Below are 114,979 nucleotides of genomic sequence, written 5' to 3'. Positions count from 1 at the left end.
AAACTCCCGCGCCCGGCCAAGGATATTGTGCGCGAGCAGCTCAGAAACCTCCGGCGTACGCTCCACGATGGCGCAATACGAGAAGTCACCGAGGCCATTGAATTCGACCCGCCACTTTGGGTTCCGGGGGCCTGGCCGGGTGATGTATCGCTCCGGGTCAAAGAGCGGAACATAGCCCCCGGTCACTGCGGACGGCTGCGGAATCTCTACACCGGTGAAGCCCTCTCTTAAAAAGCAAGCTTTACGGACGTACACGCCATTTGGAGAGCCTTCCAGAGCAGCGGTAAAGACCTCTACAGGGATTTGCGGCAGGGCCTGGGCTAGGATCGAAAGGTTGACGCCTTCATGCTTGAGCGCGAACAGGACGTTCCCAAGCAGGTCACCCTCTGCAGGTGCTTGTCGCTGGGGGACGGCGAGCGTATGACCGATCTCCTCAATCCGCGTGACCGGCTGGACGATGGCCGGCCGGTTCAGTGGTACTGCAGTGATCCCCAGCATGTCGCGCAAATGTGCATAGCCCGCTGAACGCATGGATTATTTCCTTCAATAAACCTGGACACGCAGATACTTTCTTCAGCGTACGACGAAAATTTTCAGATTTTGCGAGTATGCTGATTTTTTCTGAAGTTTCCAGCGCGAGACCACGGCGGCAGCTTCTTTCATTCGCGCTACCTTGTAGACAATTTTCTTCACTGACGCGTGGAAATCTTCATTTAGTCGCTATCGCATGAGATTTTTTGCACTGATCGCCACCACACGCCGATTCTGGCCGTTTGGATTGCCTGACATTTGCGAGGAAGCCTTTCAGGATTGATCGGCGTCAACGATCTTCAGCTTCAAAAGGCACGGAGAAGTGGGGAGTGATGTGGGGACTAAACAGAAATCGCTGTCGAGAAAGCCAGAGAAAAACTAAGCTAACTGCCTGATTATATTGGTGTCCCAGGGCAGGTTCGAACTGCCAACCTTCCCCTTAGGAGGGGGATGCTCTATCCAATTGAGCTACTGAGACACAAACCGGCAGCGGACGCCGCGCGGAGAGAAGGCGTGCATCTTAACCAGCAGTTGCTCGTTTGTCATGTCGGGATCGTGCTTTTTGCCTGCTGTAAGGGGGCTGGCCTGGGAAGAAAATCGTGCATCCTGCAATGAAGCATATGGCCATCATTGCAGAATGCATGGTCCCACAACCTTAAAACAACAGTAACCCATTGATTTATAAGGAGAAAAATGAATTTAGCGGTTGGCACGACAACTGCTCATGTCAGGGTAACGGAATATATTGACCTCACCGCCCCGGAATCTATCCCATGAATCAGGTCCTTCTCGCTTTCAATACCCTGGCACTGTTGGCCGTGGTCGCGCTTAGCCTGCTGCCTTCCGAGGCACCAGTGGGATCCCTGGATTACCACAGCTCCATGCACGCACGCCGTGCTGTACTCGGCGAGGCGGTACAGCACTCCAGTGACACGCCGTCACAACAGTCTCTGGCACTCTAGCCTGCACCGATCCCGGCATCGCGCAGTATTTCGAGCAACCGCCTCGCCGCGTCATCCAACGTGGTGGAGTTGTCCAACTGGCGGACGTCCTCGCCCAGACTCCCGGGTACCAGACGGTTCCGCGCCAGACGCTGTTCGATTTCGTCACGGGTTTCCCGGGCGCGACGCTGCAATCGCTGCCGCAGGACATCGGTTGAAACAGTAAGCATGATCGGCAGCAGGTCCGGGTATTTCACCCGCGCCATCTGCAGGTGTGCACGAGAACCGTTGACCAGTACGGAGCGTCCGCTCTCCAGCCAGCCATCGATTTCCATCGGAATGCCATAGCAAAGCCCGTTAGCCTGCCAATCGAGGGCGAAAGCTCCCTGCGCCCGTAGCGCATCAAACTGCTGCGGGGATACACTGCGCGCCTCCTCCCCCACCGCCTCGGCAGAACGCGTAATGACTCGCCGGGCGACAGGCACTCCCAATGCCAGCAACGCCGGCCGAGCGTGGTCGATCAGACTGTCCTTGCCCGAGCCGGAGGGTCCCATCAGGTAGATCAATCTCCCAGGGAGGCGGGACGGCCCGTGGGGCCTTGCGTCATGCTGCATAGCCACTATGCTCATAGAGAGGAAAGCACGCGCATTCTAGGCGCTTTCCCGAACCTTTTCGCCTGTTGCTGATGACAGGCAGAAAGGGTGCTGAAACGGATTAGTGGAGAATCAAAACTTTTCAAACCAGTCCTCATTTCTGATAATTGGTACTGGCAAAAAGCCTCCACCCGGTTCAATATTTGTCACAGAATTGACGCCAAGGAACCGGCGACAATGAGGCATGATGATGGCCTCATTCACAATTCAGGTTGAACATTTGACCGCAACGATGGTCTTAGTCTCATCGCGCGGCCAACTTCAAGAACCGCTTCCCCTGAACTAAACCGGTCAATTATATGCGCCCAATGAAACAGGCTATCTACTCAAGCCGCACCGCAGACAAATTCGTCGTCCGCCTGCCCGACGGAATGCGTGAGCGCATTGCCGAGGTTGCGCGTAACCACCACCGCAGCATGAACTCCGAGATCATTGCCCGCCTGGAACAGAGCCTCATCCAGGAAGGTGCACTGGGCGACGAGTTGAGCATGCGTCTGGACAGCCCGGAACTGTCCCTGCACGAACGTGAGCTGCTGCAACGCTTCCGCCAACTGTCTCACCGCCAGCAAAACGCCCTGGTTGCATTGATCGCCCATGACGTGGAAATGGCCGCAGACGCGTCCTGACTCTCTTTCTCCTGGATTCGTCCAGAACAAAACGCCCGATGCTTGCGCATCGGGCGTTTTGCTTTTGGCAGGCAATAAAAAGCCAGCTTACGAGCTGGCTTTTCAATGGCTGACCTCTACAGCAAGAACAGAGTGGCCAGGCCAAGGAAGATGAAGAAACCACCACTGTCGGTCACGGCGGTAATCATCACGCTGGAACCCATCGCAGGATCGCGCCCGAGCCGTGCCAGGGTCATCGGAATCAGTACCCCCATGAGTGCAGCGAGCAAAAGGTTCAGCGTCATTGCCGCGGTCATCACCAGGCCCAGCGACCAACTGCCATAAAGCAGGAACGCCACGGCACCAATCACGCCGCCCCAGATAAGCCCGTTGAGCAGCGAGACGGCCAATTCCTTGCGCATCAGACGAGAGGTGTTGCCAGGGCTCACCTGATCCAGCGCCATCGCGCGGACGATCATGGTAATCGTCTGGTTGCCCGAGTTGCCGCCGATACCTGCCACGATGGGCATCAGCGCTGCCAACGCGACGAGTTTCTCGATCGAGCCTTCGAACAGGCCAATGACCCGCGAAGCCACGAATGCGGTAATCAGGTTGATTGCCAGCCAGGCCCAACGGTTGCGCAGGGAGCGCCAGACCGACGCGAAGATATCTTCTTCCTCGCGCAGACCCGCCATGTTCAGCACTTCGCTCTCACTCTCCTCACGAATGAGGTCGACCATCTCGTCAATGGTCAGACGGCCGATCAGGCGATCGTTCTTGTCGACCACCGGCGCCGAGATCAGATCGTAGCGCTCGAACGCCTGCGCAGCATCGTAGGCATCCTCTTCCGGATGGAAACTGACCGGGTCATCGGCCATCACCTCGGACACCTTCTTGTCCGGATCGTTGACCAGCAGTCGCTTGATCGGCAATACGCCCTTGAGGATGCCGTCGTAATCGACAACGAAAAGCTTGTCGGTATGACCCGGCAGTTCCTTGAGGCGGCGCAGGTAACGCAAAACCACTTCCAGACTGACGTCTTCGCGGATGGTAACCATCTCGAAGTCCATCAGTGCCCCCACTTGCTCCTCGTCGTAGCTCAGGGCCGAGCGCACGCGCTCACGCTGCTGGGCGTCCAGGGTTTCCATCAGCTCATGGATAACGTCGCGAGGCAGTTCCGGAGCGAGGTCGGCCAGTTCGTCCGCATCCATCTCCTTGGCGGCAGCCAGCAACTCATGATCGTCCATGTCGGCGATCAGGGTTTCGCGAACCGCATCGGAGACTTCAAGGAGGATGTCGCCGTCACGCTCGGCCTTGACCAACTGCCAGACCGTCAGACGATCGTCGAGCGGAAGTGCTTCGAGAATATAGGCGACGTCTGCGGAGTGCAGATCATCGAGCTTGCGCTGAAGCTCGACGAGGTTCTGCCGGTGAACCAGGTTTTCTACCCGGTCGTTATGATGACCTTCCTGACGATGGGTAAGGTCCTCCACCACACGTTGGCGGTGCAGCAACTCGACCACCTGGGCCAGGCGGTCCTGCAGGCTGTCTTGCGTCTTTTTTACTTCGATTTCAGTCATAGGCGAACTCCACTCCCAGCAGCGGAGCACGCCGGGAGGATCAATCAGTCAATTCGTGATTGGCAATACGAGCGATTAAGTAACTACTGGGTAAGTCCATGGTGGTATTCCACAAGCCCCGGCGGGGCTGACGGGCGCAATCATACACCGCTTGAGCCGCCAGAGGCTGAAAATATCGGTGAAAACAATCGTTTGCGAAATGGGCGGAAGCAAACGTCCGAATCCATCAATGCGACGGTCACGCTTCGAAAAAGAGCACATGTGCTCTATGAAAATTAGCACGCGCCGTCCGGGCCAGATGAGGTTTTATTAATAGGGAGAAAAATCGCGGAAAACAAAAAGCCCGCCATTAAGGCGGGCTCTTCGTTATATGGTGCACTCGACAGGATTCGAACCTGTGACCGCTCGGTTCGTAGCCGAGTACTCTATCCAGCTGAGCTACGAGTGCAGGGTTGGCGCTTGATGGACCAGATCACCTCTGGTTGACGCTGAAGCAAACCCTACAGGATTTACTTGTTTTGCATGGTGCACTCGACAGGATTCGAACCTGTGACCGCTCGGTTCGTAGCCGAGTACTCTATCCAGCTGAGCTACGAGTGCAGGGTTGGTACTTGATGGACCAGATCACCTCTGGTTGACGCTTAAGCAAATCCTTTAAGACTTGCTTGTTCGACATGGTGCACTCGACAGGATTCGAACCTGTGACCGCTCGGTTCGTAGCCGAGTACTCTATCCAGCTGAGCTACGAGTGCATTTGAAGCCGCGCATTATAGTTCGCTAAATCGTTTTGGCAACCACTTTTTCGTTTAATTTCAACTACTTAGTGATTCATGCCAGATTACAGCGCCCTACATGAATAATGGCGGAGAAGGGGGGATTCGAACCCCCGATACCCTTGTGAGGTATACTCCCTTAGCAGGGGAGCGCCTTCGGCCACTCGGCCACCTCTCCGCAACACGGGGCGTATAATAACCAGAGCCTTCCCCGTTTGCAAACTCTTTTTTGAAAAAAAAACGATAAAAATTAATGGCTTGGTTCTTCGTCCTTCTCTTTCTTGATCCGAAGGTAGATTTCCTCACGGTGCACGGCCACTTCCTTGGGGGCGTTCACACCGATCCGCACTTGATTTCCTTTGACGCCGAGCACGGTCACGGTGATTTCGCCATCGCCAATAATCAGGCTCTCTGCGCACCGACGAGTCAGAATCAGCATACCTTTCTCCTCACGCGATTCAGTTCAGGGACAACAGTCTGTAAAAAAGAGGGCTTCAACCTACAACCTGGACGGCTGTCGACCTACGCCTAAGTATTGACTAGCGCGGACAAAAGATCAGATCTCGCACCAGCCAAAAAAGAAGGGGCGCGGCATGGCCGCGCCCCTGGGGACTACGCTTACTCGCCCTGACGGGACGGCGCGTCGAGCTCGAAAGCCGTATGCAGTGCGCGTACAGCCAGCTCCAGGTACTTCTCTTCGATGACCACGGAGACCTTGATCTCGGAGGTGGAGATCATCTGGATGTTGATGCTCTCCTTGGCCAGCGCTTCGAACATGCGGCTTGCCACGCCAGCGTGGGAACGCATGCCGACACCGACGATCGAGACCTTGGCGATCTTGGTGTCACCGATGACTTCACGCGCGCCGATTTCGGCGGCCGTGCTCTTCAGCACGCCCATGGCCTTCTCGTAGTCGTTGCGGTGCACGGTGAAGGTGAAGTCGGTGGTGTTATCGTGCGAGACGTTCTGCACGATCATGTCGACTTCGATGTTGGCGGCGCTGATCGGGCCGAGGATCTTGAAAGCCACGCCCGGGGTGTCCGGTACGCCACGGATGGTCAGCTTGGCTTCATCGCGGTTGAAGGCGATGCCGGAAATGATCGGCTGTTCCATGGATTCCTCTTCATCAATAGTAATGAGGGTACCCGGACCCTCCTGGAAGCTGTGCAGCACGCGCAGCGGAACGTTGTACTTGCCGGCGAACTCGACGGCACGGATCTGCAGCACCTTGGAACCGAGGCTGGCCATTTCCAGCATCTCTTCGAAGGTGATCTTGTCCAGGCGCTGGGCCTGGGACACGACGCGCGGGTCAGTGGTGTAGACACCATCCACGTCGGTATAGATCTGGCACTCGTCGGCCTTCAGCGCAGCCGCCAGGGCCACGCCGGTGGTGTCGGAACCACCGCGACCGAGGGTGGTGATGTTGCCGTGCTCGTCGACGCCCTGGAAACCCGCGACCACGACCACACGGCCGGCCTTGAGGTCGCCACGGATCTTCTGATCGTCGATTTGCAGGATGCGCGCCTTGTTGTGCGCGCTGTCAGTGAGAATCCGCACCTGGTTACCGGTGTAGGACACCGCCGGAACACCACGCTTCATCAGCGCCATGGCGAGCAAGGCGATAGTCACCTGCTCACCCGTGGACACGATCACATCCAGTTCACGCGGAACCGGCTGATCACTGATCTGCTTGGCAAGGTCGATCAGGCGATTGGTTTCGCCGCTCATCGCCGACAACACAACCACCAGGTCATCGCCAGCTTCGCGGAATTTCTTGACCTTGTCGGCAACCTGCTCGATCCGCTCGATTGTGCCGACCGAGGTGCCGCCAAATTTCTGTACGATCAACGCCATTTCAAAGCCGCCTCAGCCCGTGAAGGGCACCCAATAAACAAATCACAACGCCGACGGCCCGCCACTAGACGACGGGCCGTCGGCGCCTCAGACACCCTGCTCTACGAAGGGCACGGTCAGGGCCAGTGCGCCGTCCAGCGCGGCGGCATCCACGCCTCCGCCTTGCGCCATGTCCGGACGACCACCGCCCTTGCCGCCCACCGCCGCAGCGGCTTGTTTCATCAAATCACCGGCTTTGAGTTGGCCGGTCAGGTCCTTGGTCACGCCAGCGACCAGTACGACCTTCTCTTCGTGGACACTGCCGAGCAGGATCACTGCGCGGCCGAGTTTGTTCTTCAGTTGATCGACCAGCGCCAGCAGGGCCTTGCCATCCTGGCCGTCGAGACGTGCCGCGAGCACCTTGACACCCTTGACGTCCACGGCGCTGTTGGCCAGGTCGTCACCGGCAGCGCTGGCAGCCTTGGCCTGCAACTGCTCCAGTTGTTTTTCCAGCTGGCGGTTGCGCTCGAGCACCGCCGACAGCTTGTCGATCAGGTTGTCGCGACTGCCCTTGACCAGTTGCGCGGCTTCCTTGAGCTGCTCTTCGGCGCCGTTCAGGTAGGCCAGTGCCGCAGCACCGGTAACCGCTTCGATACGACGCACACCGGAAGCCACGCCGCCTTCGCTGACGATCTTGAACACCGCGATATCGCCGGTGCGCTTGGCATGGATACCGCCACACAGCTCGACGGAGAAGTCGCCGCCCATGCTCAGCACGCGCACGCTGTCGCCGTACTTCTCGCCGAACAGGGCCATGGCGCCCTTCTGCTTGGCGGTTTCGATATCGGTCTCTTCGGTCTGCACCTCGGAGTTCTTGCGCACTTCGCGGTTGACGATCTCTTCCAGCGCCTTGATCTGCTCTGGCTTGACCGCTTCCGGATGGCTGAAGTCGAAACGCAGGCGCTGGCTGTTCACCAGCGAGCCTTTCTGTTGCACGTGCTCACCCAGGACCTCGCGCAGCGCAGCGTGCAGCAGGTGGGTGGCGGAGTGGTTCAGCGAGGTCGCGTGCTGCACATCGGCGTCGACCCTGGCCTCGACCTGGGCGCCAACGCTCAGGCTGCCACTGGCGATCACGCCATGGTGCAGGAAGGCACCGCCGGTCTTGGTGGTGTCACGCACGTCGAAGCGCACAGCACCGGCCTGCAGATAGCCGGTGTCGCCAATCTGGCCGCCGGACTCGGCGTAGAACGGCGTGCGATCGAGGATGACCACGCCCTCCTCGCCTTCACCCAGTTGCTCGACGGACTGACCGTCCTTGTACAGGGCGACGATCCTGGCACTGCCTTCGGTGGCGGTGTAACCGAGGAACTCGGTGTCCACGTCGACCTTGACCAGGCTGTTGTAGTCCAGGCCGAAGGCGCTGGCGGAACGGGCGCGCTCACGCTGGGCCTCCATTTCGCGCTCGAAGCCGGCTTCGTCGATGCTCAGCTCGCGCTCGCGGGCGATGTCGGCGGTCAGGTCCATCGGGAAACCGTAGGTGTCGTACAGCTTGAACACCACTTCGCCCGGAATCACGTTGCCCTTGAGCTCGGCCAGGTCCTGCTCGAGGATCTTCAGGCCCTGCTCCAGGGTCTTGGCGAACTGCTCTTCCTCGGTCTTCAGCACGCGTTCGATATGCGCCTGCTGCGACTTCAGCTCAGGGAAGGCCTCACCCATCTCGGCCACCAGCGCGGCAACGATCTGGTAGAAGAAGCTGCCCTTGGCGCCGAGCTTGTTGCCGTGACGGCAAGCGCGGCGAACGATGCGGCGCAGCACGTAACCACGACCTTCGTTGGACGGCACCACGCCGTCGGCAATCAGGAAGCCGCAGGAACGGATGTGGTCGGCGACCACCTTGAGCGACGGCTGGCCGTCGTTGCTGCAGCCGATGGCCTTGGCCGAAGCGGCCAGCAGGCTCTGGAACAGGTCGATCTCGTAGTTAGAGTGAACATGCTGCAGGACCGCACTGATCCGCTCCAGCCCCATGCCGGTGTCCACCGATGGCGCCGGCAGCGGGTGCAGGACACCGTCCGCAGTGCGGTTGAACTGCATGAAGACGTTGTTCCAGATCTCGATGTAGCGGTCACCGTCTTCTTCAGGCGAGCCAGGCGGGCCGCCCCAGATGTCGGCGCCGTGGTCGTAGAAGATCTCGGTGCATGGGCCGCACGGGCCGGTATCGCCCATGGTCCAGAAGTTGTCGGAGGCGTAAGGCGCGCCCTTGTTGTCGCCGATGCGGACCATGCGCTCGGCCGGCACGCCGACTTCCTTGGTCCAGATGTCGTAGGCTTCGTCGTCGGTGGCGTAGACCGTGACCCAGAGCTTTTCCTTGGGCAGGTTCAGCCATTTGTCCGACGTCAGGAAGGTCCAGGCGAAGGTGATGGCGTCACGCTTGAAGTAGTCGCCAAAACTGAAGTTGCCCAGCATTTCGAAGAAGGTGTGGTGACGCGCGGTATAACCGACGTTTTCCAGGTCGTTGTGCTTGCCGCCGGCGCGCACGCATTTCTGGCTGCTGACCGCGCGGGTGTAGGCGCGTTTTTCCTGGCCGAGGAAGCAGTCCTTGAACTGGTTCATGCCGGCGTTGGTGAACAGCAGGGTCGGGTCATTGCCCGGAATCAGGGAGCTGGAGGCGACTCGGGTGTGTCCCTGCTCTTCGAAGAATCGAAGGAAGGCTTCACGGATTTCTGCGCTTTTCATAGGTTCTTCCACGGAAACGGCGGCCTGAGGCAAATGTGCGCGTCAAAATAGACAAAAACGACGGCAAAGGGCCGCATTATAGCCAGCCTGACCGCCAGGTGCAGTGGGTTTATACGCCGATGGCGCGCATTCAGGATGAAATGACGTTTATGGGTGCGATTTAGTTAGCAGGCTATACGTTTCGCCGGGATCTATGTTACAAACGTCAGCGCCATCACAGGTGATGGCAACGTTCTCAGGGCGGGGTGCGATTCCCCACCGGCGGTAATTGCGCGCAATGCGCATAGCCCGCGAGCGCTTGCAGGCTTGCCCTGCAAGGTCAGCAGACCCGGTGTGATTCCGGGGCCGACGGTCATAGTCCGGATAAAGAGAGAACGGGATAGGCACCGTTGTGTCCGTTCGTCCGCGTTTTTGTCGGTACGACCATCCCTTTCGATCCAGATGCCCTGTTTTTCATACAAACAGGAGTCCGTTTCAATGCAAGCAACCCCCATCGACAGCAAAGCCCACGGCAACGAGCGTATCGCCTTCGTCCAGGCCTGCTGGCACAAGGATATCGTCGACCAGAGCCGCAAAGGCTTCGTTGAGCAAATGGCCAAGCATGGTTACCAGGCCAGCGACATTGACTTCTATGAAGTCGGTGGCGCCTTCGAAATTCCATTGCACGCCAAACTGCTGGCCCGTGGCGGCCGCTACGGCGCCATCGTCGCAGCCGGCCTGGTGGTGGATGGCGGCCTGTACCGCCACGAATTCGTCGCCCAGTCGGTGATCAGCGGCCTGATGCAGGTGCAGCTGGAAACCGAAGTGCCGGTGTTCTCGGTGGTGCTCACCCCGCATCACTTCCATGCAGGCGACGAGCACCAGAACTTCTTCTTCGAACACTTCGTGCTCAAGGGCCGGGAAGCAGCGGATACCTGCGCCGACACCCTGCTGAAGCTGCGCGCACTGCGCCGCAATGAAGCGCCGCAGAAGCTGGCGGTCTGAAGCTGAGAGCTGCAAGCTAAAAGCTAAAAGCTAAAAGCCCCGACGACGCGGATCGCTCTTACTTGAAGCTTGCAGCTTGCAGCTTAAAAGCCCGAACCCTAGGCCCCCAGCCCGTCGGTCGAGGCAGGCACGATCAGGATCCCCGCCCGAAGCCCGTTCTTGACCTTCGGATTGGGGAAAATGATCCGGGCACCCTCTTCTTCCACGATCCAGCGGGTCTCGGCCAGGTCTTCGGCCAGCAGGTAACCCTTGGACAACTCCGAGAAGTTCTCGATATCCGCCGGCAGGTGCAGGTGGAAGTGGTCGCTGTGCTTGATGATCTCGCGGGCGACGCTGAACAGTTGCAGGCCGTCGAGTTCCTCGGCCTGCTCGGGTTCGTTGCCCTCGATGATCTGAATCAGCCGAGACTCCAGCCGTTCGAGATTGACCTGTTGATTCTGCCCGAAAGGCCGCGCCTTCCCCAGTTCCAGGGTGAAGGACTCGGCCTCGAGCTGTTCATAGGTGTATGCCGTGAAGGTGATGGACGTCTTGCTCTGTAGCAGCACCGCCTCCATGCCCGCCGCGTGCAACCGGGCCAGCTCCCGACGGGAATGCTGGCGCCCTTCTTTATAGGGGTACAGCGCGAACTGCTCGATCCTGGAACCGCGGATCGCGGTATGCAGATCGTAATGCAGGCGCAACCGCCCTTCGTGGCTGAAAAACTTCTTCGCCAGACATTCCAGCTCAGCCGCACGCAATGCTTCCTGCCCGCTGGACAATTCATGACGGCCGTTGAACAGACGGTTGACGTCCTGTTCGATGTAGCGCTCACCGCGCCGTATCGCAGCCGGATTGCCGAACAGGAACAGGATCCGCGCCCGGGGCTTCACTTGGCCGCGGGCAATATCGTGCAGCAATTCGTCAAGCAGCTCGATGGGCGCGGTTTCGTTGCCATGGATACCGGCGGACAGCAGCACGTCCAGACCGATATCCTGCGCCTCCGGCGGAGTCACTTCCAGCGCCCCCTCGGCAAGCCAGCGCAAGCGCACGCCCTGCACCGTCACCTGGGTCTTCTCGGACGGTTCGTGACCGTTCAACGTCAGCTCAAGCAGTTTGCCGAGGGCGAGCATTGGCGTGGTTTCCTTAGTGATGATGTCCGCAATCGGGACCATGGACGTGATCGTCATCGTCGCCGACATCGGCCGGCTCCATTTCCAGCTGCAGGCTGACCAGGTTGGTGGCCAGCGGGCGCAGCAACAGGTTGGCGTATTCGGTATCGCCCTCTTCGACGTCGACGCCGATCAGCAACTGGCCACGGCCATCCTGCTGGATCCAGACTTCCTTGCCTTGCCAGATCACCGCAAAGCGGGTGGTGGAGGCTTCGCGCTGGTTGCCATCTTCGTCTTCAAGGATCAGTTGCAGGGCGTCGGACATATTCGAGTGCTCTTTCAGGGATTGAGTTGGAACGGATAGACCGAGCCCAGCTTGAGGATCCGGGTCAGTTCATCCAGTGCCGTACGACATTCCACCAGCAGTTGCGGATCGGCCAGGTCGCTTTCGACCAGGCGGTCGCGGTAGTGCCGGTCGACCCATTGGGTCAGGGTGTCGTACAGCGGCGCGGTCATGATAACCCCTGGATTGACCGCCGCCAGTTCCGTTTCATTCAGCGCGACCCGCAACCGCAGGCACGCCGGGCCGCCGCCGTTCTGCATGCTCTGCTTGAGGTCGAACACCCGGACCTCGCCGATGGCGCCGCCCTGGGCGGTGAGCGCCGACAGGTAAGCCCAGACCCGTTCGTTGTTACGGCATTCTTCCGGCACCACCAGCAGCATCGAACCGTCATCGCGGGACAGCAACTGGCTGTTGAACAGGTAGGAGCGCACCGCGTCCTCCACTGTCACCTGCGCGCGCGGCACGCAGATCGCCTTGAAGTTGCCGCCACGCCGGGCCAGCTTGTCCTTCAGTTCGGCCAGCACCCGCTCGGTGTCGAGGAAAGCATCCTCGTGATAGAACAGCACCTCGCCATTGCCCACGGCGATCACGTCGTTGTGGAACACGCCCTGGTCGATCACGTCCGGGTTCTGCTGAGCATAGACCACGCCGTCATCGGTCAGACCGTGCAGACGGGCGACAGCCTGGGAGGCCTCGAGGGTCTGGCGCGCCGGGTATTTCTGCGGCGCCGGGTAGCGGGTATCGAAAGCACTGCGGCCGAACACGAAGAACTCGACGCCCGGCTCGCCATAGGCGCGGCAGAAACGGGTGTGGTTGGCCGCGCCTTCGTCGCCGAACTGCGCCACCGCCGGCAGCGCAGCGTGATGGGCGAAGTGCTGCGGGTTGGCGAACATGGCGCCGAGCACACGGCTGGTGGTCGGATGCTCGATGCTGCGGTGATACTTGCAGTTGAGGTTGGCCGCGGTGAAGTGCACACGGCCATCGGCCGTGTCGGCACTCGGGCTGACCGTGGCGGCGTTGGCCACCCACATGCTCGACGCCGAGCAACTGGCGACCAGCAGCGGCATGGCTTCTTTCGCCGCACGCTGGATGACCTCGGCATCGCTGCCGCTGAAACCGAGGCTGCGCAGAGCGGCCACGTCCGGACGCTCCTGCGGCGCCAGCACGCCCTGCTTGAAGCCCAGGTCAGCCAGGGCCTTCATCTTGGCTAGGCCCTGACGCGCCGCTTCACGCGGGTTCGAACCCTGCTGGCTGTTGCTCTGCGACGCCACGTTGCCGTAGGACAGGCCGCCATAGTTGTGCGTCGGCCCGACCAGGCCATCAAAATTCACTTCAAACGATTTCATCGGTCAAGGCTCCGTGAACCTGTTGTTATAGGGCGACGCCGGGCGTCAGCGTAGCGGGCAGGACAAGGCTCGCGGTTTCCAGCGAGGCCACCGGGTAGGCGCAATAGTCCGCCGCGTAATAGGCACTGGCGCGGTGGTTGCCGCTGGCGCCGACGCCCCCGAACGGCGCGCTGCTGGCGGCACCGGTCAGTTGCTTGTTCCAGTTGACGATGCCTGCGCGGCTTTCCAGCCAGAACTGCTGGTAGCGCGCATGAGAGTCGGACAACAGGCCAGCGGCCAGCCCGTACTGGGTGTTGTTGGCCTCGGCGATGGCCGCCGGGAAATCGCTGTAGCGGATGACTTGCAGCAACGGACCGAAGAACTCTTCGTCCGGGCGATCGGCCACGGCGCTGACATCAAGAATGCCCGGGGTCAGCAGCGCGGCACCGGCCTGCGGCTGGGTCATTTCCAGCAGCGCGGTGGCGCCCTTGGCGATCAGTTGCGCCTGGGCGTCCATCAGTGCCTTGGCCGCGCCGAGGGAAATCACCGAGCCCATGAACGGTGCCGGTTGCTGGTCGAAGGCGCCGACCGAAATGTTCCTGCTCACCGCCACCAGGCGAGCGAGCAGGCTGTCGCCCCAGGCACCTTGCGGCACCAACAGGCGGCGGGCGCAGGTGCAACGCTGGCCGGCGGAGATGAAGGCGGACTGGATGATGGTGTAGACCGCCGCGTCCAGGTCCTTGACCTCGTCCACCACCAGCGGGTTGTTGCCGCCCATCTCCAGGGCGAGGATCTTGTCCGGGCGACCAGCGAATTGCTGGTGCAGCAGATTGCCGGTACGGCTGGAGCCGGTGAAGAACAGACCGTCGATGCCCGGGTTGGCGGCCAGCGCCACGCCGGTTTCCCGCGCGCCCTGGACCAGGTTGAGCACGCCTGCCGGCAGGCCGGCGTCGATCCAGCACTTGACCGTCAGCTCGGCGACTTTCGGGGTCAGCTCGCTTGGCTTGAATACCACCGCGTTACCGGCGAGCAGCGCCGGTACGATATGACCGTTAGGCAGGTGACCAGGGAAGTTGTACGGCCCAAACACTGCCACCACGCCATGGGGCTTGTGGCGCAGCACCGCCGTAGCATCGGCCAGCGGGCCGCTCTTCTCGCCCGTACGCTCACGGTAGCTTTGCACCGAGATGGCGACCTTGTTGACCATGCTGGTCACTTCGGTTGCGGCTTCCCACAGTGGTTTGCCGGTTTCCTCGCCGATGGAGCGGGCCAGTTCGTCAGCGTTGGCCTTGAGCTGTGCGGCAAAGGCTTCCAGCACGGCAATCCGCCTATCCAGCGACTGCCGCGCCCAGTTCGGAAACGCCTGGCGCGCCGACGCTACCGCCTGCTCGACCTGCGCCGCAGTGGCGCCCTGCCCTTCCCAGACCACGGCCTGGCTGACCGGGTCCAGCGATTGAAGGGCTTCGCCCTGACCGGCCTGCCAGTGGCCTGCGATGAAGTGAGTGGTCATTATTTGGCCTCCCGGGCAGCGGACATGGGCACCGCGCGCACCTGGTCGCCAGCGCTCAGGCGCAGGCGCTTGGCGGTCTGCGGATCGACCACCAGGGTGCCGGCCGCCAGACGCGCGGGCGCTGCGGCGATGCGGCAGTCTTCACGCTTGCGGTTGTGGATGATGTAGGGCGGAGCGTCATCGCCCGGCGTGCCCACGGCCAGCACCAGCGTCTGGCTATCGTGGACCGCACGGATCTTGCCGGTTTCGCATTCGATGGCGGGGCCGGCGTCGAAGATGTCGACGTAACCCTGGTAGCTGAAGCCTTCGCTCTTGAGCATCGACAAGGCCGGCTCGGTGTCGCTGTGGACACGGCCGATGACGCTGCGCGCCGCCTCCGACAGGAAGCAGGTGTAGAGCGGGAACTTGGGCATCAGCTCGGCGATGAACGCCTTGTTGCCAACGCCAGTGAGGTAGTCCGCCTGGCTGAACTCCATCTTGAAGAAGTGCCGGCCCAGGCTTTCCCAGAACGGCGAGCGCCCCAGCTCATCGGACATGCCACGCATCTCGGCGATGATCTTGTTGCCGAACAGCTCGGGGAACTCGGCGATGAACAGCATCCGTGCCTTGGACAGCAGGCGGCCATTGAGACCACTGCGGCTGTCGGCACGCAGGAACAGCGAGCACAGCTCGGAGTTGCCGGTGAGGTCGTTGGCCAGGAACAGCGTCGGGATTTCCCGGTAGATGTTCAGCTCCTGGGAGGCGCTGACCGTCAGGCCGACCCGGTAGTTGTACCAGGGCTCGCGCAGGCCGACGGCACCGGCGATGGCGGAAATGCCGACGACCACACCGTCATCGTTTTCCAGCACGAACAGGTAATCCGCATCGGCGCGCTCGGCTTCGCCACGGAAGGTCTTCTCGGCCCAACCGACCCGGTGGGCCAGGCGGTCTTCGTTGGCCGGCAAGGTGGTCAGGCCGGTGCCGGTGCTGCGCGCCAGCTCGATCAGCGCGGGTAGGTCGCTGCTGCGTACGGGACGAACGATCATGCTATCTCCTCGGGCGGATGCTGTACGGCATCCGCAAAACTCGGCCGAACTCTTAGTATCAAAACCGCAGTGTCAAACCGCGACCAGACGCACGCTGGCACCTTCGCCGACGCCCAGCGCCTCGATGGCCTCGGGGCTCAGGTGGACCGGTTTGCCCGGCACCCAGTCCAGCTCCAGCAATACCGCGCGGTAGTCCTGCAGTTGGCCGTTGGAGACCAGGTACGGGCGGCCGCCCTTGGTCGGCTGCTCCTGCAGCCTGACCGGTACGACCCGGCTCTGGGCAATCGAGCGGATGCCGGAGACCCGTGCGTGCAGGGTCGGGCCACCGTCGAAAATATCGATGTAATGGTCGGTCTCGAAGCCTTCGCGCATCAGGATGTCGAAGGTGATCTGCGCCCGCGGATGCACCTGGCCCATGGCTTCCTGGGCTTCGTCCGGCAGCAGTGGCACATAGATCGGGTAATGCGGCATCAGCTCGGCGAGGAAGGTACGGCTCTTCAGCCCGCACAGGCGCTCGGCCTCGGCGTAGTTGAGATCGAAGAAGTTGCGTCCGATGGCATCCCAGAACGGCGAGTCGCCGTTTTCATCGCTGTAACCGACGATCTCGGTCACCACCGAATCGGCGAAGCGCTCCGGGTGGGCGGCCATGAACAGCAGGCGACCGCGGGAGTTGAGCTCGGCCCAGCCGGTGTTCACCAGCTCCGGCAGCACGTAGAAGCTGGTCAGCAGGCTGTTGCCGGTGAGGTCGTGGCACTGGGACAGGACGTGGATCTTGTTGTGGATCTTCAGCTCGCGGGAGGCGTGCACGAAGGTCTCGTTGCGGAAGCTGTAGAACGGCTCGGAGTAGCCGGCCGACGCGACAATGGCGGAACAGCCCACCAGCTTGCCGGTGACGCTGTCTTCGAGGACGAAGAAGTAGCTTTCCTCGCCATTGAAGCTGACCTCCGCCGCGAACGAGGTCTCGGAGGCGGCGATCTTGTCGCCCAGGCGACCGGCATCGTCCGGCAGGGACGTGACACCAATGGGACTGTCCGCGGCCAGACGCTGCACTTCATCCAGGTCAGCCATTTGCGCGGGGCGCATCACCAGCATGGTGTCACTCCTTTCGGGTATACGGGCCGACGATCGTCGGCGCAAAAAAAGCGGCGCGTGCGACTCAGGCACAGGCCACATGAAATCGGTTCGCTGGCCAGTGACGGCCAGCGAGGCTACAGCGGGCGAATCAGGCCTTGGTCAGCTTGGCGGCAGCGCGCTCGAAGCGGTCCAGACCCTCGTCGATATCGGCATCTTCCACCACCAGGCTCGGGGCGAAGCGCACCACGTCCGGGCCCGCCTGCAGGACCATCAGGCCCTCTTGCTCGGCCGCGTTGAACACGTCCTTGGCCTTGCCTTTCCAGGCGTCGGTCAGCACGCAACCGATCAGCAGGCCCATGCCGCGGACCTGGCTGAACAGGCCGTATTCCTGGCCGATCTTCTCCAGGCGCGACTTGAAGCGCTCGTGCTTGGCCTTGACGCCCGCCAGCACCTCCGGGGTGTTGACGATATCCAGCACGGCGTTGGCGACGGCGCAGCCCAGCGGGTTGCCGCCGTAGGTGGTGCCGTGGGTGCCGACGGCCAGGTGCTTGGCCAGCTCATCGGTGGTCAGGATCGCACCGATCGGGAAACCACCGCCCAGGCTCTTGGCACTGGAGAGGATGTCCGGGGTGACGCCGTAGTGCATGTAGGCGTACAGCTCGCCGGTGCGGCCGACGCCGGTCTGCACTTCGTCGAAGATCAGCAGCGCGTTGTGCTGGTCGCACAGGGCGCGGGCACCTTCGAGGTAGGCCTTGTCGGCCGGAACCACACCGCTCTCGCCCTGGATCGGTTCGATCACCACGGCGCAGGTCTTGTCGGAAATCTGTGCCTTCAGCGCTTCCAGGTCGTTGTACGGCACATGGCTGATACCGGTGATCTTCGGACCGAAGCCGTCGGAGTACTTCGGCTGGCCGCCGACGCTGACGGTGAACAGGGTCCGACCGTGGAAGCTGTTGACGGTGGCGATGATCTCGTTCTTTTCAGGACCGAAGCGGTCGTGGGCAACGCGACGGGCCAGTTTGAAGGCAGCCTCGTTGGCCTCGGCGCCGGAGTTGCAGAAGAACGCGCGGTCGGCGAAGGTCGCGTCGACCAGCTTGCGGGCCAGGCGCAGGGCCGGCTCGTTGGTGAAGACGTTGGACACGTGCCACAGCTTGTTGGCCTGCTCGGTCAGTGCGGCAACCAGCGCAGGATGGGCGTGCCCCAGCACGTTAACGGCGATGCCGCCGGCGAAATCGATCAGCTCGCGGCCCGACTGGTCCCAGACTCGGGAACCGGCGCCACGCACGGGAATGAAGGCGGCGGGCGCATAGTTGGGAACCATTACCTGGTCGAAATCGGCGCGTTGCACCGGAGCTTGCTCAACGGACATCGGAGTCTCCTGAAGAGGAACGCCTGCCTGGAACTGGCGAGCGATGGGGGGATTGTAAGGAGAGATGAACACTCGGCCTTGTCGCCAAGCGACAACTTCTTATAGCGCCAAACCCTGTTTTTCCAAGGCTTTCGGCAATGCGACAAATAGAATCGCAAAGGCGCAGTTTAAACGGTGCGAGGTGCTGGCGGGGAGTGTCTGGCAGACGGGAAAGGCAGGAATTTCAAGGCGCTCGATGGCTGACAGGGCATTAGCCATCTTTTCTTTGCCCCTGAAGGACCTATCGCTGGCAAGCCAGCGATGAGGCCAGAGCGATCAGCCGCGTTCGGCAGGTACGGAAGACAGCTCGAACGGCGAACTGCTGCGCCGCTGGTTGCGGTCTTCCCGCGGGGTGGCGCCGAAGAAGTTGCGGTAGGCGCTGGAGAAGTGCGGGCCGGACGAGAAGCCGCAGGACAGGCCGATCTGAATGATCGATTTGCTGGTCTGCATCAGCATCTGCCGCGCCTTGTTCAGGCGCAGCTCCAGGTAATACTGGCTCGGCACGCGATTGAGGTACTGCTTGAAAATCCGCTCCAGCTGGCGACGCGACACGCAGACATGCTGGGCAATCTCGTCGGTGGTCAGCGGCTCTTCGATATTGGCTTCCATCAATAGCACGGCCTGGGTCAGCTTCGGATGACTGGAGCCCAGACGGTTCTGCAGCGGAATGCGCTGGCGCTCGCCGCCCTCACGAATGCGCTCGACCACCAGCTCCTCGGACACCGCACCAGCCAGCTCGGCACCATGATCCCGGGCCAGCACCGCCAACAGCAGGTCTACCACCGACATGCCGCCACAGGCAGTGAGGCGATCGCGATCCCAGTCGAACAAGTGGCTGGTGGCGATGACCTTGGGGAAGCGCTCGGCGAAATCATCCTGCCAGCGCCAGTGCACGGCGGCGCGATAGCCATCGAGCAGACCCAGTTGCGCCAGGGGATAGACCCCCGCCGAAAGCCCACCGACCACGCAACCGGAGCGCACCTGCTGCTTGAGCGCAGCCGCCAGCGCAGCACCGACGGTCAACGGCGGCTCATCAGCCAGCAGGAACAGCTTCTGGCAATTTTCCAGACGCCCGGTCCAGGGTTCGCCCGGCAGCCGCCAGTCGCCTTCGACTGGCGCCTCGGCCTGGAGAAACGCCAGTTCGTAGGTCACGTCCGGGTGCACCTTCTGCGCCACCCGCAGCACCTCTTCGGCCAGCGCCAGAGTCAGCGCCTTGGTGCTGGGCCAGATGAGAAAACCGATTCGCTGGTGGGTCATGGGGTGCGGTCCGAAACCTTAAGTGTGTCTGGTGCCCGTCAGGATAGACGGGTGGAATCTTGCGTGGCGCACGCTGCGCGGGTGGCGCAGCATGACCTATTTTGGTGCGAAGCGGCAGTCAGAAAAATCGCCAGCTTATTTCAGGCTGCCCGACAGGAACTGCTGCAAACGCTCCGACTGCGGGTTGACCAGCACTTCCCGCGGGTTGCCGGTTTCTTCCACCAACCCCTTGTGCAGGAACACCAACTGGTTGGATACCTCACGGGCGAAGCCCATCTCGTGGGTGACCACCACCATGGTGCGGCCTTCCTGGGCCAGCGACTGCATGACCTTGAGCACATCGCCCACCAGTTCAGGGTCGAGGGCCGAGGTCGGTTCGTCGAACAGCATCACTTCAGGCTCCATCGCCAGGGCGCGAGCGATTGCCACGCGCTGTTGCTCGCCGCCGGACATATGCCCCGGATAGGCGTCCTTGCGATGGGCAACACCCACCTTGGCCAGATAGTGCTCGGCTTTTTCCAGCGCTTCCTTCTTGCTCACGCCCAGGACGTGAACCGGCGCTTCGATGATGTTTTCCAGAGCGGTCATGTGCGACCACAGGTTGAAGTGCTGGAACACCATCGACAGTCGCGAGCGCATGCGCTGCAACTGCTTCGGATCGGCCGCCTTGAGCGCACCGTCCTTGTTGGCTACCAGTTTCAGTTCTTCGTTGTTGAGCAGGATCTTGCCGGCGTGAGGCTGCTCCAGCAGGTTGATGCAGCGCAGGAAGGTACTTTTGCCGGAGCCGCTGGAACCGATGATGCTGATCACATCGCCGGCCTTGGCGGCCAGCGATACGCCCTTGAGCACTTCGTGGCTGCCGTAGCGTTTATGCAGATCCTGGATTTCGAGTTTGTACATGCTGTCGGTTCTCACAAAGCGTTCTGTCGTGAACACGCGCCAAGGGCGAATGGATTAGCCGCGGGCCTCAGCCCTTGCGCGGCGCCAGGTAGCCGAGCCAGCGGCGTTCGGCAAGCTTGAACAGGCGGACCAGAATGAAGGTCAGGCACAGATAGAACACGCCGGCGGTGATGTAGGCCTCGAACGGCAGGTAGAACTGGGCGTTGACGGTCCGCGCGGCACCGGTGATGTCGATCAGGGTCACGATCGACGCCAGGCTGGTGGTCTGCAGCATCATGATCACTTCGTTGCTGTACTGCGGCAGCGCACGGCGCAGGGCTGACGGCAGCAGGATCCGGCGGTACATCTTGTAGCGCGACATGCCCACGGCCTTGGCCGCCTCGATCTCGCCATGCGGCGTGGCCTTGAGGCTGCCGGCGATGATTTCCGCGGTGTAGGCGCTGGTGTTGATGGCAAACGCCATGCAGGCGCAGAAGGTGGCGCTGGACAACCAGGGCCAGAGGAAGCTTTCCCGCACCACGGCGGACTGGGCCAGGCCGTAGTAGATCAGGAACAGCTGCACCAGCATCGGCGTGCCGCGGATCACGTAGGTGTAGAGCCAGGCCGCGCCGTTGACCAATGGCTGTTTCGACACCCGCATCAGGCCGAGCGGGATGGCCGTCAACAGACCGAAGAACAGCGAGATCGCCAGCAGCTTGAGGGTGGTCAGCAGACCACCGAGGTACAGCGGCAAGGCTTCCCAGATGACGTTGTAGTCGAAGATCATAGTTCAGCCGCCTTTACGCCAACCGAGTAGCGCTTTTCCAGGTAACGCAGGGCCAGCAGCGAGACACTGGTGATCACCAGGTACAACGCAGCTACCGCCAGGTAGAAGGTGAACGGCTCGCGGGTGGCATCGGCCGCCTGCTTGGCCTTGAACATCATGTCCTGCAGACCCACCACCGAAATCAGCGCAGTGGCCTTGGTCAGTACCAGCCAGTTGTTGGTGAACCCGGGAATCGCCAGGCGGATCATCTGCGGCACCAGCACGCGGAAGAACACCTGCAGATTGCTCATGCCATAGGCCACGCCGGCCTCGGCCTGCCCTTTCGGGATCGCCATGAAGGCACCGCGGAAGGTTTCCGAAAGATAGGCACCGAAGATGAAACCGAGGGTGCCGATACCCGCGATCAGCGGATTGAGGTCGATGTAGTCTGTGTAGCCAAGCAGCGGCGCGACGCGGTTGAGGAGGTCCTGGCCGCCGTAGAAGATCAGCAGGATCAACACCAGATCGGGGATGCCGCGGATCACCGTGGCATAGAGATCGCCCAGCCAGGCCAGCCAGCGCACCGGCGACAGGCGCAGGGCCACGCCGATCAGGCCGAGCACGATGGCCAGGGCCATGGACGACAAGGCGAGCTGTAGCGTCAGCCACACTCCATCGAGGATGACTGCCCCGTAGCCTTTCAACATGATGAGGTCCTCGACCTTAGGGATGAAAAAATGGTGCAAGCCTCAGCGCTTCTGCTGCTTGCACCATTGAGCGGTGAAACGACGACGCTTACTTGGCTTCTGGGCCGTAGATGTCGAAGTTGAAGTACTTGTCCTGAATCTCTTTGTACTTGCCGCTGGCACGGATGCCGTCGATGGCGGCGTTGATACGCTCCAGGTTTTCCTTGTCGCCCTTGCGCACGGCGATGCCGATGCCGTCGCCGAAGTACTTGGCGTCGGTGAAGGCCGGGCCCACGAAGCCGTAGCCCTTGCCGGCGTCGGTTTTCAGGAAGCCGTCTTCGAGAAGCGTAGCATCGGCCACGGTGCCATCCAGACGGCCCGCGGTGATGTCCAGGTAGATTTCGTTCTGAGTGCCGTAAGGCACGACGGTGGCGCCCTTCGGAGCCAGGACTTCCTTGGCGAAACGGTCGTGGATCGAGCCGCGCTGCACGCCGATCTTCTTGCCTTGCAGCTCGGCCAGGCTGTCGCTGACGGTGCTGCCGTCCTTCATGACCAGGCGAGCCGGGGTGAGGTAGTAGCGCTTGGTGAAGTCGACCGACTTCTTGCGGTCTTCGGTGATCGACATGGACGAAAGGATGGCGTCGATCTTGCGCACTTTCAGCGCCGGAATCAGGCCGTCGAACTCTTGCTCGACCCAGGTGCACTTCACTTTCATCTGCTCGCACAGGGCGTTGCCGATGTCGTAGTCGAAGCCGGCAATGCTGCCGTCAGGCTGCTTGAAGGCAAAGGGTGGGTAGGCGGCTTCGATGCCGATTTTCAGCGGTTTTTCTTCTGCCAGCGAAACCAGGGAAAACACGGAGAGCGCCAGGGCGCCAAGCAGTGCGAGTTTCTTCATCTGGGAACTCCAATCGGTAAGGGCAATGCCAGGCAGTTCGACTGCCCACTATGCGAATGAGTACAACGCAGAGCTGCGCGGGGCCTGACCACCGGTCGGGTGCCACGAGCGAGTGATCGGCATTTTAACGACAGCTCGGAAGCCGATATTTCTTCAAAGCGACAAGTAGTTACAGAAGCGCAGGAAGAACGGCGGGAGGATATTGACAGTTTTCGTCAGATATGCAAAAGCGAAAAACAAATAACCTGTAACCAAAGCAATAACCGGGCCCATTATTGGCAAAGCCTTGTATCACGGCAAGTCCAGCCGTTCGAGTGTGCGAAATTTCATCATCTCGCGCCCCCTTTTGGATCATGGACGTTTCTTAATGCCCCGTTTTTGTACGGCCGCCGCGTAAGAAAAGGTTACCGATGAAAGTCGAAGTAACAAAAAACCGAAGGCCCCGTAAGCAAATCGCTTACGGGGCCTTCGGTTACTCTCGCACGGTTCCAGGCGCCCTCATCGCCGGCAAGCGGAGCGCCGCCCGGCCAGCCCTGACAGGGCCGAGAACCATCCGACTCAGCGCATCAGGCGACGTTCATGGTCTTGTGGGTCTCGACCAGGTGCGCCACGACGCTCGGATCGGCCAGGGTGGAGATATCACCCAGCGCGTCGTACTCCGCCGTGGCGATCTTGCGCAGGATGCGGCGCATGATCTTGCCCGAACGGGTTTTCGGCAGGCCCGGTGCCCACTGGATGACGTCCGGCGAAGCGATCGGACCGATCTCCTTGCGCACCCAGTTCTTCAGTTCGATGCGCAGCGCTTCGCTCGGCTCTTCGCCACCGTTGAGGGTGACGTAGACGTAGATGCCCTGCCCCTTGATGTCGTGCGGCACGCCGACCACCGCCGCCTCGGCGACTTTCGGGTGGGCGACCATGGCACTTTCGATCTCGGCGGTACCCATGCGGTGGCCGGAAACGTTGAGCACGTCGTCGACGCGGCCGGTGATCCAGTAGTAGCCGTCCTCATCGCGACGGGCGCCGTCACCGGTGAAGTACATGCCGCGGAAGGTCTTGAAGTAGGTGTCGACGAAGCGGTCGTGGTCGCCGTACAGCGAACGCGCCTGGCCCGGCCACGAATCGAGGATCACCAGATTGCCTTCGGCGGCGCCCTCGATCAGGTTGCCGAGGTTGTCCACCAGCGCCGGCACCACACCGAAGAACGGACGGGTCGCCGAACCCGGCTTCAGTGCGGTGGCACCTGGTAGCGGGCTGATCAGGATGCCGCCGGTCTCGGTCTGCCACCAGGTGTCGACGATCGGGCAACGCTCCTTGCCGACGGTCTGGTGGTACCAATTCCAGGCTTCGGGGTTGATTGGCTCGCCCACCGAACCCAGCAGGCGCAGGCTGGAGCCATCGGCACCGGCCACGGCGGCCTGCCCTTCGGCCATCATCGCGCGAATGGCGGTCGGCGCGGTGTAGAGGACGTTGACCTTGTGCTTGTCGACGATCTTCGACACGCGGGTGATATCCGGATAGTTCGGCACGCCTTCGAACAGCAGGGTGGTGGCGCCATTGGCCAGCGGGCCGTAGACGATGTAACTGTGGCCGGTGACCCAGCCGACGTCGGCGGTGCACCAGTAGATTTCGCCCGGACGGTAGTCGAACACGCGCTCATGGGTCATGGCGGCGTAGACCAGGTAACCGGCGGTGGTGTGCAGCACGCCTTTCGGCTTGCCGGTGGAACCGGAGGTGTAGAGGATGAACAGCGCCTCCTCGGCGCCCATTTCCTTCGGCGCGCAGACGCTCCCGGCCACTTTCATCAGGTCTTCGTACCAGATGTCGCGGTGCTGGTTCCACTTGATGTCGGCACCGGTGCGCTTGCACACGATGACTTTCTGGATGCTGTTGGTTTCCGGGTTGGTCAGCGCATCGTCGACGTTGGCTTTCAACGGAGTGCGACGACCGCCACGCAGGCCTTCGTCAGCGGTGATGACCACCTTGGACTTGCAGTCGATGATGCGGCCCGCCAGGGCTTCCGGCGAGAAGCCGCCGAACACTACCGAGTGGATCGCGCCGATACGGGCACACGCCAGCATGGCGACCACAGCCTCGGGGATCATCGGCATGTAGATGGTGACCACGTCGCCGCGGTGCACATCCTGGCCACGCAGGGCGTTGGCGAACTTGCAGACCTGCTCGTGCAGCTCGCGGTAGGTGATGTTGCGGTGCTCGGAAGGATCGTCGCCTTCCCAGATGATTGCGACCTGATCGCCGCGCTCTTCCAGATGACGGTCCAGGCAGTTGTAGGAAACGTTCAGGGTGCCATCGGCGAACCACTTGATGTCGACGTGGTGGTCGTCGAAAGAGGTTTGCTTGACCTTGGTGAACGGCTTGATCCAGTCGAGGCGCTGGGCCTGCTCACGCCAGAAGCCGTCCGGGTTGATCACCGACTTCTGATACATGGCCTTGTAGGTGGCCTCATCAGTCAGGGTATTCGCCGCAACCTCGGGACGAACGGGGTACAGGGAAGCCGCACTCATCTTTGTTACCTCGGTGTAATAGTTGTTTTTGTATGACCTCGTTTTAACTGTACCAGAGCCCTTCAGGCCATTCGACGTTGGTAGTAACGGAGCGGTCTTTTCGGCCATCACCTGGCAGGAACCGCTCTGGAACGGGCCTTGTAAAATAATTCCAGAGAACGAAAAAGGCCGCCGCGCGGCGATTGTTACGAAAACCGCCAACAGTGTTTATCAAAACATCGACTGTTTCAGTTTGATGGCCAACCCTAGAATTCACCTCGCCAGCAACGGCAACGAGATTAACTTCCGTAACAGGCCCCCACGAAGGCGCGTTAATCCCGAGATAACTTTCTGGTTTTACTTTGCGACACCGTAGCGCCACAAGCGCTACGCCCCTCTTACGACCTTGGACAGGTAAATTGAAGATGAAAGCCTTACTGGTATTGGTACTCGGTAGTGTTTGCGGCGCGGCCATGGCCGACGAAGTTGCAAATAAAGGCGCCGAGCAGATCCCGGTTGAACAGTACAGTTATTCGCAACATCTGGACATCGCCAAAGTCATTTCCATGAGCGAGATCCCGAACGTCTGCGAAGTGGTTCCAGCCCGCATGACCTATGAAGATTCCCAGGGCCAGAAGCACATCCTCGAATACCGCGTCATGGGTAACGGCTGCTCCAACGGCTGATATCCGCCCCGTGGCCGCCGCGCCTCTTTTTATCAGAAAGAGGCGCCACGCCAGATAATGTTTCGTTAATAAACCTGCCTTTTGAAAGTTCAGCGCATTATTCGCCGGACTTGCCTATCGAATAATCCCGCAACTTGTTGGCGATCGTCGTATGGGAAACACCCAGGCGCTTGCCCAATGCCCGACTGGTGGGATATTCGGCCTGCAAACTTTCCAGCACCGCCTTTTCGAATCGTCCGACAATTTGCGCCAGATCCCCGTCCAGGGAGAACTCACCCAATGGCTGGCGGGCACCATAGTCGGGCAGACGGATATGTTCCGGCTTGACCACCCCACCCTCGCACAGCGACACCGCCTGGAACAGCACGTTTTCCAGCTGCCGGACGTTGCCGGGCCAGTGGTACTGGCTCAATCGCTCCAATGCCGCCGGCGCCAGCCGTGGCAGCGCACAGCCGATCTGGCGACTGGCCTGGTCAAGGAAGTGCTCCACCAGTGGCGGCAGGCCATCCAGGCACTCGCGCAGCGGCGGAATGTGCAGCGACAGCACATTGAGACGGTGATACAGGTCCTGGCGGAATTCGCCCCGGGCACATAACTCGGACAGATCCACCTGGGTCGCGCAGATCACCCTGACATCCAGGTAAACCTCTTCATCACTGCCGACCCTGCGGAAGCAACCGTCCTGCAGGAAGCGCAGCAGTTTCACCTGCAAACGCGGACTCATTTCGCCAACGCCGTCGAGAAACAGCGTGCCGCCAGCCGTCAGTTCCAGCAGGCCCAGCTTGCCCTCGGCGCGGGCGCCCTCGAAGGCACCCGGCCCATAACCGAACAACTCGGTTTCGGCCATGGACTCCGGCAGCCCGGCACAATTCAGCGCCATCAACGGCGCCTGCCCGCGCGGGCTGGCCAGGTGACAGGCACGGGCAAGCAACTCCTTGCCGGTCCCCGTCTCCCCTTCGATCAGCAACGGTGCATCCAGCGGCGCCATGCGCCGGGCCTCGCGGACCACCGCCGCCATCACTTTCGAACTCTGGAAGATGCTGTCAAAACCCCGCAGTTCCTGCTTGCGCACGTTGTAGATGCGCTCGCCGATGCGGTCAGCACGGTGCAGGGTCAACACCGCACCGGCCAGCGCCTCACTGTCGTCATGCTCGGACTGCAGCGGCGCGATATCGGCGAGGAACACATCGCCCTTGACCTTGACCCGCAAGCCGTTGATCCGTGACTTGTTGGCCCGCACCAGTTCCGGCAGGTCGAAGTCCTCGGCGTAGCGCGACAGCGGAATCCCCGGCACCTCGTCCACCCGCACGCCGAGTAACTGCGCTGCGGCGCGGTTGGCGGCGACAATCGAGCCGCCCATGTCGATCGACAACACCGGAAATTCCAGCGCCCCCAGCAGCGCATTCAGCTCCATGTGCCGCCGCTCGCTGGGCATCAGGCCGACCCGCTTGACCCCGAACACCCCGGTGATCGCCTCGAACTTGGGGCGCAAGGCCTGGAACTGCAGATTGATCAGGTTCGGACAGTGCAGATAGATGGCGTTGCCGTGCTCGCCGCCCACCTCGCCCCGGGCGACGTTGATACCGTACTCCACGAGCAGGTTGAGGATGTCCCGCAGAATGCCGATGCGGTTCTGGCAATGCACTTTGATACGCATGAAAGGTCCTGGAAGGCGTGAGGGGGCGATTTTTCTGTCAGAACGTCGGAAATTTTGTAAATAATACGTTACAAAAACTCGATTTCACAGCCATGCGCGACCGTGGAATTCCACGCCCTCGGCAAATTCGTAAAACCTGCGTTACAAAAACCGTCTTCCAGCAGGTACTACACCTGCCGCCAATAGCTGAAAAGTTCAAGATCAGCGGTTATCTCTAAGGGTATGGCGCAAGCCTCAAAACAATAAGAGCCCTCATCAGGAGAGCAGCATGAAACAGACGCACTACGTGGCCCGTGAGCCCGATGCGCAAGGTTTTATCGATTACCCGCCGCAGGAACATGCGGTGTGGAACACCCTGATCACCCGCCAGATGAAGGTGATCGAGGGGCGCGCGTGCCAGGAATACCTGGACGGCATCGAACAGCTCGCCCTGCCCCACGACCGCATCCCGCAACTGTCGGAGATCAACGCGGTACTGGGAGCCACCACCGGCTGGCAAGTCGCCCGGGTGCCGGCACTGATTCCTTTCCAGACCTTCTTCGAACTGCTGGCCAGCAAGCGCTTCCCGGTGGCGACCTTCATTCGTACCGTGGAAGAACTGGACTACCTGCAAGAGCCGGACATCTTTCACGAAATCTTCGGCCACTGCCCGCTGCTGACCAACCCATGGTTCGCCGAATTCACCCACACCTACGGCAAGCTGGGCCTGGCGGCGACCAAGGAACAGCGCGTCTACCTCGCCCGCCTGTACTGGATGACCATCGAGTTCGGCCTGATGGACACGCCGCAGGGCCGCAAGATCTACGGTGGCGGCATCCTGTCCTCGCCGAAGGAGACGGTCTACAGCCTGTCGGACGAACCCGAGCACCAGCCTTTCGACCCGATCGAGGCGATGCGCACGCCGTACCGCATCGACATCCTGCAGCCGGTGTACTTCACTCTGCCCAACCTCAAGCGTCTGTTCGACCTGGCCCACGAAGACATCATGGGCATGGTCGAGCAAGCGATGAAACTGGGCCTGCACGCCCCGAAATTCCCGCCCAAGGCCGCCGCCTGAGCGGCCTTGCACACCTATAACAATTCAAAGGAAACCACTATGACCGCCTTGTCCCAAGCCCACTGCGAAGCCTGCCGCGCCGATGCGCCGAAAGTGAGCGACGCTGAACTGCCGGAACTGCTGCGGATGATCCCCGACTGGAACATCGAGGTTCGCGACGGGATCATGCAGTTGGAAAAGCTCTATCTGTTCAAGAACTTCAAGCACGCCCTGGCCTTCACCAACGCCGTGGGCGAGATCTCTGAAGCCGAAGGCCATCACCCTGGCCTGCTGACCGAGTGGGGCAAGGTCACTGTCACCTGGTGGAGCCATTCGATCAAGGGCCTGCACCGCAACGACTTCATCATGGCCGCGCGCACCGACGAAGTCGCCAAGACCGCCGAAGGCCGCAAGTGATGCACTTCGAGGCCATCAAGCGGGTCCCCGGAGACCCGATCCTCGGCCTGATGGAAGCCTTCGCCAAGGATGGCAATCCCGACAAGTTCGACCTTGGCGTGGGCGTGTTCAAGGACGCCCAGGGCCTGACGCCGGTTCCGGCGGCGGTCAAACAGGCGGAACAGCGCCTGGTGGATCGCCAGCAGAGCAAGAGCTACGTCGGCGGCCATGGCGACCCGGCGTTCGGCCAGCTGCTCTGCGAACTGGTGCTGGGTAGCGATTCGCCGCTGCTGACGCAACAACGCGCCGGCGCCACCCAGACGCCGGGCGGCACCGGTGCCCTGCGCCTGGCCGCCGAGTTCGCCCGGCAATGCCTGCCGGGGCGCGGCATCTGGCTGAGCAACCCGACCTGGCCGATCCACGAAAGCATCTTCGCCAGCGCCGGCCTGAAGGTCAGCCACTATCCCTACGTCGGCGCGGACAACCGCCTCGACGTCGCCGGCCTGCTTGCCACGCTGGAAACCGTGCCGGAAGGCGATATCGTCCTGCTGCATGCGTGCTGCCACAACCCGACCGGCTTCGACCTGTCCCGGGATGACTGGCAGGCCGTGCTGGAGGTGGTGCGCCGCCGTTCGCTGCTGCCACTGATCGACTTCGCCTACCAGGGCTTCGGTGACGGGCTGGAAGAGGATGCCTGGGCCGTGCGGCTGTTCGCCGATGCGCTGCCCGAGTTGATGATCACCAGCTCCTGCTCGAAGAACTTCGGCCTCTACCGCGAACGCACCGGCGCCCTGCTGGTGTGCAGCCACGACGCGGACAAGCTGCTGGATGTACGCAGCCAACTGGCCTTTATCGCCCGCAACCTGTGGTCCACGCCACCGGACCATGGCGCGGCGGTGGTGGCGCAGATCCTGGGCGATCCGGCACTGAAAGCGCTGTGGATCGACGAGGTCGACGCCATGCGCCAGCGCATCGCCCGCCTGCGCGCCGGGCTGGTGGAAGCACTGGCACCTCACGGATTGAGCGAGCGCTTCTCCCACATCGCCGAACAGCGCGGGATGTTCTCCTACACCGGCCTGTCGCCGGAGCAGGTCAGGCTGTTGCGGGAGCGGCACAGTGTCTACATGGTCGGCACCGGACGGGCGAATATCGCCGGTGCTGACGAGGCCAGACTAGGGCAACTGGCAGCGGCAATCGCTGACGTCTGCCTCTGAAACACGTCGGGGCCGCTAGCGGCCCCGAACCTTTTTTGTCGTAAATTTCCTACCGAACAGCAGGAAAATTCATTCTGTCACGCAGACTCCTGTATCCTGCCCCAGGCTTCCCAGGGAGCCCTCACGCGCAACCGCGTAATCTTTCCACCATCGAACTTGCGAGGAACGACGAGATGCATGAAATCCCGAATCTTCCCTTCCCAAGCCTGAACCCCGTCGAGCAGACGCCCGTCACTCACAGCGCCGAACCAGCCCAGGTGGCTGAAAAAGAAGGCGACGATAACCCGAGCGCCGACCAGGAATAACCGCGCACCACAGGACGTGTGAAAACCTCGATTACCGGGGGACCACCTCACCAACGGGTTTTCACACGCTCAAGACGCCCCTCCTCCCGCCGCGACACCGCCTTCCCTTTCAATAATCGACTTTGCCGCGACCGGCCTTGATCGCCCCACGTTTGCTCTTGGTGTCGAGCCGCCGGGTCTTCGAACCCAGCGTCGGACGCGTGGGACGGCGCTTCTTCTCCACCTTGATCGCCGCCAGAATCAGCTCGCGCAGGCGCTCAAGCGCGTCGGCACGGTTCTGTTCCTGGGTCCGGTATTGCTGCGCCTTGATGATGATCACGCCGTCGCGAGTGATACGGCCATCGCTGAACTGCAGCAAGCGTTCCTTGTAGAACGGCGGCAACGAGGATGCCTGGCTGTCGAAGCGCAGGTGCACGGCACTGGAAACCTTGTTGACGTTCTGCCCGCCGGCGCCTTGGGCGCGGATGGCATTCAACTCGATTTCTTCGTCGGGGATATGGACGGTGTTGGAAAGGACAAGCATGAGAGATGCCCGAAGAGGGAATGGGCGTCAGCATACCCTGCATCGGACGATGCCGGGGGCTGCTCTGCAGCCCCCGGAAATCGACTTACTTGACCACAGGGCTGACCGCAACTCCGGCCGCCACGCGCTTGCCCTTAAGCTGGTAGCAGACCCACATCACGCCCAGCCAGACCGGCATTGCATACACCGAAGTACGGATGCCATCCATCATCAGCATGATGCCGAGGATCAGTACCACCCAGGCCAGGCACAGGTAGTTGCCGTACGGATACCACAGCGCCTTGAACAGCGGCTTCTGGCCCGTGCGGTCCAGGTGCTGACGGAATTTCAGGTGCGAGTAGCTGATCATTGCCCAGTTGATCACCAGGGTCGCCACGACCAGCGACATCAGCAGCTCCAGCGCATGCTGGGGCATGAAGTAGTTGAGCAGCACCGCCACCAGGGTCACCGCCGCCGACGCCAGGATCGAACGCACCGGCACCCCGCGCTTGTCGATCTTCGCCAGGCCCGCCGGGGCATCGCCCTGCTCGGCCATGCCGTAGAGCATGCGGGCGTTGCAGTAGGTGCCGCTGTTGTACACCGACAGTGCTGCGGTCAGGACCACGAAGTTGAGGATATGCGCCGCCGTGTTGCTGCCCAGCATCGAGAACACATGGACGAACGGGCTGCCGCTGTAGGAACCGCCGGACGCATCGAGGTTGGCCACCAGGCTGTTCCACGGCGTCAGCGACAGCAGCACTACCAAGGCGCCGATGTAGAAGATCAGGATGCGGTAGATGACCTGGTTGATCGCTTTCGGGATCACAGTCTTCGGCTTGTCGGCCTCAGCGGCAGTGAAACCGAGCATTTCCAGGCCGCCGAAGGAGAACATGATGAGCGCCAGGGCCATGACCAGGCCGCCAAAGCCTTCAGGGAAGAAGCCACCGTGCTCCCACAGGTTGGTGATGGACGCCTCGGGGCCGCCGCTGCCGCTGACCAGCAGGTAGCTGCCCAGGCCGATCATGCCGACGATGGCCAGGACCTTGATGATGGCGAACCAGAACTCGGCCTCGCCGAACACCTTCACGTTGGCCAGGTTGATGGCGTTGATCAGGATGAAGAAGGCCGCGGCCGACGCCCAGGTCGGGATCTCCGGCCACCAGTAGTGAATGTACTTGCCAACAGCAGTCAGCTCGGACATGCCCACCAGGATGTACAGCATCCAGCAGTTCCAGCCCGACAGGAAGCCGGCGAAACCGCCCCAGTATTTGTGCGCGAAGTGGCTGAAGGAACCGGCGACCGGCTCTTCGACGATCATCTCGCCGAGCTGGCGCATGATCATGAAGGCAATGAAGCCGCAGAGGGCGTAACCGAGGATCATCGACGGACCCGCCGATTTCATCACCCCGGCCGAGCCGAGAAACAGGCCGGTACCGATTGCACCGCCCAGGGCGATCAACTGGATATGGCGATTTTTCAGGCCGCGCTTGAGCTCACCTGACTGTGGGATATGTCCACTCATGAACGAAGTCACCTGTTGTTTTTATCTGTGACGGGATCGGACCCACCACGCTCGTGGCGCAGCGGAATTGGCAAGGGGTGGTTACCTTGGCGCTTGAATGAGGTCGCTCGACGCGGGGCTCGGCCCCGGTGGTCAACCTGGCATCAGCAGGGTTGCGCGGTACGCAAGAGGGTCACAGGTAAAACGCGGCGCACTGTATACCCTTGCATTGACGCAGGGGTCAACACATCGCGTAACGTTCTGTTGACGGCACGCAGCGTTCCAGAGGAAGGAATCAAGCCTGGGGGATTGAATGGCGTACATCGCGCCCTCCGTTTTTGTTCTTTTTTCCAACCCGCTCTGCGGCGGGTCGGGCACTTGGCTGTGGCGCACATGACAGCGTGTTTACGGGGGCGCGGACAAGGTGTTGACGTGAGCGTAAAGCCCGCCGAAGGGAGGATTTCGGCAAGGAATGTTTACAGGACGAACGGTGGTGCGGATTGTCGGGAGAAGCGGCCCAGCCCAGTAACAAAATATTTACAAGCTGGTGCAAAAAGTTGCCAGAGATGCAGATGCAAGCTGCAAGCTGCAAGCTGCAAGCTGCAAGCTGCAAGCTGCAAGACAGTATGCGACGCGATCTGCTCTGTCTTGAAGCTTGAAGCTTGTAACTGCAGGTCAAAAAAAAGCCAACCCGAAGGTTGGCTCCCTTTGCTCGCTCAGCCCTTACTCGGACCGAGGCTTGCCACGACCCGCGCCCGGACCCGAACGCTTCGGCGCCGGCGCCGGTTTGCGGCGCACTTCGCTCGGACGCTCGGCGACGGTGCTGCGGCCCTTGCGCGGCGCGTCTTCACGGGGCTGACGCGGCGAGCGCTCGGCCGGTGCACCGTCCTTGGCCGGACGCAGGGTCCGCACGCGCTCGCCACGACCGATCGGCTTGCTGGATTTGCGCTGCATGCGCTCCAGCTTGTCCTTGGTCTTGGCGTTCATTGCCGGCATGGCGACCGGGGTCAGGCCCACTTCAGCGGCCAGGATGTCGATCTCGCCCTGGCTCATTTCGCGCCAGCGCCCCATCGGCAGGTCGGAGTTGAGGAACACCGGACCGAAACGCACGCGCTTCAGGCGGCTGACCACCAGGCCCTGGGATTCCCACAGGCGACGAACCTCGCGGTTGCGACCTTCCATCACCACGCAGTGATACCAGTGGTTGAAACCTTCACCGCCCGGCGCCTGCTGGATGTCGGTGAAACGTGCCGGACCGTCTTCCAGCACAACGCCTTCTTTCAGGCGGGCGATCATGTCGTCGTCCACTTCACCGCGTACGCGCACGGCGTACTCGCGGTCCATCTCGAAGGACGGGTGCATCAGGCGGTTGGCCAGTTCACCGTCGGTGGTGAACAGCAGCAGGCCGGTGGTGTTGATGTCGAGGCGACCGACGTTGATCCAGCGCCCCTCTTTCGGCCGCGGCAGACGGTCGAATACGGTCGGACGGCCTTCCGGGTCGTCACGGGTGCAGATCTCGCCATCGGGCTTGTTGTACATGATCACGCGGCGCACGGCTTCGGCGCTTTCCTCGCGCTTGATCAGGCGACCATCGACGGAAATGGCGTCGTGCAGATCGACGCGCTGGCCAAGGGTGGCGGCAACGCCGTTGACCTTGATGCGGCCTTCGCCGATCCAGGCCTCGACGTCACGGCGCGAGCCGACGCCAATGCGCGCCAGTACTTTTTGCAGTTTTTCGCCGGCCGGACGTGGCGGGCTGTCTTGCAGGTCTTGTTCACTCATCTGGGCACCTCCCGGTGTAGAGATTCAAATCTGGAATTCTGATGCGGCAGCATCAAAAAGGCCGCGAATCATACGCTGATCGCGGCGCAAACGCATCAGAGCCTAGTTGCATATCGGCGTGTCTGCCGTGCTTTTACGCCAGACGGTGGGTCAGTCGCGGGAGACTTCGGGCAATGACTCGTCGTCACCTTCCACGTCCGCAGCCTCTGCCGGGGCTTCGGCCCCGGCCTCGGGCAGATCGCGCAACAGGTCATCGAAGTCGGTCTTCAGGCCTTCCTCCATGGCATCGAGCTCCACCAGCAGGCTGCGGAAACTGGTTTCCTCGGCGGGCGGCGCATCGTCCGGATCGGCGCTGGCATCGGCCAGGGCCTGCAGGTGAGCCGGCACCGGCAGGTCGTCAAGGTCCACCGGCGGCAGCGGCGACGGCTCCATTTCCCGCAGTTCGGCGAGCGGCGGCAGCTCGTCGAGGCTCTTCAGGTTGAAATGATCGAGAAACGCCTTGGTGGTGGCGAACATGGCCGGGCGACCGGGCACTTCGCGGTAACCGACGATACGCACCCACTCGCGTTCGAGCAGCGTCTTGACGATATTGCTGTTGACCGCCACGCCGCGCACATCTTCGATCTCGCCGCGGGTGATGGGCTGGCGGTAGGCGATCAGCGCCAGGGTTTCCAGCAATGCCCGGGAGTAACGCTGCGGACGTTCTTCCCACAGGCGGCCGACCCAGGGCGCGTAGTCCTCACGGATCTGCAGACGATAGCCGGACGCCACCTCCACCAGTTCGAACGCACGGCCGGCACAGGAGGCGCGCAGCAGCTCGAGCGCTTGCGTGAACACATCAGGGTCAGGACGTTCGGCCTCCTCGAACAACTCGAACAGGCGCTCGAGCGATTGCGGTTTCCCCGAGGCCAGGAGAAAGGCTTCGAGCAGGGGCGCCAGGTCGCGCGGGTCGGTCAGGTTCATGCAGGTGCTCTTGAATTCATTCGGCCCGGGCCCGGACGTGGATCGGTGCAAAGGGCTCATTCTGCACCAGTTCGACCAGGGATTCCTTGACCAGCTCGAGAATCGCCATGAAGGTCACCACCACACCGAGCTTGCCCTCCTCGGCAGTGAACAGCTCGACGAAGGGTACGAAGCCTGCGCCGCGCAAGCGCTCCAGCACTTCGCTCATGCGTTCGCGGGTGGACAGCGCCTCGCGGCTGACCTGGTGGCTTTCGAACAGATCGCTGCGCCGCAGCACTTCGGCCATCGACATCAGCACCTCTTCGATGCAGACATCCGGCAGCAGCTTGCGCACCTTGGCCTGGGGCGCGTCCAGTTGCGGGACGATGATGTCGCGGCCAACCCGACTCAGGTCGTCGATGTCCTCGGCGGCCGACTTGAAGCGCTCGTATTCCTGCAGACGGCGGATCAGTTCGGCGCGCGGGTCCTCTTCTTCTTCCTCGGGCTGTTCGGCACGGGGCAGCAGCATGCGCGACTTGATCTCGGCGAGCATGGCAGCCATCACCAGGTACTCGGCAGCCAGCTCCAGCCGCACCGTCTTCATCAACTCGACGTAACCCATGTACTGACGGGTGATTTCCGCCACCGGGATGTCGAGGATGTCGACGTTCTGCTTGCGGATCAGGTACAGCAGCAAGTCCAGCGGGCCTTCGAAGGCCTCGAGGAACACCTCCAGGGCATCCGGCGGAATGTACAGGTCCACCGGCATCTCGGTCAGGGCCTGGCCATAGACCATGACCAGCGGCAACTCCTGCTGGGCGCCGGCCTGAGGATCGACCGGCGCCTCCACCGGCTCGACCATGCTCACGCTTCGGCCATGAAGGGCGCGGGATCGCCGCAGCCTACCCGCACGACTTCCGGCTCGTCGCCGGAAAGGTTGATTACGGTGGAGGCTTTCATGCCACCGAAGCCACCGTCGATGATCAGGTCGACCTGATGCTCCAGAACCTGGCGCATTTCGTAAGGGTCGGTCAGCGGCTCCTCGTCGCCGGGCATTACCAGGCTGACGCTCATCAGCGGCTCGCCCAGCTCCGCCACCAGCGCCAGGGCGATAGGATGGTCAGGCACGCGCATGCCGATGGTACGGCGCTTCTCGTGCAACAACAGGCGCGGCACTTCGCGGGTGGCGTTGAGAATGAAGGTGTAGGGCCCGGGCAAATGCGCCTTGAGCAGGCGGAAGGTGCCGGTATCGACCTTGGCGAAGTTACCCAGTTGCGACAGGTCACTGCAGATCAGGGTGAAGTTGTGGTTCTTGTCCAGCTGACGCAGACGCCGGACCCGCTCGATGGCGCCCTTGTCGCCGATCTGGCAGCCCATGGCGTAGGACGAGTCGGTCGGATACACCACCACCCCGCCCTTGCGGATAATTTCCACTGCCTGTTTTATCAGGCGCGGCTGGGGGTTTTCCGGATGTATCTGGAAAAATTGACTCACATTGTCTTCCTGTTCAGACGGCCGCGGGTGGCTGCTCATGTTTGAATCGACGCCACAGAGGTGGCAGATCCTCCGGCAAAGGCCGGTAGACACCGATTTCGGACCAGGTGCCCGGGCCATGGAAGTCGCTGCCGGCGCTGGCCAGCAGGCCAAACTCACGGGTCAGGATGGACAACGTGCCGACCTGCTCGGCCGGCTGCATGCCGTTGACCACTTCCAGTGCCTGTCCCCCCGCTTGAATATAGTCGGCAATCAGCCGGCGGCGCTTGCTGCGGGTCAGTTCGTAGTGCATCGGGTGAGCCAGGCTGACCCAGGCACCGGCGGCGCGCAGGGTTTCGACGGTGTCATCCAGGGTCGGCCAGTGCAGCTTGACGTCGCCCAGCTTGCCGGCGCCCAGCCACTTGCGAAAGGCTTCGGCGCGGTCCTTGACGTAACCGGCGCCGACCAGAAAATCGGCGAAATGCGGACGGGCCGGGGCATTGCCGCTGTCGCCCAGCGCCTGCTGGATCGCCCGAGCGCCTTCCAGCGCGCCGGGCATGCCCTTGGCCGCCAGGCGCCGGGCGATTTCCTCGGCACGCAGCCAGCGGCCGCGGTGCAGGGACTCGACCGCTTCGAGCAGCGGCGGCGCGTCGAGGGGAAAACCGTAGCCGAGCACATGAATGGTCACCCCCGACCAGGTACACGACAGTTCGATGCCACTGATCCACTGCATCCCGCGCGCGTGCATCGCCTCGCGGGCTTCAAGCTGGCCTTCGAGGGTGTCGTGGTCGGTCAGGGCCATCACCCGCACGCCCTGTTCATAGGCGCGGGAAACCAGCTCGGTGGGTGTCAGCGAGCCGTCGGACGCGGTGCTGTGGCAGTGCAGATCAACATTCATGGGGTGACGCTTTCCCTCTCATTGAGGTTTGTTATTATGCCGGGACATCCCGCTCCTGGCTGCCACTGTGAAACAATTCATCGATTTCATCCCGCTGCTCCTGTTTTTCATCGTCTACAAGCTCGATCCCCGCGTGGTCGACGTCGCTGGCCAGAGCTTCAGCCTCGGCGGCATCTACAGTGCCACGGCGGTGCTGATTCTCAGCTCGCTGGTGGTCTACGGCGCTATTTTCATTCGCCAGCGCAAGCTGGAGAAAGGCCAGTGGCTGACCCTGGTGGCGTGCCTGGTGTTCGGTGGCCTGACCCTGGCCTTCCATAGCGAAACCTTCCTCAAGTGGAAGGCGCCGGTGGTCAACTGGCTGTTCGCCCTGGCATTCCTCGGCAGTCATTTCGTCGGCGACAAGGTGCTGATCAAGCGCATCATGGGCCACGCCCTGACGCTGCCCGACAGCGTCTGGACCCGCCTGAACCTGGCCTGGATCGCCTTCTTCCTGATCTGCGGCGCCGCCAACCTGTTCGTCGCCTTCACCTTCCAGGACATCTGGGTCGACTTCAAGGTCTTCGGCAGCCTGGGCATGACCGTACTGTTCCTGGTCGGCCAGGGTATCTACCTGTCCCGCCACCTGCACGATAGCGACCCGACCACTCCCAAACCCGAGGAATGACATGCTCTACGCCATCATCGCCACCGATGTTGCCAACTCCCTGGAAAGCCGCCTGGCTGCTCGCCCGGCGCATCTGGAGCGCCTGCAGCAACTGAAGGCCGAAGGCCGCATCGTGCTGGCCGGCCCGCACCCGGCCATCGACAGCAACGACCCGGGCGCCGCCGGTTTCAGCGGCAGCCTGATCGTCGCCGAGTTCGAGTCGCTGCAGGCGGCGCAAGCCTGGGCAGACGCAGACCCGTACATCGCCGCCGGCGTCTACGACAACGTCATCGTCAAGCCGTTCAAGCAAGTCCTGCCGTGATGCCAGGGCGCGCCGGTCAGTACCGGCGCGCTTTTCATCCGTTCCATTGCTCATTATTCTCATCGCCCTGCCGACAACGTCCTGAACATTCGACTTGAATTACAGGAGTTACGATGCGTCAAGGTCCGTTGTCCCTGCTGCTGTGCCTGTTGTTGGTGTCCCCGTTGAGCCAGGCTGAAGAAACGCCGCTGTCGCTGAGCGCCGGCAGCCAGATCACCGAGCTGCAGCAGAAGCTGAAAGAAAGCGAGCGTCAGCGTGAAACACTGGCCCAACAGCTGCAAAGTGCCGACAACGAGCGCGAAAGTGCGCAACTGAGCCGACTGCGTCAGGAAAACCAGCGCCTGAAGATGATGCTCAAGGAAGCACAGGCCACCCCCACACCGCGCCTGCTGACGGACCAGCAACAGTGGTTCGTGATCGGCGCGGGAGTCGCCCTGATTGCGGTGCTCTGCGGTATCTTTGCCAGCGGCAGCCACCGAAAGCGCAAGCAATGGTTGAATTGAGTGAGACATGAGCGAGCTGTTACTGATTGACGATGACCAGGAACTCTGTGAACTGCTCGCCCACTGGCTGGGCCAGGAGGGGTTCCAGGTGCGCGCCTGCCACGACGGCCTGAGCGCCCGCAAGGCGCTGGCCGAGCAGGCACCGGCGGCCGTGGTGCTGGACGTGATGCTGCCCGATGGCAGCGGCCTGGAACTGCTCAAGCAACTGCGCAGCGAGCATGCCGAACTGCCGGTGCTGATGCTTTCGGCCCGCGGCGAACCACTGGACCGTATCCTCGGCCTGGAACTGGGTGCCGACGATTACCTGGCCAAGCCCTGCGATCCCCGCGAACTGACCGCCCGCCTGCGCGCCGTACTGCGCCGCAGCCATGCACCGGCGGCGCCGAGCCAGCTGGAGATCGGTGACCTGAACTTCAGCCCGGCCCGCGGCGTCGTGGAAATCGACGAACGCGAGCTGACCCTGACCCTGTCCGAAAGCCGCATCCTCGAAGCGCTGCTGCGCCAGCCCGGCGAGCCGCTGGACAAGCAGGAACTGGCGCAGATCGCCCTGGGCCGCAAGCTGACCCTGTACGACCGCAGCCTCGACATGCACGTCAGCAACCTGCGCAAGAAGATCGGCCCGCACCCCGATGGCCGCCCGCGCATCGTCGCGCTACGCAGCCGCGGCTACTACTACAGCCTGTAAACGCTGTGTCAGCGAGGTCGGCGAAGGTCTTTACCCAGGCTTTACCCTTGGCTGACCGCCGCTGACCTTGATCTCCCTAAACTGGCCACATCCGGTAACGACCGGCCTCAGAAAGGAGATACACCATGCGCAAGACCCTTATCGCCCTGATGTTCGCTGCCGCCCTCCCAACCGTCGCCATGGCCATGCCGGAAGGCGGCCCGGGCCCAGGCCCTCGCCACGGCGACCACCACCGCGGTGACGCGCCTTTCGCCCAACTGGACCTGAGCCGCGAACAGCGCCAGCAGATCGGCAAGCTGGTCGGCGACGAAATGAAAGACCGCCGCGAAGTCACCCAGCGCTACCTGGACAAGCTGCCAGCCGCCGAGCAGAAAGCCATGAAGGACGAGCTCAAGGCCAAGCAGGACAAAACCCAGGCCGACATCCGCGCCCTGCTCAAGCCGGACCAGCAGAAACAGTTCGATGAACTGCAGAAGAAACGCGAAGAACGCCGCGCCGAATGGCAGGAGTTCCAGGCCTGGAAAGCCGAGCACGGCAAAAAGACCCAGTAAGCTGTAACCACCCCGCCCGACCTGCTCACGCCGGCCGGGCTTCCGTCATTCGAGGGACTGCTCTTGCGCTCACTGTTCTGGCGTATCCTGGCCAGCTTCTGGCTGGCCATCGCCCTGGTCGCCGGCCTGTCGATCCTGCTCGGGCACATGCTCAACCAGGACGCCTGGATCCTCAACCGTCACCCCGGCCTCAACGTCCTGGCCAAGAACTGGACCGAGCGCTACGAACAAATGGGCCCGGAACAGGCCCAGCGCTACCTCGAACAACGCAAACGCCGCTACCACATCGATACCCAGGTGCTCAACGAAGCGGGCGAGTCGGTGGTGCCCGGAACCTTCCCGCGCCGTGCGGCGGTCTTCGAGGCCCGTCAGGGCAATGACGACCGGCCGCTGCCGTGGCGCCGGCTGACCGAGGAATACACCAGCCCGCGCAGCGGCAACACCTACTTGCTGATCTACCGCATTCCCCATCCCGAACTGGATGCCTGGCACCGGGAAAGCCTGATCTGGCCGTTCAGTGCACTGGGCATCGCCCTGGTGGTACTGACCCTGTTCAGCCTGCTGGTCACCCTGTCCATCACCCGCCCGCTCAGCCGCCTGCGTGGTGCGGTGCACGACCTGGGCCAGGCCGCCTACCAGCAGAACAGCCTGGCCCGGCTGGCCAGCCGGCGCGACGAGTTCGGCGTGCTCGCCAACGACTTCAACCGCATGGGCTCGCGCCTGCAAAGCCTGATCGGCAGCCAGCGACAATTGCTACGAGACGTTTCTCACGAGCTGCGCTCACCGCTGGCACGCCTGCGCATCGCCCTGGCGTTGGCCGAACGGGCCGAGCCGGAACAACGGGAAACCTACTGGCCTCGCCTGACCCGCGAGTGTGACCGGCTGGAGGCCCTGATCAGCGAGATCCTAGTGCTGGCGCGAGTCGATGCCGAACACGCCCATGCCGAGCCGGTGGATATCAATGCAGTGCTCAATGGCGTGTGCAAGGACGCGCACCTCAGCGATCCCGACCAGGAGATCCGCATCAGGGAAACGCCCGGCCTGACGCTGCAAGGCTGGCCGACGATGGTAGAACGGGCGCTGGACAACCTGCTGCGCAATGCCCTGCGTTTCAGCCCAGCAGGACAGCCGATCGAAGTCAGCGCATCACGGGAGAACGAACAGATCCTGCTCAGCGTGCGCGATCACGGGCCCGGCGTGGCGCCGGAGCATCTGGAGCAACTGGGCGAGCCGTTTTTCCGCGCACCGGGCCAGAGTGCCGCGGGCCACGGGTTGGGACTGGCCATTGCGCGAAGGGCAGCGGAGCGCCATGGCGGGAGTCTGCGGCTGGAGAATCATCCGCAAGGCGGGTTCGTGGCGACCCTGGTATTGCCGGTTCAAGGGAGTGTCAGTGGCTGATCACTGAACCCCATCGCTGGCAAGGCCAGCTCCCACAAGGTCCGGCGCCTGGCTCAGATACCCGTGGGAGTCCGCCCGCCGCCCCGGCGCCGCGCTGTCGCGCAGCAAACATGAAGCGTACGACGCCAGTTACGCGGTGCCGCTTACATCTAAAGACAAAAGGCGGTTGGCCCGATAGGGCCAACCGCCTTTTGCTTTGTTAGGTTCAGTACGCGCGGGACAGAGACCGTAACCAGCACTGGTGTGTGTCAGCACACCCGAGTGGGAGAGTGGTCCGCCACGGTATCGGCGTGAAGTCCCTGTCGGCATCAGCTGAAAAATCAGCTGTGACCACGTATGAGAGAGTGAACCCCTTTCGCCACCGTGCCCCGCGCGCCCCTTATCCTGCGAGGATTGACCATGGCACGCAAGCCCTCCAAGCAACACCTCACCCTTGTCCACACCGACTGTGCCGGGATTGATATCGGCAGCCGGGAGCACTTCGTTGCAGTTGATGACAGGCATGACAAGCCCGTCCGCAAGTTCGCGACCTTCACTGACGACCTTCATAAGCTTGCCGACTGGCTGGAGAGCTTGAATATCAAGGTCGTAGCCATGGAGTCGACAGGCGTTTACTGGATCCCCATTTACGAAATCCTCGATGCGCGAGGTTTTGATGTTCGTCTCGTCAATGCACGGTCAACCCGACAGATTACAGGCCGTAAGTCTGACGTGATGGATTGCCAATGGATCTTGCAGTTGATGTCTTATGGGCTCCTGCGCAGTGCTTTCCGACCCGATGACCTGACATGTGTCGCGCGATCCTTGTTCAGGCAGCGAAGTCACAAGGTTCGTGATCAAGCGAAGACCCTGAACCGGATCCAGAAAGCCTTGGCCCAGATGAATATTCAACTGGCCAATGTCATCAGCGACATTTCCGGCGTCACTGGGATGAAAATCCTGCGTGCTATCAATAAGGGTGAGCGCGATCCGTACGTACTCGCCAGCTTGAGCGACCCACGCATCAAGGCAAGCCAGGAAACCATAGCGCGTAGCTTGCTCGGCAATTGGCGCAAGGAGCACCTGACGGCATTGAAGCTGGAGTTGGCGCTTTACGACTTTCTGGAAAAACAGATCGCCGAATGCGACGAAGCTATTGTCGAGGTGATAGACCAGATGCCGGTATTGGATGTTTCCCCACCCAAGCCCCAAAAGACTTTGCGTAGCCCGCATCGCACAGCGGCACAGCAAACTCAATTGCATCAAGCACTATGCCGGGTGATGGGCGTGGATCTGACCGCCATTCCGACCATTGGTGTCGACACTGCGCTAGTCATTGCCAGTGAAGTCGGCGCTGATCTTTCCCGCTTCCCGTCGTCACAGCACTTTTGTTCCTGGCTCGGCCTTGCTCCGCCTACGCGCATATCGGGCGGAAAATCCTTATCCGGCGCTGGACCCAAGATTCACAACCATGCGGGGCAAGCCTTGAAGCAAGCCGCTTCAAACGCACGAAACGACAAAGGGTTTATCGGCGCTTCGCACAGAGCAAGGCTGACGCGCATGGATACGAGCTGTGCGATCAAGGCAACGGCGCATCAGCTCGCACGACTGATCTACTTGATGCTGACCAAAAAGAAGGCCTATGTGGAGCAAGGGCTGGCTGAATTCGAAGCCAGAAGCCAGGATCGCCAGCTCCGGGCTTTGCAACGCAAAGCCCGGAAATTGGGATTGCAGCTGGTCGCGGCTTGATTTTTATGATTAAAAATCAATGGGTTGGGATTTGTTTGATGAGAGCCGGCCTTGCCGGCGATCCAGACAGCTCGGTCAACCTGTCAGGCGCCCATCAACCCCAGGCGCTGACAAAGTCCTCGGTCTTCAGCACCGGCGCTGTACGCGGCTCGCTGACCGGCGTACCGAGGTAGAGGAAACCGATCAGTTCTTCCCCGGCTTCCAGCCCCAGCCCTTTGGCGACATGGGCCGAATAGGCCATCTCGCCCGTCCGCCATACCGCGCCGATGCCTTGCGCATGGGCCGCCAGCAGGATGCCATGGGCCGCACAGCCCGCCGCCAGCAGTTGCTCGGACACCGGCACCTTGAAGTGTTCCTGGGTCCGGGCGATCACCAGCACCAGCAACGGTGCCCGCAGCGGCATGGCCCGGGCCTTGTCCAGCGCAGCTTCAGTGGCATCGCCCTTGAGCGCCACCACCTCGGCGAACAGCTCGCCCAGGCGCCCCCGCGCCTCGCCCTCGACGGTCAGGAAGCGCCAGGGGCGCAACTGGCCGTGGTCCGGTGCACGCAAGGCAGCCTGGAACAGGCCCTCGCGTTGCGCGGCATTAGGCGCGGGCTCCGTCAGGCGCGGAACGGAAACACGGTTGAGCAATGCGTCGAGAGCCTCCATCGGCTACCCTCCAGGTCGAAAAGTGAGCGCTCATTCTAGTGCCCCGACGTTCAAACGCCACAGCGGCGTTTACTTAAAAAGACCCACAGGTAGAATGGCGCCCTTCCGTTTCGAGTCAGGGCAGATCACATGGCGTTGCCGACCTTAAGGATCATCGGTTTCATTATCGGCATCTTCCTCATCACCCTGGCGGCCAGCATGGTCATTCCCATGGCCACGCTGATCATCTTCGAGCGCACCGGCGACATGCCGTCGTTCCTCTGGTCGAGCCTGATCACCTTCGTCGCCGGCCTCGCGCTGGTGGTGCCCGGTCGCCCCGAACATGTGCACCTGCGCCCCCGCGACATGTACCTGCTGACCGTCAGCAGCTGGCTGGTGGTGTGCATCTTCGCCGCCCTGCCGTTCCTGCTGACCCAGCACATCAGCTACACCGATGCCTTCTTCGAAAGCATGTCAGGCATCACCGCAACCGGTTCCACGGTACTCAGCGGCCTGGACAGCATGTCGCCGGGCATCCTGATGTGGCGCTCGCTGCTGCACTGGCTCGGTGGTATCGGCTTCATCGGCATGGCGGTGGCGATCCTGCCGCTGCTGCGCATCGGCGGCATGCGCCTGTTCCAGACCGAATCCTCGGACCGCTCCGAAAAGGTCATGCCGCGCTCGCACATGGTGGCCAAGTCCATCGTCGCGGTGTACATCGGCATTACCGCACTGGGCGGGCTGGCGTTCTGGCTGGCGGGAATGAGCGCGTTCGATGCGATCAACCACGCCATGTCGGCGATTTCCACCGGCGGTTTCTCCACCTCCGACCTGTCCCTGGCCAAATGGAACCAGCCGGCGGTGCACTGGGTAGCGGTGGTAGTGATGATCTGTGGCAGCGTGCCGTTCACCCTGTACGTCGCGACCCTGCGCGGCAACCGCAGGGCACTGATCAAGGACCAGCAGGTCCAAGGTATGTTGCTGTTGCTGGTGGTGACCTGGATCGTGCTCGGTACCTGGTACTGGGCCACGACCAAGCTGCACTGGCTCGACGCCCTGCGCCACGTGGCGCTCAACGTCACCTCGGTGGTCACCACCACTGGCTTCGCCCTCGGCGACTACAGCCTGTGGGGCAACTTCTCGCTGATGCTGTTCTTCTACCTGGGCTTCATCGGTGGCTGCTCGGGTTCCACCGCCGGCGGCATCAAGATTTTCCGCTTCCAGGTGGCCTACATCCTGCTCAAGGCCTCGCTGAACCAGTTGATCCACCCGCGGGCGGTAATCAAGCAGAAGTACAACGGTCACCGCCTTGACGAAGAGATCGTCCGTTCGATCCTGACGTTCTCGTTCTTCTTCGCCATCACCATCTGCGCGATCGCCCTGCTGCTGTCGCTGCTCGGCGTGGACTGGATGACCGCCCTGACCGGCGCCGCCAGCACCGTGTCCGGCGTCGGCCCGGGCCTGGGCGAAACCATCGGCCCGGCCGGCAACTTCTCGACCCTGCCGGACGCCGCCAAATGGATCCTCGCCGGCGGCATGCTGCTGGGCCGGCTGGAGATCATCACGGTGTTGGTGCTGTGTATGCCGGCGTTCTGGCGTCACTGACGGGTTCGGCCGCCTGCCCCGGTTCGTTGCGCCGGGCTCGGTACTCGCCGGGAGTGACATCGAACCAGCGGCGAAACGCCCGGAAAAAATTGCTCGGGTCGGCAAACCCCAACAGATAAGCGGTTTCCAGCAGCGTCATGCCCGGCTGGGCCAGGTACTGCTCGGCCAGTTCGCGACGGGTGTCGTCCAGCAGCGCCTGGAAGCTGGTGCCTTCTTCCTGCAAGCGTCGCTGCAGGGTGCGCTGGGACAGGTGCAACGCCTGGGCCACCAGCTCGCGCTTGGGCTCGCCCTGGGGCAGTACCCGGCACAGCACCTGACGGGCACGGTGGGTCACCCGGCTCTCGGAAAAACGTGCCAGGTATTCGCCAGCGAAACGGTCGTGCAGGGTCGCCATGGCCTCGTTGGCGGTGGGCAAGGGTGATTGCAGGTCCTGGGGATCGAAGACCAGCGCGTCATAGGGCGCATCGAACGTCAGCGGCGAATGGAACGCCACCTTGTACGGCTCGATATCGAGCGGCTGCGGCCCCTGGATCAGCACCTTGCGCGGCTGGATCACTCGCCCGCTCAACCAGCTGCACAGCGACAACGCACAGGCCAGCGAGGCTTCGGAACTGTGCCGGGTCGGTGGCAGGTGATCGCCGTGGACCGTGAGGATCAGCGCATGGCCTTCGGGCCCGAGGTGAAAACTCAGATCGGAGCTTTCGGCGATGATGCGCTGGTAACGCACCAGCCGCTCGAAACCCTCGGCCAGGGTCCGGCTCGACATCAGCGCATAACCGACCACATGGAACGACGCCGGACGCACAACCCGCGCCATGTTCAGGCCAATCGCCCGGTTGCCGGACAGCTCTTCGGCCAATTGCCAGAGGCGGGTCATGGAATCCTGGGTAAAACGAGCATCGGGATCATCCAGCGCGGCGAAATCCAGGCCGAGCTTGCGAAACAGTGCCGGGCAGTCCAGCCCTTCCAGTTCGAGCGCTTTGACGATCCCCGAGGCCCAGCTGGCTGACGTGGTTCTCTCGTTCATGGCGGGCTCTGACTGGGGGAAGACGCAAGGATACTAAAGTGGCGCTTATTGTCACTGGCTGATACAGATACTCACTCTAGACTCAGATCAGGCTCCACGCCGTACAGGTTGAAAAACCAACAAGAACAAGGAGACTTCTGCAGTGGATCAGCCGCAACAGTTCACCAGTTTCGCCCAGTTCTACCCCTACTACCTGGGCGAACACGCCAACCCCGCCTGCCGCCGCCTGCACTTCGTCGGCACCACCCTGGTCATTGCCCTGCTCGCCTACACCATCGGCAGCGGCAAATGGCTGCTGCTGCTCGCCGTGCCGCTCGCCGGCTACGGCTTCGCCTGGATCGGGCATTTCTTCTTCGAGAAAAACCGCCCGGCCACCTTCAGCCATCCGTTCTACAGCCTGCTGGGGGATTTCGCGATGTATCGCGATATGTTGCGGGGGAAGGTGAGTTTTTGAGATTGATGCAGGGACGTGATGTTGACGGGTTCATCTATCAAGCGTTCCGGCGTTACTCTGCGTTGCTCCCGCAGGATGGTGCAGTCCTCGATTCCAGATCCATATCCGCAGGCCATTTCACCTTTGGCGCCAGGAGTAAGGCTATGTTGTGCTCCATCACATTGTTGTGATCCTTCGGCGGGCCTGGGGGCGGCAGTGCATCGGGGCCTTGTTGCATGTAGGTGCAGACATAAGCCCAGGCATGCTGATCGGCGCCCATAGTGGTCAGGGGGAAACGGTCGATGACCTCGTTAGTGCCTGGCTTGACGATAGAAAGCACCACGCCGCCCTTGATGACCACGCCATTTCCCGTCGCACCGCGCTTCAACCAGCGTTCGGCACGGACTTGTGACCAGTCGTAGGCTACTGGCTCCACCCACCAGCGTTCGAAGGGGTTTCACCAGCGAAAGTTGAAGTTGTAGGCGTAGAGACGTTGGCGTGCTCGGTTGAAGCGGAGGGGTTGATCCCGAGGAGGTGCTATATCAACCTTGATACAGAACCACATAGACCAAACTCCAACGGACGTACAAAAGAGAAATACCAGCCATGACTCAGCATCCAATTTGTGCTCAATTGAAAAAAAGATCCATGACATTTGAGTCAGAAAAAAAGCCATAAGCGGCGCAAACCAAATCATCAGCCCTCTGAGCAGTGCGGATGCGCGAGGCAACTCAAGATAGACACAGTTTTGATGATTGGGTGTATCAAATCCAAGCGCCGGAACTACGACAGGTGGATTATCAGGATGTGGCAGATCTTCCTGCCAGCCCGAGCAGGGCGGAACAAGTTGTGGCTTGCTCACAAGCCCCCAACTCATGGCGCAGTCCTCGATTCCAGATCCATATCCGCAGGCCATTTCACCTTTGGCGCCAGGAGTAAGGCTATGTTGTGCTCCATCACATTGTTGTGATCTTTCGGCAGGCCAGGCGGAGGTAGTGCATCGGGGCCTTGTTGCATATAAGTACAGACATAGGCCCAGGCATGCTGGTCGGCGCCCATGGTGGTCAGGGGGAAACGGTCGATGACTTCGTTGGTGCCGGGCTTGACGATGGAGAGCACCACGCCGCCCTTGATGACCGCTCCATCCATCGTTGCACCGCGCTTTAACCAGCGCTCGGCCCGGACCTGGGACCAGTCGTAAGCGACCGGTTCCACCCACCAGCGTTCGAACGGGTTCCACCAGCGGAATTTGAAGTTGTAGGCGTAGAGGCGTTGGCGGGCTCGGTTGAAGCGTAGGGGTTGATCCCTGGGAGAATCTACATCGAGCCTCCAGAAAATTAGAATCAACCAAATACTGACAAGAGTAATAGAGCCAAATATGAGTGACTCTTCACCCCACTGCGTTCGTGCACTTGACAAGTAACTCCACAGCATGTCAACAAGCATGAAACTAATGACCAGTGCAAACCAGATCACCAAACCTCTGATCAGCGCTGCCGCTCGCGGCAACTCCAAATAGATATCATCCTGATGATTGGGTGCGTCGAATCCAAGAGCAGGAGCCACAATCACCATTTCGTCCGGACGGGGCAGATCTTCCTGCCAGCCGGAGCAGGGCGGAACGAGTTCAGGCTTTTTCATAAGACAGACTCCTTCTCCCACTTAGGAATCTTGTCTTCAATCACAGTTAGCCGGGCTACGCCGGACTCATCGCTTTTGTCTGGCCAATATGCAACCTCAAGCTTCATGGCGTGAAAATTAAGGGCTCCCAAATAGGCAAGCTCTCCCCTGATCTTGAGTGTTTTGGACTCTGTATCGTGATGAATGACCGGAACCGATATTTTAGGCTTGTCGTCCAGTTCTGACCCTGAAGCCGGAGTGGGTAGCGTTTCATCCATTCCATCGTTACGTCCCCCTGCGATGACAACCCCAGAGGAGTTACCTGGCTGGTAAGTCCTCAGCGCCCATTCGTAACGTGACGCGTCGGCGGAGAACCCTGGGAGAACAATTCTGTACTTGATGGTTCCGCCGTGCACCAGGACCTCGGGAGTAGGTCTGTGTACGATATAGGTCACTTCAACGTCCGCGTCCAAGCCCAACAACGCTGCATTCAACGCGCCGATGGCTGCATCCATTTGGTCCGATTTCAGCCAGCGTCTGTGCTTGACAGGCAGTCCCCAGCGCGAATGTCGTACCCAGAACTCCAGGGGCTGCGACTCCAATCTTTTCGCCCGCACTGCAAGTCCAAAAGCAACAAAGCCAAGAAAGACAGCGAGGGCGAGCGGGACGAGAAGCATGCTTACCCCCCAAACAGAACCCACTACCCCAACCCCAGCGGAAAGTGCAGATATAACAGCCGCCCCCTTGTAAGCATTACTTGCTGCTTTATCACCAACTTCTCCAGTCCGCCCTGCTGCCAACGCATACTGCAACCCCTCCACCGCAGTCGCCACCGACACAATCGCCCCGCCGAATTGCAGAATCCGCCCTCCCAATTCAACCGGCACCATCCCCCCAGCAGAGCGAACCGAAACCTTCCAATCTGGCCGCAACGTCTGAATTACCCCGCCAACGATCTCGACACCCGCCCCCATCACTCCGACCGACGCCGACAGCACCGCCAACGCTGCTTCGTCATGCTCGTCGCCAACCGCCATGAGCATGTTTTGGTAGCTTCTGCGCAGCGCATCGTGCTGGAAGTACAGGCTGCCCACGGACATCCCCAGATTGAGCACACCGGTGGCGTTGAGACTCACGGGATTGCGCATGCTGCGCATTGACTCCCCAACCAGCAGGCGGGCGTCCTCTGCACTGAGGCTGAGGCGGTGGGCCAAGTCCGTCATCCCGGCCTTGAAGGCATAACCGTCGATGTTGACGCTGCGCAAGGCATCGTCGAGGCCGTCGGCAACACCGACTCTCAGCTTGTCCAGGCGAGTCTGGAGGCTTTCGGCGCTTTCCGTCGTCCATACGACGACATCAATCAGCTTCGCGTGGCTGCTGGCCAGGGCCGGGGCAAAGTAGTTGTTCATCAGCATGGCCCGTACCTTGCGCTCGGCCGGCTTGCGGAACTGCTGGTCGATTTTGGTGGCATACCGCTCGGCGCCCTCGTAGAGCACTTTGTTGAGCAGCGTGAGGTACTCGCCCACCTTGAGGGGTACGGTGATCCGGGTGGTCTGGAGGCCGTAATAGTGCAGCCAGACTCTCCGGTGCAGTTCCAACAGCAATGTCCTGCTCTTTTCCGACAGCTGTTCTCCAAGGGCATTGCTGGCAGAGGCGGCAGCGCCGAGCAACTGGCCGACAGCCGTTTGCACCCGCTGGCCCACGAACGCGTCGGCTTTCATGCCGCCGATCAGGGTCTTGCCGCCGTGGAAAACGCGGGTCTGCTCGTCGCCAGCAAGGTCGTGGAAGAACTGTTGGGAACCCGTCCGGTCGCGGTCCCGCATGGCCTTGTGGAACAGGCTGTCCTGATCCTCCAGTTGCTCCAGCCAGAGGCTGCGCGTTGCGCCGGGCTGCTTGGCGGTGCGGGACTCGGTGACGCCGCCGGCCTGACACATCGCCAACATGCAGAGAAAGCCATCATGCGATTCAGTGACATGGCAGTCGTAGTCATGGAGCGCCGCCAACCGGAACGCCGCGCCATCGTGATGGTCGGCATAGAGCTCGGCGAGGTCGTCGACAGACTTCTGCCAGGCCGCCAGGGTCTTGTCGTACTTGTCCTGGAACGTCTTGCGTTCTTTTTCGTTGTAGCGATCGTAGAGCCGATCACGGGCATCGGTGGTGGCTTCGGCAGTCCGGGCTTCTTTCTCCTTCTCCAGATGGGGGACCGGCACAGGTTCCAGGAAGAAAGGGTGTCCCAGGGACTCGGAGATGGCGTTGTGGTCCTGCCGTATCTTGACCTCTTCCTCGGCCTCCTTGACCGCACGTTCATGCGCTCTTTTGACCTGAAACTGACGGATGCCGAGCAACGTCTGCGAGGTGAAGTGCTCGAAACACCGTTGCGGTTCGGCCATCCATTCCTGCATGGCCTGATAGCGCAACAGACGCTGGTTATTCATTTCCTGGACCATACCAACAGGATCGGGCAACACCAGGGCCAGTACACCCTTGGGCAAACTGGTATTCCTTGGTCACGGCACGCACATGCCCGGCCATGGCACGCAGCCGGTGATTGCGCGGATAGAAGCCGTGCACGCTGCAGAAATCGCCGGTCATGGACTGGGCATATTCAAGGACCTGGTGCAACTGCAGGTCGGTTTCGGTCATGGCGATGCCGACACTGGCCGGGTCGTCGCGGGCGACCTTGAGGTCGAGCTTGTAGAACCGGTCGTGAAGGTTCATGCCGTCGACCACGTCGCCGCGCTTGTAGGCGTGCAGCACCTCCCGGGGCCAGGGATCGTTGGAGATGGCCAGCCAGGCGGTGGAGTACCTGTGGGTATTGATATTGATGAACGCGGCGGGAATGTCGTGGTCCTGCTGGACGCAGAGCTCGCTCAAGGGCACCGGTTCCTCGCGCGGGATCTGGAGCGCCGGGAACTGACGCAAGGCGCCCTCGGGGGTGATCTGGTAGGCCTGCCAATACGTGCGGTCGAGCAGGACATAGAGGAAGCCCCGGCGCAGGATGCGTGGCTGGTCGGGCACCATGCGCACGGCTGTGACCTCGGAGTCGCGAGACACCGGCAGGGCGTGGACCTGCCAAGGCTCGGGGGCGTAGGCGGCGCGCAGCGGCAGGATGGGCAGGCCCCAGCGCTGGCAGACCCGGCAGCGTTCGAGGGGGACCGGGTCGGCCGTGTTTATAACGACGTCAAGGTGGGAGCAGAAATCAGATTGGGCGGGCATGCCGTGTTCCCTGCAATTACGCACCCATCGCGAGCATCAGCGCCGGGCCGCATGTGGATTGGGGAATCCACCAGAGTGTCGAGCAGGAGGAATTGCTGGCCGCTGACCAATGAGGATGTCCATGGAAATGATTCCGGAGATCCTGAACTTCGATCAGCGAAGGGGATATAGGAAAAGTCCCAAGCACCACCGTGAAATATCTGCGTGTGCGAATCTGAGTGAGACAGCTCAGATAGTCAGCGGTCGACAAGACGCCGCCCAAACTTCACCCGTCGCCGCCCGAGTCGTCAGCCCTGCACGGACTCGACCACCCGCGCCGCCTCCTGCTCCGCCAGCCGCGCCTGATCGTCCGCCAGCCGATACAGTTCGATCTGGCCGTCCCAGTGCTCGATCAGCGCGGTGCAGGACTCCACCCAGTCGCCGCAATTGAGGTAGTCGATTTCTCCGACCTTGCGGATTTCGGCATGGTGGATGTGCCCGCAGACCACGCCGTGAAAGCCCTGCTTGACGCACTCGTGGGCGATGGCTTCCTCGAAGTCGCTGATGAAGTTCACCGCACTCTTGACCTTGTGCTTCAGGTACGCCGACAACGACCAGTAGCCGTACCCGTAACGGGAACGCCAGTAGTTGAGCCAGCGGTTGAGGGTCAGGGTGAACTCGTAGGCCGAGTCGCCGAGAAACGCCAGCCAGCGGTGATAGCGGGTGATGACGTCGAACTGGTCGCCGTGAATCACCAGCAGGCGCCGGCCATCCACCGTCAGGTGCTCGGCCTGGTCCACCAGATGGATATTGCCGAGGATCAGCTTCGAGTAACGCCGCAGGAATTCGTCGTGATTGCCGGTGACATAGATCACCTCGGTGCCGCGCTTGCTCATGGTCAGCAGGCGCCGGATCACGTTGGTGTGCGCCTGGGGCCAGTACATGCCGCCACGCAGTTTCCAGCCGTCGATGATGTCGCCGACCAGGTAGATGCGATCGGCGTGATAGCGCTTGAGGAATTGCGACAGGTGCTCGGCCTGGCAATCGCGGGTGCCCAGGTGGACATCGGAAATCCACAGGGTGCGGACACGCTGTTTGCGCGTGGGCTTGATCAACGCGGCACTGGTCATGGGCAGGGCTCCGGCGGGGTTTGGTCGACCTTGCCAGCCGGCGGTGAACCGTCCATGACAACCCTGCGGCAGTCCCATGACAGCCGCCGAGGAGTACACTGCGCTTTTCGTTTCCGCGGACAGCCCCGATGAACAGCGGCCCGATCCTTTCCCTGCGCCACTACCGTGACGACCTGATCGCCCACAGCCACGAACACCCGCAACTGGTGTTCGGCCTGCACGGACGCCTGGATTTCGAAGTGAATGGCCGGGGCGGACGAATCGGGCGCCAGGACCTGATGGTGGTGCCCGCCGGCGCACACCACACCTGCGGCAGCGACGCCGGCAGCCATTGCCTGGTGCTGGACATCCCCGCCGACAACTGGCTGGCGCAAAGCCTGGGTGACCACGTCGGCAACTGTCACCGCCTGCTGGAGACGCCCGGCCCGCTGATGCTCGACAACCGCCAGCAACAACTGGTCGACTGGCTGGCCCACAGCCCCGTCGCCGACCCGCTGATCGCCCGCCAGGGCGCGGTGCTGCTGCTCGCTAGTCTCAACCCCGCGACGGTTGTCAGCCCGTTGCAGCAGGAACTGCCCTACGCCGCCTTCGATGCCCATATCGAACAATACGCCGCCTACCCGCTGCAGGTTGCCGACCTCGCCCGCCTCGCCGGGCTGTCCAGCGCACGCCTGCATGCACGCTTCATGGCCGAACGCAGCGTCACACCGATGGATTACATCCGCCAGCGCCGCCTGCTGCGGGCGCGGCAACTGCTGCAGGGCACGGCGCTGCCCATCGGCGAGATCGCCAGCCGGGTCGGCTACAGTTCCCAGAGTGCCTTCGCCGCCGCCGTGCTCAAGGCGTTCGGGCGCAGCCCCGGCGCGCTGCGCCGCGAGCCTGGCGACAACTGACGCGACGATCGCGACAGACGGCATGACGCGGCCGGCCTTACACTGGCCGCGTGTTCGCCCTGCCCTTCAAGGATTCCCATGAATCACCGCACCGCCCTCGGCGCCCTGCATATCGGCGCGCTGTTCTTCGGCCTCACTGGCGTCTTCGGCAAGCTTGCCAGCGCCGCGCCCTCGATCATCGTCTTCGGTCGCGCCGCCTTTGCCGTACTGGCGCTGGGGCTGTTCGTGCGGGTTGCCGGCCCCGGCTGGACCCCCCTGCGCGGCGAAGACTCGCGCCGGCTGGCACTGGGCGGCGTGTTGCTGGCGGGGCACTGGGTGAGTTTCTTCGTCTCGGTGAAAGTCGCCGGCGTGGCCATCGCCACCCTGGGTTTCGCCAGCTTCCCGGCCTTTACCGTGATCCTCGAAGGCCTGCTGTTCCGCGAGCGGATTCGCAGCAACGAACTGCTGCTGGTTGGGCTGGTGAGCGTCGGCCTGGTGCTGGTGACGCCGGAATTCAACCTGGCCAGCGAAGCCACCGGTGGGCTGCTCTGGTCGCTGTTGTCCGGGTTGTTGTTCTCGCTGCTGTCGCTGACCAACCGTGCCGGATCCGGACGGGTGCCCGCAGTCCAGGCCGCGCTGTGCCAGAACCTGGTGGTCGCCCTGTGCCTGCTGCCATTCGCCGCGCCAGGCCTGGCCGCAGTGCCGGTAATGGACTGGTTGTGGATCGCCCTGCTCGGCATTTTCTGCACCGGCGTCGCCCACAGCCTGTTCGTCGCCTCGCTGGCGGTGATCAAGGCGCGCACTGCGGCGGTGGTGTTCGCCATGGAACCGATCTACGGCATCGCCGTGGCCTGGCTGCTGTTCGCCGAAACCCCGACGCCGCGCATGCTGCTGGGCGGCGTGCTGATCATCTTCGCCATCGTGATTTCAAGCCGCCTGGCGGCCAGTGGCGAATCACGCAAGGCGGCTGCGGAGCATTAACGGTCGTTGTGACCCAGGTCGCGCTCCGGATCGATCTGGTCGCGCACCCGCTGCTTGAGCACCTTCGCCTCGGGGAAGCCGCCATCGGCCTTGCGCTCCCAGATCTGCACGCCATTGCAGGTGATGCGGAAGGTGCCGCCGCTGGCCGGCTCCAGCGCCACGCGGCCGAGTTCGTCGCTGAAGGTGCTGAGCAGTTCCTGGGCCAGCCAGGCGGCGCGCAACAGCCATTGGCACTGGGTGCAGTAGGTAATGACGATTTCCGGCTTCGGCGCGCTCACGGTGACAACCTCAAACAAAATGTGTGGCGCTTATACTAGCGGTCTTTGACCGTCTCTCCGAGAGTCACGATGCGCCGCCTTCTGTGCTGTTTTCTGCTGCTGATCACGTCCTGTTCCGTCTTCGCCCTTGAAAGCCAGCGGCCCAAGGTCGGCCTGGTGCTGTCCGGCGGTGCCGCCCGCGGCCTGGCCCATATCGGCGTGCTCAGGGCGCTGGAGGAACAGGGTGTGAAGATCGATGCCATCGCCGGCACCAGCATGGGTGCGGTGATCGGCGGGCTGTACGCCTCCGGCTACAAGGTCGATGAGCTGGAGAAACTGGCGCTGTCGATCGACTGGCAGCAGGCCCTCTCCGATGCGCCGCCGCGCAAGGACATTCCCTTCCGGCGCAAGCAGGATGACCGCGATTTCCTGGTCAAACAGAAACTCAGCTTCCGCGACGATGGCAGCCTTGGCCTGCCGCTGGGCGTGATCCAGGGCCAGAACCTGGCGCTGCTGCTGGAAAGCCTGCTGGCCCATACCAGCGACACCCGCGACTTCGACAAACTGCCGATCCCGTTCCGCGCCGTGGCCACCGACATCGCCAGCGGCGAAAAAGTGGTGTTCCGCCGCGGCCACCTGCCCCAGGTGATCCGCGCCAGTATGTCGATCCCGGCGGTGTTCGCCCCGGTGGAACTGGAGGGCCGGCTGCTGGTAGACGGCGGCATGGTGGACAACATTCCGCTGGATATCGTGAGGGAGATGGGCGTGGACGTGGCGATTGTCGTCGATATCGGCACGCCGCTGCGCAATCGCAAGCAACTGGCAACGGTAGTGGACGTGCTCAACCAGTCCATCACCCTGATGACCCGGCGCAATTCCGAGGAACAACTGGCGGCGCTCAAGCGTGATGACATCCTGATCCAGCCGCCGCTCGCCAGCTTCGGCGTCACCGACTTCGGGCGGGCGCAAGAGATGGTCGACGCCGGTTACCGCGCCACCCAGGCCCTCGATGGCCGCTTGGCCAGCCTGCGCCACAGCGAAGGCGGCGACGCCGAGCTGGCGGTGGCCCGTTCGCCGGGGCAACGCACGCCGGTGATCACCGCAATCAAGGTGGAGAACGACTCCAAGGTCGGCGACGACGTGGTGCGCTACTACATCCGCCAGCCCATCGGCGAACCGCTGGACCTCGACCGCCTGCAGACCGACATGGGCACCCTGTACGGCCTGGACTACTTCGACCGGGTGCAATACCGGGTGGTGCACAAGGGCCAGGACAATACCCTGGTGATCAACGCCCGCGGTCGCCGCGGCGGCACCGACTACCTGCGCCTGGGCCTCAACCTCTCCGATGACATGCGCGGCGACAGCGCCTTCAACCTCGGCGCCAGCTACCGGGTCAACGGCATCAACACACTCGGTGCCGAGTGGCTGACCCGGGCGCAGATCGGCGATGTGCAGGAGCTGTACAGCGAGTTCTACCAGCCGCTGGATACCGGCTCACGCTACTTTGTCGCGCCCTACCTGAACCTGGGTTCACAGAACATCGAGGCGACCCTGGACAACGACCCGGTGTCCGAATACCGCCTGGAGCGCTACGGCTTCGGCCTTAACCTGGGCCGGCAGATCGGTACCAGCGGTGAAGTACGACTGGGTGTCGGCCAGGCCTGGGGCCAGGCCGAAGTGCGCATCGGCGACCAGGACCTGCCCAAGGCCAGTTTCAACGAGGGCTTCTACGAGCTGAAATGGTCGTTCGACACCCTCGACAACGTCTACTTCCCCCACCACGGCGAAGACATCCGCCTGACGTTGCGCCAGTTCGAGCCGGACCTGGGCTCCGACCAGCGCTACCGGCAGTGGGATTTCAAGCTCGACAAGGCCCTGAGCAACGGCCCCGACACCTGGGTGCTGGGCGGGCGTTATGGCCGCACGCTGGATGATGCCGACGTGGTGGTGTCGAGCATGGTGATGGGCGGGCCGCGGCAACTGTCGGGCTTCCGCCAGAACTCGCTGTCTGGGCAGAACCTGAGCCTGATGCGCATGGTGTATTACCGCCGGCTGACGCCACGCTCGTACCTGCCGCTGGACTTCCCGCTGTATCTGGGCGGCTCGCTGGAACGCGGGCGGGTCTGGAACAACGACAATGAGTTCGACAGCGGATACATCAATGCGGCGAGCCTCTTCATCGGTTTCGATACGCCGTTGGGGCCGTTGAGCTTCAGCTATGGCTTCAATACCGAAGACGAGAAGGCGGTGTACCTGAATCTGGGGCAGACGTTCTGAGGCTGTTTCGCCTATGAGGGCCTCATCGCTGGCAAGGCCAGCTCCCACAAGGAAGATGCTGCGCCGAACCGCAGCGATGAGGCCCTGTAAGCCACCACTGTCCCGCAACCAGATACAAAAAAACCGACACATCACTGCATCGGTTTTTTCTGTCCAGCCTAACCCGTCAGACCTTGGACTTCTCCAGGTTCGCCAGAATCCGCGTATGCACCCGCATGCACACCGCCAGTTCTTCTTCGTCCACTCCGGTGAACAATTCGACCCGCAAGGCATTGGCAATGGTCTCGATCTGCTCGATCAGTGGCTTGGCCGGTGGGCAGAGGACGATTTTCTTGGCCCGGCGGTCTTCCAGCACCGCCTGACGACGCACCAGGCCCTGGGATTCCAGGCTGTCCAGCAGACGGGCAAGGGTCGGGCCCTCGACACCGACGCTCTGCGCCAGCTCGCGCTGGGTTGGCGCCTCGTCGAAACGGGCCAGGTGCAACAGCACCAGCCAGCGTGCCTGGGACAGGTTGAGCCCCGCCAGGCGGCGGTCCAGTTCGGCACGCCAGCCCCGGGACATATGGGCCAGTTGCATCCCGAAGCGGTGTTGATCGGTCAGCGGCATAAAAAACTCATGATCAGAACTAATTATTAGTCAGCTAATCATGGTCGCTGCGCTTAGGCAAGGTGCATCTGGGCGAGGCCTGGAGGCAAACGTAAAAAAACATGACAGACGCACCGGTCACATTTCGAATTCCGCGGCCAAGGCGGCGCGTACGCAATACAGCACCCCTTCCGGCACCCGCGATCCGAACAGCGGCTGGATCTCCGCCACCGGCGGCAATTCGCCCTCGCCGTCGAGGAAGGCGTCCTGCACTTCTGCCAGCAGGTCTTCCGGCAGGTCCAGCGCCTGTTCCAGCGACAGTTCCTGACGGCCGATGGCCTCGGCCAGCAGGCTGTAGACGTTCTTTTCGCTGCACTTCAACTGGCCGGCAATCTGCGCCGGGGTCATGCCGGCGCGCGCCAGGGTGATGAGTTCGTGGCGCAAGTCGGTGACCACCGGCGCCGCTTCGGCCGCGCCACCACTGAGCACTTCGAGGAATGCCTCGCCGTAGCGCTCCAGCTTGCGTGCGCCCACACCGCTGACCCGGGCCATTTCCGCCAGGCTGGTGGGCTGGCTGCGGAGCATTTCCAGCAGGGTGGAATCGGGGAAGATGACGTAAGGCGGCACGCTGTGCTCCTCCGCCAGCTTGCGCCGCAGGGTGCGCAGGGCTTCCCACTGCTCGCGCTCGTCGCCGCGTACCAGTTGACTGGCCGGGCTGCCGCCGCTGCTGCTGGACTTGCTGCTGGTCACCGGTTTCAGGTCACGACGCAGCTCCAGGGTCACTTCGCCGCGCAACAATGGCCGACAGCTGTCGGAGAGGCGCAGGCCGCCGTAGCCATCCAGATCGATATCCACCAGGCCGCGAGCGACCAACTGGCGGAACAGCGAGCGCCAGTCGCTTTCGGAGCGGGCCTTGCCGACGCCGTACACCGAGAGTTTCTGGTGACCGAAGTTGCGGATTTTCTCGTTGTCCTTGCCCAGCAGCACATCCACCAGGTGACCGACACCATAGCGCTGCCCGGTGCGGTAGATGGCCGACAGCGCCTGACGGGCCGGCTCGGTGGCGTCCCAGGTCTGCACGCCGTCGACGCAGTTGTCGCAGTGCCCGCAGGGCTGCGGCAGGTCCTCATCGAAATAGCGCAGCAGGGCCTGGCGGCGGCAGCGGGTTTCCTCGCAGAGGGCGAGCATGGCGTCGAGCTTGTGCTGCTCGACGCGCTTGTGCCGCTCGTCGCCTTCGGAGTTCTGCAGCATCTGCTTGAGCATCACCATGTCCTGCAGGCCGTAGGCCATCCAGGCATCGGCGGGCAGGCCGTCACGGCCGGCACGACCGGTTTCCTGGTAGTAGGCTTCCAGGGACTTGGGCAGGTCGAGGTGAGCGACGAAGCGTACGTTGGGCTTGTCGATGCCCATGCCGAAGGCGATGGTCGCGACCATGATCAGCCCTTCCTCGTTGAGGAAGCGCCGCTGGTTGGCGGCGCGGGTCTCGGCCGGCAGGCCGGCGTGATACGGCAGCGCCGGGAAACCCTGGTCACAGAGGAAGGCGGCGACCTCGTCGACCTTCTTGCGCGACAGGCAGTAGACGATCCCGGCGTTGCCGCGACGCTCGCCGAGGAACGCCAGCAACTGCTTGCGCGGCTGCTCCTTGGGCACGATACGGTAGAAGATGTTGGGCCGGTCGAAGCTGGAGAGAAAGCGTTCGGCTCCCTGCAGGTGCAAGCGGCTGACGATCTCTTCGCGGGTGCGCATGTCCGCCGTGGCGGTCAGGGCGATGCGCGGCACATTCGGGAAGAATTCGGCCAACTGGCCCAATTGCAGGTATTCCGGGCGGAAATCGTGACCCCATTGCGAGACGCAGTGGGCCTCGTCGATGGCGAACAGGGCGATATCGAGGTCGCGCAGGAAATCGAGCATCCGTGGCTGCACCAGCCGCTCCGGCGCCAGGTAGAGCATTTTGAGCTCGCCGCGACGAATGCGTCCGGCCAGTTCGCGCTGCTGCTCGGGGCTCATGGTGGAGTTCAGCGAGGCGGCCGCCACGCCCAGCTCGTCGAGGGTCGCGACCTGGTCTTCCATCAGCGCGATCAGTGGCGATACCACCACCGCCAGGCCATTGCGCAGCAGCGCCGGGACCTGGAAACACAACGACTTGCCGCCACCGGTGGGCATCAGGACCAGCGCGTCGCCGCCATTGGCCACGCATTCGATGATCGCGCCCTGGCGACCGCGGAAGCTGTCGTAGCCGAAGATGTCCTTGAGGACGCGCTGAGCCTGTTCGAGCATACCCACTCCAAAAATCGAGAAACCATCCTGGCCACAGGCTGGCTGAAAACCCTTCGCGGCTCACGTGAAAATACGCAAGCAGCTTTTACCGGGGGCAATCCTCACCCGGTGGAAAAAAGCCGGCAGTATACCCGAGCGCCCACCAGGACAGGGCGCTGCACGATAGACCGTCATCCTTTGCCTCGCGGGCGCCGCAAAATGCTAGAATCCAGCATCGTTATATTTCCAAGGTAGCCCCTAATGTCCTTCGCTGAGCAATTGACCCGCCTGCAAGCCTTCCTCGACGCCGACGAGCTGCACGAAGAGGCGCTGGACTACGTTGCCGCCCACGGCTACCTGACCGCGCTGTCGATCTGCGCCGAAGTGGTCACCGACCGTGAGTGGATCGATGCCCTGTTCGCCGAGGAACCCCACTACGCCAACGACGCGCAGCGCCAGGAAATCGAAACCACGCTGATCCAGCTCAAGGCTCACATCGCCCGCCAACTGGCCAGCGACGAAGAGTTCGAGCTGCCGTGCGACCTCGACCTGGGCGACGAGCCGGACGACTCCGACCTGCGCGGCTGGTGCATCGGCTTCATGGAAGGCGTGTTCCTGCGCGAGGAAGCCTGGTTCGAAAGCGCCGAGGAAGAAGTCAGCGAAATGCTGCTGCCGATCATGGTCGGTTCCGGTCTGTTCGACGAGCAGCCTGAATTCGCCGATATCGCCAGCGATGCCAACCTGATGGACGACATGATCGTGCAGATCCCGGAAGCGCTCACCGCGCTTTACCTGCTCTGCCACGCGCCAGACGAGAAACCGGCCCTGCTCAAGCCGCGCCACCACTGAGTTTGCGTCCGTGCGTTACCTGTTGCTGGCCGTCGGCTGGCTCAGCGTCGCGCTGGGGGTGATTGGCATCTTCCTTCCGGTGTTGCCAACCACCCCTTTTCTTTTGCTCGCGGCCGCCTGTTTCGCCCGCAGTTCTCCCCGTTTCCATGACTGGCTGGTGAACCATCCACGCCTTGGTCCGTGGATCCGCGACTACCTCAGCGGCGAAGGCATTCCCCTCAAGGGCAAGGTCTACGCCATCGGCCTGATGTGGGCGAGCATCAGCCTGTCCTGCTACCTCGTCCCCTCCCCCTGGGCACGCGGGTTCATGCTGACCAGCGCGGTGTTGGTATCGATCTACATCCTGCGACAGAAGACCTTGCGCCGACCGCAATAAAAACGGGAGCGGAGCGCGTATGCACCCCGCCCCCGCAAGGCCCCGCCCTTAAACCGTATCGACCTTCAGCGAGTGGTCATTGATCATGCCGTTGATGATGGTCGCAGTGTCCGCCCCCGCCGCAATCACGCCACCGGCGCCAGCCGTCACCCCGTAGTGCTGCGCCAGGTCCACCCCGGCCAGATCGATGGTCTGGGTCGGTGCCGCGCCCGCCACCGCGCTGATCTCGATGGTCGAAACCAGCGTGGCACCACTGCCGGTCACCTTGAAGTGCAGGTAATCGTCCAGCGAAGCGGCCGTGGTGTTCTCGCCTTGCAACAATTGCGACAGGTCCAGATGGTCGGTGCCTGGCGTGAAGTCGGTCACCACGTCGTGCCCAGTGTCGCCCTGCTGCCAGAGGAAGGTGTCGGCACCGGGGCCACCGGTGAGGGTGTCGTCCCCGCGCCCGCCGATCAGCACATCGTCGCCACCACCGCCATTGAGGATGTCATTGCCCAGCCCGCCCTCCAGCCGGTTGGCGTTACCGTCGCCGGTAAGGGTGTCGTTGTAGTCCGAGCCGATCAGGTTTTCGATCGAGACCAGCGTATCCAGCCCCGCGCCCACGGTGTTCTGCTGCCCGGCGATGCTCAGGTTGACGGTCACGGCACTGGCAGCACTGGCGTAGCTCGCCGTGTCGATGCCGGCGCCGCCATCGAGCAGGTCGTTGCCGTTGCCGCCGATCAGCAGATCATTGCCATTGCCGCCGTAGAGCGAGTCGTTGCCGTCTCCACCGACCAGCACATCATTGCCATCGCCGCCATTGAGCGTGTCGTTACCGCTACCACCGAGCAGGACATCGGCGTTGACGGTGCCGGTAAGGGTCGAGCTGTCCTGGTAGTTGATGTCCACAGCCCCGGTCGTCGTGCCGCCATGTCCATCGGTGACGGAGTAGCTGCCGTTGTACTGCGGGGTGGAGTTGGCCGCCCCGGAGTAGTCGATGGTCATGGTCAGCTGGTAGTTCTCGGCGTTGTTGGCGCTGCCACCACCGCTGCTGTTGGTGAGGTTGACCACATGGATGCTGTAGACCCCGTCGTGGCTGGCGACGAAGGAATTGCCATCGGCGATGGTCTGGTAGCTGCCGGTGTCGTCTTTCCATTCCATCAGAACGTTGCCGACAGGGCGGTCGTGATCGAGCTTGAGGCTCTCGCCCTGCTTCAGCGTCACAGTGATCGTGTCTTCATCGTTGGCATTGGAGGACGACACTGCACCCAGGTAGCCACTGACGAGCACCGCCGCCGTCATCGAGCCGGAAGTGCCGGTGAAGCTGCTGCGGGCAATGTCCTTGAGCTGGTTGGCCGTGGTATTGCCGGTGCCATTGAACACCACCGTCGGCGTGCTGCTGCCCACGGTGAAGTCTGCGCCCTTGGCTGCCCAACCGGTGTTGAAGGTGATCGGCGAGGCCGTCAGGCGGTCGTTGTTGGCATCGGTGTCATTGGCCAGCAGCGCCTCGGCCGGCACGGTGATGCTGGACGAGAGGATGTTGGTGATGACGTGGTCAGCCCCGGCCACTGGCGCGGCGTTGGTATAGACATTGACCGCGAGGGTGGCACTGCTCAGGTCGCCGTCGTTGTCACTGACCACGAAACCGATGCTCTCCAGCTTGTTGGCACCGCTGTCCTTCGGCGGCGTGTAGGTGAATTCCCCGGTGTCCATGTCTACCACGATCGAGCCACCGATCACCGTCTTGACCGTGATGCTGTTGGTCACCGTGTCGAACATGCCGCGGTCGGTGCCACCACTGGCGGCGTAGGAACCCTGGTTGGCGTTGCCTTTCGGATCGTAGGTGTAGGTAGTGCCATCGATGACCAGCGACTTGATGAAGCCGCCGTCGGCACCGAACGTGCCGCCGCTCATCAGGCTGCCGGTGATCGGCGCGCCCTGTACCGTGCCAGACAGGACCGAGTCCAGTTGGTTGAGGTCGGTGACCACGGTGGAGTTGGTGTCGGTATGGGTGCTGCCGTCGTAGGCCAGCGGGTTGAGGTTGCCGGCGTTGACGCCGCTTCCCAGGCCAATGGCGTAGGACTTGATCTCGTTGTTGTCGAGGAAGGTCGTCCAGGTGGTTTCCCGGGTGCCGGAAATGGCGTGACCAGACGTAGGTTCGCCGTCGGACAGGAAGTAAGTGATGTTCTGTGCCCCAACCAGTTTTCCGGACGTGACCCAGGACGACTGCGCCGTCGCGGTGGCCGAATCGTAGTAGGTCGAACCGCCGGCGGTGAGGCCGGCAACGATGCTCTTGGCCTGGTCGACCGTGACCCACACCGCCGATTGCGCGGTGGCGCCGCTGGAGAAGGTGACGATCTGCACCCGTACATCGCCCAGGTCGTCGTACTTGTCGAGCAGCGCCGAGATGGCCTGCTTCGACAGTTGCAGGCGAGTGAGACTGCCCACGCCGGAGGCGTCGTTCATACTGCCCGAGACGTCGATCACCAGCAGCAGGTTGGTATCCACCTGGCCCGGCGTGGACGAGCGGGTCGCCCCCACCGCCTGGGGCACGTCATCGACGATATTGATCTGGAGGGTGCTGGTGGTGAAGTTGCCCAACGCGTCCGTCGCCTTGTAGGTGAAGGACTCGGTCATCACATTCGCGCCATCGTTGGCGCCGCCCGGTGTTTTTGGCGCCGAGGTCAGCGTGTATTTGTAGGAACCGTCGGCATTCAGCTGGATCTGGCCGTAGGAGCCCGTGGTGCTGCCCACCAAGGTGTAGGTAATAGCGCCAGAGCCACCCGACACCGAACCGACCAGGGTCCCACTGCCCGTTTCACTGGTCGCGGTCGGATCGCTGCCGATCACCGTGCCCACTGCCAGGTCCTGACCATCCTTGATCAGATCCAGCGCTTTTTCATACACCGTGATGTCCTGATCCTGACCGGCAACCAGCGAGCAATCCTGCACATTGACGGTGAGTGTCGTGGTGCTTTCATCGCCATCGGCATCGCGGATGGTGTAGGTGAAGACATCCTGTGCCCCCGCCGGTGCCACCGAGTTCGGGTTGGCGTGATACACCGCGTTGCCAGCGGCATCCAGGGTCAGGGTGCCGTAGGTGCCGACAACGTTGGTATTGAGCGAGCCGATTGCCGAGGTCGAGGTATTGGCACCGGCGCGTACGCCCACCACCGCGTTGCTGCCGGGGTCATCGGCGCCCTTGGTGTCGTTGCTCAGCACATTGCCGTTGATCGTGCCGCCCTCGATGACCGACAAGCTGTCCGGACGCGCGGTGGGCACATCGTCGACGATATTCACGTCCAGACTGCCCGTGGTGTTGCTGCCATCGGCGTCGGTTGCAGAGACGGTGAAGCTCTCGGTCAGGCTGTTGATGCCACCGGCGTTCGGGTGGGCTTCGTTGTCCAGCAGGGTGTAGCTGTAGGTCACCACGCCAGTGCTCGGGTTATAGCCGGTGACGGTCAGCGTATTGCCCAACGGAGTCGTCGCTGTTTGCGGGAAGGTCGCCGCCACGCCGCCGCTGACCACATTGATACCGCCCACGCTGAGCGTCTGCAGGCCATCTGGCGCGCTCACAGTGAAGGTGCCGGTTTGTGTTAGGGCCGGCGTGTTCGGGCTGCTGCCGTCGCTCAGGTTCTTCTCGTAGACCGTCAGTTCGCCGCCCGCGACATTGAACCCGTTGAGGGTCACCGGGTCATTGAGGTTCTTGATGTTCAGCACTAGGTTGGCGGTGCTGGTGTCGCCGTCAGCGTCCTTCAGGGTATAGGTGAAGGTTTCAGTACCTGTGCCGCCGCCGTGCAGGTTGATGAAGTCCGGGTCTGACGGGTTGAGGGTGTAGGTGTAGGAACCATCTGCCGCCAGTACGAGGGTGCCGTAGGTGCCGGTGAAGGTACCCGCAGTGATCGGACCGGTCACGCGGTCCGCGCCCTGAACATCGTTGGTCAGAACATTGCCGGTCAGCGTCAGTTGAGCCTCGATGGCCGTTGTTGCGTTCGTATCAGCGACCGCTGTTGGCACATCATCGACGATGTTCACGTCCAGGCTGCCGCTGCTGGTGCTGCCGTCCGTATCAGTGGCCGTAACCGTGAAGCTTTCGGTCAGGTTGTTGACACCGCCTGCGTTCGGGTGGGCTTCGTTGTCCAGCAAGGTGTAGCTGTAGGTCACCACACCAGTGCTCGGGTTGTAGCCGGTCACGGTCAAGGTGTTGCCCAGAGGGGTCGTGGCTGTTTGCGGGAAAGTGGCCGCAACGCCGCCGCTGATGACGTTGATACCGCCCACGCTAAGGGTTTGCAGGCCATCCGGTGCAGTCACGGTGAAGGTACCGGTTTGCGTCAGCGCCGGTGTATCAGGGCTGCTGCCATCCCCCAGGTTTTTCTCGTAGACGGAAAGCTCACCACCCTCCTTGTCCAACCCGGTCAACGTCACCGGATCGTTCAGGTTCTTGATATCCAGCACCAGGTTGGCGGTGCTGGTATCGCCATCCGCGTCGGTCAGGGTGTAAGTGAACGTCTCGGTCCCAGCTCCGCCACCGTGCAGGTTGAAGAAGTCCGGGTCTGACGGATTCAGGGTATAGGTGTACGAGCCATCTGCCGCCAGTACGAGGGTGCCGTAGGTGCCAGTGAAGGTGCCCGCAGTGATCGGCCCGGTCACCCGGTCGGCGCCCTGAACATCGTTGGTCAGAACATTGCCGGTCAGCGTCAGTTGAGCCTCGGTAGCCGTTGTTGCGTTCGTATCAGCGACTGCTGTCGGCACGTCATCGACGATGTTCACGTCCAGGCTACCGCTGCTGGTGCTGCCGTCTGTATCAGTGGCCGTAACCGTGAAGCTCTCGGTCAGGTTGTTGACACCGCCTGCGTTCGGATGCGCTTCGTTGTCCAGCAAGGTGTAGCTGTAGCTCACCACGCCGGTGCTCGGGTTGTAGCCGGTCACGGTCAAGGTGTTGCCCAGAGGGGTCGTGGCTGTTTGCGGGAAAGTCGCTGCCACGCCGCCGCTAACCACGTTGATGCCGCCCACGCTGAGGGTTTGCAGACCGTCCGGTGCGGTCACAGTGAAGGTGCCGGTCTGCGTCAGCGCCGGCGTGTTCGGGCTACTACCATCGCTCAGGTTCTTCTCGTAGACGCTCAGTTCACCACCCGCCTGGTCCAGGCCGCCGAGGGTGACTGGATCGTTCAGGTTCTTGATATCCAGCACCAGGTTGGCAGTGCTGGTATCGCCGTCGGCATCGGTCAGGGTGTAAGTGAAGGTCTCGGTCCCAGTTCCGCCACCGTGCAGATTGAAGAAGTCCGGGTCTGACGGATTCAGGGTATAGGTGTACGAGCCATCTGCCGCCAGTACGAGGGTGCCGTAGGTGCCAGTGAAGGTGCCCGCAGTGATCGGCCCGGTCACCCGGTCGGCGCCCTGAACATCGTTGGTCAGGACGTTACCGGTCAGCACAGTGGCGGCTTCAGTCGCTACCGAGGCATTGGTATCAGCCACCGCCGTCGGCACGTCATCGACGATGTTGACGTCCAGGCTGCCACTGCTGGTGCTGCCGTCCGTGTCAGTCGCCGTAACCGTGAAACTCTCGGTCAGGCTGTTGATACCACCGGCATTCGGATGCGCTTCGTTGTCCAGCAAGGTGTAGCTGTAGGTGACCACCCCGGTACTGGCGTTGTAGCCGGTGACAGTCAACGTATTGCCCAACGGGGTCGTCGCCGTTTGTGGGAAAGTAGCCGCCACACCGCCGCTAACCACGTTGATACCGCCCACGCTGAGGGTTTGCAGGCCATCCGGCGCAGTCACGGTAAAGGTGCCGGTTTGCGTCAGCGCTGGCGTGTTCGGGCTGCTGCCGTCGCTCAGGTTTTTCTCATAAACCGACAGCTCCCCACCGGCAGTATCAAGACCATTGAGGGTGATCGAGTCATCAAGGTTCTTGATATCCAGAACCAGGTTCGCCGTGCTGGTATCGCCGTCGGCATCGGTCAGGGTGTAAGTGAAGGTCTCGGTCCCAGTTCCGCCACCGTGTAGATTGAAGAAGTCCGGGTCTGACGGATTCAGGGTATAGGTGTACGAGCCATCTGCCGCCAGTACGAGGGTGCCGTAGGTGCCAGTGAAGGTGCCCGCAGTGATCGGCCCGGTCACCCGGTCGGCGCCCTGAACATCGTTGGTCAGGACGTTACCGGTCAGCACAGTGGCGGCTTCAGTCGCTACCGAGGCATTGGTATCAGCCACCGCCGTCGGCACGTCATCGACGATGTTGACGTCCAGGCTGCCGCTGATAGTGCTGCCGTCCGTGTCAGTCGCCGTAACCGTGAAACTCTCGGTCAAGTTATTGATGCCACCAGCATTCGGATGCGCCTCGTTATCCAGCAAGGTGTAGCTATAGGTCACCACACCGGTGCTCGGGTTGTACCCGGTGACCGTCAGCGTATTGCCCAAAGGAGTCGTGGCTGTTTGCGGGAAAGTGGCCGCCACGCCGCCGCTGATTACATTGATGCCGCCCACGCTCAAGGTCTGCAGACCATCGGGTGCCGACACAGTAAAGGTCCCGGTCTGAGTCAGCGCTCCAGTATCAGGGCTGCTGCCATCCCCCAGGTTTTTCTCGTAGACGGAAAGCTCACCACCCTCCTTGTCCAACCCGGTCAACGTCACCGGATCGTTCAGGTTCTTGATATCCAGCACCAGGTTGGCGGTGCTGGTATCGCCATCCGCGTCGGTCAGGGTGTAGGTGAAGGTTTCGGTTCCCGTACCACCACCATGCAGGTTGAAGAAGTCCGGGTCTGACGGATTCAGGGTGTAGGTATACGAGCCGTCTGCGGCCAGTACGAGGGTACCGTAGGTGCCGGTGAAGGTACCCGCAGTGATCGGACCGGTCACCCGGTCAGCGCCCTGAACATCGTTGGTCAGAACATTGCCGGTCAGCACAGTGGCAGCCTCAGTCGCTACCGAGGCATTGGTGTCAGCCACCGCTGTCGGTACGTCGTCGACAATGTTCACGTCCAGGCTGCCGCTGCTGGTGCTGCCATCCGTGTCGGTGGCCGTCACCGTGAAACTCTCCGTCAGGCTGTTGATGCCTGCGGCGTTCGGATGCGCCTCGTTATCCAGCAAGGTGTAGCTATAGGTCACCACACCGGTACTCGGGTTGTACCCGGTGACCGTCAGCGTATTGCCCAAAGGAGTCGTGGCTGTTTGCGGGAAAGTGGCCGCCACGCCGCCGCTGATTACATTGATGCCGCCCACGCTCAAGGTCTGCAGACCATCGGGTGCCGACACAGTAAAGGTCCCGGTCTGAGTCAGCGCTCCAGTATCAGGACTGCTGCCATCCCCCAGGTTTTTCTCATAGACGGAAAGCTCACCACCCTCTTTGTCCAACCCGGTCAACGTTACCGGATCGTTCAGGTTCTTGATATCCAGCACCAGGTTGGCGGTGCTGGTATCGCCATCCGCATCGGTCAGGGTGTAAGTGAACGTCTCAGTCCCGGTTCCCCCACCATGCAGATTGAAGAAGTCCGGGTCTGACGGATTCAGGGTATAGGTGTACGACCCGTCGGCAGTCAGTACGAGGGTGCCGTAGGTGCCAGTGAAAGTTCCGGCGGTGATCGGCCCGGTCACGCGGTCCGCGCCCTGAACATCGTTGGTCAGAACATTGCCAGTCAGCACAGTGGCGGCTTCAGTGGCCACCGAGGCGTTGGTATCCGCCACCGCGGTCGGCACATCGTCGACGATGTTCACGTCGATGCTGCCACTGCTGGTGCTGCCATCGGTGTCGGTAGCAATGACGCTGAAGCTCTCGGTCAGATTATTGATACCGCCCGCGTTGCCATGGGTCTCGCTGCCCAGCAGGGTATAGCTGTAGCTCACGACACCAGTGCTCGGGTTGTAACCGGTGACGGTCAGGGTGTTGCCGAGCAAGGTGGTGGTGGATTGCGGGAAGCCGGCCGCAACACCACCGGAAATCACATTGATGCCGCCCACGCTCAGCGTCTGCAGGCCGTCCGGCGCGCTCACGGTGAAGGTTCCGACCTGGGTGAGCGCTGCCGCATCCGGGCTGCTGCCGGTGCTCAGGTTCTTCTCGAATACCGACAACTCGCCACCGGCGTTGTCGAGGCCGCCCAGGGTCACCGGGTCATTGAGGTTGGTGATGTTCAATACCAGGTTGGCGGTACTGGTATCGCCGTCGGCATCGGTCAGGGTGTAGGTGAAGGTTTCGGTACCACTGCCGCCGCCGTGCAGATTGAAGAAGTCCGGATCTGACGGGTTCAGGGTGTAGGTGTACGACCCATCCGCAGCCAGTACGAGGGTGCCGTAGGTGCCGGTGAAGGTGCCTGGCACGATCGGCGTGGCCGTGCGATCGGCGCCCTGGATGTCATTGGGCAGCACATTGCCGGTCAGCACGGTGGCGGCCTCGGTGGCCACCGAGGCATTGGTGTCGTTCACCGCTGTCGGCTGGTCGTCGACGATGACGACGCTGAGGTTGCCACTGCTGGTGCTGCCATCGGTGTCGGTGGCGACCACGGTGAAACTTTCCGTCAGGCTGTTGGCACCATTTCCGGCCGGGTGCGTCTCGCTTTCCACCAGGGTGTAGCTGTAGGTCACCACACCGGTGCTCGGGTTGTAGCCGGTCACCGTCAGCGTATTGCCTAACGGCGTGGTCACGGTTTGCGGGAAACCTGCCGCAACACCACCGGCGATGACGTTGATGCCACCAACGCTCAAGGTTTGCAGGCCATCGGCCGCGCTGACGGTGAAGCTGCCGGTCTGGGTCAGCGCCGCCGCATCCGGGCTGCTGCCGGTGCTCAGGTTTTTTTCGAAAACGCTGATCGCCCCGGCATTGGTGCCAACCCCGCCGATCACCACCGGATCGTCGAGGTTGGTGATGTTCAGCACCAGGTTCGCGGTGCTGGTGTCGCCGTCGGCATCGGTCAGGGTGTAGGTGAAAGTCTCGGTGCCATGCCCGCCACCATGGAGATTGATGAAGTCCGGATCCGACGGGTTCAGGGTGTAGGTGTAGGAGCCATCGGACGCCAGCACCAGGGTGCCGTAGGTGCCGGTGAAGGTGCCCGGGATGATCGGATTGGGAGTACGGTCCGCACCCTGGATATCGTTGGGCAGCACGTTGCCGGTCAGCACGGTCGAGGCTTCGGTAGCGACCGAGGCATTGGTATCGTCCACCGCCCGCGGTACATCGTCGACGATGGTGACATCGAGGCTGCCGCTGGTGACATCGCCATTGCTGTCACTGGCCGTGACAGGAATGCTTTCGCCCAGCGAAGGGCCGGCAGTGGTCAGGGTGTAGCTGTAGCTGACGGTGCCGCTGGCCGGGTCGTAGCCGGTGATGGTCAGGACATTGCCGGCGCCGGTGGTGATGGATTGCCCTACGCCAGTGACCACGCCGCCAGTCAGCACATTCAGGCCGCCGACATTGAGGTTGAACACACCATCAGGCGCGACCACGGTAAAGGTGCCGCCCTGTGTCAAGGCTCCAGGGTTGCTTGCCGAGCCCTGGGGCAGATTGGCTTCGTTGACGGTGATCTCGCCGCCCTCCACCGCCAGGCCTTCGAGGCTGATCGTGTTGTTCACCGGCAGGGGCAACTCGTCGTGGATCAGGTCGCCGACCCGCAGTTCCGGCAGCTCGCCCAGGAAATTGAAGCCCGCCGTGGGGAAGCCGATGACCGGATCGACATGGCCGCCCACCTCGGTCAGCAGCACGAAGCTGTGGCCGCCCCCCAGCGCACCGGGCGCGCCGTTACCGGGGCCGGCCGCCGTGGCCTCGGCGTCCTGGGTCGGGTCGGCGCCGGCGGCGATGGCTTGCTGAAGCCGTTCGACGTCAGTCAGTTGAGCCTCGCTCGGGGTGACGATGTCCGGCGCCTGCACATGGGCAGCGTGGTTGTGCAGCAGATTGTCGGAAAGGGTCAGGCTGCTCTCGCGGCCCAAGGTCAGTTCACCGCCATTGGCCAGGTGAATCGCCACGGCTCCCGTCGCTCCGGTTTCCAGTTGCTCCCCGGCAAATACCCGGTCGCCTTCCCTGAGCACTCGCCGGGCGCCATCGGCAGCCACCGCGAACACTTCACCGATCACCTTGCTGACTACACCGATTGCCTTAGCCATGTACCCACTCCTCCGCTGCCCTAGCTCTCTTGCAGGAAAGTGCGTGGCGTCTCGCTCAGCGGGCCGGATACGACAGCGCCCGATTCGAAGTCCCCGCGACTGTCCAGGACGGCTGGATCTCGGGAGAAATCCACCGTTCTGGCCAACCTCTGGAAGCGAAAGGACACCACCGAATGGCAATCGGCTTAACGCCAATTTTCTGTCGCCATTTTTTAACGGGGTGCCGTTCTCTCCACTCCTTCCTCGCCCTATGTCGAAAAAACATCTGAAAACTTTCTGGCGCCAGTAAAAAAGCGCCTCAGCGCCCGATATACGTGGCGTACGGGTTAAACAATGTGCTGGATTTCTTAGACCGCATAAGTTTTTTTTCGCATAACCCTTATGAAAATTTCTTCTTAGCTTTGCGTGCAAATGTTCTTAGCTCTGTTGTTACAAGCCTGAAACGGTTTGAACTCAAATATTCGTCAGTTTTTTGGCGAAACAGTATCAGAAAATGGACCTTAGGGAGAAGTACCCCATGCGCGTTTTGACCCCCATCACCAGTGCAGTCTTACTGGCCATCGCCTGTGCCAATGCCCAGGCAATGTCTTTGCAGGAAGCAGTGCAGAGCGCCGTGGATTACCACCCGGAGGCCAAGGCAGGAATCAACAGTCGGCTGTCGGCCGACGAAGATGTGAAATTCGCCCGCGGCGGCTACTACCCCAGCGTCGATCTGGTGGCCGGCTACGGACGCGAGCGCTCCGACAACCTCAACACCCGCGGCCTGAATACCGACGGCACGCGCAACCACAACAAGGAAACCCTGACCTACACACAGTCCGAGCTGCGTCTGCGTCAGATGCTGTTCGACGGTTTCAACACCTCCAATGAGGTGGCCCGCACCCAGGCCGTGGTGAACTCCCGTGCCTATTACCTGCAGGCCACCTCGCAGACCATCGCCCTGCGCGCCATCGAGGTGTACCTGGAGGTGCTCAAGCGCCGCGAACTGGTGACCCTGGCCAAGAACAACCTGCAGGCGCACCTGCGGGTGAACGACCAGATCGGCCTGCGTAGCGAGCGCGGTGTTGGCAGCACCGCCGACCTCGACCAGTCCACCGCTCGCCGGGCGCTTGCAGAAAACAACCTGTACACCGCCGAGGTCGACCTGGCCGATGCCGAGGCCAACTTCTTCAGTGTCATCGGACGCATGCCGGACGAACTGGAAGCCCCGCCGTCGATCCGCGGTGAAGTGCCCGAGAGCCTGAACCAGGCCCGCCAGGACATGCTGGAAAACAACCCGTACCTGAAATCGGCCCAGGCCGACATCCAGGCCGCCGAGCAGCAGTATGAAGTGGCCAAGTCGCCGTTCTATCCGCGTCTGGACGCCGAACTGTCCACCGCCGCCAACAACAACCTCGGCGGCGAGCCAGGCCACGCCAATACCGACTGGCATGCCGGCGTGGTCATGACCTACAACCTGTTCCGCGGTGGCAGCGACAAGGCCCGCCTGCAATCGGATGCGCACAAGATCAACCAGGCCATGGACATCCGCAACAACGCCCTGCGCACCCTCAACGAGGACCTGTCGCTGTCGTGGAACGCCATGCAGAACGCGATCAAGCAGACGCCGTCGGCACGCCAGTACGCTGAAACCACCACCCGCGTACGGGCCGCCTACCAGGACCAGTTCGGTCTTGGCCAGCGCACCCTGCTGGACGTGCTGGACAGCGAGAACGAACTGTACAACGCCAACCGCCGCTACACCGAGGTGCGCTACATCGAGGAGTTCTCCCGCTATCGGTTGCTGGCCAACATGGGCGAGTTGCTGATGAAGCAGAAGATCTCGCTGCCGCCGGAAGCCGTCGCCCAGAGCGAGGTGAGAACCGACGCACGGTTACCTGAAATGCGCTGAGTGTTTCCGCCGCCTCTCACAGGAGCAGGCCATTGTGACCAGCATGCAACCGGCAAGCTCGGCGGACCACCGCCAGAGTTTCGATGATCCGTTACTCGATGGGCTGTTGATTCTCTGCAAGCTGCACGGCTGCACCGCCAGCCGTGCCAGCCTGTGCAGCGGCCTGCCCTTGCCGCAACAGCGGCTGAGCCTCGACCTGCTGCCCCGGGCGGCAGCCCGCGCCGGACTGCAGGCGCGGGTGCTGCGCCGCGAGTTGAGCGCGATTTCCGCCCTCAACCTACCGGTGCTGCTGCTGTTCAAGGACGGCCGCTGCGCGGTGCTGCGACGCTGGAAAGACCCGGACCAGGCGCTGATCCTGCCCTGCGAAGCCGACGGCGGCGAGCAGTGGGTCAGCCGCGAGGAACTGGCCGAGGCCTACTCCGGCCAGGTGCTGTTCGCCCGCCCCCGGCACGAGCTGGAAGACCTGCGCAGCCCGCTGGTGCCAAGGGTCCACGCCTGGTTCCACGACACCCTCAAGCAGTCCCGCTGGCTCTACAGCGACGCCCTGCTGGCGAGCCTGCTGATCAATCTGCTGGGCCTGATGATGCCGCTGTTCGTCATGCAGACCTACGACCGCGTGGTGCCCAACCAGGCCACGTCGACCCTGTGGGTGCTGGCCATCGGGCTGCTGCTCGGAACCCTGTTCGAACTGACCCTGCGGGTGGTGCGTGCGAATCTGCTGGACCAGGCCGGCAAGAAGACCGACATGATCCTCTCGGCGACCCTGTTCGAGCGCATCACCGGCATGTCGATGAAGGCCCGCCCGGCCACCATCGGCGGCTTCGCTCAGAGCATCCACGACTTCCAGGGCCTGCGCGAATTCCTCACCGCAGTCACCCTCACCAGCGTCATCGACCTGCCTTTCGTGGTGCTGATGCTGGCGGTGATCGGCCTGCTCGGCGGCTGGCTGGTGATCATCCCGCTGATCGCCTTCCCGCTGACCATCGTCTTCGCCCTGCTCATCCAGATCCGCCTGCGCGACACCGTGCAGAAAAGCCTGAGCCTGGGCGCGGTGCGCCAGGCGCTGCTGATCGAAACCCTCGGCGGCCTGGAAACCCTCAAGGCCTGTGGTGCCGAAAGCGAGCGCCAGTACCAATGGGAAAGCACCCACGGCGCCCTCACCCAACTGGACGTGCACGCCCGCAAACTCTCGGCCCTGGCCACCAACGGCACGCTGTTCATCCAGCAGTTCTGCGGCATGGCCACCATTGTTGCCGGGGTCTACAGCATCATCGCCGGCAACCTCAGCGTCGGCGCCCTGGTGGCCAGCTACATGCTCGGCAGCCGGGTGCTGGCGCCGCTGGGACAGATCGCCGGGCTGATCACCCGCTACCAGCAGGCCCAGCTCACCATGCGCAGCACCGACGCGCTGATGGCCCTGCCCCAGGAGCGTCGTGCCGACCAGCCGCCGCTGGAAAACACCCGCCTGCAGGGCGCACTGGAAGTCAGCCGGGTCAGCTTCCGCTACCCCGGCCAGAGCGCACCGGCGCTGAACGGGGTGAATTTCGCGGTCAAGCCCGGCGAGCGCATCGGCATCATCGGCCGCAGCGGCTCCGGCAAAAGCACGCTGGCGCGGCTGGTGATGGGCTTCCACGAACCGGAGGAAGGCCAGATCCTGCTGGACAACCTCGACCTGCGCCAACTGGACATCGCCGACCTGCGCCAGCAACTGGGCTACGTCGCCCATGACCTGCCGCTGCTGGCCGGCAGCCTGCGCGACAACCTGACCCTGGGCGCTCGCTACGTCAGCGACGCACGCATGCTCGAAGTGGCGGAGCTGACCGGCGTCAGCGAGTTGGCCAGGCAACACCCGCGAGGCTTCGACCGCCCGGTGGGCGAGCGCGGCCAGTTGCTCTCCGGCGGCCAGCGCCAGGCAGTGCTGCTGGCCCGGGCGATGCTGCTGGAGCCGCCGATCGTGGTGCTCGACGAGCCCACCAGTCACATGGACAACAGCAGCGAAGAACAACTGCGCCAGCGCCTGCACGGCTGGATCGAGGGCAAGACCTTGCTGCTGGTCACCCACCGCACCTCGATGCTCAGCCTGGTAGATCGGCTGCTGGTGCTGGACAACGGCAAGGTCGTTGCCGACGGCGCCAAGGATGCGGTGATCGATGCCCTGCGTAAGGGCCGTATCGGCCAGGCACTCTAGGTTCTGTATGAAAAGCCTTGATACTTGGCCATGCCGCGTTGAAACCAGCCTCGGAATGCTCATTTACTCCAGTAAACTCCGCTTCCTCGGCTGTTTTCGCCTTGCCTGGCCGGCGTCTCAAGACTTTTCATACAGAACGTAGGTTCCGGGGGAGGTACGGCATGTCCGCGCTCAGCAGCTATTTCCGCAGTTTCAACAAGACCGCCGAAAGCGAATACCTGCCGGACCTGGCCAGCGCCACCCTGCAGGACTCGCCGCGGCTGTCGCGGCTCACCGTGTGGCTGGCGGCGGCGCTGCTGCTGATCGCCCTGGTCTGGGCCAAGCTGGCGGTGCTCGATGAAGTGACCACCGGCGAAGGCAAGGCGATCCCGTCGAGCAAGGTGCAGGTGATCCAGAACCTCGAAGGCGGCATCGTCACCGAGATCTTCGTTCGCGAAGGGCAGATGGTGAACAAGGGCGACACCCTGCTGCGCCTGGACGACACCCGCTTCCGCTCCAACAAGGGCGAGAGCGAGGCCGACCGCTATGCCCTCACCGCTCAGGTCGAGCGGCTCTCCGCCGAAGCGGAAGGCAAGCCGTTCCAGCTTTCCGAGGAAGTGCGCAACAAGGCGCCGCAAGTGGCCGAGGACGAACTGGCGTTGTACCAGTCGCGCCAGCGGCGCCTGAGCAGCGAAAAGCAGACCCTCAACGAACAACTGCGGCAGAAGAACCAGGAACTGGCCGAGTTCCGCTCCAAGGTGGAACAGTACCGCTCGGGCCTGGCGCTCTTGCAGCAGGAACTGGACATGTCCACCCCGCTGGTGAAGACCGGCGCGATTTCACCGGTTGAGATCCTTCGCCTGCGCCGCAGCGCCGTGGAAGCCCGAGGCTCGCTGAACGCCACCAGCCTGGCGATTCCCCGGGCCGAGGCGGCGGTGGCCGAGATCAAGAGCAAGATCGAGGAGGCCGACGCCAGCTTCCGCTCCGAGGCCGCCAAGGAACTCAACGAGAAACGTACCGACCTGTCGAAGATCACCGCCACCAGCGTCGCCATCGACGACCGGGTCAACCGCACCACGGTGGTGTCGCCGGTGCACGGCATCATCAAGCTGCTCAAGGTCAACACTATCGGCGGCGTGGTCCAGCCCGGCAGCGACCTGGTGGAAATCGTACCGCTGGAAGACAACCTGCTGATCGAGGCCAAAGTGCGGCCACAGGATGTCGCCTTCCTGCATCCGGGGCAGAGCGCGATGGTCAAGTTCAGCGCCTACGACTACTCCATCTACGGCGGGCTCAAGGCAAAACTGGAACTGATTGGCGCCGACACCGTCACCGACGACAAGGGCAACGCCTTCTACATGATCCAGGTGCGCACCGACAAGAACCACCTGGGCGGCGACAACAAGCCGCTGCTGATCATCCCCGGGATGGTGGCGACGGTGGACATCATCACCGGCGAGAAAAGCGTGCTGGATTATCTGTTGAAGCCGGTGTTGAAAGCGCGGACGGAGGCGTTGCGGGAGCGGTGAACCTCTCCATTGCCTTATCGTTGAGGCTGCAGGCGCATGCCATGGGATCTTCAGCGCTCTTGAGACCGAGCGCCGTCCGCACGGCGCATCGCTGGCAACGCCAGCTCCCACATTTGCTGCAACGCGCCATGGCCTGTAAGAGTTGCGTTGTCAGCCTTTGGTGCCTGACGATCTATCGCGGGGAGGCTGTTGGGCTCACCTCAATATCGCGTCGTAAAAACAAGGCGGTCAACCATGGCCTGAGCGACATAGGTACGTTGCAACAAATGTGGGAGCTGGCCTTGCCAGCGATGCGCCGCGCGGGCGGCGCTCGATCCTGAGAGCGCCGAAAAATCTCGGCTAGCGCCTGATCGCCATTACCTGATCGGATGCCTGGCACCTAGTGCTCTTCATGCTGACCCAGGTGTTCAGCCCCTCAAGACCTACCCCACTCAGCGAAGATGATTGCGCTCGAACGTCTCCCGCCCCATCGCTTCGATCTGCCCCTCGATCAGCGCGTCGAACGGCCTGAGCAGTTCGTCGAAGCGCCCTGCCCCTTCCAGCGCATTCAATGCCTGGGTCACCGCCTCCAGGGTGGACAGCGCACCTTCCTCCGGGGCCTTGCGCAACCTGTAGCGCGAGGGTTGCACGCTCGCCAGGGTAACCCGCGGCAAGGCGTCCAGCAGCGGGTTGAGGTACAGCAGCTTGCGCGCCTTGCGCCAGGTGCCATCCGGCACGATCAACAACCAGGGACGCTCGTCGGGATCGACCGCATAGGCAACCAACGGCTGCGCCTGCTCGCCCGGAAACAACAAACCGACCCGATACCCCGGCGTGGCAATCAGCGCCGCCAGATCATCGAACACTTCCCCCACCCGCAGTTCAGCATGACTCAAGCCGAGCGCGGCAAGACGCGCCGTATTGAGGGCATGACGGACTTCATCGGGATGCTGCAGCAATACCACGCGGGTACGGCTGTCGAGGGACGGGATCAAGGGACAAAGGCAGCGGGACTGCGGACGCTGGCAGCGCTCGCACTGGATTCTGGACATTGGGTTCTCCTGAGGCGGTCAATTTTGCCACAGCAGTCCCGGAAAAAACCCACGTCCCTGTGGGCTGGGCATTAACTAGCGGCTGAAGCGTTCGGCCAGGTCGTGCAGGTAGCCAGCCATGCGCTCCAGTTCAAGGCTGATTTCCGCGCCCTGCTTGGCCTGGCCGGCACTGTGATCGCACAACTGGGCAATGCGCACGATCTGCTGGTTGATGTCTTCCACCACATGGCTTTGCTGCTCGGACGCCGTGGCGATCTGCTGGCTCATGCCGGTGATGCGGCTGACCGCGTCACTGATCCCCGCCAGCGCCGTCTGCACCGCCTCGACGCTGTGCACGCTGTCGCGGGAGATCTGCTCGCCCTTGTTGGCGCTGACCACCGCCCGGTCGGCCCCGGCACGCAGCGAAGCGATGATGTGGTGGATTTCCTCGGTGGAAGCACGGGTGCGTTGGGCCAGAGAGCGCACCTCATCGGCCACCACGGCGAAACCACGCCCTTGCTCGCCGGCCCGCGCCGCCTCGATGGCGGCATTGAGGGCCAGCAGGTTGGTCTGCTCGGCGATCGAAGTGATCACATCCACCACACTGCCGATGGATTGGGTCTGCTCGGCCAGTGCGTTCACCGCCTGGCCGATATCGCTCACCGCCTCGGCCATGCTGCCCATCGCCTGCAGGCTCTGCTGCGCCAGGGTGCTGCCCTGGCGCGTCAGTTCGTCGGCGTCGGAGGCGGCGTGGGCAGTGTTCTGCACGTTCTGGGTAACTTGCTGGATGGTCGCCGCCATCTGCGCGATGGCCGTGGCCGACTGATCGGTCTCGCTGCGCTGGCGGTCGAGCATCTGCGCCTGGGCGTCGGACAGATCGGACGACTGCGAAGCCCTGCTGCGTACACTGACCCCGGCGTCCACCAGGCGGGTCAGCGCCGTTTGCAATCGCGCCTCCTCGCTGACCATGGCCAGGTCCAGTTGCCCTTGCAGCCCGAGGTTGCGGCTGTAGGTCAGGGCCACCAACGGACTGGTGAAGGCCTTCGGGTGCTCGGCCAGGGTCTGGCGAATCACCCGGTTCTGGCGGTTTTCCAGCAGGAACCAGGCACCCAGCAGGCTGGCCATCAGCACACCGAGGGCAGCGTATTGCGGCAGGCTCAGGTAGCCGGCCACCGACACCGCGCCAGCCGCCAGCAAGGGCCAGCCGTGCTCCAGCACATCCAGGCTGCGCGCGGCCCAGGAGGTGGGCGAGCGTCCGGCACGCAAGCGCTGGTACAAGGCCGAAGCCCGCTGCACCTGGTCGCGGCTGGGCAGCGAGCGCACCGACTCGTAGCCGCTGATTCGCCCGTCCTCGTAGATCGCCGTGACGTAAGCGCTGACCCAGTAGAAGTCACCGTTTTTCGCGCGGTTCTTGACCACGCCCATCCACGGCTTTCCCTCCTTGATGGTTTCCCACATATGGGCGAACACCGCGGGGGGCATATCGGGATGGCGAACCAGATTATGGGGCTGGCCGATCAGCTCTTCGCGGGTAAATCCGCTGATGGCGACGAAGGCATCGTTGCAGTAGGTGATGCGGCTGCTCAGGTCGGTGGTGGAGATCAGCCGCTGGTCCTGGGGGAAAGTTCGTTCCTGCTCAGTGACGGGCAAGTTATTGCGCATCTTGGGCGTTCCCTGCTGATGAGATGGATGGAAAATTCATCACAGCAAGAAAAGGTCTAGCAGAGCATTCAACTGGATGGGGGCATCAGGCCAGTATTTTTACCATAAGCACAAAGTATTGCTGGCCATGTGATATCAACTCGGCGTCAATTGCGCCCGCAACAGGTCACGGAAGGTCTGGATCAGCGGCTCGCGGCTGCGCCCGCGACGGATGATCATGGAGAACGGCGCCTGATAGCCGAAGGTCGCCGGCGAGAGTACCCGTAGGTCGCCCTTGTCGACCCAGGCCTGGGCGTAGTGTTCGGGCAGGTAACCGATGTACGCGCCAGACAGCACCAGGATCAGTTGCGCCTCCATGCTCTCCACCGTCGCCGCACTGTGCTTGAAGCCGTGGCGGGCAAGCTCCGCCTGGCTCCAGTAGCCACGGCCGACCATGCGCTGCTGGGTGATGACCTGCTCGGGGATGCGCCGCTCCTGGAACAGCGGATGGCGATTGCTGCAATACAACCAGTGCTGCTCGCGGTACAGCGGCTGATAGACCAGACCACTCATCCGGGTGGAAAACGCACCGACCGCCAGGTCGAGACGGTTGTCCTGCACACCGAGCTGCAATTCGTAAGGGCTGGACACCGACAGGTGCAGGTGCACCGCCGGATGTTCCTGGCTGTAGGCACCGATGGCCTCGGCCAGAGGCAAGGCGCGATCACCGACAGTGGAATCGATCACCCCCAGGTTGAGGGTGCCGCGCAATTCGCCCTTGAGCGCGGCGGCGTACTGTTCGAACCCGTCCAGTTCGGCCAGCAGGCGCAGGGCCTCCTGGTGAAAGAGCTCGCCCTTGCTGGTCAGGCTGAACCCGCCACGCCCCCGGTGGCACAGGACGATACCGAGCGCCGACTCCAGTTGGCTCATGTAGGTGCTGATGGCCGAGGTGGAGAGGTTCAGGTCGCGCTGGGCATTGGCGAAGCCCTGGTGGCGCACCACGCTGGCGAAAATGCGCAGCAGCTTCAGATCGGGCAGGTTCGAGGCCATGAAAACGGAGGTCCGCGGGTGGTAAATGGCGACAGTCTAACCCTGCCTCGGGCAATAGTTCAGAAAAACCTGAACTAAGTATTTGCCTGTAGCGATTCTTCTACGGCACTACCTTTTGCAGACTTCGCCGCACTGCAACTGTTCCAGGGCATTTTCGGCTGGCTGGCCGGCGTTGAGAACAGATATCAACAACTAGAACAATCGAATCGATGAGGCCCGAAACCGTGGACAAGATTCTGCACCAACCACTGGGCGGCAACGAAATGCCGCGCTTCGGCGGCATCGCCACCATGCTCCGCCTTCCGCACCTGCAAAGTCCTGCCGGCCTCGACGCCGCCTTCATCGGCGTGCCGCTGGACATCGGCACGTCGCTGCGTTCCGGTACCCGTTTCGGCCCGCGCCAGATCCGCGCCGAATCGGTAATGATCCGCCCGTACAACATGGCCACCGGCGCTGCGCCGTTCGACTCGCTGTCGGTCGCCGACATCGGTGACGTGGCGATCAACACCTTCAACCTGCTCGACGCCGTGCGCATCATCGAAGAAGCCTACGACCAGATCGTCGAACACAACGTGATCCCGCTGACCCTGGGCGGCGACCACACCATCACCCTGCCGATCCTGCGCGCCCTGCACAAGAAGCACGGCAAGATCGGCCTGGTCCACATCGACGCCCACGCCGACGTCAACGACCACATGTTCGGCGAGAAGATCGCCCACGGCACCACCTTCCGCCGCGCCGTCGAAGAAGGCCTGCTGGACTGTGACCGCGTGGTGCAGATCGGCCTGCGCGCCCAGGGCTACACCGCCGAGGACTTCAACTGGAGCCGCAAGCAGGGCTTCCGCGTGGTCCAGGCCGAAGAGTGCTGGCACAAGTCGCTGGAACCGCTGATGGCCGAGGTACGCGAGAAAGTCGGTGGCGGCCCGGTGTACCTGTCGTTCGACATCGACGGCATCGACCCGGCCTGGGCGCCTGGCACCGGCACCCCGGAAATCGGCGGCCTGACCACCATCCAGGCGATGGAAATCATCCGCGGTTGCCAGGGCCTGGACCTGATTGGCTGCGACCTGGTGGAAGTCTCCCCGCCCTACGACACCACCGGCAACACCTCGTTGCTCGGCGCCAACCTGCTTTACGAAATGCTCTGCGTACTGCCCGGCGTTGCCCGTCGCTAACAGCCAAGGCAAGGACAGCAATCCGGCAGGAGCCATGACGGCGGCCCGTTGAACCACGGGCCGCGCAACTACGAAGAAAAGACCCGCGGCGGCCCGCCGTGCGCGGGATCGATCTCACATAAAAAAGATAATTGGAGACACCCCATGGCCTTGGACATATTCGTTGTACTGATCTACGCCGCCGGGATGCTGTTGCTCGGCTGGTACGGCATGCGCAAAGCGAAAACCCATGAAGACTACCTGGTGGCCGGCCGCAACCTCGGCCCGAGCCTGTACATGGGCACCATGGCGGCCACGGTACTGGGCGGCGCGTCCACCGTCGGCACCGTGAAACTGGGCTACGTCCACGGCATCTCCGGCTTCTGGCTGTGCGCCGCGCTGGGCCTGGGCATCATCGCCCTCAACCTGTTCCTCGCCAAGCCGCTGCTGCGGCTGCGCATCTTCACCGTCACCCAGGTGCTGGAAAAACGCTACAACCCGATGGCCCGCCAGGCCAGTGCGGTGATCATGCTGGCCTACGCCCTGATGATCGGCGTGACCTCGACCCTGGCCATCGGCACCGTACTGCAGGTGCTGTTCGACCTGCCGTTCTGGGCGGCGATCCTGCTCGGCGGTGGCGTGGTAGTGGTGTACTCGACCATCGGCGGCATGTGGTCGCTGACCCTGACCGACATTGTCCAGTTCATCATCAAGACCGTGGGCCTGATGTTCATCCTGCTGCCGATCTGCCTGTACCGCGTGGGCGGCTGGGACGAGCTGGTGGCGAAACTGCCGGCGGCCAGCTTCAGCCTGACCACCATCGGCTGGGACACCATCATCACCTACTTCCTGATCTACTTCTTCGGCATCCTGATTGGCCAGGACATCTGGCAGCGCGTATTCACCGCCCGCGATGAAAACGTCGCCAAGTACGCCGGCACCACCGCAGGCGTGTACTGCGTGATCTACGGTCTGGTCTGCGCGGTGATCGGCATGGCCGCCCACGTGCTGCTGCCGGACCTGGGCAACGCCAACAATGCCTTCGCCGCCATCGTCAAATCCGCGCTGCCCGACGGCATCCGCGGCCTGGTGATCGCTGCTGCGCTGGCGGCGATGATGTCCACCGCCAGTGCCGGCCTGCTGGCGGCGTCCACCGTCCTGACCGAAGACCTGCTGCCGAAACTGCGTGGTGGCAAGCAGTCGAGCCTGGCGGTCAACCGCCTGTTCACCCTGCTGACCGGCCTGGTGGTACTGGCCATCGCCCTGGTGGTGGAAGACGTGATCAGCGCCCTGACCCTGGCCTACAACCTGCTGGTGGGTGGCATGCTGGTACCGCTGATCGGCGCCATCTACTGGAAACGCGCCACCACCCGTGCGGCCATCACCAGCATGACCCTGGGCTTCGTCACCGCCCTGGCGTTCATGATCAAGGACGGCATGGATGCGAACACCCCGATCTACTACAGCCTGGCGATCGGCCTGGTGAGTTTCGTGGTGGTAAGCCTGATGTCGCGCCCGGAAGTGAAGGCGGCGAAGCTGGCGTAATAGCGAAACGATAAAAAAGGGGCTTGCGCGAGATATCGCGCAAGCCCTTTTTTTATATCAAGTCGATATTCAAGACATCGAACGTAGGAAATACCATCAAAACACAGATAAACATTCAACAGACCGCTGAAGATAACGCCACAACAACCGCACAGAAAAATATCCAGATTCAATTTATTAAAGCCAAGCCCCAGCAAACATTGATCTCAAGACAGAATCAGTACACACAGAGCAATTTAATTATTTTCTTGATGTTTACAAAACGCCAATCGCATTGAATCTTAGGTTTCAAGTGAAATAGCCTTACGCGCTTTGAATATCTCAGGATGTCAAAGTGCAAGCATTCAAACTGCATGAGTGTGACAAGTATTGTATCGGCGAGCTCAAGAAGCCGATTTCGGAATGCAAGAAAACCGTGGTCGACGGTGGGCGGGGCACGATCTATGAAATTGACTGCCTGGGCTGCAATGAGGTCTGGCTGGCCTACCAGAAGGAGGCCGAAGACATTGTCGCTCCCGGTGGACAACTGATTGCAGATCCCAAAGAGCGCAACAGGGTCATCAATGCCGCCTACGCCAGGCTTTGGCTGCACGACAATCGCTTTCAGTGGGCGGGGCTGGCAGCGTTTGCGTCAAAGCAGGTCGGATGCAGGCTGCTGCATGCCTCTGACCTGCTCGAAAAGCTCAGCGAGGAAGAGAAGGCGGCAGAACGGATGCTCCAAGCCAACGAGCGCAAGGGGATACCAGGTGTCTACAGCCACTATCAGGTGGATGAGCGCGCGAAGGAAGAATATCTACGGTCTCGAGAAAACAACCCTGTCCCGTCAATGGACGTTTCCTCCGAAAGCAGCCTGCAGATCGGGATCCGGCATCACCTGTGGAATCAGCGCCAGCTTGCCTACCATCAGGCGCAGAAAATGGCGAATAAAACTATCGCCTATCAGCTCAATTACGTATACGAGCGGCTTGCAATGGGGAATACGCTCTTGTTTCTTGATGTATTTCCACTTCACGCCTTTTACAAAAAGCGGGGGTGGAATGCCATGCATTTCTGCCTTAAGAAAAGATCTATCATCAGCAAACCGAAAAACACGGTCCTGAGACTTCTCGGCATTGAAAAAATAGACCTTGGATATGACCATGGCGAAATATACGGTGCTTTTCAGGAAATAGAAAACGGGAATATTGCAGAGAGCGTAAAGCTTCTTGCCCGACATGAACAGGTCAACATCCTACAACCTGTAATGTATGACGATCTAGTCCTAGAGATATTATTAAGAGGCAATCACTTTTCATACATTACGAATCTTGTCCCTAAAGTCCCACAAGCCGTGGAACTGACTCTCGCCAGCCAATGTCAGCGGCTGACAGACGGGCGAACCATAGAGTTCGACTCAGGACCCTTTGCCAACCTGGCAAACGTAGATGAGCGCATGGAATTCGTTCTCAGGGCCGCAGCGCAATTCGACAGTTTATTGAAAGGCGTCGATCGAGCGAAAATCGAGGCATCGATAAGAAACATCGCCAATGGTAAAGGAGTTGAGATTTGAGCACGCCTCACTTGAACCGAGCTAAGAAAGCAACATTGTTTCTTCTCCTGGTAGCTGTGATTTCAATAGGAGCCCTCGCCTACCCCGCCAAAGCCCCTGTGATTTCCCTGCTGATGCATGAACCCTGGGAAGATATGCGACAACGCTCAACGGCCAGGATCAACTCAGCAATTCCTGGGGAGCCCTGGTTCTCAATACCTCACTCTGACGCTCGGTTTGAGTTTGCCGATCCAACCTATGGTTTCATTACCCCACCTGCCCGTTTTTTCACCATCAGCTACAACAGCCAAGGGAAAGTCCACGGCGTACGCATGTCGCCACAAATTGAACCCTTGTTGCTGGATGACACGCTCGATCTGCTATTGGATCTGCAAGATCAATGGCGCAGCAAGGGATGGCGCTTGGTATGGCCCGATGAGGATCCAGCGTTTGAGGATAACCGCGAATGGCGGAATCATCTCCGGGAAGGAAATCTTGGAAGAAACTACTGGCGAGCAGAGGATAAATATCAAGTCACTGTCTTTGTCCGAAAATTCAGGGACGAAGACGGGCCAGGCAAAGAGCGCTACCTGATCACACTCGACTTCGGGAAGCAATATGGAAGGGAAGGCTGAGTACTGATATGCGCCAGCGTGCTTGAACTGAAAGGGCCTGCGCAGGGCAGGCCCTTCTTCTATAGAGGAATAAGACGCGGCTGTAGTGAAAATTCCCACGATACAAAAATCAACAGAACACTGGAGAAAACGCCATAACAACTCCACCAGCCTCCGCTGCGGCGCAACTGGAAGGTTTATTGAAAAGCATCGTTCGAGCGGAAATCGAGGCTGCGATAGGAAACATTGTAGATGGTAAAGGAGTTGAGCTTTGAGCGCGCGCCACATAAACCGAACAAAGAAATTAACATTGCTTCTTCTGCTGGTAGCTGCAATTTCAATAGGAGCCCTCGCCTACCCCGCCAAAGCCCCTGTGATTTCTCTGCTGATGCATGAACCCTGGGAAGATATGCGACAACGTTCAACGGCCAGGATCAACTCAGCGATTCCAGGCGCAGACTGGTTCTCGATACCTCACTCTGACGCTCGGTTTGAGTTTGCCGATCCAACTTATGGCTTCATTACCCCTCCAGCCCGTTTTTTCACTATCAGTTACGACGATATGGGGAAAGTCCACGGCGTACGCATGTCGCCACAAATTGAACCCTTGTTGCTGGATGACACGCTCGAGCTGCTATTTGATCTGCAGGATCAATGGCGCAGCAAGGGATGGCGCTTGGTATGGCCCGATGAGGATCCTGCGTTTGAGGATAACCGCGAATGGCGGAATCATCTCCGGGAAGGAAATCTTGGAAGAACCTACTGGCGAGCAGAGGATAAATATCAAGTCACTGTCTTTGTCCGAAAATTCAGGGACGAAGACGGGCCAGGCAAAGAGCGCTACCTGATAACCCTCGACTTCGGGAAGCAGTATGGAAGAGAAGGCTGAACACTGATATGCGCCAGCATGTTTGAACCGAAAATGGCCTGCGCAGGGCAGGCCATTTTTCTTTGGAAAGGAGAGAAATGGTTTGTAGCAAAAGCCAGACGACACAAAAACATTTAACAAAAAATTGGAGACGACGCCATAACAAACCCACCAGCCTGCGCTGCGGCGCAATTCGATAGTTTATTGAAAGGCGTCGATCGAGCGAAAATCGAGGCCGCGATAAAAATATTGCCGATGGTAAAGGAGCTGAGCTTTGAGCGTGCGTTACATAAACCGAACAAAGAAACTAACATTGCTTCTTCTGCTGGTAGCTACAGTTTCAATAGGAGCCCTCGCCTACCCCGCCAAAGCCCCTGTGATTTCCCTGCTGATGCATGAACCCTGGGAAGATATGCGACAACGTTCAACGGCCAGGATCAACTCAGCGATTCCTGGAGAGCCTTGGTTCTCAATACCTCATTCTGACGCTCGCTTTGAGTTTGCCGATCCAACCTATGGTTTCATTACCCCACCTGCCCGTTTTTTCACCATCAGTTACAACAGCCAAGGGAAAGTCCACGGCGTACGCATGTCGCCACAAATTGAACCCTTGTTGCTGGATGACACGCTCGATCTGCTATTGAATCTGCAGGATCAATGGCGCAACAAGGGATGGCGCCTGGTATGGCCCGATGAAGATCCTGCGTTTGAGGACAACCACAAATGGCGGAGCCATCTCCAATCAGGAAGAGCCGGAAGAACCTACTGGCGAGCGGAGGACAAATATCAAGTTACTGTCTTTGTACATCAGTTCACGGACGAAGACGGGCCAGGCAAAGAGCGCTACCTGATCACCCTCGACTTCGGCAAGCGGTATGGAAGAGAGGGCTGAGTACTGATCGACACCGGCGTGCTTGAACTGAAAAGGGCCTGCGCAAAGCAGGCCCTTTTTCGTTGGGGTGTCGGAGTTCCATTGGTGGCGAAGCCAGCTCCCGCAACGATCGCGTCGAGCACCGATCCTGCGGCAGACAAAGAACCCTGTGGGAGCTGGCCTTGCCAGCGATGAGACGTCTGGGCTGCTCAGCGTCGCGGCTGACGCCTGCGCTTTTCTTCATCGGCGGGGATCGGCACCGGTTGCATCGGCGGGATCAGGCCCAGGGCGACAGCCAGATCGTGAAGCCAGTTCATCATCAGGTTTTTCATAAGTCCCCCTTGAGGGTCATCGTCCAATCCAGTTTGGCTACGATGTTTCGTAGCAATCATAGCTCTATGCCTTACATCTCGCCCGTGAAAAATCTCACAGAACTGATATGCATCAAGCGCTGAGCGCCTGGCCGACGGGCGGTCCCTCGCGTCCCTCTTCCTGCAGGTTCACCCAGGCATCCAGATTCGCCCCGCGCATGCCCCGACGCCACACCAGCCAGGTGGTGGCCTGGTCGAACGGGGTCTGCAAGCGATGCGCCGCCACGTTTTCCCGGCCCGGCAGGCTGTCGAGCATCGATTGCGACATCAACGCCACCCCCGATCCCGCCACCACACAGGCCAGCATGCTCTGGTAGGACTCGATCTCCATGGCCCGCCCCATCGCCGCGTGATCGTGGGCATACCAGGCTTCCAGACGCATGCGGTACGAGCAGCCTTTGCGGAAGGTGAACACCGCACGCCCGGCCACGTCCCGGGCGCTGCGCACCGGCGGATGGTCGGGCTCGGTGATCAGCACCAGGGTTTCCTCGCACAACGGCACGCCGTCAAGGCCAGCCAGTGACAGCGGACCGTCAAGCATTGCCGCATCCAGCCGCCCGCTCAGCAAGCCTTCCAGCAACTCGCCGCTGGGCGCCGTCTGCACCTGCAGGTTCACCGCCGGATAACGCTTGTGATAGCGGGCCAGCAGGTCCGGCAGATGGATCGCCGCGGTGCTGTACATGCTGCCCAGGATGAACTCGCCGGCCGGCTCGCCACCCTGTACGGCGGCAAAAGCTTCGTCGTGCAGCGCCAGCATGCGCCCGGCGTAGTCCAGCAACACCTTGCCGGCGGGCGACAGTTGCAGGCGCTGGCGCTCGCGATGGAACAGCTCCACGCCCAACTGCTCTTCGAGCTGGCGCAGCCGCGTCGACAGGTTCGACGGCACCCGGTGCAACTGCTCGGCGGCGCGAGTCACCGAACCGGTCTCGGCCACTGCCTGGAAAATGCGCAACTGGCTCAGTTCCACAACCATTCTCCAAAATTGAACAAGTCGCTCATTATTATTCAATTTTTAAGAATGCCAACCCCCAGTAGTCTGACGGCATCGAATGACTTCCCCGACAGGAGTACCGAACATGTCGCCCACCCTGCGCCTAATGGCCAGCTTCGTTGCCCTGATGATGGCCATGGGCATCGGCCGCTTCGCCCTCACGCCACAACTGCCGCACCTGGTCAGCGAAGGCCAGTTGAGCCTGACCGCCGCCGGCCTGGTGGCTGCGGCCAACTACCTGGGCTACTTCCTCGGCGCGCTGGACGCCATGTTCGCCCGTCGCCCACGGCAGGTGCGCCTGCGCCTCGACCTTGGCCTGTGGCTGTGCGTGCTGCTGACACTGGTGTCGTTCTGGGCCGACAGCTTCGTCGTCCACGCCTTGCTGCGCTTCGGTACCGGCGTGGCCAGTGCCTGGGTGCTGGTGATGATCACCAGCCTGAGCCAGCCGCTGGCCGCACGCAGCAACCTGCCGCGACTGGGCGCCCTGGTGTTCGCCGGGCCCGGCCTGGGCATCATGCTCACCGGCCTGCTGGCCCTGGTATCGAACCTCAACGGCCTTGGCTCGGCGCCACTGTGGCTGATCTACGCCGCCGCCGCGCTGGTGATGTTGCTGGCGGTGCGGCCGATGCTGCCGCGCCCCGAGGAGGCTTCGGTGACCACCGCCGGCCAGCCGCTCAACGCACCGTCGCCGGGGATCGCCCGCCTCGGCCTGATCTACGGTCTGTACGGCATCGGCTACATCATTCCGGCGACCTTCATGTCGCAGATGGCCAGCGCACGCTTCCACGGTCACTGGATGGCCGACCTGTTCTGGCCTGGCTTCGGCTTGGCCGCCGCTGCGGGCGTGTTGTTGCTCAGCCTGCGCCGGCCACGGGCGGGCGGCACCTCGCACTGGTTGAGGGCGACCTTGTGGCTGCAGGCGATCGGTGTGTTCGCCTGCCTGCTAGGCAACGGACCGGGGCTGGCGCTGGGGGTGATTTTCTGCGGCACGCCATTCCTGGCCTGCATGCAGCTGGTGATGCAGCGCTCGCGGGAACTGGCGCCCCACGCTACCCAGCGCAACGCCGGCCTGCTCACCGCCTGCTTCGCCATCGGCCAGCTCGGCGGGCCACTGCTGGCAGCCCTGAGCAACCTGTTCGCCGGCAGCCTGCAACCGGCGCTGCTGGTGGCCGGCGCCGGTTTGCTGCTGGCAGGAGCACTGGTGTCGAAGCCTAGCGCTGCCCCAGCATCGAGCGCAGACGCCTGCGCAGCCACTGCTCGGCGCTGACCATGACGATACCCAGCAACACGCACAGCGCGCCGAGCACGAAGTTCAGGCTCAGCGGCTCGTCCAGCAACAGCACGCCGAAGGTCACGCCGAAAATCGGCGTGACGAAGGAGAACACCGCGAGGTTGGACGCCAGGTATTTGCGCAGCAGCCAGAACCAGGTCAGGTAGCTGAAGAACGACACCACCAGCGCCTGGAACAGCACGCTGCCGATGGCGATGGGAGTCAGGCTGACATGGGTGATCTTGCCGCTGAAGGCGGCGATCAACAGCAGGCCGACGAAGCCCACCGCCAACTGGTAGAACAGCGTCAGTGTGGCCGGCGCTTCCGACAGCCGCGAGCAACGCACTACCACCGTGGTCGCGCCCCACGAAGCGCCGGCCAGTACGCCAAAGGCATCGCCGAGCAGCATCGGTCCGTTCAGGTCATCCAGCGAGATCCCGCCGGCAAACGCCAGCGCAATCCCGCCGAAGGCCAGCAGGATGCCCAGCCACTGCAACGGCCGCAGACGCTCGCTGGGCAACATGAAATGCAGGCCGAGGGCGGTGAACACCGGCGCGGTGTAAAGGAACACCGACATATGCGCTGCCGATGTCAGCAGCAGACCTTCAGCAATGAACAGAAACTCGAGGCCGAACAACGCGCCGGCCAGCAACCCGGCACGCCAGGTGGTGCCGACCTGCTCCCAACCGCCGCGCCAGCACATCAGCAAGCCCACCAGCAACGCGGCGATCCCGGAGCGGGTCGCCGCCTGCATCACCGGGGCGAAGTCGGCGGCGGCCCATTTGACCATGACCTGCTGGACACCCCAGATCAGGCACAGCCCCAGCATCACCTGAAAGGCAAAGGCATCGGGATCGCGACGGGGTGCGCTCATGGGTGGCCCCCCACTTCTGGCAACGGCATGACAACCTCTTGGCAGCGAAGAATTGGCGCCAATTATTGATGGTTGTGCTCAGCTATTACCAGATGTGTCTGAGAGACTCAGGCAATCTGCGCCTTCGAAGCCACTTCGTCGAACGTCGCCTCATCCAGGGCATCCGCCTGCTCATCCAGCACCTGGCGGGGATGATCGTTACCGGGGATGCTGCTGTCGATCAGGCTCAGCAGTCGCGAACCGCGCTCGGTCAGGACAAAATTCTCGCCGTTGCCGCCCTCCTCCTCCGGCCGGGTTTCGATATAGCCGCGCTCCACCAGCAGGCGCTCATAATCGCAGGCGCGGGTTTTCAGGTGGTCCAGGTCCGGCACCGGCTGGCCCTCCACCGCCAGTTGCGCGGCGTGCTGCTCGGCGTAAGGGCGCGGGGTGAAGTTGTGTCCGGCACTGTTCTGGACTTCGTGCAGCAGACGTTCGATCAGATCCCAGTCATACACGGTGCTCATGGGTACGGCCTCCGTAGGGTGTGTAGGGTTGTGACCGGTGGGCGTGCCTGCGGTTCGACTGAACTTTCCAGGCGGCATCAGCCTCAACCGGGAACCCGGACCAAGGAGGCTCGACCATGAAGACCCTGATGATGCTGACCGCGACCGCCAGCCTGCTGTTCGCCCTGCCGAGCTGGGCCTGCACGCTGGAAGAAGCCACGGAGAAACGCGAGGAACTGGCGAAGGAAGTGACCCGCCTGACCGAACAGAATCCGCAGAAGGCCAAGGAGATCAACGATGAGTTGCGCGGGATGAAACTGGGCACCGAGGCAAAGGACCTGCCGGACAAGTGCCAGTTGATCGACAAGCGCCTGCAGGAATTGCGTGAGGCCGAGAAGAAGACCTGATCGTTCGAGGGTTGCTTGTGTCCCAATCGCCGGCAAGCCGGCTCCCACAGAGTGAGAGTGGATTGCCGGCGATGGGAGCTGGCGCTTACTCGGCAGCCGGAGCCGGCTTGCGCTTCTTCAGCGGCGCCAGGCCATCGGAGCTGGCCAGCGGTGCGTTCGGCTTCGGCTTGGCGGTCGGCTTGCGTTTGGCCGCGACCTTCTTGTCGCCCTTCTTGTCGGTCTTTTTCTTCTTGGCACCAGCCGCCTTGCCGGACGCCTTGACCTTCTTCGGCCCGCTGTAGGTGCCCTTCACTTCCTTGATCACACGGCGCTCGAACGTCTGCTTCAGGTAGCGCTCGATGCTCGACATCAGGTTCCAGTCGCCGTGGCAGATCAGCGAGACCGCCAGACCCTCGGCGCCCGCACGGCCAGTACGACCGATGCGGTGCACGTACTCGTCGCCGCTACGCGGCATGTCGAAGTTGATCACCAGGTCCAGGCCATCGACGTCCAGGCCACGGGCCGCCACGTCGGTGGCCACCAGCACCTTGGCACCGCCGGTCTTGAAGCGCTCGATGGCCAGCTTGCGGTCTTTCTGGTCCTTGTCGCCGTGCAGCACGAAGGCCTTCATGTCCTTGGCCACCAGGTGGCCGTAGATACGGTCGGCCATGACCCGGGTATTGGTGAAGATGATGGCTTTTTCGTAGGTCTCGTTAGCCAGCAGCCATTGAGCGATCTGCTCTTTGTGCTGGTTGTGGTCGGCAGTGATGATCTGCTGACGGGTGGTTTCATTGAGCTGGCTGACGGCGTTGAGCATCAGGTGCTCAGGGTCCTTCAGCACCTTGCCGATCATGTCGCGCAGGCCGGCACCGCCGGTGGTGGCGGAGAACAGCAGGGTCTGCTCGCGGTTCGGGCACTGCCCGCACAGGCGCTCGACATCTTCGGAGAAGCCCATGTCGAGCATGCGGTCGGCCTCGTCCAGCACCACCACCTGCACGTGTTCCAGCTCCAGGTTGCCGGCGTTCAGGTGCTCCAGCATGCGGCCCGGGGTGCCGACCAGGATATCCGGCACCTTGCGCAGCATGGCGGCCTGTTCCTTGAAGTCTTCACCGCCGGTGATCATGCCCGACTTGATGAACGTGAACTGGGCGAAGCGCTCGATTTCCTTGAGGGTCTGCTGGGCCAGCTCGCGGGTCGGCAGCAGCACCAGGGCGCGGATCTCGACGCGCTTCTGGTTCAGGTCCACCAGGCGGTTGAGCACCGGCAGGACGAAGGCGGCGGTCTTGCCGCTACCGGTTTTCGCCGTCACCCGCAGGTCACGCCCTTGCAGCGCCAGGGGAATGGCAGCCGCCTGCACCGGAGTGGGCTCGACAAAGTTCAGTGCGGCCACGGCTTTGAGCAGGCGTTCGTGCAGGGCGAATTGGGAAAACACGGATGTAACCTCGGGCATGAGCGGAAATTCAGCCACATAGGGTAACGTTTTCCGGCGCCCGAGCCGAATTTCTTTTTGCCCCGGGCCCGCTGCATTCGTTCTAATTGCCCCTCCATTTCCACGGTAACGGAGCATTTCCACCGCGCATGGCTATCCAACAGTTCTGGCAAAACGCCCTCGATCTCTGGGGCACCCTCGATCAACACCCGCTGCTGCACGCCGGGATCGGCCTGGTGGTGCTGCTGGTCATCGCCCTGATTCTCGGACGGGTGGCGCGCTTCCTCGTCCTCCACGCCATCAAGCTGCTGAGCCGACAGCCGGCGCTGCACTGGCTCGGCGACCTGCTGAGCAACAAGGTGTTCCAGCGCCTGGCGCAGACCACCCCCTCGCTGGTGGTGCAGTTCGGTCTCAAGCTGGTACCGGAACTGAGCGCCACCAGCCAGCATTTCCTCGGCAATGTCGCCCTGGCCTTCACCGTGCTGTTCCTGCTGCTGGCGGTCAGCGCCCTGCTCGACGCCCTGCTGGACATCTACGCCCGTACCGAACACGCCCGCACCCGCTCGATCAAAGGCTACGTGCAACTGGCGAAAATGGTGCTGTACGTGTTTGGCGCGATCATCATCGTCGCCACCCTGATCGACCGCTCGCCGCTGTTGCTGCTGTCGGGCCTGGGTGCGATGTCGGCGGTGATCCTGCTGGTCTACAAGGACACCCTGCTGTCGTTCGTCGCCAGCGTGCAGCTCACCAGCAACGACATGCTGCGGGTCGGTGACTGGATCGAGATGCCCCAGGTCGGCGCTGACGGCGATGTAGTGGACATCACCCTGCACACGGTCAAGGTGCAGAACTTCGACAAGACCATCGTCTCCATCCCCACCTGGCGCCTGATGAGCGAGTCGTTCAAGAACTGGCGCGGCATGCAGCAGTCCGGCGGGCGGCGGATCAAGCGCAGCCTGTTCATCGACGCCGGTGGCGTGCGGTTCGTGACGCCGGACGAAGAGCGCCGCATGGGCGACGTACGCCTGCTCGGCGACTACATGGCGCGCAAGCGCAGCGAACTGCACAACTGGAACGAGGCCCAGGGCCAGGTGGCGGAACTGTCGGCCAACCGCCGCCGGCTGACCAATATCGGCACCTTCCGCGCCTTCGCCCTCGCCTACCTGAAGAACGACCCGGACATCCAGCCCGACATGACCTGCATGGTCCGCCAGATGCAGACCACTGCCCAGGGCGTGCCACTGGAGATCTACTGCTTCACCCGCACCACCGTGTGGGCCGAGTACGAGCGCATCCAGGGCGATATCTTCGACTACCTGCTGGCGGTACTGCCGGAGTTCGGCCTGAGCCTGTACCAGCAGCCCAGCGGCAACGACCTGCGCGCCGGCCTGCTACCGGCCAGCCTGCCCCGAGAGCAGCGGGCGCGGGTTGCCGAGACGGCTGAGCCAGACTGACGCAACGATCACCGCCCCGCCTATGAACAACCGTCCCAGCGGCTCGTGCTGATTCCAGATCAACAGGTTGAGCAGCAAGCCCACCGGGACATGCAGGTTGTTCATCACCGCAAGGGTGCCGCCTGAAACCAGGCAGGCGCCCTTGTTCCACCAGTACAGCCCCAGCGCCGTCGGCACCAGGCCGAGGAACAGCAACACGCCCCACTGCACATCGGTGCTGGGCAAATGCTGGGCATTGCCGAACAGCAGGAAGGCCGGCAGCACCACGATCAGCGCGCCCAGGTAGAAGTAGCCGAAACGCCGGTAATGCGGCAGGTCGCTCGGGTAGCGGGCGATCAGGTGCTTGTACAGGACCTGGCCAGCGGCGTAGGTGAAGTTCGCCAGTTGCAGCAGCAAGAAGCCCATGAAGAAGTCGGGATTGATGCTGTCGAAGCGGATCACCGCCGCTCCGGCTACCGCTACCAGGGCCGCGACCAGCGCCCAAGGGTTGAAGCGGCGGTTCAGCGCGTCCTCGATCAAGGTCACGTGCAAGGGCGTGAGGATGGTGAACAGCAGCACTTCCGGCACCGTCAGCACACGGAAGCTCAGGTACAGGCAGACGTAGGTGATGCCGAACTGCAGCGCGCCAATCAGCAGCATGGCGCGCATGAAACGCGGCTCCACCTGGCGCCAGCGGGTCAGCGGCAGGAATACAGCCAGGGCCAGCAGCACACGGGCCAGCACGGCGAAGTAGCTGTCGACATGGCCGGCGAGGTATTCGCCGATCAGGCTGAAGGAAAACGCCTGGATCAGCGCGACGATCAATAGGTAGTGCATGGCGGCCTCTCGTGGATCAAGGCGGCGACCTTAGCGGCTTCGAGTAGCAAGCTTCAAGCTGCAAGCTGCAAGCTGCAAGAGAAGAGCATCGGCGCTGCGTTCGCTTCTTCTTGCAGCTTGAAACTTGCAGCTTGCAGCTAAAAAAGCCCGGTCGAGCGCGAGGCAATCGACCGGGCAGCACACCCAAAGGAGCAAAAAGGGGTGTCAGGCAGGGAAAATCCGTTGAATCACGCGACCGCGGAAAGCTGGGCCTTGGCCTGGTTAAGGCCCTTCTCGTGGAAGTCGCCACCCATGTTCAGGCCCTCGGCGTGGATGAAGGTCACATCGTGAATGCCGATGAAGGCCATCACCTGGCGCAGGTAGGGTTCCTGGTGGTCGCTGGCGGCGCCGGCGTGGATGCCACCGCGTGCGGTCAGGACATAGGCGCACTTGCCGGTGAGCAGGCCCTGCGGGCCGGTCTCGGTGTACTTGAAGGTGACGCCGGCACGCAGCACGTGGTCCAGCCAGGCTTTCAGGGTGCTCGGGATGGTGAAGTTGTACATCGGTGCGGCCAGTACCAGGACGTCGGCGGCCAGTACTTCGTCGGTCAGTTCGTTGGAACGGGCCAGGGCCTCTCGCTCCTCGGCGCTGCGCTGCTCGTCCGGCTTCATCCAGCCACCCAGCAGGTTGGCGTCCAGGTGTGGCACCGGGTTCAGCGCCAGGTCACGCACGGTCACGCTGTCAGCCGGGTTGGCGGCTTGCCACTGGCTGATGAAATCCCGGGTCAGTTGGCGGGAAACGGAGTCTTGCTGGCGGGCGCTGCTTTCGATGATCAGTACGCGGGACATTGAATTTTGCCTCCATCGGCAAGGTCGCTAAGTCGATGGAGGCAAGATTAATGATTGACCTATCGATAAAAAAGCGTAAAAACTCGGTTAAATCTATCAGTTAATTTGCTTATTGAGCTTTGCAGTCAACGGCGACGCGCAGTTTGAGGATTTCGCGGTTGAATCTGGCGGACACATCCACGGTCTGGTTCGCCCCCACCGCGACCCGGCGCACCCGCGGCGCCTCGGGGCCGTTGCGGAACGTCACCTTGCACTGGGCAGCCGTGGTGCCGTAGTTGGTCAGGGTCGCAGCGCCGATATCGTAGGCAGTGTCGAAGGACTGGACGTCGATCTTGAGACCGGCGCCGAGGTTCTTTTCCACATCGATGGGATACGCCAGCGCCGTCAGCGGCAGCAGGGCCAGTAAAGCAACACAGCATTTCTTCATACGGCGCTCTCCTCGGGAAGTGCGCCAGCTTAGGACAACAGGAGCCGAAGATGAAAGCGCCGCGCGTTACCCTGGATCAGTGGCGAACCCTGCAAGCAGTGGTCGATCACGGCGGCTTCGCCCAGGCCGCCGAAGCCCTGCATCGCTCGCAATCCTCGGTCAGCTACACCGTGGCGCGGATGCAGGATCAACTGGGAGTGCCGCTGCTGCGCATCGACGGCCGCAAGGCGGTACTCACCGATGCCGGCGGCGTGTTGCTGCGTCGTTCGCGGCAATTGGTCAAGCAGGCCAGCCAGTTGGAAGACCTCGCCCATCACATGGAGCAGGGCTGGGAAGCCGAGGTGCGCCTGGTGGTGGACGCCGCCTACCCCAATGCCCGTCTGGTTCGCGCCCTGAGCGCCTTCATGCCGCAAAGCCGCGGCTGCCGGGTCAGACTGCGCGAAGAGGTACTGTCGGGGGTCGAGGAAGTGCTGCACGAAGGCATCGCGGATCTCGCCATCAGCAGCTTCAGCATCGCCGGCTATCTGGGCGCCGAACTGAGTGCGGTGGAGTTCGTCGCCGTCGCCCACCCCGAGCACAGCCTGCACCGTCTGGGCCGGGTGTTGAACTTCCAGGATCTGGAAAGCCAGTTGCAAGTAGTGATCCGCGACTCGGGCCGCGCGCAGCCCCGGGATGTCGGCTGGCTCGGCGCCGAACAGCGCTGGACCGTCGGCAGCCTGGCCACCGCCGCCACCTTCGTCGGCAGCGGCCTGGGCTTCGCCTGGTTGCCCCGCCACCTGATCGAACGCGAGCTGCGCGAAGGCGTACTCAAGCCGTTGCCGCTGGATCAGGGTGGCAGCCGTCACCCGCTGTTCTACCTTTACTCCAACAAGGACAAACCCCTCGGCCCGGCCACGCAGATTCTCATCGAGTTGCTGCGCAACTTCGATACCGCGCCGCTGGACGTGCCTTTCGCCGCTCCCGCCCAAGCCTGACAGGTATCGCCCATGGCCTACTTCGAACATGAAGGTTGCACACTGCACTACGAAGAATATGGCCGGGGCGAGCCCCTGGTGCTGCTGCACGGCCTCGGCTCGAGCAGCCAGGACTGGGAATACCAGGTGCCGGCGCTGGCAGGCGACTACCGTCTGATCCTCCTGGACCTGCGCGGTCACGGCCGCTCCGACAAACCCCGCGAGCCCTACAGTATCAGCGGGTTCAGCGCCGACCTGATGGCCCTGCTGGAACACCTGAATACCGGTCCCGTGCACCTGGTCGGGTTGTCCATGGGCGGCATGGTCGGTTTCCAGTTCGCGGTCGATCACCCCGGCTGGCTGCGCAGCCTGACCATCGTCAACAGCGCTCCGGCAGTAAAAGTCCGCACCCGCGACGATTACTGGCAGTGGGCCAAGCGCTGGACCCTGGCCCGCGTTCTCAGCCTCAAGACCATCGGCAAGGGCCTGGCCGCGCGGCTGTTTCCCAAACCCGAACAGGCCGAATTGCGGCGCAAGATGGCCGAGCGCTGGGCGAAAAACGACAAACGCGCCTATCTCGCCAGTTTCGACGCCATCGTCAACTGGGGCGTGGAGGAACGGCTGGGACGGATCGACTGTCCTACCCTGGTCATCAGCGCGGACCACGACTACACCCCGGTGGCACTCAAGGAACGCTACGTCGGCCTGATTCCCGGTGCCCGGCTGGCGGTCATCGCCGATTCGCGGCACGCTACGCCGCTGGATCAGCCACAACAATTCAACCAGACCCTGCTGCAGTTCCTCGCTGCAGCGCCAACCACCTCTCAAGGATCATTGAGTTCATGCTGAAGAAAATCCTCATGGCCGCCTGCTCGGTCGCCTTCGCCACCGGCGTGATGGCCTCGGACAAAACTCCCCACGTGGAACTGGTCACCAGTTTCGGCAAGATCGAAATCGAACTGAACGCCGAGAAAGCGCCGATCAGCACCCAGAACTTCCTGCAATACGTGGACAGCGGCTTCTACAACAACACCATCTTCCACCGCGTGATCCCGGGCTTCATGGTCCAGGGCGGCGGCTTCACCGACCAGATGGTGCAGAAGACCACCAAGGATCCGATCCGCAACGAGGCCAGCAACGGCCTGCAGAACACCCGTGGCACGCTGTCCATGGCCCGCACCTCCGACCCGAACTCGGCCACCAGCCAGTTCTTCATCAACGTGGCCGACAACGACTTCCTCAACCCGGGCCGCGACCGCGGCTATGCGGTCTTCGGCAAAGTGACCAAGGGCATGGAAGTGGTCGACCAGATCGTCAATTCACCCACCACCGTCAAGAAAGGCATGCGCGACGTGCCGGCTGATCCGGTGTACATCAAATCGGCCAAGCGCATCGATTGACCGCAGTGTCACAAGGACGTGACCCGCGGGCGGCGCGCTCGCCCTCTCGACAGGAGTGACCTTCTACATGCTGTTCCGCCGTTTCGAGCAGTTGATCGACATCTTCCGCGAGGCGCCTACCGCAGCGCCGCCCACCCGGGTCCTGCCCTTCTACCTGTATTACCTGCGCCAGGTCTGGCCGAGCTTCGCGGTGCTGCTGGTACTGGGCCTGATCGTGGCGCTGATCGAGGTGGCGCTGTTCAGCTACCTGAGCCGGATCATCGACCTGGCCCAGGGCACGCCCAACGCCAACCTGTTCCGCGAGCATTCGGGCGAACTGATCTGGATGCTGGTGGTGGCGCTGGTCCTCAGGCCGGTATTCGTGGGTCTGCACGACCTGCTGGTGCACCAGGCCATCAGCCCCGGCATGACCAGCATGATCCGCTGGCAGAACCACACCCATGTGCTCAAGCAGAGCCTGAATTTCTTCCAGAGCGACTTCGCCGGCCGTATCGCCCAGCGCATCATGCAGACCGGCAACTCGCTGCGCGACTCGCTGGTACAGGCGATGGACGCGCTCTGGCACGTGACCATCTACGCCATCAGCTCGCTGGTGCTGTTCGCCGAGGCCGACTGGCGCCTGATGCTGCCGCTGCTGACCTGGATCGCCTGCTACATCGCCGCGCTGCGTTACTTCGTGCCGCGGGTCAAGGAGCGCTCGGTGATCTCTTCCGATGCCCGCTCCAAACTGATGGGACGGATCGTCGACGGCTACACCAACATCGCCACCCTCAAGCTGTTCGCCCACACCGACTTCGAGCGCCAGTACGCCCGCGAAGCGATCCGCGAGCAGACCGAAAAGACCCAGTTGGCCAGCCGCGTCATCACCAGCATGGACGTGGTCATCACCAGCCTCAACGGCCTGCTGATCGTCACCACCACCGGGCTGGCCCTGTGGCTGTGGACCCAGTCGCTGATCAGCGCCGGCGCCATCGCCCTGGCCACCGGCCTGGTGATCCGCATCGTCAATATGAGCGGCTGGATCATGTGGGTGGTCAACGGCATCTTCGAGAACATCGGCATGGTTCAGGACGGCCTGCAGAGCATCTCCCAGCCGGTGACCATCACCGACCGTCCCAACGCACCAGCGCTGACCGTCGAACGCGGCGAAGTGCGGTTCGAGCATGTCGATTTCCACTACGGCAAGGGCCAGCGGATCATCAGCGACCTCGACCTGGTGATCCGCCCCGGCGAGAAGATCGGCCTGATCGGCCCCTCGGGGGCCGGCAAGTCGACCCTGGTCAACCTGCTGCTGCGCCTGTACGACCTCGAAGGCGGGCGCATCCTCATCGATGACCAGGACATCGCCCACGTCACCCAGGCCAGTCTGCGCGGGCAGATCGGCATGATCACCCAGGACACCTCGCTGCTGCACCGCTCGATCCGCGACAACCTGCGCTACGGCAAGCCCGACGCCACCGACGAAGAACTGTGGAATGCCGTGCGCGGGGCCAGGGCCGATGAATTCATCCCGACGCTCACCGACGCCCAGGGCCGCACCGGCTTCGACGCCCATGTGGGCGAGCGCGGCGTCAAGCTGTCCGGCGGCCAGCGCCAGCGCATCGCCATCGCCCGGGTGCTGCTGAAGAACGCACCGATCCTGATCATGGACGAAGCCACCTCGGCGCTGGATTCGGAAGTCGAGGCGGCGATCCAGGAGAGTCTGGAAACCCTGATGCAGGGCAAGACCGTGATCGCCATCGCCCACCGGCTGTCCACCATCGCCCGCATGGACCGCCTGGTGGTGCTGGAGAAAGGCCGCATCGCCGAGATGGGCAGCCATGCCGAACTGCTGGCGCAGCAAGGGCTGTATGCCCTCCTGTGGCGTCACCAGACCGGCGGCTTCGTCGGCGTCGACTGACCGCCTGGCTCAGCCCTGTCGGTACGGCAGGGCCGAGCGGGCATCCTGCGCGTAGGCCATCACACCCACGCGCTCCTGGCGCAGGAAATCATCCACGGCGCTGCGCAGTCCCGGATGCAGCAGGTAATGCCAGGAGCGGGTGATCACCGGCTCGAAACCACGAATCAGCTTGTGCTCCCCCTGGGCGCCGGCGTCGAAGCGCTGCAAGCCCTCGGCGATGGCGTAGTCCATGCCCTGGTAGAAACAGGTTTCGAAATGCAGCCGGTCGAACTCGGCCAGGCAGCCCCAGTAGCGGCCGTAGAAACTGTCGCCGCCCACCAGACTGAACGCCATTGCCACCTCGCGCCCGCCCTGGATCGCCATGACCACGCGAATCGCTTCAGGCATGCGCTCGGCCAGCAGGCTGAAGAAAGAACGCGTGAGGTACGGTGCGCGGCGACGCACCGCGTAGGTGTTGGCGTAGCAGGCGAAGACGAAGTCCCACTGGACCTCGCTCAGTTCTTCACCGCGATACCAGCGAAACTCGATCCCCTGCCCTGCCACCTGCTCGCGTTCCTTGCGCATCTGCTTGCGCTTGCGCGAACTGAGGGCGTCGAGGAAATCCTGAAAGTCCCGGTAACCCTGGTTGCGCCAGTGGAACTGACAGCCCAGGCGCTCAAGCCAGCCGTCGCGGTTGCCCAGTGCGGCATCGCTGGCCGGATCGGTGAAATTCACATGCAGGCCGGACAGGCCTTGCTCCAGCAGCGTGTGCTCCACCTCGTCGAGCAGGGTGCCCAGCGCCTGCGGCTCGCCCAGCAGACGTGCTCCGCCAACGGGCGAAAACGGCACCGCACACAACAGCTTGGGGTAATAGACAATTCCCGCCCGCTCGCAGGCATCGGCCCAGCCATGGTCGAACACGTATTCACCGAAGGAATGGGTTTTCACATAGGCCGGCATCGCCGCGATCACCCGGCCATCGCTGTCGGTCAGCAGACGATGCGAGGGCGTCCAGCCGGTACGCGGGCTGACACTGCCGCTGTCTTCCAGGCTGGTGAGGAAGGCGTGACGCAGGAAAGGCTGATCGCCGGGAACGAGGGCGTCCCAGGTGACAGCGTCGAGGTCTTTGAGGTGGTTCAAGGTCTGGGTCGGCATGAGGCTGAGTGTGCCGCTGTAAAGCTGCAAGCTGCAAGCTGCAAGCTGCAAGAAAGAACAGTCTGCGCCGCCACCGCTTGTCTTGCAGCTTGCCGCTTACAACTTGCAGCTAAAAAAAAGCCCCACCGAAGTGGGGCTGAAATTTAACGGATGAAGGAGCGTCGTTGCTTAGAACACGTACTGTGCGCGCAGTACGAAACCGTCGCCATCGTCGTCGCCATTGGCGTTCTGGGCGTTGTCGACCTTGGCCTTGACGTAGGTGCCGCTGAGCTTGATCGACTCGTTGGCGTACCAGTTCAGACCCAGGTTGTGCACCTTGGCTTCGATGTCGCTGACGTTGGCGAAGGCGCCGTTGTCGTCGTCCACGCTCAGGTGGTCGTAGCGGTAGAACAGTTCCCAGGCACCGATCTGCTTGTTCGAAGGCTTGATGCTGTCGAACTTGCCGAGTTTGTAGGCGCGGGCTTCACCGGTGAGGGTGTAGGCCACTTGTGCGTAGTAACCGTCGGCCTTGATGTCCTGGTAGGCAGCAGCGTCAGCTTCGACCTTGCGCTTGATGTACTCGCCCTGTACCGAGAACGGACCGGTAGCGAAGGCAGCTTCCAGACCCAGTGCGCGGTCGGTGTCGTAGGCACCGGCCGGGGTGTTGTTCGCGCCGCCGAGCACCAGGCGGTTGCCGTTGGTGCCGGCATCCTGGCCGCCGTCGGTGCTCACGCCACGCATGCCCAGGCGGCTGCGGATACGGCCGTCGAAGGAGGTGTCGGAGAGGTCGCGCTGGGCCAGGTTCACACCGAAGTGCAGAACGTTGCCAGTGTCGTGCAGCGGAGCGAAGACAGCGCGCAGGTTGAACTGCTTGGTGCTGTCGCCGTCTTTGTCGGCGTTGGTGGCGTCTTTGGCGAATACGCCGAAGGAACCGTACAGCGAGTCACCGGCGTTGCCCGAAGCCTGGATGCCCAGACCGCCGTTGTGGCTGTTGGTCCAGTCGACCAGATCGTAGGCGGCGTTACGCTCGGGAGCGGTCACCCACTTGGAGCTGGTGGCTTTTTCCAGGCCGAACTCAGGGTCGAAACGGCCGACCTTGATCGAGACCGGCTTGAAGCCGTTGTAAGACAGCGAGGCTTCGTCGAAGTAGCCGTCTTCGGAACGGTTGTCGCCACCGGAGTTGTGCGAGAAGTCGTAGGCGATCTGGTAGGCCCAGTCGGTGAACATCACACCGCCCAGTTCCAGGTAGGCACGACGGAAGTAACCGGCATCGGCGGTGTTGCCGTTGTTGGTGTAGAAACCATCGAAGCGGCTGTAGTCGGCCTGGATACGACCGCCCAGCTTGAAGCTGAATTCCTTGTCGGTGGTAGCGACCTCGAGGCCACCTTTGGTCTTGACTACGATATCGGCGCCGTCGGTGGTCACGGTACCCGCGAAAGCCTGGGCGGTAACGGCCATTGCCAATGCGCTGGCTGCGAAACCTGCGAAGTGCTTACGGATCATCGATGAAGCTCCCCTAACGTTTTATGGTCTTGATTACGTTGAAAAAACACGCGGCTCAGGCCACTTGTGCTGGGGAGGAATCTTGGCGGGGGGTTATTTCAGATCAGTGGCTTTTATATAAATGTTTTGTGACAAGGGAACTTTTTTACTCCGTTAAGGAATATGGCAAAAAGCCCGCCCCACGCGGCGTTGCGGCATTTTTCAAGGCGGCGGCGCAGATAACAGCCCTGTAAAAAAATACGCCCGGTCCGTGAAAACGGACCGGGCGTATGACGTTTCTGTCAGCTACGGGGCGGAATCAGCGCTTGCGCAGGATCACACTGCCGATGGAGTAGCCAGCGCCGAAGGAACTGAGCACACCGAGCGAGCCCTTGGACAGGTCGTCCTGATAGCTGTGGAAGGCGATCACCGAGCCCGCCGAACTGGTGTTGGCGTAGCGGTCGAGAATCACCGGCGCTTCTTCTTCCAGCGCATCACGGCCCAGCAGCTTCTTGACGATCAGGTGGTTCATGCTCAGGTTGGCCTGGTGCAGCCAGAAGCGCTTGACGTCGCTGACGTTGAGGTTGTTTTCCGACAGGTGCTGGCCGATCAGCTCGGCCACCATCGGGCAGACCTCGCGGAACACCTTGCGGCCTTCCTGGACGAACAGTTTGTCCGGCGCGCCGATACCCTCTTCCCCAGCACGGTTGAGGAAGCCGAAGTTGTTGCGGATGTTGTTGGAGAACTGGGTCAGCAGCTTGGTGCTGACGATGTCGAACTGGTAGTCCGAGGTGGCCAGGTCGGCCCGCTCCACCAGCACGGCGGTGGCGCCGTCGCCAAAGATGAAGTGGCTGTCGCGGTCACGGAAGTTCAAGTGGCCGGTGCAGATTTCCGGGCTCACCACCAGCACGGCCCGGGCCTGGCCCAATTGCACGCTGTTGCTGGCGACCTGGATGCCGAAGGTGGCCGAGGAACAGGCAACGTTCATGTCGAAGCCGAAACCGTTGATGCCCAGCGCCTGCTGCACTTCGATGGCGATGGCCGGGTACGGGCGCTGCAGGTTGGAGCAGGCGACGATCACCGCATCGACATCGGCGGCGGTGCGTCCGGCGCGGGCCAGGGCCTGCTCGGCGGCGGCCACCGCCATCTGGCAGAGGATCGACGGCTCGTCGTTGCTGCGCTCGGGCAGGCGCGGCTTCATGCGCTGCGGGTCGAGGATGCCGTCCTTGTCCATGACGTAGCGGCTCTTGATGCCCGAGGCTTTTTCGATGAACGCGGCGCTGGACTCGGCCAAGGCCTCGACTTCGCCACGGGCGATCGCCTCGGCATTGTCGGCGTTGAACTGCGCGACGTAAGTGTTGAAAGACTCCACCAGCTCTTCGTTGGAGATGCTGTTGGCCGGGGTGTACAGGCCAGTGCCGCTGATGACGACGTTATGCACGGTCGGTCCTCTGTTCAGGGGCCATTGCCAACCGGGCAACGGCCTGTTCGGTTCGGCGAGCTGGCACCAAGGTGCCAACTCGTGCACGTAATGACCCGGTGGTCAGGGGCATTGCGTGGTGTCTGACGATGAGCCGACCCGGTCGGAAATCTCCGAGGCGGCGGAAAATGCCGACAAGTGTGCCACAACTGCGCCGGGTTGGCCTCTCTCAGGCGACAACCCGGCGCAGTGGCGAACCGGCGGTCAGGCCTCCACCTGACTCCACTGTTTGCTCAGACGCTTGTCGGAAATCGGCACCTTGGTGCCCAGTTGCTGGGCGAACAGCGAGACCCGGTACTCCTCCAGCCACCAGCGGTAGAGCTGCAACTGCTCGTCACGCTTGCCTTCCTGGGCGTGCTTGTCGGCGCGGGTCTTGTACTGCGCCCAGCAGTTGCTCAGCTCGCCACTCCAGACCCGGTCCTTCTGCACCTGCGCACCGAGTTTTTCCAGGCGCAGCTCCACCGCCTTGAGGTAACGCGGCAACTCCTTGAGCCACAGCCCCGGGGTTTCCCGAACGAAGCCGGGGTAGACCAGGTTGGCCAGTTGCTGCTTGATATCGTTGAGCGCCACCGCCTGGGACAGATCGATCTTGCCCTTGAAGCGCTTCTGCAGACCGTGCCACAGCTTGAGGATCTCCAGCACCAGCCGCGCCAGGCGCTCGGCGTGCTCGGTCCAACTGCCGCGCTTGCGCTCGGCCAGGGACGCCAGCGCCGCACCGTCGCGAGGCAGTTCGCTTTCACCTTCCAGCACGCAACTGTCGAGGCTGGCGAGGAGGATGTCTTCCACCAGCGACTCGATCCGGCCCAGTTCGCGGTACAGCAGGCCCAGTTCGGTAAGCCCCGGCAGCTTGCCGCGCAGGAACTTGGCCGGCTCCGCCAATTGCTGCAGCAACAGGCGCTGCAAGGCGCGGCGATGCTGGAACGTGGCCTCGGCCTGAGTCGAGAAACGTCCTTCCTTGACCGTACCGCCCTCTTCCACCAGCGCCGGATAGACCGTCAGCGACAGGCCGGCGATCTTCTGCTGGGCGGTCTGCTCGACCTTGCCGAAGCCCTTGGCTTCCACCGGTTTCTGCGCCTTCTCCGACTGCGGCACCGCCAGCGCCGCCTGGCTGGCAGCGGCGAAGCGGGCGGTCAGCTCGGCCAGGTCGCGGCCTTCGCCAAGGAACTTGCCCTGGCCGTCGACCACCTCGATGTTCATCCTCAGGTGACCTTCCACCTGCTCCGCCGCTTCGGCCCAGGCTTCATCGCTGACCCGTGCACCCGTCATGCGCAGCAGCTCGCGACCCAGTGCCTGCGGCAGCGAGCCGTCGGCGAAGGTCATGCGCGCCAGTGCGGCCTTGACGAAGTCCGGTACCGGCACGAAGTTCTTGCGCAGCGCCTTGGGCAGGTTGCGCACCAGGGCAATGCACTTGGCTTCCAGCAGCCCCGGCACCAGCCATTCCAGGCGCTCGCCCGGCAGGCTCGGCAGCAACGGTGCCGGCACCCGCACGGTCACGCCGTCACGGGGGTGGCCGGGCTCGAAGTGGTAGCTCAGCGACAGGCTCAGATCGCCCAGGCGCAGAGTATCGGGATACTGCGCAGCGGTGACTTCACTGGCCTCGCGGGCCAGCACGTCTTCAGCGCGCATGATCAGCAATTGTGGGTCTTTCTGGCTGTTGACCCGGTACCAGCTGTCGAAGGTGGCAGTCTGGTGGATCTCCGCCGGCAGCCGCGCCTCGTAGAAGGCGTAGAGGGTTTCCTCGTCGGCGAGAATGTCGCGGCGACGGGCCTTGGCTTCCAGTTCGTCGAGTTCTTCCAGCAAGCGCTTGTTGGCCGCCAGGCACTTGGCCCGGGAATTGATCTCGCCGCCCACCAGGCCTTCGCGGATAAACAGCTCGCGGGAGGTCTGCGGGTCGATCGGACCGTAGTGCACCGGGCGCCGGCCCACCACGATCAGCCCGTACAGGGTGACCTGCTCGAACGCCACCACCTGGCCGCGCTTCTTCTCCCAGTGCGGCTCGAAGTGGTTTTTCTTCAGCAGATGCCCGGCCAGCGGCTCGATCCAGTCGGAGTCGATCTTCGCCACCATGCGCGCGTACAGCTTGGTGGTTTCCACCAGCTCGGCGGTCATCAGCCATTGCGGGCGTTTCTTGCCAATGCCCGAAGACGGATGAATCCAGAACCGCCGCTGGCGGGCACCGAGGTAATCGCCTTCTTCGGTCTTCTGACCGATCTGGCTGAGCAGGCCGGAAAGAATCGCCTTGTGCAGCCGTGGATAGTCCGCCGGCTCCTTGTTGACGCCCAGTTGCAGGTCGCGGCAGATCAGCCCGAGCTGGCGATGGGCATCGCGCCACTCACGCAGGCGCAGGTAGTTGAGGAAGTTCTTGCGGCACCAGTTGCGCAGCGGGCTCGCGGTCAGCGCCTGGCGCTGCTCCTCGAAACCGCGCCACAGGTTCACCAGCGCGGCGAAGTCGGAGTCGGCGTCCTTCCACTGCGCATGGGCCTGGTCGGCCGCCTGCTGGCGCTCCGGGGGCCGCTCGCGAGGATCCTGCACCGACAGCGCACTGGCGACGATCAGCACTTCCTGCAGGCTGCCCTGTTTGGCGCCTTCGAGCAGCATGCGCCCGAGGCGCGGGTCCACCGGCAGGCGTGCCAGCTGGCGGCCCAGCGGGGTGAGCTGGTTTTCGCGGTTGACCGCCGACAGTTCCTGCAACAGGTTGAAGCCGTCGCTGATGGCCTTGCCATCCGGCGGCTCGATGAAGGGGAATTCGTCGATGGCGCCCAGGCGCAGATGAAGCATCTGCAGAATCACCGCAGCGAGGTTGGTACGCAGGATTTCCGGATCGGTGAAGGCCGGCCGGGCGTTGAAGTCCTCTTCGCTGTACAGGCGCACGCAAATGCCCGGCTCGACCCGGCCGCAACGCCCTTTGCGCTGGTTGGCGCTGGCCTGGGAAATGGCTTCGATCGGCAGGCGCTGGACCTTGGCCCGGTAGCTGTAGCGGCTGATGCGCGCGGTGCCGCTGTCGATCACGTAGCGGATGCCCGGCACCGTCAGCGAGGTTTCCGCGACGTTGGTCGCCAGTACGACCCTGCGCCCCGGATGCGACTGGAAGATGCGCTGCTGCTCGGCCGGCGACAGGCGCGCGTACAGCGGCAGGATCTCGGTATGACGCAACTGCGCCTTGCGCAGCATCTCGGCGGCGTCGCGGATCTCGCGCTCGCCCGGCAGGAACACCAGCACATCGCCCGGCCCCTTGCCGACGCTGCGCTCATGGGCGGCAATCTCGTCGAGGGTGGCGAGGATCGCCTGGTCGACGGTGAGGTCGTCTTCGACGCTGTTGCCTTCTTCGTCCTGCTCGCTGGTCAGCGGGCGGTACCAGGTTTCCACCGGGAAGGTGCGGCCCGACACCTCGATGATCGGCGCGTCGTCGAAGTGCTTCGAGAAGCGCTCCAGGTCGATGGTCGCCGAGGTGATGATGACTTTCAGGTCGGGGCGACGTGGCAGCAGGGTCTTCAGGTAGCCCAACAGGAAGTCGATGTTCAGGCTGCGTTCGTGGGCTTCGTCGACGATGATGGTGTCGTAGCGTTCGAGGAAGCGGTCGTGCTGGGTCTCGGCCAGCAGGATGCCGTCGGTCATCAGCTTGACCAGGGTATTGGCGTCGCTCTGGTCCTCGAAACGCACCTGGTAGCCCACCAGCGCCCCCAGCGGCGTGCCCAGTTCCTCGGCCACCCGGGCGGCGACACTGCGCGCCGCGATACGCCGCGGCTGGGTATGGGCGATCAGGCCGAAATGACCACGGCCCAGCTCCAGGCAGATCTTCGGCAACTGGGTGGTCTTGCCTGAGCCGGTCTCGCCAGCAATGATCACCATCTGATGCTGCGCCACCAGCTTCTTGATCTCGTCGCGCTTGGCGGCGATCGGCAGGCTGTCGTCGTAGCGGATGCGCGGAATGCTGGCCTGGCGCGCACTGGCCTGGTCGCAGGACGCCTGGACCTTCGCCGCCCACTGGGCGAGCTTCACCTCGTCCGGGCGCTTGCGCAGTTCGTGCAGTTGCCGGCGCAGGCGATGGCGCTCGGCGATCATGGCGTGGTCGATGGTTTTCAACAGTTGCCCGATGGCGGCGTTCTGGTCAGTCATGAGGTCTTTCGAGGGGGCAGGTGGGCCCTGCCTGGACTTATCGGCTTTGGTTAGGCGGCGATTGTCGCAGATTTGCCCGGCCTCGGCACGGCTCATGGGCCATGGCCGATTGTTTAGCCACGGCTTGACTGAAGGTATATAAACGCCAATTTAATGAACCTTCACCGTCGTGGGAGTATCCGGGGCATGACTTCCCCCAGCGGTGTGCCTCGCCTCTCCCCAGCCCCTTCGTTCCCGAAGGTGCGGGCCCGCCGTGGCGAAAACCCGCTGGTCCATGTGATCCTCGCCTTCTGGGCGCTGTGGCATTGCCGCCACGCCCGCCCACCAGACACCACGCTCTGCTGACCGATACCACTGGCTGCGCCCGTGCGCGCCGGCCTTTCTGTCGATGACCGCCCGCACCCGCGCGGACGGTCCTGTGCGCCGCCATGGCGCAAGCGAGAGCACCCATGCAGTTTGCCCATGTACAACAGGCCCGGGATTTCCTGGCCGCCAATCCCGATATCGACCTGTTCGAGCTGTTCATCCTCGACGCCAACGGCGTGCCTCGCGGCAAGCTGCTGCACCGCGATGAACTGCTGGCGGTCTACGAAAGCGGGCGGCCGCTGCCCAGCACGATCCTGGGCCTGACCCTGCAGGGCGAAGACGTGGAGAATTCCGGACTGGTGTGGGACGTGGGCGATATCGACTGCCGCGCCTATCCGCTGGAAAACAGCCTGGTGCGCCTGCCCTGGCGGCAGATTCCCACCGCCGCCGTGCAGGTCAGCATGCACCCCGGCGAGGGTATGCCGGCCGCCGTCGCCGACCCGCGCCATGTGCTGGTGCGGGTGATCGACGCGCTCAAGGCCGATGGCTTCCATCCGGTCATGGCCTGCGAACTGGAGTTCTACCTGCTCGACCAGAAGCGCGATCACGAAGGCCGCCCGCAACCGGCACTGGACGCCGACGGCGGACGACCGCGAAGCACGCAGGTCTATGGCCTGCGTGAACTGGAACAGATCGAGCCTTTCCTCGCCGATCTCTATGCCGCGTGCAAGGCCCAGGGCATTCCCGCCCGCACGGCGATCTCCGAGTACGCCCCCGGCCAGGTAGAGATCACCCTGGAGCACGGCGACGCCCTGTTGGCGATGGACCAGGCCGTACGCTACAAGCGCATCGTCAAGGGTGTGGCGCACAAGCACGGCATGCAAGCGTGCTTCATGGCCAAGCCGTTCGATCACCTGGCCGGCACCGGCATGCACCTGCATGTCAGCCTGGCCGACGCCGACGGCAACAACCTGTTCGCCAGCGAAGACCCGGCCGGTACGCCGCTATTGCGCCAGGCGGTGGGGGGCATGCTCGACGCCCTGCTCGACTCGCTGCTGCTGTTCTGCCCCAACGCCAACTCCTACCGACGCTTCCAGGCCAACAGCTACGCGCCGCTGGCGCCAACCTGGGGGGTCGACAACCGCACCGTGAGCTTGCGCGTGCCCGGCGGCCCGGCCCCTACCCGGCATATCGAACACCGCATCTGCGGCGCCGATGCCAACCCCTACCTTGCCGCTGCCGCCCTGCTCGGCGCCGTGCACCACGGCCTGCGCCAGCAGCTCGACCCCGGTGCTCCGGTGCAAGGCAACGGCTACGCCCAGGCCACCGAACTGCTGCCCACCGACTGGCTGAGTTCGCTCACCGCCCTGGAGCGCTCGGCCTGGGCCCGCGACACCCTGGGCGCCGAGTTCCTCGGCGTGTACCTGGCGGTCAAGCGTGCCGAATACCGTCAGTTCATGGCCGAAGTCGGCGAACAGGACTGGCGCTGGTACCTGACCCAGGCCTGACCCTTTTTCCTTTTTTCCGTCCGGGAACCGAATCATGAATGCAGCCCTGAACCCGCGCAGCGCCCAGCGTGCGCCTTCCTACTACAACGCCAGTATCAACGATCACACCCAGTATCCGACCCTGCAGGGTATGGTCGAGGTGGATGTGGCGATCATCGGCGGAGGCTTCACCGGTGTCGCCAGCGCCGTGGAGCTGGCCGAGCGCGGCCTGAAAGTCGCCATCGTCGAAACCAACCGCATCGGCTGGGGCGCCAGCGGGCGCAACGGCGGCCAGGTGACTGGCAGCCTGTCCGGCGACGAGGCCATGCGCAAGCAGATGCGCGCCAGGCTCGGCGATGACGTCGATGACTTCATCTGGCACCTGCGCTTTCGCGGTCACCAGATCATCGAGCAGCGGGTGCAGCGCTATGGCATCGACTGCGACCTCAAGCATGGCCACCTGCATGCGGCGATGAAGCCGTCGCACCTGACCGAACTGCGCGCCTTCGCCGAAGAAGCCGAGCGTCGCGGCATGGGCGATCAGGTGCAGTTGCTGGACCGCGAGGGCATCCGCCAGAACCTCGATTCGCCGCTGTACCTCGGCGCGCTGAAGAACCTGCGCAACCTGCACCTGCATCCGCTCAACCTGTGCCTGGGCGAAGCTCGCGCCGCCCACAGCCTGGGTGCGCTGATCTTCGAGAACTCGGAAGTGCTGGAGATTGTCCACGGCGACAGACCGGCAGTGATCACCGCCCAGGGCCGGGTCAACGCGAAACAGGTGATGCTGGCCGGCGACGTCTACCACAAGCTCGAACCGGGCCAGCTCAAGGGCAAGATCTTCCCGGCCATGGGCGGCATCGTCACCACCGCGCCGCTGGGCGACCTGGCGAAGCAACTCAACCCCCATGACCTGGCGGTGTACGACTGCCGCTTCGTCCTCGACTACTACCGCATGACCGCCGACGGCCGCCTGCTGTTCGGCGGTGGCGCCAATTATTCCGGGCGTGACTCGCGGGATATCGCCGGAGAGCTGCGTCCGTGCATCGAGCGCACCTTCCCGGCCCTCAAGGGCGTGGACATCGAGTTCCAGTGGAGTTGCGCCATGGGCATCGTGGTCAACCGCATCCCGCAACTGGGCAAGCTCTCGGACAACGTCTGGTATTGCCAGGGCTATTCGGGACATGGCGTGGCCAGCAGCCACATCATGGGCGAGATCATGGCCGAGGCGATCACGGGGACACTGGAGAAATTCGACACCTTCGCCGGCTGCTCGCATGTGCGCGTGCCGCTGGGCGATGTGCTGGGGAATCCGCTGTTGGCGGCGGGGATGTGGTACTACCAGATGCTTGAAAAGCTGCGCTGATCTTCCGGGCCCTATCGCTGGCAAGCCAGCGATAGGGCCCGAAAAGACTCAGGCGATCTTCTTGAGGCCCTGCTTCTTCAACTCCTCATCCCGCAGCTCGCGCCGCAGGATCTTGCCGACGTTGGTGGTCGGCAGCGCATCACGGAACTCGACGAAACGCGGCACCTTGTAGCCGGTGACGTTGGCCCGCATGTGCTCCATCACCTGTTCGCGGGTCAGGGTCACGCCCGGCCGGGCGACGATGAATACCTTGATGACCTCGCCCGATTTCTCGTCCGGTACGCCAATCGCCGCACACTGCAGCACGCCCGGCAGGGTCGCCAGCACGTCTTCCAGTTCGTTGGGGTACACGTTGAAGCCGGACACCAGGATCATGTCCTTCTTGCGGTCGACGATGCGCATGTAACCGTCAGGCTGGATCACCGCGATGTCGCCGGTCTTCAGCCAGCCCTCGGCGTCGAGGATCTCGGCGGTGGCGTCTGGACGCTGCCAGTAGCCTTTCATCACCTGCGGGCCCTTGACGCACAGCTCGCCGACTTCACCCAGCGGCAGTTCATTGCCGGCGTCGTCGATCACCCGGCACAGGGTCGAGGGCACCGGAATGCCGATGGTTCCGACCTGGATGTTCTGCGCCGGATTCACCGAGGCCACCGGGCTGGTCTCGGTCATGCCATAGCCTTCGCAGATGGCGCAGCCGGTAACGTCCTTCCAGCGCTCGGCCACCGACATCTGCAGCGCCATGCCGCCAGACAGGGTGACTTTCAGGGCCGAGAAGTCCAGGCGACGGAAGTCTTCGTTGTTGCACAGGGCAACGAACAGGGTGTTGAGGCCGACGAAGCCGCTGAACTTCCACTTCGACAGTTCCTTGACCATCGCCGGCAGGTCGCGCGGGTTGCTGATCAGGATGTTGTGGTTGCCGATCAGCATCATCGCCATGCAATGGAAGGTGAAGGCGTAGATGTGATAGAGCGGCAGCGGGGTGATGAGGATCTCGCAGCCTTCGTTGAGGTTGGAACCCATCAGCGCCTTGCACTGCAGCATGTTGGCCACCAGGTTGCGGTGGGTCAGCATGGCGCCCTTGGCAACGCCGGTGGTACCGCCGGTGTATTGCAGCACGGCAACGTCGTCATGGGACGGCGAGGCTTCCTTGACCGGCTTGCCGCGGCCCCTGGCCAGGGCGTCGTTGAACTTCACCGCGGTTGGCAGGTGGTAGGCCGGCACCATCTTCTTCACGTACTTGATGACGCTGTTGACCAGCAGGCGCTTGACCGGCGGCAGCAAGTCGGCGACTTCGGTGACCACGATGTGCTTGACGGACGTCTTCGGTACGACCTTCTCGGCCAGATGCGCCATGTTCGCCAGGCACACCAGCGCCTTGGCACCGGAGTCGTTGAATTGATGTTCCATTTCCCGCGCGGTGTAGAGCGGGTTGGTATTGACCACGATCAGGCCGGCACGCATGGCGCCGAAGACCGCGACGGGATATTGCAGAACGTTCGGCAGTTGAACGGCGATGCGATCTCCGGGTTGCAGGTCGGTGTGTTGCTGCAGGTAGGCAGCAAAGGCACCGGACAACTCGTACAGCTCGCCATAAGTCAGGGTCTTGCCCAGGTTGCTGAATGCCGGTTTATCGGCGAAACGCTGGCAGGACTGCTTCAATACCGCCTGGATATTCGGATACTCATCAGGATTGATTTGCGAGGCAATCCCGGCTGGGTACTTATCCTTCCAAAAGTTTTCGATCATGGAAGCCCACTCCTCCAGCAACAGCGAATTCTTCACCGCGTCGATGCGATTATTATTGATATTTGATGTCGGTTTATTGCAAACCGATTGATCGGAAGCGCGCCGAGAGTAGCAGCTTTACCAGGGGTCGCCTAGAGCAAAAGCAGCCCGACTGGTCACAAAAGTGACTAAATGTAAATCGATGGTCATTTTTAGAGTAAAGAGTCTAACCGGAGCTGAAAGCTATAAGCTGCAAGCTGCAAGAAGAGCCGCACAACCGCTCTAACTTGCAGCTTGTGGCTTACAGCTTGTAGCTGCTCAAGCCGGCTCACGCAACTCGCGACGCAAGATCTTGCCCACCGGCGTCATCGGCAATGAATCACGCAGGACGATGTGCTTGGGTACTTTGTAGCCGGTGAAGTTGGCTTTGCAGTAGGCCTTCAGTTCTTCCAGGCTGACGCCGCCCTCCCGCGCCACCACGAACAGTTTCACCGCCTCGCCGGAACGTTCGTCCGGCACGCCGATGGCCGCGCAACTGGCGACCTTCGGGTGAGCCATTACCACATCCTCGATTTCGTTCGGGTACACGTTGAAGCCGGAGACGATGATCATGTCTTTCTTGCGGTCGACGATGCGGGTGAAGCCGTCGGGGTCGATCACCGCGATATCGCCAGTCTTGAACCAGCC

At 62.4% G+C, this 114,979-nt stretch carries 94 protein-coding genes, 5 tRNA genes, 3 pseudogenes and 1 riboswitch (2 of these 103 cut by a window edge); of the genes and pseudogenes, 40 read left to right on the top strand and 62 right to left on the bottom strand.

Annotation, left to right across the window (positions count from 1 at the left end; genetic code table 11):
* From AC05QJ_RS10090 to phnN, 3 genes are all read right to left on the bottom strand, one after another.
* A protein-coding gene (locus AC05QJ_RS10090; protein ID WP_476746714.1) for a Fic family protein crosses the window boundary here: on the bottom strand, positions 1–531 show its 5' portion. It extends 1,008 nt beyond the left edge of the window; 531 of the gene's 1,539 nt are visible here — the first part of the coding sequence; the start codon lies at positions 529–531; the stop codon falls past the left edge of the window.
* Between the two features lie 401 nt (positions 532–932).
* A tRNA-Arg gene (locus AC05QJ_RS10085) sits at positions 933–1,009 on the bottom strand.
* A gap of 480 nt (positions 1,010–1,489) precedes the next feature.
* On the bottom strand, positions 1,490–2,086 hold the full coding sequence (gene phnN, locus AC05QJ_RS10080) for a phosphonate metabolism protein/1,5-bisphosphokinase (PRPP-forming) PhnN (RefSeq protein WP_476746713.1): 597 nt from the start codon (positions 2,084–2,086) through the stop codon (positions 1,490–1,492).
* A gap of 338 nt (positions 2,087–2,424) precedes the next feature.
* Here phnN and AC05QJ_RS10075 point away from each other — a divergent pair, with 338 nt between their 5' ends.
* On the top strand, positions 2,425–2,751 hold the full coding sequence (locus tag AC05QJ_RS10075) for an Arc family DNA-binding protein (protein ID WP_003254499.1): 327 nt from the start codon (positions 2,425–2,427) through the stop codon (positions 2,749–2,751).
* A gap of 116 nt (positions 2,752–2,867) precedes the next feature.
* Here AC05QJ_RS10075 and mgtE read toward each other — a convergent pair whose 3' ends face one another.
* The 8 genes from mgtE to alaS all read right to left on the bottom strand — a co-directional run bounded on the left by mgtE (position 2,868) and on the right by alaS (position 9,649).
* Entirely contained in the window at positions 2,868–4,310 is a 1,443-nt protein-coding gene (mgtE, locus tag AC05QJ_RS10070; RefSeq protein ID WP_476746712.1) for a magnesium transporter, read from the bottom strand.
* A gap of 371 nt (positions 4,311–4,681) precedes the next feature.
* Positions 4,682–4,758: transfer RNA gene (locus tag AC05QJ_RS10065), tRNA-Arg, on the bottom strand.
* A gap of 75 nt (positions 4,759–4,833) precedes the next feature.
* A tRNA-Arg gene (locus AC05QJ_RS10060) sits at positions 4,834–4,910 on the bottom strand.
* Positions 4,911–4,985: 75 nt separating this feature from the next.
* Positions 4,986–5,062, bottom strand: a tRNA-Arg gene (locus AC05QJ_RS10055).
* A 108-nt stretch (positions 5,063–5,170) separates the two neighbouring features.
* Positions 5,171–5,261: transfer RNA gene (locus AC05QJ_RS10050), tRNA-Ser, on the bottom strand.
* Between the two features lie 72 nt (positions 5,262–5,333).
* Positions 5,334–5,522: a carbon storage regulator CsrA gene (gene csrA, locus AC05QJ_RS10045; RefSeq protein WP_002554426.1), complete on the bottom strand. Its 189-nt coding sequence runs from the start codon at positions 5,520–5,522 to the stop codon at positions 5,334–5,336.
* 179 nt (positions 5,523–5,701) lie between these two features.
* A complete protein-coding gene (locus AC05QJ_RS10040; RefSeq protein WP_476746711.1) occupies positions 5,702–6,937 on the bottom strand; it encodes an aspartate kinase in 1,236 nt (411 codons plus the stop codon).
* A gap of 87 nt (positions 6,938–7,024) precedes the next feature.
* Positions 7,025–9,649 (bottom strand): alanine--tRNA ligase, encoded by a 2,625-nt coding sequence (gene alaS / locus AC05QJ_RS10035; protein WP_476746710.1) that lies wholly within the window; start codon positions 9,647–9,649, stop codon positions 7,025–7,027.
* A gap of 227 nt (positions 9,650–9,876) precedes the next feature.
* A riboswitch (FMN riboswitch) is annotated at positions 9,877–10,029 on the top strand.
* A 97-nt stretch (positions 10,030–10,126) separates the two neighbouring features.
* Here alaS and AC05QJ_RS10030 point away from each other — a divergent pair.
* Complete coding sequence (locus AC05QJ_RS10030; RefSeq protein ID WP_476746709.1) at positions 10,127–10,633, top strand: 6,7-dimethyl-8-ribityllumazine synthase; 507 nt, start codon at positions 10,127–10,129, stop codon at positions 10,631–10,633.
* 98 nt (positions 10,634–10,731) lie between these two features.
* On the opposite strand, the gene astE is transcribed toward AC05QJ_RS10030, so the two are convergent.
* From astE to acs, 14 genes are all read right to left on the bottom strand, one after another.
* A complete protein-coding gene (gene astE / locus AC05QJ_RS10025) occupies positions 10,732–11,742 on the bottom strand; it encodes a succinylglutamate desuccinylase (protein WP_476747905.1) in 1,011 nt (336 codons plus the stop codon).
* A gap of 13 nt (positions 11,743–11,755) precedes the next feature.
* Positions 11,756–12,046 (bottom strand): topoisomerase II, encoded by a 291-nt coding sequence (locus tag AC05QJ_RS10020; protein WP_476746708.1) that lies wholly within the window; start codon positions 12,044–12,046, stop codon positions 11,756–11,758.
* 14 nt (positions 12,047–12,060) lie between these two features.
* Positions 12,061–13,410 (bottom strand): N-succinylarginine dihydrolase, encoded by a 1,350-nt coding sequence (astB, locus tag AC05QJ_RS10015; protein ID WP_476746707.1) that lies wholly within the window; start codon positions 13,408–13,410, stop codon positions 12,061–12,063.
* Between the two features lie 25 nt (positions 13,411–13,435).
* On the bottom strand, positions 13,436–14,902 hold the full coding sequence (gene astD, locus AC05QJ_RS10010) for a succinylglutamate-semialdehyde dehydrogenase (RefSeq protein WP_476747904.1): 1,467 nt from the start codon (positions 14,900–14,902) through the stop codon (positions 13,436–13,438).
* Positions 14,899–15,924 carry an arginine N-succinyltransferase gene (gene astA, locus AC05QJ_RS10005; protein WP_476746706.1) on the bottom strand — a complete coding sequence of 342 codons (1,026 nt, stop codon included), beginning with the start codon at positions 15,922–15,924 and terminating at the stop codon, positions 14,899–14,901. Before astA ends, astD begins: the two co-directional genes overlap by 4 nt.
* Before the next feature lie 72 nt (positions 15,925–15,996).
* Positions 15,997–17,016 (bottom strand): arginine/ornithine succinyltransferase subunit alpha, encoded by a 1,020-nt coding sequence (aruF, locus tag AC05QJ_RS10000; protein WP_476746705.1) that lies wholly within the window; start codon positions 17,014–17,016, stop codon positions 15,997–15,999.
* Between the two features lie 130 nt (positions 17,017–17,146).
* Positions 17,147–18,367: an aspartate aminotransferase family protein gene (locus AC05QJ_RS09995; protein ID WP_476746704.1), complete on the bottom strand. Its 1,221-nt coding sequence runs from the start codon at positions 18,365–18,367 to the stop codon at positions 17,147–17,149.
* Positions 18,368–18,466: 99 nt separating this feature from the next.
* Positions 18,467–18,625, bottom strand: a complete 159-nt coding sequence (locus AC05QJ_RS09990) for a hypothetical protein (protein WP_476746703.1) — start codon at positions 18,623–18,625, stop codon at positions 18,467–18,469.
* A gap of 57 nt (positions 18,626–18,682) precedes the next feature.
* Positions 18,683–19,663, bottom strand: a complete 981-nt coding sequence (argR, locus tag AC05QJ_RS09985) for a transcriptional regulator ArgR (protein WP_476746702.1) — start codon at positions 19,661–19,663, stop codon at positions 18,683–18,685.
* A 135-nt stretch (positions 19,664–19,798) separates the two neighbouring features.
* Positions 19,799–20,563, bottom strand: a complete 765-nt coding sequence (locus tag AC05QJ_RS09980; protein ID WP_476746701.1) for an ABC transporter ATP-binding protein — start codon at positions 20,561–20,563, stop codon at positions 19,799–19,801.
* 67 nt (positions 20,564–20,630) lie between these two features.
* Complete coding sequence (locus AC05QJ_RS09975) at positions 20,631–21,329, bottom strand: ABC transporter permease (RefSeq protein WP_476746700.1); 699 nt, start codon at positions 21,327–21,329, stop codon at positions 20,631–20,633.
* Complete coding sequence (locus AC05QJ_RS09970) at positions 21,326–22,015, bottom strand: ABC transporter permease (protein ID WP_476746699.1); 690 nt, start codon at positions 22,013–22,015, stop codon at positions 21,326–21,328. Before AC05QJ_RS09970 ends, AC05QJ_RS09975 begins: the two co-directional genes overlap by 4 nt.
* A gap of 88 nt (positions 22,016–22,103) precedes the next feature.
* Positions 22,104–22,889, bottom strand: a complete 786-nt coding sequence (locus AC05QJ_RS09965) for an ABC transporter substrate-binding protein (protein WP_476746698.1) — start codon at positions 22,887–22,889, stop codon at positions 22,104–22,106.
* 566 nt (positions 22,890–23,455) lie between these two features.
* Positions 23,456–25,411 (bottom strand): acetate--CoA ligase, encoded by a 1,956-nt coding sequence (gene acs / locus AC05QJ_RS09960; protein WP_476746697.1) that lies wholly within the window; start codon positions 25,409–25,411, stop codon positions 23,456–23,458.
* A gap of 404 nt (positions 25,412–25,815) precedes the next feature.
* On the opposite strand from acs, the gene AC05QJ_RS09955 reads away from it, so the two are divergent.
* A complete protein-coding gene (locus AC05QJ_RS09955; protein ID WP_476746696.1) occupies positions 25,816–26,076 on the top strand; it encodes a DUF2790 domain-containing protein in 261 nt (86 codons plus the stop codon).
* Between the two features lie 97 nt (positions 26,077–26,173).
* On the opposite strand, the gene AC05QJ_RS09950 is transcribed toward AC05QJ_RS09955, so the two are convergent.
* Positions 26,174–27,733 (bottom strand): sigma-54-dependent transcriptional regulator, encoded by a 1,560-nt coding sequence (locus tag AC05QJ_RS09950; RefSeq protein ID WP_476746695.1) that lies wholly within the window; start codon positions 27,731–27,733, stop codon positions 26,174–26,176.
* A 268-nt stretch (positions 27,734–28,001) separates the two neighbouring features.
* Between AC05QJ_RS09950 and phhA the strand changes: the two genes are divergently transcribed.
* The 4 genes from phhA to AC05QJ_RS09930 all read left to right on the top strand — a co-directional run bounded on the left by phhA (position 28,002) and on the right by AC05QJ_RS09930 (position 30,684).
* Positions 28,002–28,790, top strand: coding sequence for a phenylalanine 4-monooxygenase (gene phhA, locus AC05QJ_RS09945; RefSeq protein ID WP_476746694.1), 789 nt, complete (start codon positions 28,002–28,004; stop codon positions 28,788–28,790).
* 39 nt (positions 28,791–28,829) lie between these two features.
* Positions 28,830–29,186, top strand: a complete 357-nt coding sequence (locus AC05QJ_RS09940) for a 4a-hydroxytetrahydrobiopterin dehydratase (RefSeq protein WP_476746693.1) — start codon at positions 28,830–28,832, stop codon at positions 29,184–29,186.
* Positions 29,186–30,379 carry an amino acid aminotransferase gene (locus AC05QJ_RS09935; RefSeq protein WP_476746692.1) on the top strand — a complete coding sequence of 398 codons (1,194 nt, stop codon included), beginning with the start codon at positions 29,186–29,188 and terminating at the stop codon, positions 30,377–30,379. Before AC05QJ_RS09940 ends, AC05QJ_RS09935 begins: the two co-directional genes overlap by 1 nt.
* Positions 30,380–30,552: 173 nt before the next feature.
* Positions 30,553–30,684: a hypothetical protein gene (locus tag AC05QJ_RS09930; RefSeq protein WP_476746691.1), complete on the top strand. Its 132-nt coding sequence runs from the start codon at positions 30,553–30,555 to the stop codon at positions 30,682–30,684.
* A 109-nt stretch (positions 30,685–30,793) separates the two neighbouring features.
* Here AC05QJ_RS09930 and arfB read toward each other — a convergent pair whose 3' ends face one another.
* The 7 genes from arfB to AC05QJ_RS09895 form a co-directional block, all read right to left on the bottom strand.
* On the bottom strand, positions 30,794–31,207 hold the full coding sequence (gene arfB / locus AC05QJ_RS09925; protein WP_476746690.1) for an alternative ribosome rescue aminoacyl-tRNA hydrolase ArfB: 414 nt from the start codon (positions 31,205–31,207) through the stop codon (positions 30,794–30,796).
* A gap of 85 nt (positions 31,208–31,292) precedes the next feature.
* A complete protein-coding gene (locus AC05QJ_RS09920) occupies positions 31,293–32,708 on the bottom strand; it encodes an amino acid permease (RefSeq protein ID WP_476746689.1) in 1,416 nt (471 codons plus the stop codon).
* A 702-nt stretch (positions 32,709–33,410) separates the two neighbouring features.
* Complete coding sequence (gene rluB, locus AC05QJ_RS09915) at positions 33,411–34,469, bottom strand: 23S rRNA pseudouridine(2605) synthase RluB (RefSeq protein ID WP_476746688.1); 1,059 nt, start codon at positions 34,467–34,469, stop codon at positions 33,411–33,413.
* A 150-nt stretch (positions 34,470–34,619) separates the two neighbouring features.
* A complete protein-coding gene (scpB, locus tag AC05QJ_RS09910) occupies positions 34,620–35,432 on the bottom strand; it encodes an SMC-Scp complex subunit ScpB (RefSeq protein WP_476746687.1) in 813 nt (270 codons plus the stop codon).
* 16 nt (positions 35,433–35,448) lie between these two features.
* Positions 35,449–36,147, bottom strand: a complete 699-nt coding sequence (locus AC05QJ_RS09905) for a segregation and condensation protein A (protein ID WP_476747903.1) — start codon at positions 36,145–36,147, stop codon at positions 35,449–35,451.
* Between the two features lie 128 nt (positions 36,148–36,275).
* Positions 36,276–36,905, bottom strand: coding sequence for an L-threonylcarbamoyladenylate synthase (locus AC05QJ_RS09900; protein WP_476746686.1), 630 nt, complete (start codon positions 36,903–36,905; stop codon positions 36,276–36,278).
* A gap of 13 nt (positions 36,906–36,918) precedes the next feature.
* Positions 36,919–37,782 carry a PHP domain-containing protein gene (locus AC05QJ_RS09895; RefSeq protein WP_476746685.1) on the bottom strand — a complete coding sequence of 288 codons (864 nt, stop codon included), beginning with the start codon at positions 37,780–37,782 and terminating at the stop codon, positions 36,919–36,921.
* A 67-nt stretch (positions 37,783–37,849) separates the two neighbouring features.
* Here AC05QJ_RS09895 and AC05QJ_RS09890 point away from each other — a divergent pair, with 67 nt between their 5' ends.
* The 7 genes from AC05QJ_RS09890 (at position 37,850) to AC05QJ_RS09860 (ending at position 43,612) form a co-directional block, all read left to right on the top strand.
* Entirely contained in the window at positions 37,850–38,446 is a 597-nt protein-coding gene (locus AC05QJ_RS09890; RefSeq protein WP_476746684.1) for a septation protein A, read from the top strand.
* A gap of 1 nt (position 38,447) precedes the next feature.
* Positions 38,448–38,747 (top strand): YciI family protein, encoded by a 300-nt coding sequence (locus AC05QJ_RS09885; protein WP_476746683.1) that lies wholly within the window; start codon positions 38,448–38,450, stop codon positions 38,745–38,747.
* 113 nt (positions 38,748–38,860) lie between these two features.
* On the top strand, positions 38,861–39,250 hold the full coding sequence (locus tag AC05QJ_RS09880) for an SH3 domain-containing protein (protein WP_476746682.1): 390 nt from the start codon (positions 38,861–38,863) through the stop codon (positions 39,248–39,250).
* A 7-nt stretch (positions 39,251–39,257) separates the two neighbouring features.
* Positions 39,258–39,935 (top strand): response regulator transcription factor, encoded by a 678-nt coding sequence (locus AC05QJ_RS09875; protein WP_476746681.1) that lies wholly within the window; start codon positions 39,258–39,260, stop codon positions 39,933–39,935.
* A 125-nt stretch (positions 39,936–40,060) separates the two neighbouring features.
* A complete protein-coding gene (locus tag AC05QJ_RS09870) occupies positions 40,061–40,486 on the top strand; it encodes an LTXXQ domain protein (protein ID WP_476746680.1) in 426 nt (141 codons plus the stop codon).
* A gap of 63 nt (positions 40,487–40,549) precedes the next feature.
* Positions 40,550–41,884, top strand: a complete 1,335-nt coding sequence (locus tag AC05QJ_RS09865) for a sensor histidine kinase (RefSeq protein WP_476746679.1) — start codon at positions 40,550–40,552, stop codon at positions 41,882–41,884.
* A 399-nt stretch (positions 41,885–42,283) separates the two neighbouring features.
* Positions 42,284–43,612 carry an IS110 family RNA-guided transposase gene (locus AC05QJ_RS09860; RefSeq protein ID WP_476745423.1) on the top strand — a complete coding sequence of 443 codons (1,329 nt, stop codon included), beginning with the start codon at positions 42,284–42,286 and terminating at the stop codon, positions 43,610–43,612.
* Between the two features lie 94 nt (positions 43,613–43,706).
* Here AC05QJ_RS09860 and AC05QJ_RS09855 read toward each other — a convergent pair whose 3' ends face one another.
* Positions 43,707–44,261 (bottom strand): nitroreductase family protein, encoded by a 555-nt coding sequence (locus AC05QJ_RS09855; protein WP_476746678.1) that lies wholly within the window; start codon positions 44,259–44,261, stop codon positions 43,707–43,709.
* Between the two features lie 129 nt (positions 44,262–44,390).
* On the opposite strand from AC05QJ_RS09855, the gene AC05QJ_RS09850 reads away from it, so the two are divergent.
* Positions 44,391–45,845: a TrkH family potassium uptake protein gene (locus AC05QJ_RS09850; protein ID WP_476746677.1), complete on the top strand. Its 1,455-nt coding sequence runs from the start codon at positions 44,391–44,393 to the stop codon at positions 45,843–45,845.
* On the opposite strand, the gene AC05QJ_RS09845 is transcribed toward AC05QJ_RS09850, so the two are convergent.
* Entirely contained in the window at positions 45,802–46,872 is a 1,071-nt protein-coding gene (locus tag AC05QJ_RS09845; protein WP_476746676.1) for an AraC family transcriptional regulator, read from the bottom strand. The genes AC05QJ_RS09850 and AC05QJ_RS09845 overlap by 44 nt on opposite strands.
* 142 nt (positions 46,873–47,014) lie before the next feature.
* On the opposite strand from AC05QJ_RS09845, the gene AC05QJ_RS09840 reads away from it, so the two are divergent.
* A complete protein-coding gene (locus AC05QJ_RS09840; RefSeq protein ID WP_476746675.1) occupies positions 47,015–47,326 on the top strand; it encodes an Mpo1-like protein in 312 nt (103 codons plus the stop codon).
* A 52-nt stretch (positions 47,327–47,378) separates the two neighbouring features.
* Here AC05QJ_RS09840 and AC05QJ_RS09835 read toward each other — a convergent pair.
* The 5 genes and pseudogenes from AC05QJ_RS09835 to AC05QJ_RS09815 all read right to left on the bottom strand — a co-directional run bounded on the left by AC05QJ_RS09835 (position 47,379) and on the right by AC05QJ_RS09815 (position 53,250).
* Positions 47,379–47,960 (bottom strand): annotated as a pseudogene (locus tag AC05QJ_RS09835) (DUF6708 domain-containing protein).
* Positions 47,961–48,178: 218 nt separating this feature from the next.
* On the bottom strand, positions 48,179–48,946 hold the full coding sequence (locus AC05QJ_RS09830) for a DUF6708 domain-containing protein (RefSeq protein ID WP_476746674.1): 768 nt from the start codon (positions 48,944–48,946) through the stop codon (positions 48,179–48,181).
* Positions 48,943–51,417 (bottom strand): T6SS effector BTH_I2691 family protein, encoded by a 2,475-nt coding sequence (locus AC05QJ_RS09825; protein ID WP_476746673.1) that lies wholly within the window; start codon positions 51,415–51,417, stop codon positions 48,943–48,945. The genes AC05QJ_RS09830 and AC05QJ_RS09825 overlap by 4 nt, the downstream gene beginning before the upstream one ends.
* Positions 51,353–52,141: a T6SS effector BTH_I2691 family protein gene (locus AC05QJ_RS09820; protein ID WP_476746672.1), complete on the bottom strand. Its 789-nt coding sequence runs from the start codon at positions 52,139–52,141 to the stop codon at positions 51,353–51,355. The genes AC05QJ_RS09825 and AC05QJ_RS09820 overlap by 65 nt, the downstream gene beginning before the upstream one ends.
* A gap of 287 nt (positions 52,142–52,428) precedes the next feature.
* On the bottom strand, positions 52,429–53,250 hold the full coding sequence (locus AC05QJ_RS09815) for a UDP-2,3-diacylglucosamine diphosphatase (protein WP_476746671.1): 822 nt from the start codon (positions 53,248–53,250) through the stop codon (positions 52,429–52,431).
* A gap of 128 nt (positions 53,251–53,378) precedes the next feature.
* Between AC05QJ_RS09815 and AC05QJ_RS09810 the strand changes: the two genes are divergently transcribed.
* Both AC05QJ_RS09810 and AC05QJ_RS09805 read left to right on the top strand, forming a co-directional pair.
* On the top strand, positions 53,379–54,143 hold the full coding sequence (locus tag AC05QJ_RS09810) for an AraC family transcriptional regulator (protein WP_476746670.1): 765 nt from the start codon (positions 53,379–53,381) through the stop codon (positions 54,141–54,143).
* Positions 54,144–54,221: 78 nt separating this feature from the next.
* The gene (locus tag AC05QJ_RS09805) at positions 54,222–55,103 is read left to right on the top strand and encodes a DMT family transporter (protein WP_476746669.1); all 882 of its coding nucleotides are present in this window, start codon (positions 54,222–54,224) and stop codon (positions 55,101–55,103) included.
* Here AC05QJ_RS09805 and AC05QJ_RS09800 read toward each other — a convergent pair.
* Positions 55,100–55,381, bottom strand: a complete 282-nt coding sequence (locus AC05QJ_RS09800) for an Rdx family protein (RefSeq protein ID WP_476746668.1) — start codon at positions 55,379–55,381, stop codon at positions 55,100–55,102. The genes AC05QJ_RS09805 and AC05QJ_RS09800 overlap by 4 nt on opposite strands.
* Before the next feature lie 69 nt (positions 55,382–55,450).
* Between AC05QJ_RS09800 and AC05QJ_RS09795 the strand changes: the two genes are divergently transcribed.
* Complete coding sequence (locus AC05QJ_RS09795; RefSeq protein ID WP_476746667.1) at positions 55,451–57,640, top strand: patatin-like phospholipase family protein; 2,190 nt, start codon at positions 55,451–55,453, stop codon at positions 57,638–57,640.
* A 166-nt stretch (positions 57,641–57,806) separates the two neighbouring features.
* Here the strand turns inward: AC05QJ_RS09795 and AC05QJ_RS09790 are convergent, their stop codons facing one another.
* Together AC05QJ_RS09790 and recQ are read right to left on the bottom strand one after the other, a co-directional pair.
* Positions 57,807–58,247, bottom strand: coding sequence for a MarR family transcriptional regulator (locus AC05QJ_RS09790; RefSeq protein WP_476746666.1), 441 nt, complete (start codon positions 58,245–58,247; stop codon positions 57,807–57,809).
* A gap of 117 nt (positions 58,248–58,364) precedes the next feature.
* A complete protein-coding gene (gene recQ / locus AC05QJ_RS09785; protein WP_476746665.1) occupies positions 58,365–60,503 on the bottom strand; it encodes a DNA helicase RecQ in 2,139 nt (712 codons plus the stop codon).
* Positions 60,504–60,743: 240 nt separating this feature from the next.
* Between recQ and AC05QJ_RS09780 the strand changes: the two genes are divergently transcribed.
* Entirely contained in the window at positions 60,744–61,331 is a 588-nt protein-coding gene (locus AC05QJ_RS09780; RefSeq protein ID WP_476746664.1) for a YecA/YgfB family protein, read from the top strand.
* 10 nt (positions 61,332–61,341) lie between these two features.
* Positions 61,342–61,707, top strand: coding sequence for a YbaN family protein (locus AC05QJ_RS09775; RefSeq protein ID WP_476746663.1), 366 nt, complete (start codon positions 61,342–61,344; stop codon positions 61,705–61,707).
* A gap of 48 nt (positions 61,708–61,755) precedes the next feature.
* Here the strand turns inward: AC05QJ_RS09775 and AC05QJ_RS09770 are convergent, their stop codons facing one another.
* Entirely contained in the window at positions 61,756–71,772 is a 10,017-nt protein-coding gene (locus tag AC05QJ_RS09770) for a retention module-containing protein (RefSeq protein ID WP_476746662.1), read from the bottom strand.
* Positions 71,773–72,289: 517 nt separating this feature from the next.
* Between AC05QJ_RS09770 and AC05QJ_RS09765 the strand changes: the two genes are divergently transcribed.
* From AC05QJ_RS09765 to AC05QJ_RS09755, 3 genes are all read left to right on the top strand, one after another.
* Positions 72,290–73,663, top strand: coding sequence for a TolC family outer membrane protein (locus AC05QJ_RS09765; RefSeq protein ID WP_476746661.1), 1,374 nt, complete (start codon positions 72,290–72,292; stop codon positions 73,661–73,663).
* A 43-nt stretch (positions 73,664–73,706) separates the two neighbouring features.
* Positions 73,707–75,851, top strand: coding sequence for a type I secretion system permease/ATPase (locus AC05QJ_RS09760; RefSeq protein WP_476747902.1), 2,145 nt, complete (start codon positions 73,707–73,709; stop codon positions 75,849–75,851).
* A gap of 161 nt (positions 75,852–76,012) precedes the next feature.
* Positions 76,013–77,359: an HlyD family type I secretion periplasmic adaptor subunit gene (locus tag AC05QJ_RS09755; protein ID WP_476746660.1), complete on the top strand. Its 1,347-nt coding sequence runs from the start codon at positions 76,013–76,015 to the stop codon at positions 77,357–77,359.
* Positions 77,360–77,790: 431 nt separating this feature from the next.
* Here AC05QJ_RS09755 and AC05QJ_RS09750 read toward each other — a convergent pair whose 3' ends face one another.
* The 4 genes and pseudogenes from AC05QJ_RS09750 to AC05QJ_RS09735 form a co-directional block, all read right to left on the bottom strand.
* Positions 77,791–78,390 carry a tRNA-uridine aminocarboxypropyltransferase gene (locus tag AC05QJ_RS09750; protein ID WP_476746659.1) on the bottom strand — a complete coding sequence of 200 codons (600 nt, stop codon included), beginning with the start codon at positions 78,388–78,390 and terminating at the stop codon, positions 77,791–77,793.
* Positions 78,391–78,465: 75 nt separating this feature from the next.
* Positions 78,466–79,440: pseudogene (locus tag AC05QJ_RS09745) on the bottom strand (methyl-accepting chemotaxis protein); the annotation flags it as partial.
* Positions 79,441–79,749: 309 nt separating this feature from the next.
* Positions 79,750–80,031: pseudogene (locus AC05QJ_RS09740) on the bottom strand (PAS domain-containing protein); the annotation flags it as partial.
* Between the two features lie 135 nt (positions 80,032–80,166).
* Positions 80,167–81,060, bottom strand: a complete 894-nt coding sequence (locus AC05QJ_RS09735) for a LysR family transcriptional regulator (protein ID WP_476746658.1) — start codon at positions 81,058–81,060, stop codon at positions 80,167–80,169.
* Between the two features lie 224 nt (positions 81,061–81,284).
* Here AC05QJ_RS09735 and speB point away from each other — a divergent pair, with 224 nt between their 5' ends.
* From speB to AC05QJ_RS09705, 6 genes are all read left to right on the top strand, one after another.
* Entirely contained in the window at positions 81,285–82,235 is a 951-nt protein-coding gene (gene speB, locus AC05QJ_RS09730) for an agmatinase (protein ID WP_330075670.1), read from the top strand.
* 144 nt (positions 82,236–82,379) lie between these two features.
* Entirely contained in the window at positions 82,380–83,759 is a 1,380-nt protein-coding gene (locus AC05QJ_RS09725) for a sodium:solute symporter family protein (RefSeq protein ID WP_476746657.1), read from the top strand.
* Between the two features lie 334 nt (positions 83,760–84,093).
* Positions 84,094–85,308, top strand: a complete 1,215-nt coding sequence (locus AC05QJ_RS09720; protein WP_476746656.1) for a DUF2515 family protein — start codon at positions 84,094–84,096, stop codon at positions 85,306–85,308.
* Entirely contained in the window at positions 85,305–85,922 is a 618-nt protein-coding gene (locus AC05QJ_RS09715; protein ID WP_476746655.1) for a hypothetical protein, read from the top strand. The genes AC05QJ_RS09720 and AC05QJ_RS09715 overlap by 4 nt, the downstream gene beginning before the upstream one ends.
* Before the next feature lie 250 nt (positions 85,923–86,172).
* Positions 86,173–86,790: a hypothetical protein gene (locus tag AC05QJ_RS09710; protein WP_476746654.1), complete on the top strand. Its 618-nt coding sequence runs from the start codon at positions 86,173–86,175 to the stop codon at positions 86,788–86,790.
* Positions 86,791–87,049: 259 nt separating this feature from the next.
* Positions 87,050–87,661 carry a hypothetical protein gene (locus AC05QJ_RS09705; protein ID WP_476747901.1) on the top strand — a complete coding sequence of 204 codons (612 nt, stop codon included), beginning with the start codon at positions 87,050–87,052 and terminating at the stop codon, positions 87,659–87,661.
* A gap of 188 nt (positions 87,662–87,849) precedes the next feature.
* Here AC05QJ_RS09705 and AC05QJ_RS09700 read toward each other — a convergent pair whose 3' ends face one another.
* The gene (locus AC05QJ_RS09700) at positions 87,850–87,972 is read right to left on the bottom strand and encodes a PA1414 family protein (RefSeq protein WP_256721154.1); all 123 of its coding nucleotides are present in this window, start codon (positions 87,970–87,972) and stop codon (positions 87,850–87,852) included.
* 112 nt (positions 87,973–88,084) lie between these two features.
* The gene (ptrR, locus tag AC05QJ_RS09695) at positions 88,085–88,978 is read right to left on the bottom strand and encodes a putrescine utilization regulator PtrR (protein WP_476746653.1); all 894 of its coding nucleotides are present in this window, start codon (positions 88,976–88,978) and stop codon (positions 88,085–88,087) included.
* Between the two features lie 109 nt (positions 88,979–89,087).
* Between ptrR and AC05QJ_RS09690 the strand changes: the two genes are divergently transcribed.
* Positions 89,088–90,269, top strand: coding sequence for an MFS transporter (locus AC05QJ_RS09690; protein ID WP_476746652.1), 1,182 nt, complete (start codon positions 89,088–89,090; stop codon positions 90,267–90,269).
* Here AC05QJ_RS09690 and AC05QJ_RS09685 read toward each other — a convergent pair.
* Together AC05QJ_RS09685 and AC05QJ_RS09680 are read right to left on the bottom strand one after the other, a co-directional pair.
* Positions 90,214–91,146, bottom strand: coding sequence for a DMT family transporter (locus tag AC05QJ_RS09685; protein ID WP_476746651.1), 933 nt, complete (start codon positions 91,144–91,146; stop codon positions 90,214–90,216). The genes AC05QJ_RS09690 and AC05QJ_RS09685 overlap by 56 nt on opposite strands.
* Positions 91,147–91,253: 107 nt before the next feature.
* Positions 91,254–91,649: a transcriptional regulator gene (locus AC05QJ_RS09680; RefSeq protein ID WP_476746650.1), complete on the bottom strand. Its 396-nt coding sequence runs from the start codon at positions 91,647–91,649 to the stop codon at positions 91,254–91,256.
* A 116-nt stretch (positions 91,650–91,765) separates the two neighbouring features.
* Here AC05QJ_RS09680 and AC05QJ_RS09675 point away from each other — a divergent pair, with 116 nt between their 5' ends.
* Positions 91,766–92,035 (top strand): hypothetical protein, encoded by a 270-nt coding sequence (locus AC05QJ_RS09675; RefSeq protein ID WP_476746649.1) that lies wholly within the window; start codon positions 91,766–91,768, stop codon positions 92,033–92,035.
* Between the two features lie 85 nt (positions 92,036–92,120).
* Here the strand turns inward: AC05QJ_RS09675 and AC05QJ_RS09670 are convergent, their stop codons facing one another.
* On the bottom strand, positions 92,121–93,446 hold the full coding sequence (locus AC05QJ_RS09670; RefSeq protein ID WP_476746648.1) for a DEAD/DEAH box helicase: 1,326 nt from the start codon (positions 93,444–93,446) through the stop codon (positions 92,121–92,123).
* Positions 93,447–93,592: 146 nt separating this feature from the next.
* Between AC05QJ_RS09670 and AC05QJ_RS09665 the strand changes: the two genes are divergently transcribed.
* A complete protein-coding gene (locus AC05QJ_RS09665; RefSeq protein ID WP_476746647.1) occupies positions 93,593–94,897 on the top strand; it encodes a mechanosensitive ion channel family protein in 1,305 nt (434 codons plus the stop codon).
* Here the strand turns inward: AC05QJ_RS09665 and AC05QJ_RS09660 are convergent.
* The 3 genes from AC05QJ_RS09660 to AC05QJ_RS09650 all read right to left on the bottom strand — a co-directional run bounded on the left by AC05QJ_RS09660 (position 94,835) and on the right by AC05QJ_RS09650 (position 96,967).
* Positions 94,835–95,713, bottom strand: coding sequence for a carboxylate/amino acid/amine transporter (locus tag AC05QJ_RS09660; protein ID WP_476746646.1), 879 nt, complete (start codon positions 95,711–95,713; stop codon positions 94,835–94,837). The two genes, AC05QJ_RS09665 and AC05QJ_RS09660, sit on opposite strands and share 63 nt — an antisense overlap.
* A gap of 227 nt (positions 95,714–95,940) precedes the next feature.
* A complete protein-coding gene (locus tag AC05QJ_RS09655; RefSeq protein ID WP_476746645.1) occupies positions 95,941–96,540 on the bottom strand; it encodes an FMN-dependent NADH-azoreductase in 600 nt (199 codons plus the stop codon).
* Between the two features lie 109 nt (positions 96,541–96,649).
* Complete coding sequence (locus tag AC05QJ_RS09650) at positions 96,650–96,967, bottom strand: 3-phosphoglycerate kinase (RefSeq protein WP_476746644.1); 318 nt, start codon at positions 96,965–96,967, stop codon at positions 96,650–96,652.
* 50 nt (positions 96,968–97,017) lie between these two features.
* Here AC05QJ_RS09650 and AC05QJ_RS09645 point away from each other — a divergent pair, with 50 nt between their 5' ends.
* The 4 genes from AC05QJ_RS09645 (at position 97,018) to AC05QJ_RS09630 (ending at position 101,220) form a co-directional block, all read left to right on the top strand.
* Positions 97,018–97,941 carry a PA3225 family LysR-type transcriptional regulator gene (locus tag AC05QJ_RS09645; RefSeq protein WP_476746643.1) on the top strand — a complete coding sequence of 308 codons (924 nt, stop codon included), beginning with the start codon at positions 97,018–97,020 and terminating at the stop codon, positions 97,939–97,941.
* Between the two features lie 12 nt (positions 97,942–97,953).
* Positions 97,954–98,769: an alpha/beta fold hydrolase gene (locus tag AC05QJ_RS09640; RefSeq protein ID WP_476746642.1), complete on the top strand. Its 816-nt coding sequence runs from the start codon at positions 97,954–97,956 to the stop codon at positions 98,767–98,769.
* Positions 98,763–99,320, top strand: coding sequence for a peptidylprolyl isomerase (locus AC05QJ_RS09635; protein ID WP_476746641.1), 558 nt, complete (start codon positions 98,763–98,765; stop codon positions 99,318–99,320). Before AC05QJ_RS09640 ends, AC05QJ_RS09635 begins: the two co-directional genes overlap by 7 nt.
* A gap of 67 nt (positions 99,321–99,387) precedes the next feature.
* Entirely contained in the window at positions 99,388–101,220 is a 1,833-nt protein-coding gene (locus AC05QJ_RS09630) for an ABC transporter ATP-binding protein (RefSeq protein WP_476746640.1), read from the top strand.
* A 9-nt stretch (positions 101,221–101,229) separates the two neighbouring features.
* Here the strand turns inward: AC05QJ_RS09630 and AC05QJ_RS09625 are convergent, their stop codons facing one another.
* From AC05QJ_RS09625 to hrpA, 4 genes are all read right to left on the bottom strand, one after another.
* A complete protein-coding gene (locus tag AC05QJ_RS09625) occupies positions 101,230–102,354 on the bottom strand; it encodes a GNAT family N-acetyltransferase (RefSeq protein ID WP_476746639.1) in 1,125 nt (374 codons plus the stop codon).
* Positions 102,355–102,522: 168 nt separating this feature from the next.
* Positions 102,523–103,836, bottom strand: a complete 1,314-nt coding sequence (locus AC05QJ_RS09620) for an OprO/OprP family phosphate-selective porin (protein WP_476746638.1) — start codon at positions 103,834–103,836, stop codon at positions 102,523–102,525.
* Positions 103,837–104,134: 298 nt separating this feature from the next.
* Positions 104,135–105,256 (bottom strand): beta-ketoacyl-ACP synthase III, encoded by a 1,122-nt coding sequence (locus AC05QJ_RS09615; protein WP_476746637.1) that lies wholly within the window; start codon positions 105,254–105,256, stop codon positions 104,135–104,137.
* Positions 105,257–105,499: 243 nt separating this feature from the next.
* Positions 105,500–109,411 (bottom strand): ATP-dependent RNA helicase HrpA, encoded by a 3,912-nt coding sequence (gene hrpA / locus AC05QJ_RS09610; RefSeq protein WP_476746636.1) that lies wholly within the window; start codon positions 109,409–109,411, stop codon positions 105,500–105,502.
* Between the two features lie 186 nt (positions 109,412–109,597).
* Between hrpA and AC05QJ_RS09605 the strand changes: the two genes are divergently transcribed.
* The 3 genes from AC05QJ_RS09605 to AC05QJ_RS09595 all read left to right on the top strand — a co-directional run bounded on the left by AC05QJ_RS09605 (position 109,598) and on the right by AC05QJ_RS09595 (position 112,567).
* Complete coding sequence (locus tag AC05QJ_RS09605; protein WP_476746635.1) at positions 109,598–109,756, top strand: hypothetical protein; 159 nt, start codon at positions 109,598–109,600, stop codon at positions 109,754–109,756.
* Between the two features lie 104 nt (positions 109,757–109,860).
* Positions 109,861–111,225 (top strand): glutamine synthetase family protein, encoded by a 1,365-nt coding sequence (locus AC05QJ_RS09600; protein WP_476746634.1) that lies wholly within the window; start codon positions 109,861–109,863, stop codon positions 111,223–111,225.
* A 34-nt stretch (positions 111,226–111,259) separates the two neighbouring features.
* Positions 111,260–112,567 (top strand): NAD(P)/FAD-dependent oxidoreductase, encoded by a 1,308-nt coding sequence (locus tag AC05QJ_RS09595; protein WP_476746633.1) that lies wholly within the window; start codon positions 111,260–111,262, stop codon positions 112,565–112,567.
* 48 nt (positions 112,568–112,615) lie between these two features.
* Here AC05QJ_RS09595 and fadD1 read toward each other — a convergent pair whose 3' ends face one another.
* Both fadD1 and fadD2 read right to left on the bottom strand, forming a co-directional pair.
* Complete coding sequence (fadD1, locus tag AC05QJ_RS09590) at positions 112,616–114,313, bottom strand: long-chain-fatty-acid--CoA ligase FadD1 (RefSeq protein WP_476746632.1); 1,698 nt, start codon at positions 114,311–114,313, stop codon at positions 112,616–112,618.
* A 297-nt stretch (positions 114,314–114,610) separates the two neighbouring features.
* Positions 114,611–114,979, bottom strand: partial view of a long-chain-fatty-acid--CoA ligase FadD2 gene (fadD2, locus tag AC05QJ_RS09585; RefSeq protein ID WP_476746631.1) — the 3' portion only. Its footprint extends 1,320 nt past the window's final position; only the last 369 of its 1,689 coding nucleotides appear in the window; its start codon lies beyond the right edge, outside the window; the stop codon is at positions 114,611–114,613.

Source organism: Pseudomonas sp. TUM25319, from assembly GCF_056388475.1.
This window is presented reverse-complemented; position numbering and strand designations above follow the sequence as displayed.

Excerpts from the sequence above, each read along its gene's own strand:
- AC05QJ_RS09820 (WP_476746672.1), bottom strand. The coding sequence starts at position 52,141 with ATGCCCGCCCAATCTGATTTCTGCTCCCACCTTGACGTCGTTATAAAC.
- csrA (WP_002554426.1), bottom strand. The coding sequence starts at position 5,522 with ATGCTGATTCTGACTCGTCGGTGCGCAGAGAGCCTGATTATTGGCGAT.
- AC05QJ_RS09765 (WP_476746661.1), top strand. The coding sequence starts at position 72,290 with ATGCGCGTTTTGACCCCCATCACCAGTGCAGTCTTACTGGCCATCGCC.
- AC05QJ_RS10030 (WP_476746709.1), top strand. The coding sequence starts at position 10,127 with ATGCAAGCAACCCCCATCGACAGCAAAGCCCACGGCAACGAGCGTATC.
- AC05QJ_RS09605 (WP_476746635.1), top strand. The coding sequence starts at position 109,598 with ATGACTTCCCCCAGCGGTGTGCCTCGCCTCTCCCCAGCCCCTTCGTTC.
- fadD1 (WP_476746632.1), bottom strand. The coding sequence starts at position 114,313 with ATGATCGAAAACTTTTGGAAGGATAAGTACCCAGCCGGGATTGCCTCG.
- arfB (WP_476746690.1), bottom strand. The coding sequence starts at position 31,207 with ATGCTTGTCCTTTCCAACACCGTCCATATCCCCGACGAAGAAATCGAG.
- acs (WP_476746697.1), bottom strand. The coding sequence starts at position 25,411 with ATGAGTGCGGCTTCCCTGTACCCCGTTCGTCCCGAGGTTGCGGCGAAT.
- AC05QJ_RS10020 (WP_476746708.1), bottom strand. The coding sequence starts at position 12,046 with ATGTCCGACGCCCTGCAACTGATCCTTGAAGACGAAGATGGCAACCAG.
- AC05QJ_RS09645 (WP_476746643.1), top strand. The coding sequence starts at position 97,018 with ATGAAAGCGCCGCGCGTTACCCTGGATCAGTGGCGAACCCTGCAAGCA.
- AC05QJ_RS09725 (WP_476746657.1), top strand. The coding sequence starts at position 82,380 with ATGGCCTTGGACATATTCGTTGTACTGATCTACGCCGCCGGGATGCTG.
- AC05QJ_RS09620 (WP_476746638.1), bottom strand. The coding sequence starts at position 103,836 with ATGATCCGTAAGCACTTCGCAGGTTTCGCAGCCAGCGCATTGGCAATG.
- AC05QJ_RS09750 (WP_476746659.1), bottom strand. The coding sequence starts at position 78,390 with ATGTCCAGAATCCAGTGCGAGCGCTGCCAGCGTCCGCAGTCCCGCTGC.
- AC05QJ_RS09805 (WP_476746669.1), top strand. The coding sequence starts at position 54,222 with ATGAATCACCGCACCGCCCTCGGCGCCCTGCATATCGGCGCGCTGTTC.
- AC05QJ_RS09660 (WP_476746646.1), bottom strand. The coding sequence starts at position 95,713 with ATGCACTACCTATTGATCGTCGCGCTGATCCAGGCGTTTTCCTTCAGC.
- AC05QJ_RS09625 (WP_476746639.1), bottom strand. The coding sequence starts at position 102,354 with ATGCCGACCCAGACCTTGAACCACCTCAAAGACCTCGACGCTGTCACC.
- hrpA (WP_476746636.1), bottom strand. The coding sequence starts at position 109,411 with ATGACTGACCAGAACGCCGCCATCGGGCAACTGTTGAAAACCATCGAC.
- AC05QJ_RS09860 (WP_476745423.1), top strand. The coding sequence starts at position 42,284 with ATGGCACGCAAGCCCTCCAAGCAACACCTCACCCTTGTCCACACCGAC.
- AC05QJ_RS09975 (WP_476746700.1), bottom strand. The coding sequence starts at position 21,329 with ATGATCTTCGACTACAACGTCATCTGGGAAGCCTTGCCGCTGTACCTC.
- AC05QJ_RS09815 (WP_476746671.1), bottom strand. The coding sequence starts at position 53,250 with ATGACCAGTGCCGCGTTGATCAAGCCCACGCGCAAACAGCGTGTCCGC.
- recQ (WP_476746665.1), bottom strand. The coding sequence starts at position 60,503 with ATGCTCGAACAGGCTCAGCGCGTCCTCAAGGACATCTTCGGCTACGAC.
- AC05QJ_RS09885 (WP_476746683.1), top strand. The coding sequence starts at position 38,448 with ATGCTCTACGCCATCATCGCCACCGATGTTGCCAACTCCCTGGAAAGC.
- AC05QJ_RS09655 (WP_476746645.1), bottom strand. The coding sequence starts at position 96,540 with ATGTCCCGCGTACTGATCATCGAAAGCAGCGCCCGCCAGCAAGACTCC.
- AC05QJ_RS09875 (WP_476746681.1), top strand. The coding sequence starts at position 39,258 with ATGAGCGAGCTGTTACTGATTGACGATGACCAGGAACTCTGTGAACTG.
- AC05QJ_RS09770 (WP_476746662.1), bottom strand. The coding sequence starts at position 71,772 with ATGGCTAAGGCAATCGGTGTAGTCAGCAAGGTGATCGGTGAAGTGTTC.
- AC05QJ_RS09680 (WP_476746650.1), bottom strand. The coding sequence starts at position 91,649 with ATGAGCACCGTGTATGACTGGGATCTGATCGAACGTCTGCTGCACGAA.
- AC05QJ_RS09935 (WP_476746692.1), top strand. The coding sequence starts at position 29,186 with ATGCACTTCGAGGCCATCAAGCGGGTCCCCGGAGACCCGATCCTCGGC.
- AC05QJ_RS09810 (WP_476746670.1), top strand. The coding sequence starts at position 53,379 with ATGAACAGCGGCCCGATCCTTTCCCTGCGCCACTACCGTGACGACCTG.
- astA (WP_476746706.1), bottom strand. The coding sequence starts at position 15,924 with ATGATCGTTCGTCCCGTACGCAGCAGCGACCTACCCGCGCTGATCGAG.
- AC05QJ_RS09595 (WP_476746633.1), top strand. The coding sequence starts at position 111,260 with ATGAATGCAGCCCTGAACCCGCGCAGCGCCCAGCGTGCGCCTTCCTAC.
- phnN (WP_476746713.1), bottom strand. The coding sequence starts at position 2,086 with ATGCAGCATGACGCAAGGCCCCACGGGCCGTCCCGCCTCCCTGGGAGA.
- phhA (WP_476746694.1), top strand. The coding sequence starts at position 28,002 with ATGAAACAGACGCACTACGTGGCCCGTGAGCCCGATGCGCAAGGTTTT.
- AC05QJ_RS09950 (WP_476746695.1), bottom strand. The coding sequence starts at position 27,733 with ATGCGTATCAAAGTGCATTGCCAGAACCGCATCGGCATTCTGCGGGAC.
- AC05QJ_RS09650 (WP_476746644.1), bottom strand. The coding sequence starts at position 96,967 with ATGAAGAAATGCTGTGTTGCTTTACTGGCCCTGCTGCCGCTGACGGCG.
- AC05QJ_RS09635 (WP_476746641.1), top strand. The coding sequence starts at position 98,763 with ATGCTGAAGAAAATCCTCATGGCCGCCTGCTCGGTCGCCTTCGCCACC.
- AC05QJ_RS09880 (WP_476746682.1), top strand. The coding sequence starts at position 38,861 with ATGCGTCAAGGTCCGTTGTCCCTGCTGCTGTGCCTGTTGTTGGTGTCC.
- scpB (WP_476746687.1), bottom strand. The coding sequence starts at position 35,432 with ATGAACCTGACCGACCCGCGCGACCTGGCGCCCCTGCTCGAAGCCTTT.
- AC05QJ_RS09970 (WP_476746699.1), bottom strand. The coding sequence starts at position 22,015 with ATGTTGAAAGGCTACGGGGCAGTCATCCTCGATGGAGTGTGGCTGACG.
- AC05QJ_RS09895 (WP_476746685.1), bottom strand. The coding sequence starts at position 37,782 with ATGAATGTTGATCTGCACTGCCACAGCACCGCGTCCGACGGCTCGCTG.
- AC05QJ_RS09640 (WP_476746642.1), top strand. The coding sequence starts at position 97,954 with ATGGCCTACTTCGAACATGAAGGTTGCACACTGCACTACGAAGAATAT.
- AC05QJ_RS09965 (WP_476746698.1), bottom strand. The coding sequence starts at position 22,889 with ATGAAGAAACTCGCACTGCTTGGCGCCCTGGCGCTCTCCGTGTTTTCC.
- aruF (WP_476746705.1), bottom strand. The coding sequence starts at position 17,016 with ATGCTGGTGATGCGCCCCGCGCAAATGGCTGACCTGGATGAAGTGCAG.
- AC05QJ_RS09940 (WP_476746693.1), top strand. The coding sequence starts at position 28,830 with ATGACCGCCTTGTCCCAAGCCCACTGCGAAGCCTGCCGCGCCGATGCG.
- alaS (WP_476746710.1), bottom strand. The coding sequence starts at position 9,649 with ATGAAAAGCGCAGAAATCCGTGAAGCCTTCCTTCGATTCTTCGAAGAG.
- AC05QJ_RS09955 (WP_476746696.1), top strand. The coding sequence starts at position 25,816 with ATGAAAGCCTTACTGGTATTGGTACTCGGTAGTGTTTGCGGCGCGGCC.
- AC05QJ_RS09995 (WP_476746704.1), bottom strand. The coding sequence starts at position 18,367 with ATGTCCGTTGAGCAAGCTCCGGTGCAACGCGCCGATTTCGACCAGGTA.
- rluB (WP_476746688.1), bottom strand. The coding sequence starts at position 34,469 with ATGAGTGAACAAGACCTGCAAGACAGCCCGCCACGTCCGGCCGGCGAA.
- AC05QJ_RS09675 (WP_476746649.1), top strand. The coding sequence starts at position 91,766 with ATGAAGACCCTGATGATGCTGACCGCGACCGCCAGCCTGCTGTTCGCC.
- AC05QJ_RS09700 (WP_256721154.1), bottom strand. The coding sequence starts at position 87,972 with ATGAAAAACCTGATGATGAACTGGCTTCACGATCTGGCTGTCGCCCTG.
- mgtE (WP_476746712.1), bottom strand. The coding sequence starts at position 4,310 with ATGACTGAAATCGAAGTAAAAAAGACGCAAGACAGCCTGCAGGACCGC.
- AC05QJ_RS09755 (WP_476746660.1), top strand. The coding sequence starts at position 76,013 with ATGTCCGCGCTCAGCAGCTATTTCCGCAGTTTCAACAAGACCGCCGAA.
- AC05QJ_RS09600 (WP_476746634.1), top strand. The coding sequence starts at position 109,861 with ATGCAGTTTGCCCATGTACAACAGGCCCGGGATTTCCTGGCCGCCAAT.
- AC05QJ_RS09870 (WP_476746680.1), top strand. The coding sequence starts at position 40,061 with ATGCGCAAGACCCTTATCGCCCTGATGTTCGCTGCCGCCCTCCCAACC.
- AC05QJ_RS09780 (WP_476746664.1), top strand. The coding sequence starts at position 60,744 with ATGTCCTTCGCTGAGCAATTGACCCGCCTGCAAGCCTTCCTCGACGCC.
- AC05QJ_RS09855 (WP_476746678.1), bottom strand. The coding sequence starts at position 44,261 with ATGGAGGCTCTCGACGCATTGCTCAACCGTGTTTCCGTTCCGCGCCTG.
- AC05QJ_RS10040 (WP_476746711.1), bottom strand. The coding sequence starts at position 6,937 with ATGGCGTTGATCGTACAGAAATTTGGCGGCACCTCGGTCGGCACAATC.
- AC05QJ_RS09630 (WP_476746640.1), top strand. The coding sequence starts at position 99,388 with ATGCTGTTCCGCCGTTTCGAGCAGTTGATCGACATCTTCCGCGAGGCG.
- AC05QJ_RS09735 (WP_476746658.1), bottom strand. The coding sequence starts at position 81,060 with ATGGCCTCGAACCTGCCCGATCTGAAGCTGCTGCGCATTTTCGCCAGC.
- AC05QJ_RS09690 (WP_476746652.1), top strand. The coding sequence starts at position 89,088 with ATGTCGCCCACCCTGCGCCTAATGGCCAGCTTCGTTGCCCTGATGATG.
- AC05QJ_RS09790 (WP_476746666.1), bottom strand. The coding sequence starts at position 58,247 with ATGCCGCTGACCGATCAACACCGCTTCGGGATGCAACTGGCCCATATG.
- AC05QJ_RS09665 (WP_476746647.1), top strand. The coding sequence starts at position 93,593 with ATGGCTATCCAACAGTTCTGGCAAAACGCCCTCGATCTCTGGGGCACC.
- AC05QJ_RS09685 (WP_476746651.1), bottom strand. The coding sequence starts at position 91,146 with ATGAGCGCACCCCGTCGCGATCCCGATGCCTTTGCCTTTCAGGTGATG.
- AC05QJ_RS09980 (WP_476746701.1), bottom strand. The coding sequence starts at position 20,563 with ATGTACAAACTCGAAATCCAGGATCTGCATAAACGCTACGGCAGCCAC.
- astE (WP_476747905.1), bottom strand. The coding sequence starts at position 11,742 with ATGCTCGCCCTCGGCAAACTGCTTGAGCTGACGTTGAACGGTCACGAA.
- AC05QJ_RS09920 (WP_476746689.1), bottom strand. The coding sequence starts at position 32,708 with ATGAGTGGACATATCCCACAGTCAGGTGAGCTCAAGCGCGGCCTGAAA.
- AC05QJ_RS09830 (WP_476746674.1), bottom strand. The coding sequence starts at position 48,946 with ATGAAAAAGCCTGAACTCGTTCCGCCCTGCTCCGGCTGGCAGGAAGAT.
- AC05QJ_RS09760 (WP_476747902.1), top strand. The coding sequence starts at position 73,707 with ATGCAACCGGCAAGCTCGGCGGACCACCGCCAGAGTTTCGATGATCCG.
- astB (WP_476746707.1), bottom strand. The coding sequence starts at position 13,410 with ATGAAATCGTTTGAAGTGAATTTTGATGGCCTGGTCGGGCCGACGCAC.
- argR (WP_476746702.1), bottom strand. The coding sequence starts at position 19,663 with ATGACCCACCAGCGAATCGGTTTTCTCATCTGGCCCAGCACCAAGGCG.
- AC05QJ_RS09990 (WP_476746703.1), bottom strand. The coding sequence starts at position 18,625 with ATGGCTAATGCCCTGTCAGCCATCGAGCGCCTTGAAATTCCTGCCTTT.
- AC05QJ_RS09795 (WP_476746667.1), top strand. The coding sequence starts at position 55,451 with ATGCGCCGCCTTCTGTGCTGTTTTCTGCTGCTGATCACGTCCTGTTCC.
- AC05QJ_RS09845 (WP_476746676.1), bottom strand. The coding sequence starts at position 46,872 with ATGAACGAGAGAACCACGTCAGCCAGCTGGGCCTCGGGGATCGTCAAA.
- AC05QJ_RS09930 (WP_476746691.1), top strand. The coding sequence starts at position 30,553 with ATGCATGAAATCCCGAATCTTCCCTTCCCAAGCCTGAACCCCGTCGAG.
- AC05QJ_RS10075 (WP_003254499.1), top strand. The coding sequence starts at position 2,425 with ATGCGCCCAATGAAACAGGCTATCTACTCAAGCCGCACCGCAGACAAA.
- AC05QJ_RS09850 (WP_476746677.1), top strand. The coding sequence starts at position 44,391 with ATGGCGTTGCCGACCTTAAGGATCATCGGTTTCATTATCGGCATCTTC.